This is a genomic window from Photobacterium jeanii, from assembly GCF_001650345.1.
GTDB classification, from domain to species: domain Bacteria; phylum Pseudomonadota; class Gammaproteobacteria; order Enterobacterales; family Vibrionaceae; genus Photobacterium; species Photobacterium jeanii.
Window position 1 is genome coordinate 1 of record NZ_LVHF01000027.1, and the last position, 82,176, is coordinate 82,176.

At 44.9% G+C, this 82,176-nt stretch carries 79 protein-coding genes and 4 tRNA genes; 46 read left to right on the forward strand and 37 right to left on the reverse strand.

Annotated features, from left to right (window positions below; all coding sequences use genetic code 11):
- Positions 1 to 312: Rid family detoxifying hydrolase (locus A3K86_RS12660; RefSeq protein ID WP_068331499.1), on the reverse strand; the 312-nt coding region annotated here is incomplete at its 3' end.
- Positions 313 to 605: 293 nt separating this feature from the next.
- On the opposite strand from A3K86_RS12660, the gene A3K86_RS12665 reads away from it, so the two are divergent.
- Entirely contained in the window at positions 606 to 1,331 is a 726-nt protein-coding gene (locus A3K86_RS12665; RefSeq protein ID WP_068331500.1) for an AzlC family ABC transporter permease, read from the forward strand.
- A gap of 1 nt (position 1,332) precedes the next feature.
- Positions 1,333 to 1,656: an AzlD domain-containing protein gene (locus A3K86_RS12670; protein ID WP_068331501.1), complete on the forward strand. Its 324-nt coding sequence runs from the start codon at positions 1,333 to 1,335 to the stop codon at positions 1,654 to 1,656.
- A 642-nt stretch (positions 1,657 to 2,298) separates the two neighbouring features.
- On the opposite strand, the gene A3K86_RS12675 is transcribed toward A3K86_RS12670, so the two are convergent.
- From A3K86_RS12675 to A3K86_RS12700, 6 genes are all read right to left on the reverse strand, one after another.
- Entirely contained in the window at positions 2,299 to 3,051 is a 753-nt protein-coding gene (locus tag A3K86_RS12675; protein ID WP_068331502.1) for an outer membrane protein OmpK, read from the reverse strand.
- Positions 3,052 to 3,422: 371 nt separating this feature from the next.
- Entirely contained in the window at positions 3,423 to 4,811 is a 1,389-nt protein-coding gene (locus tag A3K86_RS12680) for an AmpG family muropeptide MFS transporter (RefSeq protein WP_232321991.1), read from the reverse strand.
- 403 nt (positions 4,812 to 5,214) lie between these two features.
- Complete coding sequence (locus A3K86_RS12685; RefSeq protein ID WP_068331504.1) at positions 5,215 to 5,586, reverse strand: hypothetical protein; 372 nt, start codon at positions 5,584 to 5,586, stop codon at positions 5,215 to 5,217.
- 41 nt (positions 5,587 to 5,627) lie between these two features.
- Positions 5,628 to 6,194: a peptidylprolyl isomerase gene (locus A3K86_RS12690; protein WP_068331505.1), complete on the reverse strand. Its 567-nt coding sequence runs from the start codon at positions 6,192 to 6,194 to the stop codon at positions 5,628 to 5,630.
- Entirely contained in the window at positions 6,194 to 6,763 is a 570-nt protein-coding gene (locus tag A3K86_RS12695) for a YajG family lipoprotein (RefSeq protein WP_068331506.1), read from the reverse strand. Before A3K86_RS12695 ends, A3K86_RS12690 begins: the two co-directional genes overlap by 1 nt.
- Before the next feature lie 116 nt (positions 6,764 to 6,879).
- Positions 6,880 to 8,004: a methyltransferase gene (locus A3K86_RS12700; protein WP_068331507.1), complete on the reverse strand. Its 1,125-nt coding sequence runs from the start codon at positions 8,002 to 8,004 to the stop codon at positions 6,880 to 6,882.
- Positions 8,005 to 8,140: 136 nt separating this feature from the next.
- Here A3K86_RS12700 and bolA point away from each other — a divergent pair, with 136 nt between their 5' ends.
- The 10 genes from bolA to nqrM all read left to right on the forward strand — a co-directional run bounded on the left by bolA (position 8,141) and on the right by nqrM (position 17,545).
- Entirely contained in the window at positions 8,141 to 8,449 is a 309-nt protein-coding gene (gene bolA / locus A3K86_RS12705) for a transcriptional regulator BolA (protein ID WP_068331508.1), read from the forward strand.
- A gap of 270 nt (positions 8,450 to 8,719) precedes the next feature.
- Positions 8,720 to 9,829 carry a TRAP transporter substrate-binding protein gene (locus A3K86_RS12710; RefSeq protein ID WP_232321992.1) on the forward strand — a complete coding sequence of 370 codons (1,110 nt, stop codon included), beginning with the start codon at positions 8,720 to 8,722 and terminating at the stop codon, positions 9,827 to 9,829.
- Between the two features lie 413 nt (positions 9,830 to 10,242).
- Positions 10,243 to 11,583, forward strand: coding sequence for a Na(+)-translocating NADH-quinone reductase subunit A (locus A3K86_RS12715; protein ID WP_068331628.1), 1,341 nt, complete (start codon positions 10,243 to 10,245; stop codon positions 11,581 to 11,583).
- A 3-nt stretch (positions 11,584 to 11,586) separates the two neighbouring features.
- On the forward strand, positions 11,587 to 12,831 hold the full coding sequence (locus tag A3K86_RS12720; protein ID WP_068331509.1) for an NADH:ubiquinone reductase (Na(+)-transporting) subunit B: 1,245 nt from the start codon (positions 11,587 to 11,589) through the stop codon (positions 12,829 to 12,831).
- A complete protein-coding gene (locus A3K86_RS12725; protein ID WP_068331510.1) occupies positions 12,821 to 13,615 on the forward strand; it encodes a Na(+)-translocating NADH-quinone reductase subunit C in 795 nt (264 codons plus the stop codon). The genes A3K86_RS12720 and A3K86_RS12725 overlap by 11 nt, the downstream gene beginning before the upstream one ends.
- Positions 13,608 to 14,240 (forward strand): NADH:ubiquinone reductase (Na(+)-transporting) subunit D, encoded by a 633-nt coding sequence (locus tag A3K86_RS12730; RefSeq protein WP_068331511.1) that lies wholly within the window; start codon positions 13,608 to 13,610, stop codon positions 14,238 to 14,240. Before A3K86_RS12725 ends, A3K86_RS12730 begins: the two co-directional genes overlap by 8 nt.
- A gap of 7 nt (positions 14,241 to 14,247) precedes the next feature.
- A complete protein-coding gene (gene nqrE / locus A3K86_RS12735) occupies positions 14,248 to 14,844 on the forward strand; it encodes an NADH:ubiquinone reductase (Na(+)-transporting) subunit E (protein ID WP_068331513.1) in 597 nt (198 codons plus the stop codon).
- A gap of 23 nt (positions 14,845 to 14,867) precedes the next feature.
- Positions 14,868 to 16,091 carry an NADH:ubiquinone reductase (Na(+)-transporting) subunit F gene (gene nqrF / locus A3K86_RS12740; RefSeq protein ID WP_068331514.1) on the forward strand — a complete coding sequence of 408 codons (1,224 nt, stop codon included), beginning with the start codon at positions 14,868 to 14,870 and terminating at the stop codon, positions 16,089 to 16,091.
- Positions 16,092 to 16,282: 191 nt separating this feature from the next.
- Positions 16,283 to 17,314: an FAD:protein FMN transferase gene (locus A3K86_RS12745; protein ID WP_068331515.1), complete on the forward strand. Its 1,032-nt coding sequence runs from the start codon at positions 16,283 to 16,285 to the stop codon at positions 17,312 to 17,314.
- A gap of 9 nt (positions 17,315 to 17,323) precedes the next feature.
- The gene (gene nqrM / locus A3K86_RS12750; RefSeq protein ID WP_068331517.1) at positions 17,324 to 17,545 is read left to right on the forward strand and encodes a (Na+)-NQR maturation NqrM; all 222 of its coding nucleotides are present in this window, start codon (positions 17,324 to 17,326) and stop codon (positions 17,543 to 17,545) included.
- A gap of 88 nt (positions 17,546 to 17,633) precedes the next feature.
- Here the strand turns inward: nqrM and A3K86_RS12755 are convergent, their stop codons facing one another.
- Positions 17,634 to 18,866: a GGDEF domain-containing response regulator gene (locus tag A3K86_RS12755; protein ID WP_068331519.1), complete on the reverse strand. Its 1,233-nt coding sequence runs from the start codon at positions 18,864 to 18,866 to the stop codon at positions 17,634 to 17,636.
- Positions 18,867 to 19,103: 237 nt separating this feature from the next.
- On the opposite strand from A3K86_RS12755, the gene dinB reads away from it, so the two are divergent.
- A complete protein-coding gene (dinB, locus tag A3K86_RS12760) occupies positions 19,104 to 20,171 on the forward strand; it encodes a DNA polymerase IV (protein WP_269747614.1) in 1,068 nt (355 codons plus the stop codon).
- Positions 20,172 to 20,462: 291 nt separating this feature from the next.
- On the opposite strand, the gene A3K86_RS12765 is transcribed toward dinB, so the two are convergent.
- The gene (locus A3K86_RS12765) at positions 20,463 to 21,923 is read right to left on the reverse strand and encodes an aminoacyl-histidine dipeptidase (RefSeq protein WP_084406598.1); all 1,461 of its coding nucleotides are present in this window, start codon (positions 21,921 to 21,923) and stop codon (positions 20,463 to 20,465) included.
- Between the two features lie 1,698 nt (positions 21,924 to 23,621).
- Between A3K86_RS12765 and A3K86_RS12770 the strand changes: the two genes are divergently transcribed.
- The 6 genes from A3K86_RS12770 (at position 23,622) to A3K86_RS12795 (ending at position 30,180) form a co-directional block, all read left to right on the forward strand.
- Positions 23,622 to 24,911, forward strand: coding sequence for an NCS2 family permease (locus A3K86_RS12770; protein WP_068331522.1), 1,290 nt, complete (start codon positions 23,622 to 23,624; stop codon positions 24,909 to 24,911).
- Positions 24,912 to 24,958: 47 nt separating this feature from the next.
- Positions 24,959 to 25,417 (forward strand): xanthine phosphoribosyltransferase, encoded by a 459-nt coding sequence (gpt, locus tag A3K86_RS12775; RefSeq protein WP_068331523.1) that lies wholly within the window; start codon positions 24,959 to 24,961, stop codon positions 25,415 to 25,417.
- 245 nt (positions 25,418 to 25,662) lie between these two features.
- Positions 25,663 to 26,922 (forward strand): esterase FrsA, encoded by a 1,260-nt coding sequence (frsA, locus tag A3K86_RS12780; RefSeq protein ID WP_084406599.1) that lies wholly within the window; start codon positions 25,663 to 25,665, stop codon positions 26,920 to 26,922.
- Positions 26,923 to 27,131: 209 nt separating this feature from the next.
- Positions 27,132 to 27,530, forward strand: coding sequence for a sigma factor-binding protein Crl (gene crl, locus A3K86_RS12785; protein WP_068331527.1), 399 nt, complete (start codon positions 27,132 to 27,134; stop codon positions 27,528 to 27,530).
- A 249-nt stretch (positions 27,531 to 27,779) separates the two neighbouring features.
- Positions 27,780 to 28,886, forward strand: coding sequence for a glutamate 5-kinase (gene proB / locus A3K86_RS12790; RefSeq protein ID WP_107270338.1), 1,107 nt, complete (start codon positions 27,780 to 27,782; stop codon positions 28,884 to 28,886).
- Between the two features lie 52 nt (positions 28,887 to 28,938).
- Entirely contained in the window at positions 28,939 to 30,180 is a 1,242-nt protein-coding gene (locus tag A3K86_RS12795) for a glutamate-5-semialdehyde dehydrogenase (protein WP_415860036.1), read from the forward strand.
- Between the two features lie 105 nt (positions 30,181 to 30,285).
- Here A3K86_RS12795 and A3K86_RS12800 read toward each other — a convergent pair whose 3' ends face one another.
- From A3K86_RS12800 to A3K86_RS12820, 5 genes are all read right to left on the reverse strand, one after another.
- Entirely contained in the window at positions 30,286 to 30,513 is a 228-nt protein-coding gene (locus A3K86_RS12800; protein ID WP_068331535.1) for a DUF2897 family protein, read from the reverse strand.
- Positions 30,514 to 31,212 (reverse strand): M15 family metallopeptidase, encoded by a 699-nt coding sequence (locus A3K86_RS12805; protein ID WP_107270332.1) that lies wholly within the window; start codon positions 31,210 to 31,212, stop codon positions 30,514 to 30,516.
- Entirely contained in the window at positions 31,212 to 32,342 is a 1,131-nt protein-coding gene (gene dapE, locus A3K86_RS12810) for a succinyl-diaminopimelate desuccinylase (protein WP_068331536.1), read from the reverse strand. The genes A3K86_RS12805 and dapE overlap by 1 nt, the downstream gene beginning before the upstream one ends.
- Positions 32,343 to 32,356: 14 nt before the next feature.
- Complete coding sequence (locus tag A3K86_RS12815) at positions 32,357 to 32,722, reverse strand: ArsC family reductase (protein WP_068331537.1); 366 nt, start codon at positions 32,720 to 32,722, stop codon at positions 32,357 to 32,359.
- 93 nt (positions 32,723 to 32,815) lie between these two features.
- Complete coding sequence (locus A3K86_RS12820) at positions 32,816 to 33,214, reverse strand: MAPEG family protein (protein ID WP_068331538.1); 399 nt, start codon at positions 33,212 to 33,214, stop codon at positions 32,816 to 32,818.
- Positions 33,215 to 33,612: 398 nt separating this feature from the next.
- Between A3K86_RS12820 and A3K86_RS12825 the strand changes: the two genes are divergently transcribed.
- Entirely contained in the window at positions 33,613 to 33,894 is a 282-nt protein-coding gene (locus A3K86_RS12825; protein ID WP_068331540.1) for a winged helix-turn-helix domain-containing protein, read from the forward strand.
- 68 nt (positions 33,895 to 33,962) lie between these two features.
- On the opposite strand, the gene A3K86_RS12830 is transcribed toward A3K86_RS12825, so the two are convergent.
- Genes A3K86_RS12830 through narQ form a run of 3 tightly spaced genes read right to left on the reverse strand, consistent with a single transcriptional unit; the run spans position 33,963 to position 36,626 of the window.
- Entirely contained in the window at positions 33,963 to 34,295 is a 333-nt protein-coding gene (locus A3K86_RS12830) for a DUF4156 domain-containing protein (protein ID WP_068331542.1), read from the reverse strand.
- Complete coding sequence (locus A3K86_RS12835; RefSeq protein WP_068331544.1) at positions 34,296 to 34,922, reverse strand: response regulator; 627 nt, start codon at positions 34,920 to 34,922, stop codon at positions 34,296 to 34,298. It lies immediately after the preceding gene.
- Positions 34,923 to 34,934: 12 nt separating this feature from the next.
- Positions 34,935 to 36,626, reverse strand: a complete 1,692-nt coding sequence (gene narQ, locus A3K86_RS12840; protein WP_068331546.1) for a nitrate/nitrite two-component system sensor histidine kinase NarQ — start codon at positions 36,624 to 36,626, stop codon at positions 34,935 to 34,937.
- A 314-nt stretch (positions 36,627 to 36,940) separates the two neighbouring features.
- Between narQ and napF the strand changes: the two genes are divergently transcribed.
- From napF to A3K86_RS12870, 6 genes are all read left to right on the forward strand, one after another.
- Positions 36,941 to 37,417, forward strand: a complete 477-nt coding sequence (gene napF, locus A3K86_RS12845; RefSeq protein WP_068331548.1) for a ferredoxin-type protein NapF — start codon at positions 36,941 to 36,943, stop codon at positions 37,415 to 37,417.
- Positions 37,418 to 37,459: 42 nt separating this feature from the next.
- Positions 37,460 to 37,732 (forward strand): chaperone NapD, encoded by a 273-nt coding sequence (locus A3K86_RS12850; RefSeq protein WP_068331550.1) that lies wholly within the window; start codon positions 37,460 to 37,462, stop codon positions 37,730 to 37,732.
- Positions 37,729 to 40,218, forward strand: a complete 2,490-nt coding sequence (napA, locus tag A3K86_RS12855; RefSeq protein ID WP_068331552.1) for a periplasmic nitrate reductase subunit alpha — start codon at positions 37,729 to 37,731, stop codon at positions 40,216 to 40,218. Before A3K86_RS12850 ends, napA begins: the two co-directional genes overlap by 4 nt.
- A gap of 88 nt (positions 40,219 to 40,306) precedes the next feature.
- Positions 40,307 to 40,777, forward strand: coding sequence for a nitrate reductase cytochrome c-type subunit (locus A3K86_RS12860; RefSeq protein WP_068331554.1), 471 nt, complete (start codon positions 40,307 to 40,309; stop codon positions 40,775 to 40,777).
- Between the two features lie 20 nt (positions 40,778 to 40,797).
- Entirely contained in the window at positions 40,798 to 41,370 is a 573-nt protein-coding gene (locus tag A3K86_RS12865) for a NapC/NirT family cytochrome c (protein WP_068331555.1), read from the forward strand.
- A gap of 21 nt (positions 41,371 to 41,391) precedes the next feature.
- Positions 41,392 to 41,529 (forward strand): TIGR02808 family protein, encoded by a 138-nt coding sequence (locus A3K86_RS12870; RefSeq protein WP_068331557.1) that lies wholly within the window; start codon positions 41,392 to 41,394, stop codon positions 41,527 to 41,529.
- A 31-nt stretch (positions 41,530 to 41,560) separates the two neighbouring features.
- Here the strand turns inward: A3K86_RS12870 and A3K86_RS12875 are convergent, their stop codons facing one another.
- From A3K86_RS12875 to A3K86_RS12885, 3 genes are all read right to left on the reverse strand, one after another.
- Positions 41,561 to 41,791: a hypothetical protein gene (locus A3K86_RS12875; protein WP_068331559.1), complete on the reverse strand. Its 231-nt coding sequence runs from the start codon at positions 41,789 to 41,791 to the stop codon at positions 41,561 to 41,563.
- A 129-nt stretch (positions 41,792 to 41,920) separates the two neighbouring features.
- Complete coding sequence (locus tag A3K86_RS12880; protein WP_068331560.1) at positions 41,921 to 42,370, reverse strand: DUF1499 domain-containing protein; 450 nt, start codon at positions 42,368 to 42,370, stop codon at positions 41,921 to 41,923.
- A gap of 125 nt (positions 42,371 to 42,495) precedes the next feature.
- A complete protein-coding gene (locus A3K86_RS12885) occupies positions 42,496 to 42,834 on the reverse strand; it encodes a DUF2956 domain-containing protein (protein WP_068331563.1) in 339 nt (112 codons plus the stop codon).
- 551 nt (positions 42,835 to 43,385) lie between these two features.
- Here A3K86_RS12885 and A3K86_RS12890 point away from each other — a divergent pair.
- On the forward strand, positions 43,386 to 43,847 hold the full coding sequence (locus tag A3K86_RS12890) for a DUF2919 domain-containing protein (protein WP_068331565.1): 462 nt from the start codon (positions 43,386 to 43,388) through the stop codon (positions 43,845 to 43,847).
- Positions 43,848 to 43,852: 5 nt separating this feature from the next.
- On the forward strand, positions 43,853 to 44,257 hold the full coding sequence (locus A3K86_RS12895) for a hypothetical protein (RefSeq protein ID WP_068331566.1): 405 nt from the start codon (positions 43,853 to 43,855) through the stop codon (positions 44,255 to 44,257).
- A gap of 113 nt (positions 44,258 to 44,370) precedes the next feature.
- Here the strand turns inward: A3K86_RS12895 and A3K86_RS12900 are convergent, their stop codons facing one another.
- On the reverse strand, positions 44,371 to 45,963 hold the full coding sequence (locus A3K86_RS12900) for a GGDEF domain-containing protein (protein WP_068331644.1): 1,593 nt from the start codon (positions 45,961 to 45,963) through the stop codon (positions 44,371 to 44,373).
- 173 nt (positions 45,964 to 46,136) lie between these two features.
- Between A3K86_RS12900 and A3K86_RS12905 the strand changes: the two genes are divergently transcribed.
- Positions 46,137 to 47,033, forward strand: coding sequence for a Dyp-type peroxidase (locus A3K86_RS12905; protein WP_068331567.1), 897 nt, complete (start codon positions 46,137 to 46,139; stop codon positions 47,031 to 47,033).
- Between the two features lie 132 nt (positions 47,034 to 47,165).
- Here the strand turns inward: A3K86_RS12905 and crr are convergent, their stop codons facing one another.
- From crr to cysZ, 5 genes are all read right to left on the reverse strand, one after another.
- Positions 47,166 to 47,675: a PTS glucose transporter subunit IIA gene (crr, locus tag A3K86_RS12910; protein WP_068331569.1), complete on the reverse strand. Its 510-nt coding sequence runs from the start codon at positions 47,673 to 47,675 to the stop codon at positions 47,166 to 47,168.
- A gap of 44 nt (positions 47,676 to 47,719) precedes the next feature.
- Positions 47,720 to 49,447 (reverse strand): phosphoenolpyruvate-protein phosphotransferase PtsI, encoded by a 1,728-nt coding sequence (gene ptsI, locus A3K86_RS12915; protein WP_068331570.1) that lies wholly within the window; start codon positions 49,445 to 49,447, stop codon positions 47,720 to 47,722.
- 55 nt (positions 49,448 to 49,502) lie between these two features.
- A complete protein-coding gene (locus tag A3K86_RS12920; RefSeq protein WP_068331574.1) occupies positions 49,503 to 49,760 on the reverse strand; it encodes an HPr family phosphocarrier protein in 258 nt (85 codons plus the stop codon).
- Positions 49,761 to 50,071: 311 nt separating this feature from the next.
- Positions 50,072 to 51,040 (reverse strand): cysteine synthase A, encoded by a 969-nt coding sequence (gene cysK / locus A3K86_RS12925; protein ID WP_068331576.1) that lies wholly within the window; start codon positions 51,038 to 51,040, stop codon positions 50,072 to 50,074.
- 160 nt (positions 51,041 to 51,200) lie between these two features.
- Positions 51,201 to 51,959 carry a sulfate transporter CysZ gene (cysZ, locus tag A3K86_RS12930; protein ID WP_068331578.1) on the reverse strand — a complete coding sequence of 253 codons (759 nt, stop codon included), beginning with the start codon at positions 51,957 to 51,959 and terminating at the stop codon, positions 51,201 to 51,203.
- Between the two features lie 481 nt (positions 51,960 to 52,440).
- Between cysZ and zipA the strand changes: the two genes are divergently transcribed.
- The 3 genes from zipA to A3K86_RS12945 all read left to right on the forward strand — a co-directional run bounded on the left by zipA (position 52,441) and on the right by A3K86_RS12945 (position 57,609).
- Entirely contained in the window at positions 52,441 to 53,754 is a 1,314-nt protein-coding gene (gene zipA / locus A3K86_RS12935; RefSeq protein ID WP_068331581.1) for a cell division protein ZipA, read from the forward strand.
- A 124-nt stretch (positions 53,755 to 53,878) separates the two neighbouring features.
- Positions 53,879 to 55,891, forward strand: a complete 2,013-nt coding sequence (gene ligA / locus A3K86_RS12940; protein WP_068331583.1) for an NAD-dependent DNA ligase LigA — start codon at positions 53,879 to 53,881, stop codon at positions 55,889 to 55,891.
- Positions 55,892 to 56,478: 587 nt separating this feature from the next.
- Positions 56,479 to 57,609 carry a porin gene (locus A3K86_RS12945; RefSeq protein ID WP_068331584.1) on the forward strand — a complete coding sequence of 377 codons (1,131 nt, stop codon included), beginning with the start codon at positions 56,479 to 56,481 and terminating at the stop codon, positions 57,607 to 57,609.
- Between the two features lie 475 nt (positions 57,610 to 58,084).
- Here A3K86_RS12945 and A3K86_RS12950 read toward each other — a convergent pair whose 3' ends face one another.
- Entirely contained in the window at positions 58,085 to 58,762 is a 678-nt protein-coding gene (locus A3K86_RS12950; protein ID WP_068331585.1) for a YccT family protein, read from the reverse strand.
- A 656-nt stretch (positions 58,763 to 59,418) separates the two neighbouring features.
- Between A3K86_RS12950 and A3K86_RS12955 the strand changes: the two genes are divergently transcribed.
- The 3 genes from A3K86_RS12955 to gltX all read left to right on the forward strand — a co-directional run bounded on the left by A3K86_RS12955 (position 59,419) and on the right by gltX (position 62,950).
- Positions 59,419 to 60,558: a porin gene (locus A3K86_RS12955; protein ID WP_068331586.1), complete on the forward strand. Its 1,140-nt coding sequence runs from the start codon at positions 59,419 to 59,421 to the stop codon at positions 60,556 to 60,558.
- Between the two features lie 70 nt (positions 60,559 to 60,628).
- Entirely contained in the window at positions 60,629 to 61,288 is a 660-nt protein-coding gene (locus A3K86_RS12960) for a YccT family protein (protein ID WP_068331587.1), read from the forward strand.
- Positions 61,289 to 61,519: 231 nt separating this feature from the next.
- Positions 61,520 to 62,950: a glutamate--tRNA ligase gene (gene gltX / locus A3K86_RS12965; RefSeq protein ID WP_068331588.1), complete on the forward strand. Its 1,431-nt coding sequence runs from the start codon at positions 61,520 to 61,522 to the stop codon at positions 62,948 to 62,950.
- Between the two features lie 72 nt (positions 62,951 to 63,022).
- Here the strand turns inward: gltX and A3K86_RS22835 are convergent, their stop codons facing one another.
- Positions 63,023 to 63,199, reverse strand: a complete 177-nt coding sequence (locus A3K86_RS22835) for a hypothetical protein (RefSeq protein WP_162844315.1) — start codon at positions 63,197 to 63,199, stop codon at positions 63,023 to 63,025.
- 446 nt (positions 63,200 to 63,645) lie between these two features.
- Here A3K86_RS22835 and A3K86_RS12970 point away from each other — a divergent pair, with 446 nt between their 5' ends.
- The gene (locus A3K86_RS12970; RefSeq protein ID WP_107270334.1) at positions 63,646 to 64,185 is read left to right on the forward strand and encodes a phosphatase PAP2 family protein; all 540 of its coding nucleotides are present in this window, start codon (positions 63,646 to 63,648) and stop codon (positions 64,183 to 64,185) included.
- Positions 64,186 to 64,511: 326 nt separating this feature from the next.
- Here the strand turns inward: A3K86_RS12970 and A3K86_RS12975 are convergent.
- Positions 64,512 to 64,588: transfer RNA gene (locus A3K86_RS12975), tRNA-Arg, on the reverse strand.
- 47 nt (positions 64,589 to 64,635) lie between these two features.
- Positions 64,636 to 65,769: a flagella assembly protein FlgT gene (locus A3K86_RS12980; protein WP_068331593.1), complete on the reverse strand. Its 1,134-nt coding sequence runs from the start codon at positions 65,767 to 65,769 to the stop codon at positions 64,636 to 64,638.
- A gap of 205 nt (positions 65,770 to 65,974) precedes the next feature.
- On the opposite strand from A3K86_RS12980, the gene A3K86_RS12985 reads away from it, so the two are divergent.
- Together A3K86_RS12985 and A3K86_RS12990 are read left to right on the forward strand one after the other, a co-directional pair.
- The gene (locus A3K86_RS12985; protein ID WP_068331595.1) at positions 65,975 to 66,610 is read left to right on the forward strand and encodes a FlgO family outer membrane protein; all 636 of its coding nucleotides are present in this window, start codon (positions 65,975 to 65,977) and stop codon (positions 66,608 to 66,610) included.
- A gap of 5 nt (positions 66,611 to 66,615) precedes the next feature.
- Positions 66,616 to 67,044: an LPP20 family lipoprotein gene (locus tag A3K86_RS12990; protein WP_415860037.1), complete on the forward strand. Its 429-nt coding sequence runs from the start codon at positions 66,616 to 66,618 to the stop codon at positions 67,042 to 67,044.
- Between the two features lie 110 nt (positions 67,045 to 67,154).
- Here the strand turns inward: A3K86_RS12990 and A3K86_RS12995 are convergent, their stop codons facing one another.
- A complete protein-coding gene (locus A3K86_RS12995) occupies positions 67,155 to 68,852 on the reverse strand; it encodes an ABC transporter substrate-binding protein (RefSeq protein ID WP_068331599.1) in 1,698 nt (565 codons plus the stop codon).
- 302 nt (positions 68,853 to 69,154) lie between these two features.
- Here A3K86_RS12995 and A3K86_RS13000 point away from each other — a divergent pair, with 302 nt between their 5' ends.
- The 4 genes from A3K86_RS13000 to A3K86_RS13015 all read left to right on the forward strand — a co-directional run bounded on the left by A3K86_RS13000 (position 69,155) and on the right by A3K86_RS13015 (position 72,445).
- Entirely contained in the window at positions 69,155 to 69,925 is a 771-nt protein-coding gene (locus A3K86_RS13000; RefSeq protein WP_068331601.1) for an ABC transporter ATP-binding protein, read from the forward strand.
- 62 nt (positions 69,926 to 69,987) lie between these two features.
- The gene (locus tag A3K86_RS13005; protein WP_068331602.1) at positions 69,988 to 70,761 is read left to right on the forward strand and encodes an ABC transporter substrate-binding protein; all 774 of its coding nucleotides are present in this window, start codon (positions 69,988 to 69,990) and stop codon (positions 70,759 to 70,761) included.
- A 262-nt stretch (positions 70,762 to 71,023) separates the two neighbouring features.
- The gene (locus A3K86_RS13010) at positions 71,024 to 71,764 is read left to right on the forward strand and encodes an ABC transporter permease (RefSeq protein ID WP_068331604.1); all 741 of its coding nucleotides are present in this window, start codon (positions 71,024 to 71,026) and stop codon (positions 71,762 to 71,764) included.
- A 3-nt stretch (positions 71,765 to 71,767) separates the two neighbouring features.
- Positions 71,768 to 72,445 carry an ABC transporter permease gene (locus A3K86_RS13015; protein WP_068331606.1) on the forward strand — a complete coding sequence of 226 codons (678 nt, stop codon included), beginning with the start codon at positions 71,768 to 71,770 and terminating at the stop codon, positions 72,443 to 72,445.
- Positions 72,446 to 72,548: 103 nt separating this feature from the next.
- Here A3K86_RS13015 and grxB read toward each other — a convergent pair whose 3' ends face one another.
- Positions 72,549 to 73,202, reverse strand: a complete 654-nt coding sequence (grxB, locus tag A3K86_RS13020; protein WP_068331607.1) for a glutaredoxin 2 — start codon at positions 73,200 to 73,202, stop codon at positions 72,549 to 72,551.
- A 163-nt stretch (positions 73,203 to 73,365) separates the two neighbouring features.
- Entirely contained in the window at positions 73,366 to 74,172 is an 807-nt protein-coding gene (xthA, locus tag A3K86_RS13025) for an exodeoxyribonuclease III (RefSeq protein WP_068331610.1), read from the reverse strand.
- 276 nt (positions 74,173 to 74,448) lie between these two features.
- On the opposite strand from xthA, the gene A3K86_RS13035 reads away from it, so the two are divergent.
- From A3K86_RS13035 to A3K86_RS13050, 4 genes are all read left to right on the forward strand, one after another.
- Positions 74,449 to 75,429: a glutathione S-transferase family protein gene (locus A3K86_RS13035; protein ID WP_068331650.1), complete on the forward strand. Its 981-nt coding sequence runs from the start codon at positions 74,449 to 74,451 to the stop codon at positions 75,427 to 75,429.
- Positions 75,430 to 75,536: 107 nt separating this feature from the next.
- Complete coding sequence (locus tag A3K86_RS13040; RefSeq protein WP_068331612.1) at positions 75,537 to 76,505, forward strand: LysR family transcriptional regulator; 969 nt, start codon at positions 75,537 to 75,539, stop codon at positions 76,503 to 76,505.
- Positions 76,506 to 76,731: 226 nt separating this feature from the next.
- On the forward strand, positions 76,732 to 77,805 hold the full coding sequence (locus tag A3K86_RS13045; protein ID WP_068331613.1) for an alanine/ornithine racemase family PLP-dependent enzyme: 1,074 nt from the start codon (positions 76,732 to 76,734) through the stop codon (positions 77,803 to 77,805).
- 149 nt (positions 77,806 to 77,954) lie between these two features.
- A complete protein-coding gene (locus A3K86_RS13050) occupies positions 77,955 to 79,373 on the forward strand; it encodes a YfcC family protein (RefSeq protein ID WP_068331615.1) in 1,419 nt (472 codons plus the stop codon).
- Positions 79,374 to 79,468: 95 nt separating this feature from the next.
- Here the strand turns inward: A3K86_RS13050 and A3K86_RS13055 are convergent, their stop codons facing one another.
- The 4 genes from A3K86_RS13055 to A3K86_RS13070 form a co-directional block, all read right to left on the reverse strand.
- Positions 79,469 to 81,217 carry a response regulator gene (locus tag A3K86_RS13055; protein WP_068331619.1) on the reverse strand — a complete coding sequence of 583 codons (1,749 nt, stop codon included), beginning with the start codon at positions 81,215 to 81,217 and terminating at the stop codon, positions 79,469 to 79,471.
- Between the two features lie 443 nt (positions 81,218 to 81,660).
- Positions 81,661 to 81,745 (reverse strand) — tRNA-Tyr (locus A3K86_RS13060).
- A 67-nt stretch (positions 81,746 to 81,812) separates the two neighbouring features.
- Positions 81,813 to 81,897, reverse strand: a tRNA-Tyr gene (locus A3K86_RS13065).
- Positions 81,898 to 81,964: 67 nt separating this feature from the next.
- A tRNA-Tyr gene (locus tag A3K86_RS13070) sits at positions 81,965 to 82,049 on the reverse strand.
- Positions 82,050 to 82,176: the final 127 nt, after the last annotated feature.

Below are 82,176 nucleotides of genomic sequence, written 5' to 3' on the forward strand. Positions count from 1 at the left end.
GCTACGTGCTGGGCAGTCAGTATTGAAAACTGTTTTGTACACTTCGTTAAACGCCGCAAAGTCTTCGATATTTGCAAGGTAACAAGTCGTTTTTAGGATGGTATCAACATCGCCACCACCTGCTTCAACAACGCTTACTAGGTTTTTCAGTGATTGTTCAGACTGTGCGCTGATCCCACCGTCAACCACTTTGCTGGTTGCAGCATCAACAGGAAGCTGGCCAGAAGTGAAGATAAGGTTGTTGTAAGCCGTACCGTGAGAGTAGGGACCGATAGCTGCTGGTGCGTTGTCTGAAGTTACGACAGTTTTCATTTTTTATACCTTATAAATTGCTCACAGTTGCAATTTAATTTGAGTGTTACTGCAACTGAATTTGCAAATATAATACAAAAAAAATTGCACTTAGCAATAATAAATTCGAAATTTTCTTAATGTCTTTGCTCTTTTTGTTACGTAAAGTGGCGCTTTATAGGCTGTGTCCTGTGTTTTTATGATCTAGTTAACACTTTTATGTTATGCATGAAATTTTGCTTGTTCAATTTTTTGGTCTCAAATATATTTGCGCCTGCAAATAATTTTGATAGCTCGATGTGAGAGTCGTAAAAATGAAAAAACAATTAATTAATGCTGGTTTGAAAGCCATAGCACCTTTGTGTATTGGCGCATTTCCTTTCTCGTTTATTGTGGGTGCAGTAAGTATTCAGGCGGGAATGGACATAGTGCAAAGTACGCTATGGGCGTTCACTGTATTTGCAGGTTCTGCACAAATGGTGGCGTTAGGTCTGTTCCAATCAGGCGCAAGCATGGCAGTGATCATGCTAACTACTTTTATTATTAACCTTCGCCATGTGCTATACAGCGCATCCATGTCTGAGCATACCAAGGAATATCCCCTACATATTCGTATGCTGATGTCTTACGGTCTGACTGATGAAGTGTACGCATCAACCATTACCGAAGTGCGCAAAGAAAAAGAAGGTCGTCATTGGTTCTACCTTGCAGCCATGTTTGGTTTCTGGGGTAACTGGGTACTAGCGAACATGCTAGGTGCACTAGTGGGTACTTCTTTCCCTGATATTGCTAACTACGGTTTAGAGTTTGCGATGATCGCTGCCTTTATCGCGATTGTTATTCCACAAGTGAAAAGCCGTGAATGTATTGTGGCGGCAGTGGTTGCAACGATTTCAGGTATCTTACTATCTGGTTTACCACATTCACTTGGTTTAGTTATTGCTGCAGCAATCGGTGTACTTGCAGGTTACCAAATGGACCGTGCAACAGAAAAAGAGCAACTAGCTCAACAACAAGCGACAGAAGCAGAGGGCGCATAAGATGGACATGACTACTTTCTTGATTTTCACTTTAGGTATGGCTGCTGTGACTTTCGCAATTCGTTTCTCTGTGATTGGTATGGCGGGTTCGTTTGAAATGTCTGAGCGCATGAAACGCACTTTACGCTTTGTACCAGTAACAGTACTACCTGCAATTATTGCTGTAGAGATCTTAGGTGCTGGTCCGAACATGGTTTTCAGCCTAGAAAATCCACGTGTCCTTGCTGCGATTGTTTGTACCATTGTGAGCCTACGTTTTGATTTAGTGTGGGTGGTACTGAGTGGTATGGCATCACTATTGTTTTTCCAAACTATCCTTGGCTAGTTGATTTTTGGCGGAAGGAATCGCCTGCTTTTGTTGACTGACTTTTTCCTACATATTGTTATCTCATTCCCCCATTGAGTTTCATCAAAGCGCAGCCTAACAGCTGCGCTTTTTTTGTTGTTAGGCTTGTACGCCCAGCGACCACAAATTCTTCCTACTGTTATCTCATATTTAATCACTTCAAATGAGTTGCCTGACGTGAGCCTCTCTCTCAAGTTAAAGCTGTGTTTGTCATGATAGATAAAGTGGAGCGTGGTACAGATGAAAGTGAATAGTGATAAGACTCCGCAAAGTCATGGACGTAGTTAGTTCTTGCTTCACAAGGATTAGAGGCTAATTAGTACCACATCAGTAGTGGGTTAGCGGTAAGTAAATGCTTTGATAGATCCTTGAGGTAAAACAAGATGATAAATGAGAGGGGCAATGGAGCAGATGAGGGTTGAATAATAAAGAGGGCAATTGATTCGAAGAGCTGTCGGAGTGATAAGAGAGAGCGTCGATGCAGTCGATAGCAGGGTGGATAACAGTGTGGCAAATAGAGAAGTAAGAGTGCGAGTTGTATCTGTTAGGCATTCAAATGCTTGATATACATGCAATAAAAAAGGCGCTCGAAGCGCCTTTTTTTGCAACTTGTAACTAAAATTACAGGTGCATACCGATACGCCAGATCATAGCGTCACCGTAGCCTTTGTAACCTAGTTTGTTGTAGAAGTAACGGTATTGAACACCAGTGTAGAAACGCTCAGTGATATCAACCCAAAGACCTACAGCACCGTTGTGACCAGTTTCACCGTGTTGTGCACCAGCGTAACCATCGTTACGTGCTAGCTCAGTTTCGTGCCAGTTAGTTACCATTAGAGGTAGACCAGCAACGTCGAATTTGTAACCAGCGTTCCAACCAACCATGTAGCCGTTGAAGCCGTTAGCATCGATAACTTTACCGCTTGAATCTTTAAAGTCAGCCGCAGATACATCGTGGATACCAGCAAAAGGTTTGAACCAGTAGTTGTCGCCAGTTAGACCAGTGTAACCTAAACCGATAACACGGTTTTGTTCGCTGCTGAATTTGTTATCGATGATGTTGTAAACTTGCGCGTAAGCTGTGAAGTCACCAACTACTTTGTAGTGAACAGAGAACTTAGCAGCTTGGCTACGGTCAGTAGAAGCCATGTTTAGCTTTTCGTACTCGTAGAAACCGTAGATTTCACCCCAGTCAAAACCAGCACCACCTTCAGCACCAACAGTGTAGTGTGCAGGGCGTTCTACTTTCTCAGCGCCTTGTTCCCAGTTTAGGTAGTCGCCGTAAACGTTAGCAAAGCCGTAGTGATATTCAGCTTGTGCAGGAAGTGCTGCAGCAGCAGCAAGTGCAGTTAGTGCCACTAGTGATTTACGCATGGTTCAAACTCTCGTTGATTATGTCGTCAGTGTATACAGGCTTTTTTTTTGCATTTGCCTGATTGATGGCGAGCATTCTATGGGTTTATGTCACTGTTGTGAATGTAACGTTTGCGCAATCCTTTGCTGAATGTGATCTTGATCTAATGTAATCGGTTACATTTTGCTTTTTTTTGTGATTTGGGTCATGAAATAAATTGAACTTTTTAGGATAAGTATGAAGTCGCGTGATTTTTTGCGGTAAAAATAACCACAGAAATGCCTGGAAGTGTATGGCAGATTGTCAATATTGTTCGACATCAACAAATTTAGACCTTTGTTGATGCCGTTCGATAGGAGGGAATTATTGCTAATACTGGTATGCTGTCAAACTAACTAGGCTCGCTTGCCTGAGGTTCTTTCTGTGGTTGCTGTTTATGCACTAAATGAATAAGCAACAGCACAGGTAAACCTATCATCGCCGTTGTGAAGAAAAAGGTGTTATAGCCAAAGTGATCGACGTATACCCCTGAGAAACCAGCTATGAACTTAGGGAATAACAGCATGATAGAGCTAAACAGGGCATACTGAGTCGCTGAGAAGGCCACATTGGTTAAACTCGACATATAAGTAATGAAGGCTGCCGTCGCAATACCTGCACTCAAGTTATCTAATGAGATCACCGTAGTTAGCATTGGCAAGCTGTTGCCCATGTATGTAAAAGCAACAAACAGTAAGTTAGTACAAGCTGATAAGATCGCGCCCAAGGCCAAGATACGCATGGTGCCGAATTTGCTCACCATGATTCCACCTAAACCTGCGCCAGCTAGGGTCATGATCACCCCATAAACTTTAGATACTGATGCCACTTGCGTTTTGGTGAAGCCCATATCGACATAGAAGGCGTTCGCCATTACTCCCATGACGACATCGGAAATACGGTAACAGCCAATCAACACCAAGATTAATAGCGCATGGCGACCATAACGATTAAAGAAGTCTTTGAACGGCATGACGGCAGCGGTGTAGAACCAAGCGACAGTGCGAGCAAGTAGAGGGTGAGTCCCTTTATTGATCAGATCATGGCGAAGGTCACGCTCGGTATTATCAATCGCGCTAGAGTCAATATTTGGCTCTTTGATGCATAGGGCGGTGATTAAGCCCACCAGCATAAAGCCAGCCATGATGAAGTAGGCCATTTTCCAGCCCACCACATCGTAGGCTTCGTCTGAGCCAAACAATGCGGCAAAGGCTAGTGCACCCGCACCCGCCATGATCATTGCAAGTCGATAACCTGTCATATATGCCGCTGCTAAAGCCGCTTGCAGGCGTTCAGAGGCAAGTTCAATCCTATACGCATCGATAACGATATCTTGTGAGGCAGAAGCAAAAGCCACTATGACGGCAAAAATCGCAAGCTGGAATAGATCGGCTTGCGGGTTACTAAGCGCCATACCGCACAATGAGGCGATAATTAATAGCTGCGAGAACACCATCCATCCACGGCGACGACCAAGTAAGGATGAAAACACAGGGATTGGAAAGCGGTCAATCAAAGGTGACCATATCCATTTGAAGCCGTAGGCCAGTGCCACCCAGCTAAAAAAGCCAATATCGGTTCGACTCACTTCGGCTTCACGAAGCCAAAAAGACAGGGTGCCGAAAACCAATAGGATAGGTAGCCCAGAAGAGAAACCCAATGCAAGCATGATGAGCACTTTACGCTCTAGGTAAACACGCCAGCCAAGTTTGGCTGTGTCTTGATTGTCAGAATCCTTCAATGATTGCTCCATGTGTTCCTCAAAGAAAAGTGTGAGTGTTACAACATCCCCAGCCGTGCCAAGCCTCGCTTATTTACAGCCTAAATCATCAGCGATGAGTTGTACTAGGGGCAATTACACTGACACTTTCTTTTTCTGTAAGTTGTAGTTGGTGACCCTAATGGGAGTTGAGATCAAACGGTATTTAGTTGTTGTAAGTAGATTAGTGATAGAAAGCAAGGATGAGGTGCGATTTTTACCTGAAATAAACATAAAGGTGTATTTGTTGCTCACTCTTAATGGTGTAAACACTATTAAATACCTGTTTTGTTAGCTTTTTACTCGATGTAAAAAGCTAACTATGTTCATTCAAAGTTGTGTCTGCGTTGCTATTACAGCGAATGGGCTACAGCGAATGGGCAAGTTAAGGGCGAGTGCCTTGGACATTGTCCGGAGCCGGACCAATTCCCAGTAAGAAGTTAGCGCACAAAGTCACCTTGTGTTGAACAAACATATTGCCAAGCAATTGATGTTCTTCGATGGCTTCAAGTAGGTGTAATAAGTACCAATAGGTGGCTTCGTATTGGTTGTCGGGTTGATCCGCAGGAATCGCAAGTCCCCACCATTCATGGAGGTGTTCGGTACAGGTTTTTTCAAGAGAGGAAAAACACGTTTCACCGTGAAGTGTATTGAGGGTTGCCAGCGCGAGGATAGGGGCAAACTCTTCAACATGGGCGTGTACGGTTTGCGTAATGGCCTGCGGGGAAAGGCTGTTATTAGAAATTAGAGTCAGCATAAAATCACCAGAGTGTCGGATCACACTCTGGTGATCGTCACTTAGTTATTAATAGTTTTAATTGTCTTAATAACTATAGGTTGCTGCGGGACATCTTTCATACCCATTGAGCGGATAGTTGTAGTCGGGATCGCCGCCATTTTTTCGATTACTGCGAAGCCCTTCACAACTTTACCAAAAACAGCATAGCCAGGTTGAGTACCGTTAGCGTTCAAGAAGCTGTTATTTTGGTAGTTGATGTAGAACTGGCGAGTCGCTGAATTAGGATCTTGCGTGCGCGCCATCGCAATGGTTGCGCGATCATTTTTCAGACCATTGGTGCCTTCGTTCTTGATTGGGTCGTAAGTTGGACGACGGTTTAGATCTTCATCAAAGCCGCCACCTTGAGCCATAAACCCAGGGATCACGCGATGGAAAATGGTGCCTTCATAGCTACCGTCTTCTACATAACGTAAGAAGTTTTTGCTGCTGATAGGCGCTTTTTCTTCATCTAATTGAATGGTGAAATCACCTAGGTTGGTAGACACTTCCACTTGTGTTGCTGCCCACACAGAGGCGGATAGCAGTGAAGAAGCAACCAGCGTAAGCGCAGTTAGCGTTTTGCGCATTATAGGTTCTCCTGCATGTAGTTATTTAGTTCAGCATCAGCATAAATGTCGTTTAGCACTGCTGTCATCAGGTTGTTTAGCGCTAGTTCCATATCTTCGGTCGATGCACTCATTGCACCGCTTTTATCTGACTTGCCAGCGTAACGTTTCACAAATTTACCTTTCGGAGTATCAACCACGAGTTGAAGCTGAAGTTTGCTGCTTAGCTCATGGCTCATCACGCTGTGTTTAACGTTAACCATTGCTTCTAGAATATCGAGACGAAGCGTACCTTTACTATTTTTATCCAGTTTGTAGCCTTGTGCTGTTAGTTGGCGTGCTAGTGCGTCTTCCAGAGTGACACGTAAGTTTTGAGAAGCGTGGATCGGTTCAACATTTTGACGACCAGTATCAACAACCGCGATAAATTGCGCAGGACGAAGATCTTGGCTTGTTAGGTTAACGTGAGTGCCGTTAACACTAGCTTGCGTCGCAATCACTGGTGTTGGTGCCAACGTCAATTGCGGCGCTTGTGGTGCAGAACAAGCAGACAGAGCTAGAACCGAGGCTGCTAATAAAAACTTCTTCATTTTCTTATCCTTAGCTGAAGTAACTGTGCCTGCCTAGTGATCTAGGTTGTGTGGAACAGGCAAAATCGAACGACATATGATACTGAAGCTGACCATCAGATTCAGTACTGGTTTTTTTATTTGCTAGAACGATAAATAATAAATTTATTGTTTTGGGCAATTTTGGTCACGTTGCCAAATAAGCGTTTCATTTTGTCATCGTATCCTAACTGACGATTTCCAATTACGATTAACTGTCCGTTAGGGCGAAGAACATGCTTTGCATCACAGAACATTTGCCACGCAATATGATCTGTGATGGTATTTTGCTGATGGAACGGAGGGTTGCACAACACCAAATCTGCTGAGTCAGCTTCCATATTATCTAAGCAGTTGTTGACGATGGCGTGAATCTGTTCTGGCGTGTCTAAATTTAATTCAGCATTTGCGCGACAAGATGCCGCTGCCATGTGGCTTTCATCGACACTGGTAACTTTGGCTTGCGGGTTGAGCTGCGCTGCCTTCAAACTGATCACCCCGTTGCCACATCCCAAATCAATGATGTGCTTTAGGCTTGGGTCTTGTGGAATATGATCCAGCAAGAAGCGACCACCGATATCAAGGCTTTCACCTGAGAAAACATTGGCATGGTTGGTGATGGTAAAACCGTGTTCAGGTACATCCCACTGCACGGGTTGCGGCATAGGTTGCGCCAGGGCTTTATTGGGTTTGATGAACACCAAGCGGGCCTTTTTCACTGCCAGTGAGGTTTTGGTTTCCCCGAGGTATTTTTCGCACAGCTTGAGCGTTGAAGTGTGGATTTCCTTCACTTTGGCTGCGCCAATAATGATGCAGTCTTCAGGCACAAGGTGACAAAGCTGTTGCAGCTGCCAGCTCAGTAGGCGGTAGTTCTTCGGAATTTTGAGCAGCACAAGTTGGGGATTGGCTGGCAAATCGTCAAGCGCACTACGCATATCGATGCTTGGCAGTTGATTATCCGCAAGGTTTTGTAGGCAGCCTTGTTGAGCAACAAAAGAGTCACTCACATTGGTGACTGGCGCTTTATCGGCAAACCAACAGCTAAGAGCGCCAAAGCTGTCGTTGAAGATCAGAATTGGTCGTTGTGGGTCGAGTGCCATCTCATGGGTATGGTTGATCAGGTACTCATCTGCGGCATCCCATGCTTGCAGGGTCTCGTTCTTTCGTAAAGGAAATCGAGCAAGTTGTAAGGTGCGATCATGCAGAGTTAGCGCTGGTTTCATTACGGATAACTTTCAGGTATGTTTACAAAATTACTACTATTGTCGCAAAACCTTCGGGACGCGTCACATAGTTTGTTTACTCAGACAGCCTTTGCGGCGATTTTTGCAAGGCGTTTTATCGCAATAGGTACTTTTCATGCTCCAAGCTCATATTCAAGATAAATTGGAACAGGCGTTTGCGCCGCTTCACTTAGAAGTGCTTAACGAAAGCTACATGCACAATGTGCCTGCAGGCTCTGAAAGTCATTTTAAAGTGGTGATTGTGAGCGCTGCATTTGAAGGGCAACGTTTGTTAGCACGTCACCGCGCAGTGAATACCGTGTTGGCTGATGAGCTCGCCACTCAGATCCACGCTTTGGCAATGCACACCTACACTGAAAGTGAGTGGCAAAACCTGTTTGATGGTGCACCAGCTTCACCGTCATGCCGAGGTGGTGGTAAATAACCACGCGGTAAACGAAGACGATAAACAACGCCCTTATTAGTGGTTGCTAATAAGGGCGTTGTTGTAAGTGCTGCGTTTGCGGATAAAGCGCTGATTTTAAGTTGATCTTGTATTTGTGATAGGTCGTGAGAATTGGCAATAAATTGCAAGAGGATCTTTGAAGCAATGAACAGTATTTGTACAACATATCTCGTATTATTTTGCTTCCTATAACAAGGGGCTGACTATACTGGATGTGGGCTGGTCACCGTGGGTAACAAGGATGTGGCAATGAGAGAGTCGTTAGTAGCAACGGTGATGAGAAAAATTGTGGTAATGATCGCAGCGGTTGTGGCGCTGGCGGGGTTAGTTGCTTGCGAAGAACAAGATTCATCGGCCGTGAAAGAGCAAAAAGCCCATGTGGAATGGAAGTTAGTAACGTCATGGCCAAAAGGCTTTCCTGGATTAGGCTATGCGTCTGACTATTTTGCCGAGCAAGTACAACGCTTGAGTGCAGGGCGGATGGTGATTACCGTTTATGGTGCTGGTGAGCTTGTGCCAAGCTTTGATGTTTTCAATGCAGTGTCTAAGGGCACGGTGCAAATGGGGCACTCTGCGGCTTATTATTGGCAAGACAAAATTCCTGCGGCACCATTTTTTGCTTCGATTCCTTTTGGCATGACTGCGCAAGAGATGAATGCTTGGCTACACTTTGGAGGTGGGCTCGAATTATGGCAAGAGCTGTATGAGCCTTATGGCGTAATCCCAATGGCGGGAGGCAACACAGGGGCGCAGATGGGTGGTTGGTTTAACACTCAGATTAACCAAGTGAGTGATCTCAAAGGGTTAAAAATGCGTTTACCTGGTTATGGTGCTGAAGTTCTAAAGCGGGCTGGGGGGATCCCTGTTAGCTTGCCAGGCGGTGAGCTTTTTACTGCATTAGAAACGGGCGCTATTGATGCAACCGAATGGGTGGGACCTTATAATGACTTAGCGTTTGGTCTTCACAACGCCGCCAAATATTATTACTACCCTGCTTGGCATGAACCGGGTACCAACATGGAGTTTTTGATCAATAAAGAGGCGTTTGCTTCTTTACCTGATGATCTTAAAGCCATTGTGACTATCGCAGCTCGCGCAGCGAATCAGAATATGTTGGATGAGTACACGGTAAGGAACGTCAATGCCCTCAACGTCTTGCAACATGAGCATGGCGTTATTCTCAAAGCCTTTCCAAAGCCTGTTTTAGCACATTTGCGTTTGATGAATACGCAAGTGATGACTGAGTTGAGTAAACAATACCCGAGCGTTGCTAAGATCAACGACTCATATCAGCGATTTTTAAGCTCTGTTCGCGAGTATGGGCGAGTGACCGACAATGCCGATGTTAATATTGATTAACATCCTGAACGTTTGGTAACAGTGAGCATAAAATCACTTGATGAAGAGTTGTTGCAAGTGTTGACTTGTTGTTTTCGCTATGTGTTTTTTTGAGTCAAAGTGAGAATGAGATGTTTAAAAGCATTATTGGTGTGATTTGTGGGTGAGTTCAAATTTATTCACTACTGCTACCATTGCCTTCTCATTCATTGCCGATTTTCGCCCCGATTAGTTCGGATTAACATAGTAAAAACCGTTCGATTAATGATAGAATCGCGGGCTTGAAAAAAGCGTGTCATAGAAATATGTGACGAGCTAGTTAATAGGATGTTGCGGTGTCGATGTTGGATTAAATCGGCCTCGGACGATGGAAAGTCGTGTCTTAATTGCGCAATCGAAAATTTTTTTTTCCCGTTAATGTAGTGCAAGTGCGTATGATTACAATAAAAAAGGGTCTGGATATCCCAATTTCAGGGACTCCTACCCAGGCAATCAATGATGGCAATGCCATCTCACGTGTTGCCTTGCTTGGCGAAGAATATGTTGGTATGCGTCCTACAATGCATACTCGCGTAGGGGACGTAGTGAAGAAAGGTCAGGTACTTTTTGAAGACAAAAAGAACCCAGGCGTTAAATTCACTGCTCCAGCCGCTGGTAAGGTAATTGAAATCAACCGTGGTGCTAAACGTGTTCTGCAATCGGTAGTAATCGATGTAGAAGGCGAAGAGCAAATCACATTTAACAGCTACACTGCTGATCAGCTAGCCTCTCTTGAGCGCTCAGCTATCGTAGAGCAGCTTGTTGAATCTGGTATGTGGACAGCACTTCGTACCCGTCCATTCAGTAAGGTTCCTGCTATCGATGCTGAAACAAAGGCTATCTTTGTTACAGCTATGGATACTAACCCGCTTGCTGCAAACCCAGAGCTAGTGATCAACGAACAAAGCGAAGCTTTTGTTGCTGGTCTAACGCTGCTTTCTCGTCTAACTGGCGACAAAGTAATGGTATGTAAAGCTGGTGCAAGTCTACCTCGTAGTACTGAAGCGAACGTTGAAGAACATGTATTCAACGGCCCGCACCCTGCTGGTCTTGTGGGTACTCACATCCACAAACTTTTTGGTGCAGATGCTAATAACATCGCGTGGCACATCAACTACCAAGACGTGATTGCGTTCGGTAAGCTTTTCCTAACCGGTGAGCTATACACAGATCGCGTAGTATCACTAGCTGGTCCAGTTGTTAACAACCCTCGTTTAGTGCGTACTCAAATCGGTGCTTCTATCGAGCAGCTAACTGACTCAGAGCTAATGCCTGGTCAAATCCGTGTTCTTTCAGGCTCTGTTCTGAGTGCAACAAAAGCTGCGGGTCCACATGCTTACCTAGGTCGTTACCACCTTCAAGTAACGGCACTTCGTGAAGGCTATGAAAAAGAATTCATGGGCTGGATCGCACCAGGTAAAAACAAATTCTCTGTTACACGTGCTTTCTTGAGCCAGTTCTTCCCTGGTCAGTTGTTCAACATGACAACCACGACTAATGGTAGTGAGCGTTCAATGGTGCCAATCGGTAACTACGAGAAAGTAATGCCTTTGGATATCGAGCCAACATTGCTTCTTCGTGATCTATGTGCTGGTGACACTGATAGCGCAACCCTACTAGGTGCACTTGAGCTTGATGAAGAAGATCTAGCACTTTGTACGTACGTATGCCCAGGTAAGTATGAGTTTGGTCCTCTACTACGTGAGTGCTTGGACAAGATTGAGAAGGAAGGGTAATTCATGGGTCTCAAGAATTTCCTAGAAGACATTGAACACCACTTTGAACCAGGTGGTAAGCATGAGAAGTGGTTTGCGCTTTACGAAGCATTCGCAACTCTTATGTACACACCGGGTCAAGTGACACGTACTGGTTCACATGTCCGTGATAGTATCGACCTGAAACGTATCATGATCATGGTATGGTTCGCGGTATTCCCAGCTATGTTCTGGGGTATGTACAACACAGGTCACCAAGCAATTACAGCACTTAACCACATGTACGTGGGTGAGCAACTAGCTGGAATCATCGCAGGTGATTGGCACTACTGGCTAACGCAAATGTTAGGCGGCACGCTAGCAGCTGATGCTGGCTGGGGTAGCAAAATGCTACTGGGTGCGACTTACTTCCTACCTATCTACGCAGTGGTATTTGCTGTAGGTGGTTTCTGGGAAGTACTTTTCTGTATGGTGCGTAAGCACGAAGTAAACGAAGGTTTCTTCGTAACTTCTATCCTGTTCGCACTTATCGTTCCTGCTACGCTACCACTTTGGCAAGCTGCACTAGGTATTACCTTCGGTGTTGTTGTTGCTAAAGAAATCTTCGGTGGTACTGGTCGTAACTTCCTTAACCCTGCGCTTGCAGGTCGTGCCTTCCTGTTCTTCGCATACCCAGCTCAGATCTCTGGTGATCTAGTATGGACTGCGGCTGACGGTTTCTCTGGCGCAACTGCACTAAGCCAATGGGCGAACGGTGGTCAAGCTTCTGTACTTAACACAGTTACAGGTGAAGCGATCACTTGGATGGACGCGTTTATCGGTCGTATCCCAGGTTCAATCGGTGAAGTTTCTACGCTAGCTATCATTCTTGGTGGCGCAATGATCGTATTCATGGGCATCGCTTCATGGCGCATCATCGCGGGTACTATGATTGGTATGATCGCGACAGCAACGCTATTCAACATCATCGGTTCTGACACTAACGCAATGTTCAGCATGCCTTGGCACTGGCACCTAGTTCTAGGTGGTTTTGCATTCGGTATGATGTTCATGGCGACTGACCCAGTATCAGCTGCATTTACCAACAAAGGTAAGTGGTGGTACGGCGCACTAATCGGTGCGATGGCTGTGATGATTCGTGTGGTTAACCCAGCGTACCCAGAAGGTATGATGCTGGCGATCCTATTCGCGAACCTATTCGCTCCTCTATTTGACAACCTAGTTGTTCAAGGCAACATCAAACGGAGACTAGCTCGCCATGTCAAGTAATAACGATAGCATTAAAAAGACGCTGATTGTTGTTATCGCGCTGAGCTTAGTGTGCTCTATCGTGGTATCAACTGCGGCGGTTTCTCTTCGTCCACTACAGCAAAAAAATGCAGTAGAAGACGTGCAACGTAACATCCTGTCTGTTGCTGGCCTACTTGAAGGCGCTTCAAGCATTCAGGAAGCTTACGGTCAGTTCATCGAGCCTAAGCTTGTTGACCTTAAGACTGGTGAGTTCGTTGAGCAAACTGAAGCGGGTCAAACTGCGGCTCAGTACAACCAACGTGTTGCGGCTAAAGATCCTGCGCAATCTGTGAAGCTATCAGCTGATCAAGATATCGCGAAGATCATCCGTCGTGCGAACGTTGCAACTGTTTACCTAGTTAAAGACGCAAACAACAACATTGAAAAATTGATCCTACCGGTACACGGTAACGGTCTATGGTCAATGATGTACGCGTTTGTAGCTGTTGAAACTGACGGCAACACAGTTTCTGGTATCACTTACTACCAACAAGGTGAAACTCCTGGATTGGGTGGTGAAATCGAGAACCCGAACTGGCGTGCACAGTTTGAAGGTAAGAAACTGTTTGATGACAACAACCAACCTGCTATTCGCGTAGTTAAAGGCGGTGCAACTCCTGGTGATATCCACGGTGTTGACGGTCTTTCTGGTGCGACGCTAACTGGTAACGGTGTACAACACACCTTCGACTTCTGGTTAGGCGATAATGGCTTCGGTCCTTTCCTAGCTAAGGTTCGTGAGGGAGGCCTGAACAATGGCTGATTCTAAAGAAATGAAAAAGATCCTGTTTGCGCCGTTCATCGATAACAACCCGATCGCGCTACAGATCCTTGGTGTTTGTTCTGCACTTGCGGTAACAACGAAACTAGAAACAGCGTTCGTAATGACGCTAGCTGTTACTTTCGTAACAGCGTTTTCTAACTTCTTTGTATCGCTAGTTCGTAACCACATCCCTAACAGTGTACGTATCATCGCGCAGATGGCGATCATTGCATCACTAGTAATCCTGGTTGACCAGGTACTGAAAGCATTTGTTTACGATATTTCTAAGCAGCTTTCTGTATTCGTTGGCCTGATCATTACTAACTGTATCGTAATGGGTCGTGCGGAAGCATACGCAATGAAATCTGAGCCACTACCATCACTAATCGACGGTATTGGTAACGGTCTTGGCTACGGTTTCGTACTGATCACTGTTGGCTTCTTCCGTGAACTACTAGGTTCAGGCAAGCTATTTGGTATCGAGGTTCTACCTCTAGTATCTGACGGCGGTTGGTACCAACCAAACGGCATGATGCTACTAGCACCATCAGCTTTCTTCCTGATTGGTTTCATGATCTGGGCAATCCGTATTGTTCGTCCAGAACAAGTAGAAGCGAAGGAGTAAGGGGAACATGGAACATTATCTAAGCCTATTAGTTCGTTCGATCTTCATCGAGAACATGGCACTTTCGTTCTTCTTAGGTATGTGTACATTCCTTGCGGTATCTAAGAAAGTTAAGACTTCTTTCGGTCTTGGTGTTGCGGTAATCGTTGTACTAACGATTGCGGTACCAGTGAACAATCTAGTTTACAACCTACTACTGAAAGACGGTGCCCTTGTTGAAGGTGTGGACTTAAGCTTCCTTAACTTCATTACCTTTATCGGTGTTATCGCGGCATTGGTACAGATCCTAGAGATGGTGTTAGACCGTTTCTTCCCACCTCTGTACAACGCACTAGGTATTTTCCTACCACTGATCACAGTTAACTGTGCGATCTTCGGTGGCGTATCTTTCATGGTACAGCGTGATTACAGCTTTGCTGAATCTGTCGTTTACGGTTTCGGCTCTGGTACTGGTTGGATGCTGGCAATCGTTGCTCTTGCGGGTATCCGTGAGAAGATGAAGTATTCAGACGTACCTCCAGGTCTTCGTGGTCTAGGTATTACCTTCATCACAGTAGGCCTAATGGCACTTGGCTTTATGTCATTCTCTGGCGTACAGCTGTAATCAGGATAAGTAAGGAATAGTCAATGGATATTATTCTTGGCGTAGTTATGTTCACCTTGATTATCCTGGCTCTAGTTTTAGTAATCCTATTTGCTAAATCTAAGCTAGTACCATCAGGTGACATTACTATCTCAGTAAATGGCGACCCAGAAAAAGCAATCAAGATTGCTGCGGGTGGCAAACTACTAGGCGCACTAGCGGGTAGTGGTATTTTCGTTTCATCTGCTTGTGGTGGCGGTGGCTCTTGTGGTCAGTGTCGCGTGAAAGTGAAATCAGGTGGTGGTGACATTCTACCAACTGAGCTTGATCACATCACAAAAGGTGAAGCACGTGAAGGTGAGCGTCTAGCTTGTCAGGTTAACGTTAAATCTGACATGGATATCGAGCTTCCAGAAGAAATCTTCGGTGTTAAGAAGTGGGAATGTACTGTTCTTTCTAACGACAACGAAGCGACCTTCATCAAAGAGCTTGTGCTACAAATCCCAGAAGGTGAGGAAGTTCCTTTCCGCGCTGGTGGTTACATCCAGATTGAAGCTGAACCGCATCACATTAAATACGCTGACTTCGATATTCCTGAGGAATACCGTGGTGACTGGGACAAGTTCAACCTGTTCCGTTACGAGTCAATCGTTAAAGAGCACTCAATCCGTGCATACTCTATGGCGTCATACCCAGAAGAGAAAGGCCTGATTAAGCTTAACGTGCGTATCGCAACGCCGCCGCCAAACAACCCAGATGTACCACCAGGTGTGATGTCTTCATACATTTGGTCTCTGAAAGCTGGCGATACTTGTACTATTTCTGGTCCATTCGGTGAGTTCTTCGCGAAAGACACTGATAACGAAATGGTATTTATCGGTGGTGGTGCTGGTATGGCACCTATGCGTTCTCACATCTTTGACCAGCTTCTACGTCTTAAATCTAAGCGTAAGATGACTTACTGGTACGGTGCGCGTTCTAAGCGTGAAATGTTCTACATTGAAGATTTCGATACGCTAGCAGCAGAAAACGAGAACTTCGAATGGCATGTTGCACTGTCTGATCCACTACCAGAAGATAACTGGGATGGTTACACAGGCTTCATCCACAACGTGATTTACGAGAACTACTTGAAAGATCACGAAGCACCAGAAGATTGTGAATACTACATGTGTGGTCCACCGATGATGAACGCAGCTGTTATCGGCATGCTGAAAGATCTTGGTGTTGAAGACGAAAACATCCTACTGGATGACTTCGGTGGCTAATTAGCCCTTCGAGCACAATGACATTGGCTGATCCTTTATAAGGGTCAGCCTTTTTTCATCCTAGGCTCTGTGGATTGCAATCTTGATAAGTGGTTGTTTTAAATTACGAACTTAAAGCGGTTACTTATCCAGATTGTTATTGATGATGACCAGTATTGGCATCATGACTTCATTGTTGGAGTAAGTTGTAAATGAAGAAATTGTGGACGCGCATTACTGCGGTAGTGGCAGTAGCGCTAACTTTGACCTTGGTAGGTTGCGGTGGTGACCAACGTGAGCTTATTCATCTTCGTGGCTCAACGATGGGCACCTACTATTCGATCAAACTGATTAAGCAAGACGGTTTGCCAGATGCTGCCAGCATGCAGGCAGAGATCGATCGTCGCCTAGAACTGGTTAACGACCAGATGTCGACGTACCGTAAAAACTCTGAATTGAGCCAATTTAACCAGCATAAAGCCAATACGCCATACGCTGTTTCTGCGGCAACGGCAAAAGTGGTGCGTGAAGCGATTCGTTTGGCGAACCTTACTGACGGTGCATTGGATGTAACCGTCGGCCCGGTAGTGAACCTATGGAGCTTTGGCCCTGAAGCGCGTCCTGAGCATACTCCAACCGCCGCTGAAATTGCTGAGCGTAAGAAGATTGTCGGTATTCATCACCTAAGTGTTAAAGGCAACACTTTAACCAAAGACATTCCTGAGCTATACGTTGATTTATCTTCGATTGCCAAAGGCTATGGTGTCGACGTGGTGGCGGATTACTTTGATGAGTTACATGTTGCGGATTACCTAGTTGAAATCGGTGGTGAGCTAAGTCTTAAAGGTAATAACCTTGAAGGTGTGCCGTGGCGTATTGCGGTTGAGAAACCAACCGATGATGGCTCACGAGCGATCCAAGAAATTATCGAGCCGGGCGACATGGCTGTAGCGACTTCGGGCGATTACCGTAATTATTTTGAAGAAAATGGGGTGCGTTATTCTCACCTTATTGACCCGAAAACCTGCAAACCTATTGATAACCATGTTGTTTCGGTAACGGTACTGCATGAATCGAGCATGACAGCCGATGCGCTAGCAACAGCCTTCTCTGTTATGGGCGAAGAGAAAGCGATAGAATTAGCAAAAGCTGAAAACTTACCGGTTTTGTTAGTGGTGAAAACCGAACAAGGCTTTACTGAATACATGACAGATGCGTTTAAAGCGTACCTCAACAAGAAATAGAGAATCGTTATGGCGGTATATTTAACAACCTTTGCGGTGTTTTTACTGGTGATTGCAGCAATGGCTGTGGGTTACATTTTCCAACGTAAAACGGTAAGTGGTAGCTGCGGTGGCTTAGACGGGATCGGCATCGCTAAAGAATGTGATTGTCCTGAACCTTGTGATGCGCGTAAAAAGCGTGAAGCCCGTGCCGCACGCCAAGAAGAGTGGAAGAAAAACCAAATTATCTAATCTTGAGTTTGGTCTCTACCATCACGACGAAAGCCTGAGTTGAACTCAGGCTTTTTTGTGTTTGTCGATTAACGATACATCGTAGAAGTTAGCAATGAATGAGTCGATTACGCCCTTGCTGTTTGGCGTGATATAAACGTTGATCAGCAATCGAGAGTAAAGCATCCACTTTATTGCCAGTGAGTGGCGCTGTACCCGTAACAGCACCAATACTCATGGTGATCCAGATAGTTTGTCCATTGAACACGATAGGCTGCTGCTCGATGGCGAGTCGCATTCTATCGAGGCGTTGGCAGAAAACGGTAAACTCCCCTTGATATTGAATACAGAATTCTTCGCCACCAAAGCGTGCCACAATTGCGTCATCAAAATGTTGCTGGAGTAGGTGGCTCAGTTGCACCAAGACCGTATCACCGCCATCGTGACCATAGCGATCGTTCACCTTTTTGAAAAAGTCGACATCCATCATCGCAATATTGGTCGGCCCCGAGATGATTTTCTCTTGCTGACTGAAAAAATACCGTCGATTCCAAAGCCCTGTTAAAGCATCTTGGTTCGCCATTCGGTAGAGTTTATCGGATGTATCTTTCATATTGAGAATATGATGTAGCCGACAGTTAAACTCTTCTTGGTTAAATGGCTTGTAAAGAAAGTCGTTTGCTCCCGCTTTTAGGAACTGCGCCGTCATTGAGCGATCACTACTTGCAGACAAACCTAGAATCGCAATCTGATTACGGCTATAGGTTTGGCGTACTTCGTAGGTGAAGGTGATCCCATCTTTTTCAGGCATATCATTATCTGTGATGATCATGCTGATATCAGGATGACGCTCTAGTTGCAGCAAGCCTTCATTGCCATTGCTAGCCTGAATTACCGTTAAGTTTTGGCGTTCTAACAGGTTGATGAGATGGTGACGTACGACCTTGGAATCATCCACCACCAATACTTTGTGTTGGTGATTGGCTTGTAAGCGCTGTAGTAAGGGGATCAAATACGAAACCGACTCAGCACTGTTTTTTAAGAGGTAATCTAGCACCCCTTTCGCGAGCACTTTTTCTCGAATGCTTTGACTAAACTGAGCAGTTAAAACGACCGACTTGATTTGTCGTCCTAAGATAAGATCAATGACTTCACCGTCTTGACCATCGGGTAAGCAGTAATCGAGCACAGCACAAAGAAAGTGGGTATCTGTAGAAGTGATGGCGGCTGCGGCTTGCAGTGTTTCAGCGAAAACGACTTGAAAGCCTGCTTGCTCAAGTTGCTGCTCTAGAAAGTGACGAAAGGTCTGGCTATCTTCGACAACTAATACGCGATTGCACAAAGTCCTCTCCTTGTTGTATTCATACTGCTGATAAAACCGTTAGATTCTAATCACGAATGTGAGCAAAAGGTAACTTCCAATTTGTCTGACTCTGATATCGCTCACAAGAATATTCGGTCAACACGACGGATTTATTAGCAACCGCGCCTTTGCCGCTTCCTTTCTGATGGGAACGGCTTATAATTACACTGTATGAATAAACAGTTGTTGAGTGCAGCGTAGCAGTAGGGGAGTCAGGTGGAACAAGCGCGTCAGCGTAAAATCATTCATGTTGATATGGATTGTTTTTATGCCGCAGTTGAGATGCGGGACGATCCTAGTCTGCGTGATATTCCCATTGCTATCGGTGGTCGCTCTGAGCAGCGAGGGGTGATCAGTACCTGTAATTACCTTGCCCGCGAGTATGGTGTGCGCTCGGCGATGGCGACAGGTCATGCCTTCAAGCTGTGTCCAAACTTAACCTTAGTACCGGGACGTATGTCGGTGTACAAGGAAGTGTCGCAACAAATCCGTGAAATCTTTTCCCGTTATACCGATAAAATTGAACCGCTATCGCTCGATGAAGCTTACCTTGATGTGACCGATTGTGAGCTATTACACGGCTCTGCGACTTTAATCGCCCAAGATATTCGCCGTGCGATTGAAGAAGAGCTGCACCTGACCGCGTCTGCTGGCATCGCACCTGTGAAGTTTATTGCCAAAGTTGCCTCTGATATGAATAAGCCGAATGGTCAATTTGTGGTAACGCCTGAGCAAATTCCTGACTTTGCCGCCGATCTCAAGTTAGAGAAGATCCCCGGTGTTGGTAAAGTCACAATTCAAAAGCTGCACGATAAAGGTTTGTACATAGGCCGCGATGTGCAAGCTTATGACAGACACTTATTGCTCCAACAGTTTGGCAAGTTTGGTCAGTCACTTTGGTCACGAGCACACGGGATTGATGAGCGGGAAGTGATTGTCGAGCGGCAGCGCAAGTCCGTTGGTGTCGAGCGCACTTTTACCACCAACATTCGCGATTATGATGAATGTTGGCAGGTCGTAGAGAAGCTATATCTTGAATTGGACAAGCGATTAACCAAAGTTCGCCCGCAGCACAATATCTCTAAGCAAGGGATCAAAATTAAATTTGCCGATTTTCAGCAGACCACGGTAGAGCATAGCCAAGTGAAGCTGGATAAAGAGCAGTTCGTACCGTTACTCAAAGAAGCACTGACTCGACAGCAAGGGCGAGAGATCCGCCTGATAGGGTTAAGTGTTGGCTTGGAAACAGGTATGAAGGCGCAGCAGCTGTCGTTTGATTGGTAGTAACCTCTCCCTAACCCTCCCCTTGATAAGGGGAGGGGATCTCAAAGCTTTTGTGTTTTTGTTTTTATCGCTCTTGTTCTCCCCCTTATCAAGGGGGAGTTAGAGGGGGTAATTTTACTAACCTCTCCCTAACCCTCCCCTTAGTAAGGGAAGGGGATCTCAAAGCTTTTGTGCTGTTGTTTTTATCGCTTTTGTTCTCCCCCTTTTCAAGGGGAGCTAGAGGGGGTATACAGACATAAAAAAACGAGCCCCCGAAGGTGCTCGTTTTTATTGCTGGTATCCGTTAGATACTTAGCCTTTAACTGGAATGTTCTTCAGGATAGCAACCATTTGCTCCCAGAATAGACCTACAGTTTCAATGTTCACTTTCTCGTCTGGCGAGTGAGGGAACTTGATAGTAGGACCGAACGAAATCATATCCATGTTAGGGTATGGTTTCTTGAACAGACCACATTCTAGACCTGCGTGGATCACCATGATGTTTGGTGTGCGGCCGTAGATGCCGTTGTAAGTTTCGCGGAATAGCTTCATCACTTCAGAATCAGCATCTGGTTTCCAACCTGGGTAAGCACCAGAGAACTCACATTGTGCGCCAGCAAGATCGGCAACAGCTTTTAGCATGCCTTCAACATTGCTACGACCAGAGTCGATCAGTGAACGAATTAGGCAAAGGATAGTCACTTTGTCTGAATCCGTTGTGATCACACCTACGTTTAGTGATGTTTCTACAACGCCTTCGATATCATCGCTCATGCGAAGTACACCGTTTGGACAAGCGTTTAGCACTGAAAGTAGACGCGTTTGATCTTTCGCTACCATAACATCTTGTGGTTGCTCGACGCTTTCCACAAATAGGTTGATGTCAGTTTCTACACGACCAAGTTCAGCCACTAGGATTTCTTGGTAGTGAGCGAATAGGCTTTGTAGTTTGTCAGCGTTTGCTGCAGGTACAGTAACAACTGCGTTTGCTTCACGAGGAATCGCGTTACGTAGGCTACCACCTGTTAGTGAGTGAACACGAACACCTAGCTCATCAGCGTGACCAAATAGGAAACGACCTAGTAGCTTGTTCGCATTACCGCGACCAGTGTGGATGTCACAACCAGAGTGACCGCCTTTTAGACCTTTAAGAACCAGTTTCACTGCTTGGTGATCAGCTGGCACTGCTTCACGAGCGATGTCTAGCGTGATTGCGCCATCAACGCCACCCGCACAGCCCATGTAAACTTCACCTTCTTGCTCTGAGTCAGTGTTTAGTAGGATGTCACCTTCTAACCAACCTTCTTTCAGACCGAAAGCACCAGTCATACCTGCTTCTTCGTCGATAGTTAGTAGCACTTCAAGAGGACCGTGCTCTACATCTTTCGCCGCTAGAACAGCAAGACATGCAGCCATGCCCATACCGTTATCCGCACCTAGGGTTGTACCTTTAGCTGTAACCCACTCACCATCGATGAAAGGTTGAATCGCGTCAGTAAGGAAATCGTGCTCTGTATCTTCATTTTTCTGCGGCACCATATCGATGTGCGCTTGAAGAACAACACCTTTACGATTTTCCATCCCTGGCGTTGCTGGTTTCTTGATGAAAACGTTGCCTACGTCATCGCGACGAACATCAAGACCTTCGCCTTCTGCGAATTTGATGATGTGTTGAGCGAGTTGCTCTTCGTGCTTAGATGGGTGAGGAATAGAACAGATTTGATCGAAGAATTGCCACACAGCTTGTGGTGACAGTTGGCTGATTTCAGACACAGCAGTCTCCCTTTGAGTATCAGCAGTGACATCCTTGTAATAAGGTGACATCTGCTAGACGAATCTATATCAGTAAGCAGTATTTTGCAGCACAACTTACTGTCTAACTGCATTCAAGCATACCACTGTGGTTATAGGGGGAACAGGGAAACTTGTACTATCCATCCCTTTTTTCCTTGCCTTTGTTAGCTGACGCACGACTTTAGATCCTCATAGATCTTGTGATACTAAATTGCGCCAAATGCGGTTGATTTTTATTCCTTTGTTTTAATGTGGCTTGAAAGAGAGGAGAAGGTGTTGTGGAGATATCACAATATTTATGTGTTGTAGCAATAATTCGTTTCTTAAAGGTTGGAGTGGTGGGGATGCATGGTGATAAATGTATGATGAATTAGTGAATGTGTTTGATATCAACTAGTTAATTGGGTGATTAAAATCATTATATTGAAATACGTATTTGACGTGCTTGTAAATAATATGTATATCGCTGCATAATTAGAGTAAATATTCCAGCTTATAGCGGGATATTTGATTGTGCATGCGGTTGTTTATACTCTTAAGTAATAAAATTACAAATAGCCGTATAAAAACGACGGATAATAGAAAAAGTGTGATCCAGTTAAAGAAAATGCTTGTAAGTAAATTACGGTTTGGTTATAGTTTCCCCATCTTAAGAAAAGATGAAAACAACACACGAAACGTTCAGGATGAACCCGAGAGATCGCCTCCACGGAACTGAGATTAAGTGTAACCAGTGATGGTTAATTGCTCCAAGGAATCGAGCCATGCTGAAAGTGCATGTGTTTGGATAACTTATGAAAAAGGTGATTTAAAATGAAAGTATTTGATTCTATTGCAACTTACTGGAACAACCGCGCTGTATACACTGCGAACTTCCAATACCCGAACTACTTCGGTTACTAATTTCTGAGAATAGTGCGTGATGAACACTATTTTCTTTTGAACAGTATTGTTCACCCCCCTTACTTAAGAATTCAAGATAACTGTCAAAGTTATTTGCAACATTCTATCGCCACTCCGATTTGGAGTGGCGTTTTTTTATCTGCTGATCTTGTACCGCGCACCATTCCTGCCCAACTTTTTCTCTAGCTTCCAGCTGTACCAACCATTAAGGCCAATAGGTAAAATTTGCGATCAAAAACGTCATAACAAAGAGGATGGTAAAGCTCCCAAAAGGCGAATTGGTTGCGGCTTATTGATTTATCAATAATAAGATCAATAACTTACTTCGACTTGCTTAGTTGTGATTACTTTTTGTTTGTGATTAATCGGGCTGCTGATATCAAGCTCGCGATTAATGATAAGTTTAAGACTGTATTCGATTACATTATTCACTAAGCACCATATTAAGCGTTCAAAGGTATGAAAATTTCGTTAATAGGAAGTAGATAATTTTTAGTGTGATGAAAAAACACACAGCAATTATCTCTTTAACTGCATGTTTAATATAAGTTTTTTATATCATTACTTAATGAGTGTTATGTTTTTATCCAGTTGGCATTAAATTTCATCACTCTTTATATCAATACTGGATATTCATCGGGGAGGGGCATATAATTGCGCACCTAAACACGAAATAGCAAACGATTACCTAATCGTTTTCGTCGCGAGTTTAGATAACACTTTTTTGACCTTTACTTTTGCTGCGTAATACCAATCTCCAAGGAATCGAGAGCAATGCTTGAGAAACTATTTAAACTCAAAGAGAACGGTACTGATGTCCGTACTGAGTTATTGGCAGGTTTAACGACCTTCCTGACGATGGCCTATATCATCTTTGTTAACCCAACCATGTTGGCGCAAACTGGGATGGATCATGGCGCTGTATTTGTTGCGACCTGTTTGGCGGCCATGATTGGTTGTTTCGTGATGGGCTTTGTTGCTAACTACCCAGTAGCACAAGCACCGGGCATGGGTTTGAATGCCTTTTTTACCTATAGTGTTGTTCTTGGGATGGGGCACACATGGCAAGTGGCATTGGCTGCTGTTTTCTTGTCTGGCTTGTGTTTCATTGTATTAAGCGTATTAAAAGTGCGTGAGTGGATCATTAACGCGATCCCACTGGCGTTACGTACGGGTATTTCTGCCGGTATTGGTCTTTTCCTGGCGTTTATTGCCCTGCAAAACTCAGGCATTGTTGTTGATAACCCTGCAACCTTGGTGCATGTGGGTGATTTAACAAGTTTACCAGCTGCCCTTGCTGCGCTTGGTTTCTTCTTAACGATTGCGCTTGTTCACCGTGGTTTCAAAGCCGCAGTGCTGATGGCTATTCTTGCGGTAACTGTGCTGGGTATTTTGTTTGGTGATGTGACTTACCACGGTGTGGTGTCGATGCCGCCAAGCATTGCGCCAACGTTCTTGCAACTGGATTTCTCTGGTGCGATGGAAGTGGGTTTGATTTCTATCGTGTTCGCGTTCTTGTTTGTTGACCTGTTCGATACGGCAGGCACCTTGGTTGGTGTCGCAACAAAAGCGAACTTGATTGGCGAAGACGGTAAGTTACCTCGCCTAAACCGCGCACTATTGGCTGACAGTACTGCAACTTCAGTGGGTGCTTTGCTAGGTACTTCTAATACCACGTCTTTTGTTGAAAGTGTGTCGGGTGTAGCAGTGGGCGGACGTACTGGTCTGACTGCGGTTACAGTTGGTGTATTATTCTTCTTCGCATTGTTTTTTGCCCCATTGGCAGGTATGGTGCCTGCTTATGCAACGGCTGGCGCGTTATTTTATGTTGCCATCCTTATGATGTCTGGCTTGGTGAGCGTTGATTGGCGCGATTTAACCGAAGCGGCACCTGTTGTAGTGGTGTGTCTTCTTATGCCACTAACATACTCGATTGCTGAAGGCATCGGCCTTGGTTTCATCACTTACGCGGTAGTGAAACTGCTAAGTGGTAAAGGACGTGAAGTAAACGCAAGCGTTTGGGTTATCGCTGCGCTATTTCTTGCTAAAATTATTTTTCTATAACAAAGATTACCAGTGACAAGTTTCGCTGATTCAGAGGTTCATCGGATATGAGTAATAAGTTCGTCATTACATGGGACAACATGCAAATGTACACACGCCAGCTAGCAGAAAAACTACTGCCGGCTGATCAGTGGAAAGGCATCATTGCAGTAAGCCGTGGCGGTTTGGTTCCTTCAGCTATTCTAGCGCGTGAGCTTAATATCCGTTACGTAGATACGGTTTGTATCTCAAGCTACGATCACGACCACCAACGTGAAATGAAAGTGCTTAAGCAAGCAGAAGGCGAAGGTGAAGGTTTCATCGTGGTTGATGATCTAGTAGATACTGGCGGTACTGCGGAAATGATCCGTCAAATGTACCCGAAAGCGAAATTTGTAACTGTGTGTGCTAAGCCTGCTGGTAAGCACCTAGTAGATGATTACGTGGTTGATATTCCTCAAGAAACTTGGATTGAACAGCCGTGGGATATGGCTGTAACTTTCGTTGATCCAATCGCGAAGAAATAAGCCAGCCTACAGTGATCAAGCTGGTTATATTGCCGAACTATGAGGCGATCGTAGTTCGGCTAACAGTATGATCTACTTGATGTCATTGTTTAAAAGAGACGCCTTAGGGCGTCTCTTTTGCGTTGTATGACCAGAAAAAGACATCTCTCATTGAAGAAAAAGTTTTTCTGCCCTACATTGCAGGAGTAATCCGTCACATTTTGTGATCCAGCTTTCATACAAATGCCTTCGTCATGGAGAACATCGTGTCTGAACCGTCAAAATCTAACTTATCTGAGAAATTGTTTGCCCCACGCGAGACATCCAAAGAAACCTCAAGCTTAGTCCGAATCGCGCATAACCATAGTCAGGGGTTACACAATGCCTTAGATGGTGATACTGAGAATGGGTGGTACCGGACTTTGCGTCGTCCGCAGTGGATTTGGCAAGGGGTCGACCCATTAGAAATGGAAGCCTTGTTTGCCCGTATGGCAAGCAGCGATGCCCGTCGCACCACTGAAGAATTGCTCGATACCGTGGTGGGCTATAAGCCAGGAAACTGGATATATGAGTGGTCTCAGTTAGCGGGTGAGCACCATAAAAAAGCCCGTGCGCATGTTGATAATCAACAAAACGACAAAGCGGTTGATGAGCTGCTTAAAGCCAGCACTTACTATAGCATTGCCGCATACCCTCACCTCAAAGGCGATAGCCTAGCTTCTCAAGCTGAAGTTCAATCAAGCCAAACTTATCACGAAGCGATGCAGCTTTCCCCATATCGAATGGAAACCATTGACGTGAAATATGAAGGGAAAACCTTCCAAGCGTACATCCATTTACCTCGTGCCGATAAATTGCTGCCGACTGTGATTGTCAGTGGTGGTCTTGATACTCTGCAAACAGATCTATGGCCGCTATACCGCGACTACCTTGGCCCTGCGGGTTTTGCCATGGTCACGCTTGATATGCCGTCGGTCGGTCATAGCTCACGTTGGTCACTGACCGAAGATACGAGCCGCTTGCACCAAGCACTATTGCAACAAATCCGTGATGTGCCTTGGGTCGATCATCATCGTGTTGCCATGCTAGGGCTTCGTTTTGGTGGTAATGCTGCTATTCGGTTAGGTTTTCTAGAACCAACCCGCCTGAAAACTTGTGTCAGTATCGGCGGGGTGATCCACAGCTTCTTGACTCAACCTAAGCGACTGGATCAAATGCCACAAATGTACCTTGATATGATTGCTTCTCGCATGGGTAAGCATGGTGTATCTCGTCAGAGCGTGTTATCGCATTTGCCAGCTTGGTCGCTAAAACAGCAAGGTTTGTTAGGACGTCGTAAGGTTGATGTTCCTATGCTAGGGATCAGCTTAAAGAACGATCCAGTGTGCCCTGAAATGGATAATGAATTGATTGCGATGTCGAGTTATGGCGGCAAAGCGATGACCTTACCGGAAAAGCCACTTCACGATGGATACCACCGAACCATGCTGACCGTTATGGATTGGCTGGAAGAAAAACTGGCTTGATCTCCCTTCAAGCTCAGCGTGGATTAATCGTATAAGTTGCTGATTTATGTTGTGAGTCAGGCAGAAAATTCTGACTCATAATGTAAATAAATTGTTGCTAACTACTGTGGTTTTAGGCTTAAATGGCATAGAAGAGAGTGTAAAAGCTATTAATAATTCTATTGATAGTTTTGAGTTACATGCGCATGACCAAGGAAGGGAGACACGCCATGACAACAGAAACCGCTTTTCCACCACATGGACGTTTAGTAACTAAGCTTACCGCGATTGGCCCTTACCTGCGTCAACAACAGTCGAAAGAAGGGGAGTTCTTCTTTGATTGTTTGGCCAGTTGTATCAGTGCCAAAAAAGAGCCTGAAGAACGTGAGTTTTGGGGCTGGTGGCTGGTAATGACTGAGAGTGACAAAGGTGGCTATCAGTATCGTTATCATTTTGGCCGTTACAATGCTGATGGTAATTGGGTTGAAGATAAAGTACCTGCCAAACATAGCGAAGCAGTACTTAAGACCTTGAATGATTTCTACCCGAAACTCACTTCTGTATTGGATGAGACTTTTGAGCAAACCATCGCGGCTGCTGACGATCTCACTGAAGCTGAATTAGGCTAATTCCCCGTAATACATATCATTTCTATACTGATTGCCTAAATTTTGGCAATCAGTGCCATTAATTAGGGTTAATGAAAGAAAATGCTGCCTGTCGCGCAGTATTTTCTTGTGATTTTTAGATGGGATTGATAAAACGAATGAACAAAAAATTTGTTCACTAATTTGTTTGATCCCATGGCAGAAAAAACTTACTTAAATGCTCAAGAGCAGGACCTCGCGGGAACTGAGACAACCCAGTCTGAGACCCAAATGGTTAAGCAAAAAACAGTGGTCGTAAAACTTGGCACCAGTGTTCTAACTGGTGGTACTTTGAAGCTAGATCGCGCTCATATGGTGGAATTAGTTCGCCAATGTGCTCAGCTTCGTCGTCAAGGCCACAAAGTTATCATCGTTACCTCTGGCGCAATTGCCGCAGGTCGTGAGCATTTAGGTTACCCCGAACTGCCCAAAACCATGGCGAGCAAGCAATTGCTGGCCGCTGTCGGACAAAGCCGCTTAATTCAAGAGTGGGAGCACTTGTTTGCTATCTACGGCTTGAATGTTGGTCAGATGCTACTGACCCGTGCCGATCTTGATGATCGCGAGCGCTACCTTAACGCGCGTGACATGATTGTGGCGTTGTTGGACAACGGCATTATTCCCGTTGTTAATGAAAACGACGCTGTGGCTACTACGGAAATCAAAGTCGGTGATAACGACAACTTATCTGCATTAGTGGGTATTTTGGCGGGCGCTGATAAGCTACTTCTGTTGACTGATCAACCGGGTTTATTTACCGCCGATCCACGTAATAATCCAGATGCTGAATTGATCCGCGAAGTTCACACCATTGATGAAACCCTGCGTAAATTGGCAGGCGGAAGCGTGGGTGGCTTAGGCACTGGCGGTATGGCGACCAAGCTACAAGCCGCCGATGTTGCTCGTCGTGCGGGTATTGAAGTGGTGATTGCGGCTGGTAGTCGCCCTGATGTGATCGCGGATATCGTCGGTGATGAATCTGTCGGTACTCGTTTTTTACCGCTAGAGTCACCATTAGAAAGCCGCAAGCGCTGGATTTTGGCTGGACCTCCACCAGCGGGCGACATTGTGATTGACCAAGGTGCTGCAAACGCAGTGCAACAACGTGGTAGTAGTCTGCTCTCTAAAGGCATTACTTCGGTCAAAGGTGAGTTTGATCGTGGTGAGGTGGTTCGTATTTATTCGACTGAAGGCGCATTGTTGGCGCGAGGTATTTGCCGCTACAGTAGTAAAGACATCGCGAAAATTGCCGGTAAGCACAGTCAGGATATCCACCAAGTCTTGGGTTACGAATACGGTCCTGTCGCGATCCATCGTGACGATTTGGTTGTGATTTAATTAAGCCGACAGCATAAAACGAATAAAGGGAAGCATTGTGAATTTAGAATTAATGGGTAAAGTGGCGCAGCAAGCAGCATTTGAACTGGCGACCGCTTCCACCGAGCAAAAGAATACCGCGCTGGCGATCATCGCTGACGAGCTACAAGCTAACCAAGATGTGATTCTGGCAGCTAACGAAAAAGACATTAACGCTGCTCGCGAATCGGGCATGACAGAAGCGCTAATTGACCGATTATTGCTTAATGAAGCACGTTTAGCGGGGATTGCTAACGATGTGCGTAATGTGATCAGTCTAAACGATCCTGTGGGCGCAGAGCTCGATAGCCGCGTACTGGAAAACGGGATGCGTTTGAGTCGTCGTCGTGTACCTCTGGGCGTTGTGGGTGTGATTTATGAAGCGCGTCCAAACGTAACTATTGATATTGCGGCACTGTGTTTAAAAACCGGTAATGCCAGTATCTTGCGCGGCGGTCGTGAGACGTTCTACTCCAATATGGAGCTAGTGAAAGTGATCCAAGTGGCGCTGGAAAAAGCCGGTTTACCAGCGGCATCGGTGCAATACATTGAAAAACCAGATCGCGAGTTAGTGTCGCAGCTACTTCGTCTTGATCAATACGTTGATATGATCATTCCACGTGGTGGTGCAGGCTTGCACAAGATGTGTAAAGAGAACAGCACCATCCCAGTGATCATTGGCGGCTTTGGTATCAGCCATGTCTTTGTTGATGAAAGCGCAGATCTTACACGTTCTTTAGATGTGGTTGAGAATAGTAAGGTACAACGTCCATCAGCGTGTAATGCTCTGGATACGTTACTGGTTCACCAGCAAGTTGCGGAAGCTTTCTTACCGCGTCTGGCTGAGCGTTTGAATAAGTCGAAAGTGGCTTTTGTTGCTGATCAAGCGGCGTTTGAATTGCTTGAAGGCAAGGCGAGCAATGTTCGTCATGTTGAAGAAGGTGATTTTGATACTGAATGGCTGAGCTTTACGCTTGGCGTGAAAGTGGTGAAAGACGTACAAGAGGCGATTGCCCACATGCGTACGCACAATGCGAGCCACTCAGATTCAATCCTGACCAACAACATTCAGGCTGCAGAGCAATTTGTGAATGCGGCAGGCTCTGCGGCGGTGTACGTGAATGCGTCAACGCGCTTTACTGATGGTGCTCAGTTTGGTTTAGGTGCCGAAGTTGCGGTATCGACCCAGAAACTGCACGCTCGTGGTCCTATGGGGCTGGAAGAGCTGACAAGCTACAAGTGGGTAGGGCAAGCTGATTACCTTTGTCGCTCGTAATACCTAGCTCGTAATATTTGTTAATCGCATAGTTTAACTATCAAAAAAGGTTGCCTCGGCAACCTTTTTTACTCTTTGCTATTGGAACGCGCTACTGGCAATAAGTTACTTATTGCTGTTATCAAGTTTGGCTTGTTTTTCCGCAAGCTCTGCTTTTTCGCGTTCTTCTTCCTCTTTCCGCGCTTGTTCTCGCGCATGCTTTTCTTTTAGGTACTTGATCTTATCGCGCTCAGTAAACTTCATATTGGCTGTGTATTTTAGAGCCATGATATTACTGACGACCACGCTGATAATGATGGCAGTGATCACCCAAGGGTTGAATAGCCATTCCATTTAGACCTCACAGATATTAACGATATACCTGTTATAAAGCCTATCAAGGTTTGCCAAAATCTGCGACCTTCCAGCGACTTGGCTGTGACTAAGTGTGCGATGAAGCAACTCTGGGGTCAGTTGTTGCATCAAAGTTTGGCTGATCGGGTGATAGCTCAAATGCCAAGGCTCATTGGCAACGCCGCCTAAATCGTGTTGATAGGGCAAGAAGAACTCAAACTGCGCCATATTTTGATCAAGCCAGTCAGCAAATTCAGCTTGGTGACCGCCAGTTTGGTATTCCCAAGGTTCTAATTGCAGTTGGGTGTCTTTTGGCAAGCAGTTACGTGCGTAAACATCGATATCGGTTCCCCAATGATGGCGACTTGCACCCGGTAACGCAGACCAACGCAAAATCGCCTCGATTTTTTGTTCATCGGTAAGCTTGTTGGGATCAAGGGGGTGGCTATTGCTATCAAGGATAGGGCGCAGGCCATTAAACTTGTTATCCCAAATCATCTGTTGGCGCTCAAACGAGCGAAAGCCACTGGCAATCGTTAGTTCAAAGCCCGCTTGCTGGGCAGCGTTTGCCATCGCAGTGAAAGCTGAGACTACGCCTTGATGGATCTGATGTTGTTGAACAGGCACAAGGTGCTCTTGGCTTTGACCTGTTAATAGCCCATCGCTAATACGATGGGCTTGAGTTGGCGTGGTTGCCATTAGAGGATGTTTTCCAATACTTGCTGGTACATATCGGTCAGCTTCTCAAGATCGGCGACTTTGACGCATTCGTTCACCTTGTGAATGGTGGCGTTAACAGGGCCAAGCTCGATCACTTGTGCACCCGTTCGGGCAATGAAGCGACCATCGGATGTGCCGCCCGTCGTGAGCAGCTCAGGCTTCTTGTGGTTGACGGTTTCAATCGCCGCTACCACGGCATCAAGTAGCGTACCATGATCGGTCAAAAATGGCTGACCGCTTAAAGTCCATTTGAGATCGTAATCCAAGCCATGAGCATCAAGTACCGAGTGAACTTTGCGTTTGATTGCCTCATCGGTTAGCTCAGTGCTGAAACGGAAGTTAAACTGAACTTCAAACTCTCCAGGGATCACGTTAGACGCCCCAGTACCGGCAGCCACATTGGCAATTTGGAAGCTCGTCGGTGGGAAGTAGTCGTTGCCGTTGTCCCATTTCGTTGCTGCCAACTCTGCCAGTGCAGGCATGGCACGATGAACCGGGTTATCCGCAAGGTGTGGGTATGCCACATGCCCTTGCGTCCCTTTGACGAGCAGATCACCTGTGATAGAGCCTCGGCGACCGTTTTTCACGACATCACCGACGTGGTGGGTACTTGAAGGCTCGCCAACGATACACATATCGATTTTCTCGTTACGCGCTTCAAGGGTATCGATCACCCGAGTGGTACCATTGATAAATGGCCCTTCCTCGTCAGAGGTGATCAGTAGGGCAATTGAGCCTTTATGATTGGGGTGTTGTGCTAAGAAACGTTCAATGGCGACAATCATACATGCCAATGAGCCTTTCATATCTGCGGCGCCACGACCATGTAAGTAGCCATCAATAATGGTTGGCTCAAACGGTGGCGTGTGCCATTGGTCAACAGAGCCTGAAGGGACCACATCGGTATGACCCGCGAACACAAACAGTGGTGCTTCAGTGCCACGGCGTGCCCACAGGTTAGTGGTATCTTCAAACACCATGGTTTCAATAGTGAAGCCGAGTTTTTCAAGACGTTCAATCATGACGTCTTGGCAGCCTGCATCTTTGGGAGTGACCGATTTGCGGCTGATAAAGTCTTTGGCCAGTGCAATGACCGGGCTATCTGACATCCTTGTATCCTTCCTTATTTCGCCGCCAGTTGAGCAGCAAAGATTTCTTGGTATTGCGCAGGTTTAAAACCTAGGTGATGTTCACTGTTGTGAACCAGTAGCGGGCGTTTGATCATCGCTGGGAATTCCAACATTAATGCAATCGCGTTTTCACGGTTCAACCCAGCCTTTTGCTCATCCGTAAGTTGGCGGTAGGTTGTACCACGTTTGTTGACCATCGCTTCCCAGCCTAGTGCGCTTTCAAATGCTTCAAGCATCGCTTGATCTAGGCCATCGACGCGGTAGTCGTGAAATTGGTATTCAATGTTTTCTGCTTCAAACCACTTTTTCATTTTTTTGATTGTGTCGCAGTTCTTGATGCCGTATGCAGTTGTGTTCATTTTGCTGACTTTCTTAAAGTAATTAGTGAGGTGTAGCTCTACTTTATAGCGATTCTGTGACAGAGGTGCAATAACGGCTGTTGTTAGAAGTTGCTAACCACTCACCATTACAGCCATTTTGATCAGCCAGCCGCAGGCGACAAGCCCGAGGGTAAAGACGATAGTGCGCCATGGGCTGAGCTTAAACGCGTAGCAGCAGACGTATAACACTCGCGTTAATACAAACAAATAGGCGGGCAAACTGGCTTGTTCAGCGGGTACTCCCGCCAAATGAGCAATAAAGACACAAATGGCGAAGACCAATAAAGATTCCCATCCGTTGGCTTGAGCGGCTTTGAGGCGGGCACAAACCCCTGTGAGACTACGTTCTTGTTCTCGCGGCTGATTGATGTCGTAGAAGCCGACGGTTTTCTTGGTAAGCCAGCTGGCAAGGCCGGCAAGTAAGTAGTTGATGGCAATAATAATGATTAAGCACCAGAAAGCTGGAGTCATAGTGTTTACTCTAGTGGGTAGTGATGACACCAATACGGCATCATGCTCAGAAAATGAATAGGTTAGCTGTAATTACTAGTGTAGATGGTGAGATTTAGAAGCGGTAATGGATGTTAGTGTGTGTTTTGTCAGCGATGAAATTAAGACAAAATATTTCAGATTGTGTCTTTTATGCCAAGATGACAGTTGTAAAGTGTGATCGTAGCCCACTTCTCGCTTGGAATGTGCACTAAACAGGCATGCATATTGATCAAACGCAACATGTTAATTGGGATAGTAGCAATAATGAGTGCGCTCGTTTATTTAGTGGGTGTATACCTATTTGAGTAGTTATTTGTCGTCATGTTTAGCGGAGTTCGCATCAGATGATTACTCAAATGAGTATTATGGAGGTCTCAATGGAATTGAATCCAGTATTTGCGCGCCGCTTGTATTTGGCTTTACTTGTAGAACACTTAGAGCGCCCTAACGTGCCTAAATTGATCGAGAAAACCGGCTGGCCGCGTCGCACTATCCAAGATGTGTTAAAAGCATTGCCGGGGCTGGGGTTTGAATTAACCTTTATTCAAGACGGTAAACGTCACAATGATGGTTATTATAAGTTAAGTGATTGGGGGCCGTTTGACCCGATGTGGGTTGAGTCGCGTGAGAATGATTTGATCAGTGCGTTAACGCATTGATTGAGTATGAGTGAAATACCATGAAAAAACCGCCGAAAGGCGGTTTTTTCGTTTTGAACTGAATGCACTTACGATTGTGGACACAGATAAGCGTTGCCAACGTAGGTGACCGACGTGGCATAGGGAAGCGGCTCGTTCAGCAATATGGTATTAGCGCCAAGTTTAGCAGCTTGGTTTCGCAATTGATTGAGCGAACCCATAGTGAGGCTTTTATTGTTAATCAACCAAAAGTTATACCAAGCTCCTTCAGAGCCAACCAAGGTGGTCTTTAATTGGCATTGCTGGCTGGTGGCTTCGGTGTTCCACACAATCTTTACTTGCTGCCCTTGCTCTGTGAGTGGGCTGGTAGCACAGCCTGACAGCAAAGATATTGCTGCAACTAGCGTAATGGCTTTGTTCACTTATAGCCCTTGCGATTCTAAGTACAATACAGTTGCCGCAGTACGAGACTTCACTTGTAGCTTTTTGAGCAAGCTCTTCATGTGAACTTTGACTGTGGCTTCGGAGATAAATAAAGTCTCTGCGATCTGCTTGTTGCGATGACCTTTCGCCACTTCCTGCAAAATCTGGGTTTCACGTTCAGTTAGCGTATTGAGCAACGAATCTTGTTCTACGTTATCGGTTAAGTATTCTTTCACCAAGCTGCTGTAAGCTTTACCACCGCACATGGCTTCTTTAAGTAGGCGGATCAGTTCATCAGGCTCAGTGTCTTTAAGAAGATAACCATCAGCACCGGCTTGGATTAAGGTTTTCACATCATTACGGCTGTCAGATACGGTGAGTACCACAATGCTGCTTTCAATCCCCTCTGCACGCATTGCGTTTAGCGTATCTAATCCCGACATGCCTTTCATATTGAGATCTAACAAGATCAGATCCGGTTCTTTTTCGTGGGCGAGGCCAATAGCATCGGCACCGTTACTGGCTTCGGCAACCAGTTCAAAATCAGGCTCAAAACCGAGAAGTTGACCAATACCACGGCGCATTAGCGGGTGGTCGTCAACAATCATTACTTTCCAACACGTCATTTATATTTTTCCTTATGGCACGAGCATGAAGCTGAGGGTGACACAACAGCCTTGCTCTGGCTCTGAATTTATCGTGACTTCCCCATTAAGTCGATCTGCACGCTCAGACATGATAGCCATGCCGTAATGGTTGAGCTTTTCGTTGTGCTGATCGAAACCTAAGCCATCGTCACAAATCGAGATACTGACTTGGTCACCATCTTGCTGACAAGTAATGATGATTTCATCAGCTTGCGCGTGTTTGATGGCATTCAATGTTGCCTCTCGAATCAATTGTAATAAGTGTACTTGACGATGTGCATCTAAATTAAGCGAAGAGAGTTGATTATCGACAATAATCATAGCATCGGTCTGTTCATCCAAAGGTTTGATCATTTCAACCAAGGCTTCCCCGAAGTTCGCTTCTTTAATGGTGAGGCGGAAGGTGCTTAGTAGTTCACGAAGCTGGGTATAAGCACCAGATAGACCGGCATCGATATCCGTGATGATCTGCTCGGCATGTTGATATTGCTGCTGAGTCAGGTGACGTTTTAACAAAGTGACCTGAATCTTTAAATACGAAAGCGACTGTGCCAGCGAGTCATGAAGTTCGCGGGCAATAGTGGCACGTTCTTCCATCAGTAGTAGCTGATTCGCGAGTTTTTGAGCGCGGTTGTAGTAGATCCCGCGGCTTAGTAGGCGCGAGACGTTTTCGATCAGTGCGCGATCAGGACAAGGCAAACTCTCTTGCCAGCTCAAGCGACCTAGAAACTGATCGTCTAATGTCAGGTCACGACTATGCCAGTGGCGTTCGTTCTCAATTCCTGCCGAAATGATGCTTTCCGCGCCGTTGTTTTCTTCGATCACTAAGCGCACGGCGGTCATCCCTTCGACTTCCACCAAATTATTGAGCATGTTGGCAAAACTTTGAGTGGTTAAACGAGTGACAGACAGCTCTTGCGAGCAGTTATACAGCACTTGTAGTGATTCATTCGCGTGGCGTAAACGGCGTGTTTTCTCATTCACCGATTGTTCAAGGTCGTGGTAATGCTTGCCAAGCTCGGTCGCCATTTTGGAGAAGGCACCAGCCAGAATACCCAGTTCATTATCACTTTTTATATTGATATCAACGTCAAAGGTCCCGTTTTGGACTTGTTCGCTGGCATTCACCAGTTGTTTTAGCGGGCTAACAATCTTGCGTTGGGTGAAGTGAATGGTGAACAGGGCACTGATCAAAATCAGACTTAAACCAATCCCGCCTGTTACCGAAAGGATCTGTAATTTGGTGATAGAGAACTCTTGGAGTTCAAACACGAAGCGGTCGATATTGTCGACGAACGTCGCCACTTCAGCCAAGAAGGCATCATGATCGCCACTTAATAGCGATGGATTCAGACTCTCCCAGCGATCAATTAAGTTGTAATAGTGAAGCTGAATATCGGCAGGTACAGTCCAGTGTTCAAGGGCTGCCATAGAAGGCGAAAACAAGGATTGCTCGAATTGATCGAGATGGTCGTTCAGTTGCGCCGAGTTAGCTTGAATATCATAGGCCAAACGGTAGCTCTGCATCCGCAATGAGCCAGACACATTGATGGCTTCGGCATCGTTAAGGCTGGATGCCAAGGTTAACAGTGCAAAGCTGGTCGTGGCGATCGACAGTAGCAAGATGATCAGCATCGACCTTGCAATGGTGGTGGTGACGGGCTTTTGGGGCCTATTCTGCACGCAGCATCCTTATGAACTATATTTTTACTATTGATAAAAGGGTGTGTAGGTATTCATCAGCGAGCATTTTGCCGTCGCTCTTTGATTAATAGTGTGAGTGTTGCCACTTATGTTTATTGATCCAAGACAAATTACCCCTTCAATTAACCCTTACTAGGTATTTAAGCATTTATTAATAGCTCTAGACTTGCGGTGAAGAATAATGAGCAATTATGAACAGCTTTTGGTGGCTTTAATACCTTTTATTTTGCCCGTCTTTGGGCTGCAACAGCCGTTTGTTCATTTTATTTCATAACTGACCGGAGTGATCCTACATGTTTGATCGGGGACGACGGAGCCTCTTGTCGCGAAGACGCACACCTAGCATCCCACGTATGCCTTGGGTGGTTGATGAAGAGACATTCGTTGACCAGTGCACGCGCTGTAACAAATGCCAGTCAGCTTGTGAAGAAAACATAATTATTAAAGGCGATGGTGGGTTTCCTACTGTCGATTTTAATCGTGGTGAATGCACCTTCTGCGGTGATTGCGCTGAAGCTTGCCCAGAACCCTTGTTTCGTCCTACCACCGAGACTGCTTGGGATGTGAAAGCGCAAATCAATCAACAGTGTTTAGCTCAACACAATGTTGAATGCCGCAGTTGCGGTGACATGTGTGAAGTGATGGCGATTCGCTTTCAACTTCAGCCCGGCAGAGTGGCTCAACCTCAGCTTGAGTCGGACGTCTGCAACGGATGCGGCGCCTGTGTAGCGACCTGCCCGTCATCGGCAATCACTATGGTTACAAGTTAAGGCGAAGCTATATTCGTCACCAAATAAGAAGAGAAATCGCGTATGGCGCTGGAAGAAGTACATATCTCTAGCCTGGTAGTGCATGTAAAACCTGAGTCCCTATCTGATGTAAAAGCTCAGATTTTAGAGATGCCAAATACCGAGATTCACGGCGAGAGTGAAGAGGGGAAAATCATTGTAGTACTTGAGACGGAAAACCAAGGCTACGTGACGGATACCATAGATAAAATCAATAACTTAAACAATGTGTTAACCACTTTTTTAGTGTATCACCAAATTGAACACTTCGATTCGCAATCTGAGGAAGACTCATGAAAATGACACGACGTGCGTTTGTGAAAGCAAACGCGGCAGCTTCAGCCGCTGCTGTAGCGGGTATCACCCTGCCTGCGTCAGCAACTAACCTGATCGTTAGTTCTGACCAAACCAAGATTAAATGGGACAAGGCACCTTGTCGTTTTTGTGGTACAGGTTGTTCTGTACTGGTGGGTACGCAAAATGGTCGTGTTGTGGCAACACAAGGTGACCCAGAAGCACCAGTAAACAAGGGCTTGAACTGTATCAAGGGTTACTTCCTTTCTAAGATTATGTACGGTAAAGATCGCCTACAAACACCAATGCTTCGTATGAAGGATGGTAAATTCCATAAAGACGGTGATTTTGCGCCGATCTCTTGGGATCAAGCGTTCGATATCATGGCTGAGAAGTGGAAAGGTGCACTGAAAGACAAAGGTCCAACAAGCGTTGGTATGTTTGGTTCTGGCCAGTGGACGGTAATGGAAGGTTACGCGGCATCGAAAATGATGAAAGCGGGTTTCCGTTCTAACAACATCGACCCGAATGCCCGTCACTGTATGGCTTCTGCGGTAGGTGCGTTTATGCGTACTTTCGGTATCGATGAGCCAATGGGTTGCTATGATGACTTTGAAAACGCAGACGTGTTCGTACTGTGGGGTTCAAACATGGCTGAGATGCACCCAGTATTGTGGACACGTATTACTGACCGCCGTTTAAGTCACCCTCATGTTAAAGTAAACGTGCTTTCTACTTTCTATCACCGCTCGTTTGAGCTGGCTGATAACGGCATGATTTTCGAGCCGCAAACTGACCTTGCGATTGCGAACTTCATTGCAAACTACATCATTGAAAACGATGCCGTGAACTGGGACTTTGTGAATAAACACACAAACTTCAAGCGCGCGACAACCGATATCGGTTACGGTCTACGTGACGACGATCCACTACAGAAAAAAGCAGCGAACCCGAACTCAGGCAAAATGCACCCAATGAGCTTCGATGAGTTCAAAGCGTCTGTATCTGAATATACGCTAGAAAAAGCTTCTAAGATGTCAGGTGTTTCTGAAGAGAAACTGCTTGAGATGGCGAAGCAATACGCGGATCCAAACACCAAGGTAATGTCACTATGGACTATGGGTATGAACCAACATACTCGTGGTGTGTGGATGAACAGCTTGGTTTACAACATTCACCTACTAACCGGTAAGATTTCTACCCCGGGTAACAGCCCATTCTCGCTAACGGGTCAGCCTTCTGCGTGTGGTACTGCACGTGAAGTAGGTACTTTCTCACACCGTCTACCTGCTGACATGGTCGTAGCGAATCCTAAGCATCGCGCGATTGCTGAAAAAATCTGGAAACTGCCGGAAGGTACGATTCCACCGAAACCGGGTTACCACGCTGTACTGCAAGACCGTATGTTGAAAGACGGTAAGCTAAACGCGTACTGGGTAATGTGTAACAACAACCTCCAAGCAGGTCCAAACATCAACACTGAGCGTCTTCCGGGCTACCGTAACCCTGAAAACTTCGTGGTGTGTTCAGACCCATACCCAACAGCAACAGCACAAGCGGCTGACCTTATTCTTCCGACTGCAATGTGGGTTGAGAAAGAAGGTGCTTACGGTAACGCTGAGCGTCGTACTCAAGCTTGGTACCAACAAGTTGAAGCACAAGGTGATGCGAAATCTGACTTGTGGCAAATCATGGAATTCACTAAGCGCTTCAAGATTGAAGAAGTGTGGGGCGATGACCTACTGGCGAAGATGCCTGAATACCGTGGTAAGACACTATACGATGTGCTATTCCGCAACGGTCAGGTAGACAAGTTCCCACTCACTGAAGCACAACCGCTTAATGACGATGCGCAAGCGCAAGGCTACTACGTACAGAAAGGTCTGTTCGAAGAATACGCAGCGTTTGGTCGCGACCACGGTCATGACTTAGCCCCTTACGATGTATACCACCAAGTACGTGGTCTACGTTGGCCTGTGGTTAACGGTAAAGAAACCCAGTGGCGTTTTGCTGAAGGTTCGGATCCATACGTACCTGCAGGTGAAGGCTTCCGTTTCTATGGTCATGCTGATGGTAAAGCGAACATCATTTTCGCACCGTTTGAGCCAGCACCAGAAGTGCCAGATAACGAGTACGACATGTGGCTATGTACTGGTCGTGTTCTTGAGCACTGGCATACCGGTACCATGACACGTCGTGTACCTGAGTTATACAAAGCGGTGCCGGATGCTGTGTGTTACATCCACCCAGATGATGCGAAAAAACGTAAGCTGCGCCGTGGTGATGAAGTGCTTCTAGCTTCACGTCGTGGTGAAATTCGCTGTCGTGTTGAAACGCGCGGTCGTAACCGTCCGCCGGAAGGGTTGGTATTCGTACCTTTCTTCGATGCACGTATTTTGGTGAACAAGCTGATTTTGGATGCGACAGATCCGCTGTCTAAACAGACGGACTTTAAGAAGTGTCCAATTAAGATCACCAAAGTTGCATAACAGACAGCCTTTCCTTGCTCTTTGCCCTTCAATAATGGGCAAGAGCAAGGTTGTAAGCCTCGAATTTAGCCATTAGGCGGAGATAAGAATGAAACGATTAATGCTTGCCCTTATGACGGTAGGGCTTTTATTCACGGGTGTTGCGCATAGCCATAATGAAGAGCTATACCCGGGTGGTCATGGTGGTGTTGAATCACTACGCGGTATCACTGAATTAGATACCACACGTCCAGCCGACGAATTTAAACATTACCCACGTGACCAAGGTGTGATCGAAAGTGACTACGTATACCAGCCACCTTTGATCCCACACACTGTGCGTAACTACGAAGTGTCGCTAAACGCGAACAAATGTTTATCGTGCCACAGCTGGAAAAACGCGAAAGAATCAGGTGCAACCAAAATCAGTGTAACTCACTACCAGACTCGTGAAGGTCAGGTGCTATCTGATGTGTCTCCTCGTCGTTACTTCTGTCAGCAATGTCACGTTCCTCAAGCAGATGCTAAGCCTTTAGTTGGTAATGACTTCAAGCGTGTTGAAGCGCTTCGCAACGAATAAGCGGAATCAAGAGGTTAGCTATGAAAATATTAAAGGCTTTTTGGCAACGGATGCGCGCACCAAGTAAGGTGGCTGTTGGCTTGGTGTTGTTCATGGGCTTTATGGGTGGTCTGCTATTCTGGGGTGCATTTAACACCGGAATGGAAGCAACTAACACAGAAGAGTTCTGTTCTGGTTGTCACGCACCAATCGTAAAAGAGATCCGTGAAACGATTCACTATGCCAACCGTTCAGGTGTTCGTGCAATTTGTTCTGATTGTCACGTACCACATAACTGGACTGATAAGATTGTGCGTAAAGTACAGGCATCAAAAGAGCTGGTGGCATTTGCTATGGGTACCATCTCGACCGAAGAGAAATTCCAAGAACGCCGTGGTCATTTGGCCCACCGTGAATGGAAACGAATGAAAGACAACGATTCGCAGGAATGTCGTAACTGCCATAACTACGAATACATGGACTTCTCAGAGCAAGGTGAGCGTAGTGTGAAACAACACTCTACAGCCCTAGCTTCAGGTGAAAAGACCTGTGTTGACTGTCATAAAGGGATTGCTCACAAACTACCTGACATGAAAGATGTGGAAGGTTGGTAATAACTAAGGGGTGAAATCAGAATGAGTACATTAGAGTGGGTTATTTGGCATGTGTTGGGTTATGCCGCAATGCCTGTAATCATCTTATCTGGCTTTGCTGCTGTTGCTGCCATTTGCATCTGGCTATTGTCGCTAGGTAAAGACAAAGAATTGAGCTAACAGTCAGCTATATCCATATTTGAACCACGTCTTAGGGCGTGGTTTTTTTATAGCTATGATGATCAAGATCGGCATCGTTAGAGACGCGTTTGACTAGCCCGATAACGACCAGAGCGATCCAAACGCTGTAGATTGGAAGCCATTCTAGGATCAATTGCACTATGCTGACAGAGTCAAAATTGATCCACAACTCAGCAAGATGCAACAACGCCATCAACCACAAGCCGATGAAACTGAACGCGAGGAATGAGGGTCTGTCCATAGTGGTATCTTCATACGTAACTAACGAATGAAGATACTATAGATCTAAATGAGAATTATTACCAATGAGTTTTGTTTGAAATATCGCTAAACGGTGTATTTAGTAAAAAGCGACTTATTGTGTTGAGTGTTACGGGTTAGTGGTAATTAATTTGGCATCGATTAGCTTCTGGCGGAAAAGATCAGCACGTTCTCGGTTTACCCCAAAATCAGAATAACCTGTACGCGACTCGGAGCGCACGATCAGCGTACTGCCTTGCTGCGCGACTTCAAAGTCATCGACAAACTGAAATACGCGGCTAACACATTCTACTCGAAGGTAGTTATCGCTTTTTTGGCCAAGCTGTGCACCAGGCAAAGAAAGGGCGAGTTGAGCGATTTGTTGCCAATCATTTTGCCCAGCAACGGTAAGCTGATACTGGGCAATGGCAAAGTCAGGGCGTGTTTCAAGGGTAGATACACAGTTTGGCTTTTCACCACATAGGGTATCGACTCGCTTACCGATTTGGCTATCACCATTTGAACAGCCGGCAAGCAGAGTGGTTGCGATGAGAGGGAGCGATAATAAGATCCGTTTCATTATTCATCCTTGGTTGTGTGGCGCTTTATGATCATGTTTAGCACGATTAGCACGATTAGCACGATTAGCACGATTAGCACGATTAGCACGATTAGCACGATTAGCGCCGAGTGGCGACAAGCAACCTAAGCGGCGAATTGAGTAAGGTATAAGCCAAATCCTACCCACGAGGCAGCAAGCAGTGCCCAAGGTAACCAGTGTTGCTTGTAGCTAACTTGATGCTCTACTTGTACGTCAGATGTTTCGACTGTCGTGTGCTTTTCTTTTTGCTGTTTTTTGCGAAATTTATCGCGTTCACGCGCTTTGGCTTTTTGTTGTTTTTTGTACTGTTCAATGCCTTTTTGGATCCCTTGAGCAATGAGTTTGGTTTGCTCTTTGGTTTGTCCTGGTTTTTGGGTCGCGCGTGCAATTTTCATCGCATCAGCTTGCGTCTCTGGTGAAGGTTGCTGCTTTTGGTTTGCCATTGCTAATCGTTGTTGGTGAATTTTCAATAGATTATATACCCAAGGCTTGCTTAGAGGCAGTGTGTCGTCACTCGCTTTGTGTTGCTAACCAAGAGAAAATCACCGTTTGCGGCTTAGATGTCGCTCCCAGTAATAGAAAAAGGGAAATAATGTGCATCACATGACTATGCAAAAGTGCTGTGCTTATTTTCAAACTTGTAGGAATATTTCAGAAAGTTAATCAAAATAAAAATAGATTAATATTTGCGCGCAGTCTATTTAAGTTGTTGATTTTTATTGGTTTGACTTTAGTTTGGGAACGGTTTTATTTGCTACTGATAAGTCTGTGAACACGATCAATGTTTCACTTTTATTGAAAGTTTCACCCAAAAAAGTGTGACAGAGGCTACAACTCATTAAGTGAAAAAGTGCGGTGTACCACAGAATTACCCATCTAGGGTTTTTATTTGAGATGAAGGCGCTAAGGTACTACGACAAACTTAATCTTGGGTTGAATATTGGCTATCGCACCACCATTGCTATAACAAGCTTGTGTAGTAGTAGGAGAAACCTTGCGATATTCACTCGATGCTTTTGATAAGCATGGCTTATTGAAGCCGTCCCCAATGTTATGGCTGGTTTTGGCATTCAGCGCCAAAGCTTGGATTGTCTTTGTGATGGCAGGATCCAGTCGCGAGCAAGGATCACAGCTCCTCACTTTGTTCTATCCAATAAAAGAAACTTTGTATGTCGGGTTTGTTCTCGGGCTACCCAGTATTTTACTGACTTGGCTCAGCGGGCTGCGACATCGTAATAATCATTTAATAAATACGATATGGCGACACGGAAAACTATTATTACTCGTCGCTTATATATCTGATTGTTTATTACAGACGTATCACTTAATCACGACACAGGGTGTGTTTAGTTGGTCAAACGGGGTCATGATGGTCCTCACAATTTGGCTAACCATGTATTTGCTAAGGAGTACGCGCGTTAAGAATACGTTTGCTGATAAACCTGTAGAGAGGTAAAGCAAATGAATGAATGGGGTAAAGGGTTAGTCTTATTTAGTGCCTTGCTCAGCCCACTAGCCATGGCTGATTGGCTACTGGATGTGAATTTCGAATTAACTGGCGCTGATAGCAAGCAAAGCGTGAATACGTCGCTGTCGTTACTGCCGGGTGAAGAAACGGTTTTCTTTGACACCGACGATCAAGGCCTGCATCGCCGTGAATTAGTAGGCAGCGCTGAGTTGTTAGAAGTGTCGGCTGAAGAGTTAAAGATTGCTTTTAAAGTACAAGAGCGCTTGGATGATGGCGGTTGGCGCACAATTATCGCCCCAACACTTTCAACAGGGTTAGATACCCCCGCTTCATTTGAATCAGTTGATGATCAAGCAAATCAACAAGTGAAACTTCATATCGCAGTATCGTCAGTATAACGATGATGTCACGTCGACAGAGTAGGTATGATTTAATCATGGCGTATGTGGCTGTGATAGTAACACCAAGGATTGATGCAAAGCTGATTAGGATATTGTTTTGAAGCTTGAAACTACACGACTCGATTTTCTATAAAACGCTCCTGTTGGGAGCGTTTTTTATTGCCGTACATTTGGCTATCGGCCCGTGATAGGAAGTAATCGGGCGTATCACCGTTACGGTAATAGGTCACCCCGACACTCGCCCCTATCGTGATGGAGTATTCGTTGAGCACAAACGGGCGGCGAGCTTGGATCATGATTTGATCGACCAAGCTATCAACCTCTTTTGTACTGGTCTTAGTGATCAACATGACAAACTCATCTCCCGCTAAGCGAGCGAAAAACGCATTACCTCCTAATAACCCATTCATTCGATAACAGAATTGCTGCAGCACTTTATCGCCAATGTGGTGACCATGGTTGTCGTTGACTTGCTTAAAATCATCAAGGTCGATGAACAGCAAAGCGGGAGCAGCATGTTGAATGGACTGGCATTTTAGAGTGCGGTGTAAGTGCTCTAAAAAGGCATAACGGTTTGGTATACCGGTAAGCATATCTTTACGCGCAATCAGTGCCGTTTTGGCTTCAGATTCTTTTCTGCGACGGATTTCCTTTCTTAATTGCCGATTGGCCCAAGTGCAATAACCAATACCAACCACACTAATAAAAAAGCTGATGATTGCGGTGTTAAGCCAAGGCTTTATGGTTAGCCACATTTGGCGCTCTTGGAGAGGATAAAGAAATTGCTCGTCGATAACAGTGGGCGGAATGATTTTGAGTTGATGCAGCGTATCGGCAATGTGTTGCCAGCGAGTCGTGTTCATGTGGCCGAGCTCGATCAGTTCAGCCATGATCATATCGCGGCTAGCCAGTAATTCTTGCTCAAGCACTGCTGGGCTTTTACCGGTTGGGTAGTGGGTCAGGATTTCTAATGTTTCCGGAATATGTTGCAGTGCATACTCCCAGCCCCTAAGGCTTGCTTCTCGAAAACCTGTCACAACATCTTCGTTGTACTCCACCATATCACTATGAGTGAAGATGATATCGCTGTAGAAATAAATGCCGTGATCGGTTGGATCAAATACTCGTGGGGGAATGCCTTGCTGATTGAGAATGTAAGCATCGCTGGTGAGGTAACCACTAAAAGCATCGACGTGATCTTGTACCAAGCTTTCAAGTTTGCCGGTAGTCGGTACTTGTTCAAAATCGCTGAGGGTTAATCCTGCTTTTGCCATCATCGCAATGATTTCTGCATCTTCATTACCAGCAAACATCATGATTTGTTTACCAGATAAATCCGATAATTGGTAAATCGGCGAGTCGGCTTTCATCAAGAGTACGTTCGGTGAGCGCTGGAAGATATTAGCTAGGGCAACAAGAGGTTGACCATGACCATAAGCGACTAAAACTTCGGTATTACCAACGCCAAAGTGGGCTTTTTTACTCAGAACGGCATGAAGCGCGCTTTTTCCATCACCACCTTGATTTATAGTGACGTCTAATCCGGCTTCATGATAAAAGCCTTTTTCTTTGGCAACATAAAAGCCTGCAAATTCGGCTTGATGGTGCCAGCGCAATTGCAAGTTAACAGCTTCTACTGCTGCCTGAGCTGGGCTGGTTAATATCACCAAAAGTAGTAGAATAACTAAGGTTATTTGACTCACAATATGCAACATCTTTAATCGTTGAAGAGCGGCGGTAACTATATGTAAAGTTAGCTATTGCTGTAAAGACCTAAACCCTACCTATGTGATGGTTAGCAGCGATCATAAGTTCTTGATAAGTCAATTTATAATCAATTTACAAAATAATACTTAGAACCATTTAGGAGATTTTTATGGCTATCGCACAACCGGCAATTATCCCTGATGCAGGGCCATTTGCTCTTTATGTTGTACTGAAAGTGGTTGGTGATAAACAAGCGGTTCTGGACCAATTTAAGCAAGTACACACTCTTGTTAGTAGCATCAATACTCAACAAACCGATGCTAATCTTCGTGCAAGCGTTGCTTTCGGTAAGGATTTTTGGCTTTCGCTTGAACGCGGTTGCCCTGAAAATTTTGATGATTTTGAAGCGCTAGGTGAAGGTGATATTACAGCCCCTGCTACGGGTGGTGATATTCTGTTACACGTAAATGCTTCTCGCCATGATTTAAACTTCTATCTACTTCGTAAGCTATTGACTGATATCGCCGCTGACGTTGAAATCATGGACGAAACATACGGTTTCAAATACCTAGATGCACGTGATATGACAGATTTCATCGATGGTACTGAAAACCCGAAAACCGATGAATCTCGTAAAGAGGTTGCGCTGATCAAAGACGGTGAATTTGCGGGCGGTAGCTTCGTGATGGTTCAGCGCTTTATTCACAACCTACCTGCGTGGAATCGCCTAAACGTGGCAGCACAGGAAAAAGTGATTGGTCGTACTAAACCTGATTCTGTAGAACTCGAAGATGTTCCTGCACAGTCGCATGTGGGTCGTGTTGATATTAAAGAAGAAGGTAAGGGCTTGAAGATTGTTCGTCATAGCTTGCCATACGGTAGCGTGAGCGGTGATCACGGCCTTCTGTTCATTGCTTACTGTCATACCCAGCATAACTTTAAAGCGATGCTAGAGAGCATGTACGGTAAAACTGACGGTAAAACTGATCAGATGCTGCGCTTTACTTCGGCAGTAACCGGGGCTTACTTCTTTGCGCCATCAGCAGAGATGCTAGCAAGCCTATAAGCGTTTTTGCGCGAGACTATCTGAATAATAAAAGCGAAGGCAGTGCCTTCGCTTTTTTGTTGCTACTGTTTTCTATATCGCAGAAAACAAAAACGCCACCCGAAGGTGGCGCTTTATTAAGATTTCACAATCTTACTTCTTGATGCGTAGAACTGGAGTTTCACCCACAGTTGTTGCGCCAGCAAGTTTGTTCAACTCTTTGATTTCGTCCATGTTAGAGATAACAACTGGAGTTAGAGTTGATTTTGCTTTTTCTTCTAGAAGAGCTAGATCGAATTCAATGATAGTGTCGCCCACTTTCACTGTTTGACCTTCTTCAGCGATACGAGTGAAGCCTTCGCCTTTTAGTTCAACAGTATCGATACCGAAGTGTACGAATAGCTCGATGCCGTCGTCAGATTCGATAGAGAAAGCGTGGTTAGTTTCAAAGATTTTACCGATAGTACCGCTTACTGGTGCAACCATTTTGTTGCCAGCAGGTTTAATTGCGATACCGTCACCAACGATTTTCTCTGCGAATACTACATCTGGCACGTCTTCGATGTTAACGATCTCACCAGATAGTGGAGCGATAATTTCAATTGCACCAGCTTCGTTGCTGTCGTCAGAAACTAGCTTCTTCAGTTTGTCAAACAGACCCATAATGTTGCTCCTAAGCGTTGTTATTTTACCTTGTGGCTATTTTATTAGCACATGGTCTTTTCTGCGATGAATTTTTCTACGTGAGCTTCGATTTCAGCTGCAGTTGGTAGAGCAAGTGCTTGCTCAGCCATAGCTTTAACATCAGCGAAGTTAGCATTACGGATAACTTTCTTGATGCGTGGAATCGAAATAGCACTCATGCTGAACTCGTCCAGACCCATACCTAGTAGAAGTAGGGTTGCACGCTCGTCACCTGCAAGCTCACCACACATACCTGTCCACTTACCTTCTTTGTGAGAAGCATCGATAACTTGCTTGATCACGGTAAGTACAGCAGGTGATAGCGGGTTGTATAGGTGAGAAATCAGCTCGTTACCACGGTCAACTGCTAGAGTATACTGGGTTAAGTCGTTTGTACCAATGCTAAAGAAAGCAACTTCTTTCGCTAGGTGATGCGCAACTGCAGCCGCTGCAGGTGTTTCCACCATTACACCGATTTCTAGTTCTTCGTCGAATGCTAGACCTTCTGCACGAAGCTCTGCTTTGTACTCTTCTAGTGCTGCTTTCAGTTCACGGATTTCCTCAACAGAGATAATCATTGGGAACATGATACGGATTTTACCGTGTGCAGATGCACGTAGGATAGCACGAAGCTGGTCGCGAAGGATTTGACGACGATCTAGGCTAATGCGGATTGCACGCCAACCCAGGAATGGGTTCATTTCTTGTGGAAGATCTAGGTATGGTAGATCTTTATCGCCACCGATATCCATTGTACGGATAATCACAGACTCGCCGTGCATTGCTTCAGCAACTTCTTTGTAAGCAACGTATTGCTCTTCTTCAGTTGGAAGCGCGTCGCGGTCCATGAATAGGAATTCTGTACGGTACAGACCAACGCCTTCACCGCCGTTACGGTTAACGCCGTCACAGTCTTTAACTGTACCAATGTTACCGCAAACTTCTACTTGCTTACCGTCTAGGGTAATTGCAGGTAGGTCTTTAAGTTTTGCTAACTCTTCTTTCTCTGCTAGGTATTCATCGCGAGTTGCTTTGAATTGCGCTAGCTCTTCTTCTGATGGGTTGATCACAACTTTGTTGTTGATTGCATCTAGCATCAGCATGTCGCCGTTTTTCACTTGCTTAGTGATATCGTTAGTACCAACGATAGCTGGAAGCTCTAGTGAACGCGCCATGATAGAAGTGTGAGAAGTACGACCACCGATATCAGTGATGAAACCAAGTACGTAATCTAGGTTGATTTGAGCTGTTTCGGAAGGAGTTAGGTCGTTAGCAACAAGGATGACTTCCTCGTTGATAGCACTTAGGTTAACGATGTTGATGCCTAGTGCATTTTTTACAAAACGTGTACCGATATCACGGATATCTGTTGCACGCTCTTTTAGGTATTCGTCATCTAGCGATTCTAGCGTTGAAGCTTGTTCTTCAATGATAGAGTGGATTGCTAGGTCAGCTGAAGCGTTGTTTTCTTTAATGAAGGCTATGATTTCTTCTTCAAGCTCTTCATCCTCAAGCAACATGATGTGACCTTCAAAGATCGCTTCTTTCTCTTCACCAAAGGTGATACGTGCTTTTTCTTTGATTGCTTCTAGTTGCTCAGATGATTTTTTTCGAGCGTCGAAGAAACGTTGTACTTCGTTTTCGATCTGGTCTGCAGGGATAGATGACTTATTTAAGACAATCTCATCTTCTTGCAGGAGTAGTGCTTTACCGAAAGCAATACCCGGAGATGCCAGGATACCTGAAATCATAGCCTTACCTTAACTTATTCTATAAAAACTAGGGACGTAATAAACGGTCTGCGAATTAGTGCAGAGTGTCCATTAGAGCAACTAGGTGATCTACAGCTTCTTGAGCTTGAGCGCCTTCAGCAGAGATAGTTACTACAGTGCCTTTTACTAGACCTAGAGTTTGTAGTTTGAATAGGCTTTTCGCGCTAGCGCTTTTACCGTTTGAAGTCACAGTGATGTCCGCATCGAATGCTTTAGCTTCTTTAACGAACTGAGCAGCTGGACGAGTGTGTAGGCCGTTTTCTGCTGTGATTTCAACTTGCTTCTGATACATTTTTCACCCCGATATTTGAAATATTATGTAATCTTTGCGTAAAAATATTTTAGCTTATAGTAACTGAGATGGTTTGTTTATCTCGATGAATAAATTAACCAAGAGTTAGTCTAAATTGCTTAATCCAAGTCAAAGTTTGATGAGTTATTTTGCCTTGGTTACATTAAATGGACTGATTTATGTCCTTTTATTTTGATGCTAAAAATAAAACGCCTCGGATTTATAGTAAAACCCCGTTTAAAAAGCAACAAAAAAGCCCCCGAGGGAGCTTTTTTCGTCAACAAACTGTCATGAAACACGTAAAAGTGTGATCACTGTTGGGTTTCTTTGTCTGTGAACATACCCGCAAAGAGTGCCGTTGATAGGTAACGTTCACCTGAGCTTGGTAGGACCACAACGATGTTTTTATCAGCATATTCTGGTTTTGCGGCGATATTATTAGCAGCAACCACTGCAGCACCGGATGAAATACCAGCTAAGATGCCTTCTTCTTTCATCAAACGTTGTGCCATTTCAATGGCATCTTCGGAGCTAACACGCTCAACTTCGTCAATCAAATCCAATTCTAGGTTGCCAGGGATGAAACCTGCACCAATACCTTGGATTTTATGTGGCGCTGGCTGAATTTCATCGCCTGCAAGCGCCTGAGTGATGACTGGAGACTCTGTTGGTTCAACCGCAACGGTCGTGATTGCCTTGCCTTTGGTTTGCTTAATGAAGCGGCTTACACCCGTTAGGGTACCGCCAGTACCAACACCAGAAACGAAGACATCGATTTCACCTTCGGTGGCATCCCAAATTTCAGGGCCTGTAGTTTTCTCGTGAATTTCAGGGTTAGCAGGGTTATTAAACTGTTGCAAAAGTAGGTATTGGCTAGGATTTGAAGCCACAATCTCTTCCGCTTTTTCAATTGCCCCTTTCATACCTTTTGGTGCTTCGGTTAGCACTAGGTTTGCGCCTAGGGCTTTAAGTAGCTTACGGCGCTCAAGACTCATGCTCTCAGGCATCGTAAGAGTCAGCTTATATCCACGAGCAGCTGCAACGTAAGCAAGGGCAATACCTGTGTTACCAGAAGTCGGCTCAACAAGCTCTACGCCTTCTTTTAGCGTCCCCTTTTTCTCCGCATCCCAAATCATATTGGCACCGATACGGCATTTCACGCTAAAGCTTGGGTTACGAGCTTCGATTTTTGCTAGGACTTTACCGTTACTTACGCGATTAAGGCGAACCAATGGCGTATTACCAATGGTTAGAGTGTTATCTTCGTAAATTTTGCTCATGATTACCGTTCCTTCGTAACACGTTTCAACTTAAGACACTCTAAGCATAACCATGTTCTGTAATTTGCAAAGTAATTAATTGTTTAGCTGTTATAGCTAAAAGTTATATAGAACCAAGCTATAACAGCACAATTTCGATCTTGTTAACCGATGAACAAAATTATGAACGGTAGTCTTCACGATAGTGATCGACCCACATCGCTGTTGCGCCACATACCGCGATAGGCATCACGAACAAGTTAAGAATCGGAGTCATAGTAAATAGCATCACTAAGCTACCGAAGCTGAGTGACTTACCGCGTTTAACCTTCAGCGCATCACGCATTGAGGTAAAAGGTACCTTGTGGTTATCAAACGGGTAGTCAGCGTATTGAATGGTCATCATCCAAGCACTGAATAGAAACCATAATACTGGGCCTAGTGTTTGGCCTATGGCTGGTATCCAAAGCAAAATCAGTAAACCGATCGCTTTAGGTAAGTAGTATTTTAGTTTGATCCACTCACGCTTCATGATACGTGGAATGTCTTTCATTACTTCTTTGATGCCAGTATCTGGCTGTTTCTCACCAGTCAGTTTGGCTTCTAGTTGCTCGGCCAATAATCCATTGAACGGGGCGGCAATCCAGTTTGCTATGGTGCTAAAGAAGTAGGAGAAGGTCACTAAAGTGGCGATAGCTAATAAAGGCCATAAAATGTAGCTCAACCAGCTAAGCCATTCCGGTAGCATAGCTAGCCACCCCGTGATCCATTGATCAAGCTGTGATAGGACAAAACCAAAGGCGCTTCCGAACAACAGAATATTCACCAATAAAGGCAGGATAACAAAACGACGTGTACCGGGCTCTAGCGCTAAAGATAGACCACGGAAAAAGTAGCCAGCGCCGCTGATTGGGTCTTTAATCGGTGACTGTGTGTACATGCTTGCTCCTTGAGGGCTCTATAAACAGTGAAAAAAGGGGATGAGCCTGCCTGCATGGTACAATACCTCTCACAAATATTCGATTGCCAAGCATTAGTAATGACGTTAGCCCTGAATATAAGTTAACGGTTGAATATGTCTTTCGTTTGAAAAGTAATCAAAAATGCGCACAAAGGCACGATATTCAATGATTCTACGGTTAGATGTTCTCATTGGTTAGTGAGTTTTGATAAAGTAACCCAGCCAGTATGCTTTTTTCGGCTAAGTCGCAGGAAGTGATGGCACTGCACAAAGGATGAATTAGGTCATAAGATGTGATCCTGATTACGCTCTGTTAACGTCAGTGTGCTAATAAATAATGGTGGATTGAGTTAGCTGCTGAGTATGGTAATACTTAGTGCTAACGGATAAATGTTTAACAAAGTTACTTCGCTAGGGTCGGTGACTCTCAGGGATAACAAGCTAAATTTTAGAGTATTGTATGGCGGAATTGCGTCTGGTTCTTATTATTGTTGGTGCGTTGGCGATCTCTGCGCTGTTGTTACATGGCCTTTGGACAAGTCGAAGAGAGAAACCGACGAAGTTTGGTGATAAACCTAAGCCTGTTGGTAAGCTTGAAAGCGAGCAGTCTTTCGATGCTGAAGGTTTCGATCAACATGGTGTTGGTAGTGTTCGCGTAAAAGGTACGGATAATCCTGCGCCTAATACGCCACCGCAGCCAAGCGGGGCGATCAATTTCGGTCAGAAAATAGAGGCAGATCCTCTATTAGACTCAGCTCCAGTAAAAGCGGAGCCTGCACAAGACTTACCTCCTATTTCAGCGCAACCAGAGCCGCAAGCCCCTATTGCAGCCCAAGCGACGGTTGATCAAGTTACAGCTGAGCAAGCTGTAGTTAACCAAGCTACGCAGGCACAATCTTCTGTTCAAGCACCTGTGCAGAGTCAGCCAGTTGAAGCCCCTCAAGTGGCTCAACACCATAAACCGGTTTCGCACGATAATGAGCCAGGTTTGGGTAATCTCGATCTTGTTTCTGAAGAACCTGTTGCGAAACAACAGCCACAAGAATTACAAGCACAGGCACAGCCAGTGTCACCTGTTGCACAACCTGAGCCAGCACCTCAAGCTGCGGTGACAACAACAGCATCAGTACCACAAGAGTCAGTGGCTGAAGCTGCTACTGCGAAGGTTGAAACGGAAAGCGTCGTTATTGAAGAGCCTGTTGTGATTGAAGAAAGCGCAGCAGAACCAGCGCTTGATGGTGAGACAATCATTGTGTCTGACACTGAAGTGATGACGCAGACTTCAGCGGAAGCTGAGCCACAACAAACCGAAGTACAACCTGAAGCTGTTGTTGAGCCAGAACCTGAGCCAGCACCGCTTGAGCGTTCATACATTGCGCTTAATGTTCATGCCCGTAATGGTGAATTACTTCGAGGCGCGAAATTATTCGGTCTTCTTGAACGTCATGGTCTAATTTTCGGTGAGAATTCGGTTTATCACCGTCATGCTGATAAAGCAGGTTTAGAGCCGACGATTTTCACTGTTACTAATATGGTACACCCGGGGAACTTCCCTCAGCATAACATTGAGCAATTTGAAACTCCGGGCATTGCCTTCTATCTCATGCTGCCATGTCATGGTCGCGCAGATATGAATTTCAACAACATGCTACGTACAGTACAGCTTGTTGCTGACGAACTCAGTGCCGATGTATTGGATCAGGATCGTAATATGATCACGCCGCATCGTATTAATGAATATCGTGAGAAAGCGAAGTTCTACACTCAGGCGTAATTAGCGAGTTTCGCAAAAGTTTGATAAGTGGGCTCCTTTGGGAGCCCACTTTTTTATTTAATGCGTTGTCATTGCTTGGTATAACCTTGGCAACAACAGAAAGTATATGTGAGTAGGAATTGCTATGAGTCTTGAAGTCCAGCAGCAACTGGAAACCTTGCGCCAACAGCTGACTTATCACGGTTATCGTTACTACGTGGAAGATAACCCTGAAATCCCAGATGCAGAATACGACCGTATGATGCAGCAACTGCTTGCGATTGAAGCCGAGCACCCTGAATGGGTAACAGACGACTCGCCAAGCCAGCGTGTTGGTGGCACACCATTAGATGGTTTCACCCAAATCCAGCACGAATTACCAATGCTATCGCTCGATAATGCGTTTAACGATGAAGAACTCAAAGCATTTGAAAAGCGTTTGCTAGATCGTCTGCCCGCAGCGTCAGCAATGACATTCTGTGGTGAGCCAAAACTTGATGGCCTTGCTGTGAGCCTAATGTATGAAAACGGTGTACTGACGCAAGCGGCAACCCGTGGCGATGGTACTACCGGCGAAAATATCACCGCTAATGTACGTACTATTCGCTCCATCCCTCTGAAACTACGAGGCGAAGGTTGGCCTGCACGTCTTGAGGTGCGTGGTGAAGTGTTCATGCCTAAAGCTGGCTTTGAAGCCTTGAACGAACGTGCCATCAAGAAAGGTGAGAAAACATTTGCTAACCCTCGTAATGCGGCTGCAGGTAGTTTACGTCAGCTGGATTCGAAAATTACGGCTTCTCGCCCGTTGAGTTTTTATGCTTACTCTGTCGGTGTGGTTGAAGGTTTAACGCTGGCACAAAGTCAGTATGAGCGTTTGCTTCAACTGAAAAGCTGGGGCTTACCTATGTGCCCTGAGATCCGTCAGCTAGAAACCATCAATGATGTGATCGCTTACTACCAGGAAATTGGTGAGCGCCGAGAATCACTACCTTATGAAATTGATGGGGTGGTCTTTAAAGTTGATGACATTACGTTGCAAGAGCGTTTGGGCTTTGTGGCTAGAGCACCGCGTTGGGCGATTGCTTATAAGTTCCCAGCTCAAGAAGAGATGACGGTACTTAATAACGTCGAGTTTCAAGTCGGGCGTACTGGTGCCATTACCCCTGTGGCTAAATTAGAGCCTGTATTTGTTGGCGGTGTGACAGTAAGTAATGCGACATTGCATAACGCTGATGAAGTCGCTCGCCTTGGCGTTATGATTGGCGATACTGTGATTATCCGCCGTGCGGGGGATGTTATTCCTCAGATTGCTTCCGTCGTTGAATCTCGTCGTCCTGACGATGCAAAAGCGATTGTGTTCCCACAAGCTTGCCCTGTATGTGAATCTCGTGTTGAGCGTGTAGAAGGTGAAGCGGTTGCTCGTTGTTCAGGTGGCTTGTTCTGTCAGGCGCAGCGTAAAGAAGCTTTGAAGCACTTTGTTTCGCGCAAAGCATTGGATGTCGATGGCTGCGGCGAAAAGGTCATTGAGCAACTGGTTGATCGTGAGATGGTGGAAACACCAGCCGATCTCTTTAAGTTGTCACCCGGTGTCTTAACTGTTCTAGAGCGTATGGGGCCGAAATCTGCTCAAAAATTGGTTGATGCACTTGTGGCGTCAAAAACGACTACGTTACCTCGTTTCTTGTACTCGTTAGGTATTCGTGAAGTAGGTGAAGCGACCGCTGCCAATTTAGCGAACCACTTTGAAACGCTAGAGGCTATCACTGCAGCTTCGAAAGAACAGTTAATTGAAGTGAACGATGTTGGTGAGATTGTTGCCGAGCATATTCATAACTTCTTCCGTGAACAACACAATAACCAAGTGATTGCTGATTTATTAGAGGTTGGCATCAACTGGCCTGCAATTGAAAAGCCAGAAGAAGGTGTTGAACGTCCGCTAGAAGGTAAGACTGTGGTATTAACAGGCACCTTATCGCAACTTGGTCGTTCAGAAGCAAAAGCGATGCTTCAAGATCTTGGCGCAAAAGTGACGGGAAGTGTTTCGAAAAAAACGGACTTACTTGTTGCTGGTGAAGCGGCGGGTTCAAAGCTAACCAAAGCCCAAGATTTGGGGATTGAGGTTTGGGATGAACAACAGCTACTTGATTTTGTGAAGTGATGAGAATTGCTTTTCTGAGCAAGTGATATACGCAGAGTTTATTGCTTAGAGACAGAATAAATATCCAATTATATAAACGCACTGGGGTAATTCTTGGTGCGTTTTTTTATATTTACGATTTAAATCAGCCGATATTACGCTCTGATTTTATTCGAGCGACATCAGCTGTTTTTTTACAAATCAAAGAGGTGTGATCAATTCGATCCTTAGACTGCAAATAGATAAGAATAGAAAATGGTTTTTCGTGTTCTTTCATGTTTTATGTTTTTTTATGTTTTTAAGTTGTTGAAAATAAATAGGTTTTATTTTTGTTGATAATGAAATAAGTAAAGATTAGAGGTGGATCACTGTTAGCGATAAAGTTTGCACTCAGTCATATTTTTTAAACAATAAATTAAGTTCTAATTGATGTTTTGCGCTGCGAAAGTAGTCTTGTTGGTGAGGTGAATGAACGAATTCACAAACTAAAAAAATATGATTTAGCTGATTTTAGAAATTTAGCTTACATATTGGGAGAGTTACTTTGAGCCTTCGGCGGCCAACCTTTTCAGGCTCAAGTAAACAGCTAATATTTTAGGAGTTATTCCATGGGAAAATTATTCAAGCGTTCCGTTCTTGGCGTTGCCGTTGCAGCAGCAGCGTTAGTATCAACAGGCGTTCAAGCAAAACCAGCGACTGATACGGTTGATCTTTATGGTCAAATCGCAGTTTCTGTTTGGCAACTTGGTGAAGATAAAATTGGTGGCGGCGATGCGCCAATTAAAGTAGAGAATGAATCTCGCTTTGGTCTTCGTGGTTCGCACGATTTAGCTCGCGGTCCAATTCTATTCTGGCAAATGGAAGGTGGTAACGTTGCTGATGATGGTCAAGGTTCTGGCCTAGGTGTACGTGACACATTCGTTGGTTTGGATTTTGAAGATGCTGGTAAAATTCGTTTAGGTCGTATGCTTACGCCTCTTTACGAAATCATTGACTGGCCATACTCAGGTCAATCTGCAGGTAAAATCTTTGATGGCGGCGGTGATATCATTGGTGGTGCGCGTTACGACCGTCAATCAAACATGATTCGCTACGACTCAGCTAACTACAGTGGCTTCTCGTTCAATTTAGCGGCTGGTCGTGGTACTGAAAGTAACAAAGATTCTAACTTCTTTGGTATCGGTGCACACTACTCAATCGCAATGTTTACCTTCCATGCTGGTTATGAAGGCGGTCAGGATCGCAGTGTAAGCGATTTGGATTCTCTATACAGCGCATGGTTGAAGCAAGAACCAGGTGTGACTCCAACACCATCTGGCATTGAAGGTAGCACAACATCTGATACTCAAGCTTACTTGCTAGGTTTTGAAGTTAACTTAGAAGACTTTGCATTTAATGCGGCTTATAAACATGAACAAGCTGATTATGAAGATGCAGATTTTGAATATAAAGGCGTTACATACGAAGTTCGTGGCTTAGATCTTAAGCAAGGTAGTTACTCGCTAGGTGCTATCTACAACGGTGTAGAAAACTGGCAATTTAAACTTAACTACGCAGCTAACTTAGATGTGAAAGCGAGTGGTACTGAGCTAGACAATACTGCTGACTCAATTATTTCAGCACAAGCACAATACTTCTTAGATGATTCAGCTCTTACTTACTTACGTCCGTATGTAATTGAAAAAGATGGCTCAGACCGTGAATTCGGTTGGGGCGCAGGTATTGAATACTACTTCTAGACCCTATATTCAATACTACTACTGCTGAGTTCTTTAAATTTGACCGGTTGTTATCAGCCGGTCTTTTTTGTTTTAAGCGTTAAAAACTGTTGGAGGATTTTGTTTTCTTCATTGCTAAATTGGCATGATTACTTCTCTTTCTGTTTTGCTTTGTAACTATGTATCTCAGCTGTATTTAACTAGCCCACATGAAATGTAGTATTTCCTTCTATTCTTCACTACCTCCCGTTACAGCTTCGCTATTTATCTTTCTTTTCATAATAGATGCTTACCCGTGAAATCATTTGAGCCGTTATTTATCTTTATTTGTAACGGCTTGTATTGGAAGAGCTTGTTTCTACTTGTTTGGTTTTTGATGGTGAATAAAGCAAGGAACAAGGTAAGGGAAGTCTTTAATGTGTGGTGGATATAAAAAACGCCCGGAAGGGCGTTTAATTCTTAGTGACAGTAAAGAAATTTATTCGACTAATATTGATCAGTTAATATTCGTTACCGCCCAGCTTAGAAACTCTTTCTTCGTATTTTCATCGGCTTGCTCGAACCAATGACGAAGCATGATTGCCGGATCAGCATTGCTATCACTGACTGCAACTTTTTTAGTTGGTACTGTTTTTTGTACTTTTGGTTGAGCTGTTGTTTGTGCGACAGCAACAGGTGCGGCGACGTATGCAGTGGCTGCTATACCATTGGTTTTATTGTAACGCTCAACGAGTGAGACAAAATCTGGCGAAATATCTAATCCGGTATTTAAGTTGTCGTGTGCGACTTCAATGGCTTTACCATTTTTGGTGATGGTAAAAGTTGGCGCTCTATTATAATCGCGACCTTGATCTAGCGTTTCAATGTTGGGGATATCAAGCTTGAGTGTCGCGTCCATTGCATCAAAGCGAGCAACCACTGCGGTTGATTTATATTTCGTTTTTAAACTGCCTGACTCACGAACGATTTTAGCAATACGGAATGCTATCTGATTGGTACCGTCAGGTAATTGAATTTGTGGTTGGTGATCAAAGCCAAACATAGATGCGCCAGCATCTTGTTCATTAACGACTAGCAGTTGAACACCTCGTGGAATTTCGAGTGTGACTTCTGCCATAGCTGAAGGTGCAAGCGGTAATAAAAGTGCCGCAAGTGCTAACGGTTTTACCTTCATTGTGTTCTCCCTGAAAGGACTCGCGTTATGAAAAGCGGTCGTCCATGCATAGTTAATTCGTTCTACAATTTTACGTTGCTTAGCAGTGACAAAGAAGTGAATTTCATTTTCCAACCGATGAACTCAGAGCTTAGTCACACCCTGTGATATCAAGCTGATAGCTTTAGCTTCGGAGATGTTTATAGACATTGATTAGGGGATTGTCTGCCTTAAATTAAGAGCATCACTAGCCACCTTAATGAGATCCTCAAATTAAGTAAGTTCATTTTTTTCTAAACGAATTCGATATAGGTCACCTTTTTGACTCATAAAAAAACTAAACCTCTCAACGCTTTTCTCAAAACATCTAAATTTTGATCGTTTTGGTGTTTTGTTGCAGCCAAATTTGCGAGAAGGGGCACGGAAAACGTCTTCTTCTTATCTGAAGTGTAAATTAGGTTTTTAGATTAAGTGTTTGTTTTTATTTGCTTTATGTTTTTTTACTTGTTGGGGTTTTGAAGCGGTTCATGCTTTTTCTCGCTTTGTATTTGTGGCGTGAAAAAAGCGAGTAGTCTTATCCGTGTTCTCAATATGAAACATTAAATTTCATTGTGCTAACCTCCGGCGGCCAACAGAGGTAAGTGCATGAATCCAGCTAATATTTTTAGGAGCTTTCCATGAGTAATTTGTTCAAACGTACCTTACTAGGTGCTGCGATTGCATCTGCAGCAATTGCATCTGTTCCAGCGCACGCAAGTGATTCTGGCGCTAAGTATGAACACAGCATTTACGGTTTGATTGCGATGCAGGTAGCGCACCGTGATTACGATAAAGAAAAAAACAATGAAGGCGTACAGTTTAATAATGAGTCTCGCTTAGGTTGGCGTGGTACGGCTCAATTTGATCAAATGCCTAATTGGACTTTCCTATGGCAGATTGAATCTGGTTATGTCGATGAGTCTTTTGCTGGTGAAAATGGTGGTAATGGTTATTTAGGCCGTCGTGATACTTTTGTCGGCTTTGAGCATGAGAAGGCAGGTAAAATTCGTCTTGGTCGTGTATTAACGCCTATTTATGAGTTAATTGACTGGCCTGCAACTAACCCAGGTATGGGTAACGTGTGGGACTGGGGTGGCAATATTGGCGGTAACAACTTTAACGATCGTCAATCAGATACCATTCGCTGGGATACAAACGAGCTATGGTCTGGTTTTACGATGGATATCGCAGCTGGTGCCGGTGAAGACCGTGCAGGGGCAACTGACAGCGAGCGAGCATCGAAAAACTACTGGCACGGTATGGCTGCCCACCAAAACTTTAAAGGTGATTGGGGTTGGGCACAGTTAGATCTTGCTTACGAGATGAACTACGACACCTTAGACAAAACTAAAGGTAAGTTCAAAGATACATTCTGGGATAACCAAACTTACCTTGCTGGTATTCAAGGGGGCTTCTCAAATGGGTTGAGCTACTTTGGTTACTACCGTATTGCGAAAGCAGATAATAGCAAGTTTAACCAAGATGAGCGTGAGGATTCATTCTCTGTAGGTTTAATGTATAACTTTGATAAGTGGCAAGCGAAGATCGCCCATGCTTCAAACTTAGGTTTAGAAGTGAATGGTAACGAGATTAAGAATACCAAAGATCAAGTTACGTCAATGCAGTTAATGTACTTTGTTGATACGAATGCAGTGCTTTATGCACGTTATGCGATGAATGACTTAGATCGTATTGATGCTGACAACAAAGGTTACCAAGACCGTGGTAAATCAGATAGCTTTAACGAAGCATCAATCGGTGTGGAATACTGGTTCTAAGATGAGCCGTCGTAGCTAATAGTGCAAATAATCAGGGCGAGGAATTCTCGCCCTTTGCCGTGGAGGTATTATGAAAAAATGGATGACACTTTTTACACTGATCTTAGGGGGTATATCGTTGCAGTTGAATGCGGCAACGTTAACTTTTAATAAAGAAGTTGGCCCTTTGGTACTGAATGGGGAAGAAGTGGCCACCGACATTTTTTCTTCACCTGATAAACTCACGCTGAGATCGGGACAGAACCAAGTACTTTTTGCCTTGGGACAAGTGGTGGTTGAAGATGGACGTCGCACTAAGTTTAATTCGGTACCGTTTATTATTCGCTTTGAGGCATCTCGTGATGATCTGATGCTGACTTATCAGCCTTTCCGTACTATGGATGAGGCGAGAAAATTTGAAAAAGACCCTCGTTTTAACTTAGTTACAGCATCTGGTCATGCGATTCCGTATCAATTGGAACCTTTGCATGTTAACGGTATGCAAGGCATGCAAAATTTTGAAAAAGCAGTACGTAAATATAACCAGCAAGGCGCTGGCGTTGCTGTGATTGCGGTAAATAGTGAAAATACTTCTGTGTCTCATGTTGCACCAACGACAACACAAATTAAATCAACAAAAACAACATCGAGTAAGCGTGCGATTCTTGAAGCCGGCTTTAACGAGATGACAGCCGATGAGCAGCAAGCATTCATGATGTGGGCGATGAAGAACTTAAAGAACCCGTCTTAATCTTGAAGAGCACTGTCTTTCGGTAATATTCAACGTGTCGGTCTATTGGCACTGGCATTAACACTGTGTTGAGGTGCCATTGTGAGTGAAAGCTTACTCTTGGCGCCGCTTAACTGCTATTTGCACCGGGAGAGTGATTGTAGAATTGAGCGACAGTGTTAAAATAACGCCCAATTATGGGCTTATAGTACAAGTGCTGTAAGCCTATCCAGTCACTTTAAGGTAAATCAAATGACGGTTAAAACTCGTTTTGCGCCAAGCCCAACAGGCTTTTTGCACGTTGGTGGTGCGCGTACTGCATTGTACTCATGGCTATTTGCGAAGAACCAAGGTGGTGAATTTGTTCTTCGTATCGAAGATACCGATCTAGAGCGTTCAACTCAGGAAGCAATCGATGCGATCATTGAGGGTATGGAATGGATTGGTCTGAACTGGGATGAAGGTCCGTACTACCAAACAAAACGTTTTGATCGTTACAACCAACTGATTGATGAGCTACTAGCTGAAGACAAAGCATACAAGTGTTACTGTCCAAAAGAGCTACTAGACGAGATCCGTGAAGAGCAAATGGCAGCGGGTGTAAAACCTCGCTACGATGCTAATCACCCTAAAATTGTTGCCGCTAACGCAGCCGCGACAGCAGAATCTCCATTTGTAATTCGCTTCCGCAACCCGAAAGAAGGTACGGTAGTGTTTGACGATCACGTTCGTGGTCGCATTGAAATTGCAAACAGCGAGCTTGATGATCTGATCATTCGTCGTACCGACGGTAGCCCAACATACAACTTCTGTGTAGTGGTTGATGACTGGGATATGGGTATCACTCAAGTTGTTCGTGGTGAAGACCACATCAACAATACCCCTCGTCAAATTAACATCTACGAAGCACTAGGTGCACCAGTACCTGAGTTCGCACACTGTGCAATGATCCTAGGTGATGACGGTGCTAAGCTGTCTAAACGTCACGGTGCAGTAAGTGTTATGCAGTACCGCGATGACGGTTACCTACCGCAAGCACTACTTAACTACCTTGTGCGTCTTGGCTGGTCTCACGGTGACCAAGAAATCTTCTCGCTAGAAGAGATGATCAACCTATTTAGCCTAGATTCTATCAGTAAGTCAGCTTCTGCTTTCAACACTGACAAACTACTATGGTTGAACAACCACTACATCAAAACTGCTGAGCCAGAGTACGTTGCTAAATACCTACAATGGCACCTAGATCAGAAAGAAATCGATGTAATTAATGGCCCTGCAATCACTGAAGTGATCAAGCTAGTGGGTGAGCGTTGTAATACGCTAATCGAACTTGCAGAGCAGTCGCGTTACTTCTACCAAGATTTCAGTGAATTCGAAGCGGGTGCAGCGAAGAAACACCTTCGTCCTGTAGCGAAAGAAGCGCTTGAGCTAGCAATGGCAAAAGTAGAAGCACTTGCTGCGGATGAGTGGACAACTGAAAATCTACACAACGTGATTAAAACTACGTGTGAAGAGCTAGAACTTGGCATGGGTAAAGTGGGTATGCCACTACGTGTTGCAGTAACGGGTCAAGGTCAATCACCTTCAGTTGACGCAGTAATGCAGCTTGTTGGTCAAGCGCGTGTTGTTGAGCGTATCAAGATGGCACTAGCCTTCATCGCTGAGCGTGAAGCAAACGCATAATTATTGCTGAATTTTGAATTGAAAACGGGCGCAAGTATCTTGCGCCCGTTTTTTATGTTTGGGATATAAGCCCTAAAGGTTATTACGTTGTTTATAGTTATCAACGCACACCCAAAAGTTTTTTGAAGTTGCACAGTACTTCATCGCACCTTCAGGTATCACTTCAGGCGTGCCTGAAAGCGTAAACGCAGAAGAGGCAAAACTTGCTGAAAGTAGTAGGGCCGCGCAAGCCATAGCAATCTTTTTCATATCATATCTCCCTTGGATTTATCCAATTGCTTATTTATTCGCATATAGCATGAATGATCTACTGCCATTCATTACCACTTCTAAAGCGTAGGCGAAGATCATATTTTGCAAATCTTAATAACCTACTTGGGTATTACGTAAAAAAAGAAAGGCTTTATAAAAAAACATTTCAACAAAATTTTATGTTTGATGTAATTAACATATTTGTAAGTTGAATAAAATTGTGAGCAATCATTTATTGACATGTATTTACTAAGTTTTTACTATCGCGCACTGTTTTACATGCATGGCTAATAAAACAACGTTTTTGTTATTTATGCATGGATGTGTTCGTCTCGTTCCCGCCAAATGTAAGACAAATTATTTTTTATTTTTCTCACTTTTGAGAGCCCAACAGAGGGTACTTTGCCGCATGGCAAGGTTGAGTTGTAGCTAAAAGGTAAAGCATGAAAATGAAGTCAGGGGTTGTTGCTTTAGTTTTAGCAGCGACGACGTGTTCTGCGTCTGCACATAATAAGAACTTAGAAAAATACGGTGATATTGCTCAGATTGGTATTCCACTCACTGCGGGTGCAATCTCACTATACAAAGGTGATACAGAAGGTTTATTTCAGTTGGCTGAAGGTGCGCTATACACTGCTGTAGCTACTCACGCTTTGAAATTCTCAATCAATGCTGAACGTCCTAATGGTGGTGATCACTCATTCCCATCAGGCCACACTTCAGCGGCTACACAGGGTGCTGCATACCTACAGTTCCGCTACGGTTGGGAGTACGGTGTACCAGCGTACGCTGCTGCAGCTTTAGTAGGTTATTCTCGTGTAGACAGTAATCACCACTACTGGCGCGATGTTGTTGCTGGTGCAGCACTTGCTACAGGTATCCAATACGTAGTGACAGAAATGGGTTACTCAATGAGTAACTATGTTATTGCTCCTTACGTCAATGGTGATGAAGTTGGCTTAACTGCAAGCATCAACTTTTAATAATTAAAAGAACCATTACGTAAACAAAAAAAGAAGCTAAGGCTTCTTTTTTTTATACCTGTTATTTGGCTTTATTATTCATGACTCTTAACTAGAATTCCTTTTTTGCGCCGCTTAGTTTGTTTAAACCCTTCCTGACAATGTTCAGCTTTTTGTAATTAGCACTGCGGCTTAGCGTTAAACTTATCTCGTTTTTGCGAGCTATTGGATTGGATGAGCTGAATATTTTCTTATTTAATATTCAGAGTGCGATAAGGTAAGAATAGAAACTAGATAGGGTAAATGAAAAAGGACAGTCGCGGTAAACCGTGACTGCCCTTTAAATATGGCGCTCCCTGCAGGAGTCGAACCTGCGGCCTTCCCCTTAGGAGGGGGACGCTCTATCCAGCTGAGCTAAGGGAGCATGGCCACCATTATACGCATTTCTCGCACAATATTAAGTCATTTGTATCAACGAGTTATCTGTTTGGTGAGCAAATCACCAGGTTGAATGCTGCTGGCAAGGTCTGCGCGGTTTACCGATAGCTCTGAAGACTTGTCGTATACTCTTTCCACGGTGAGCGTGATGTCTGTCTGCACCATGCGATTACGGCTAATGCCTTGTTGATCGATGAAAGCGGCGTTGTGCCACAAACGGAGTTGATCGCCTTGTTTTACCCCATGAATACGACCTACGTTGGTTTGGATCGTATTCTGGTAAACGTTAATGACTTCCGGCAAGCTAGAGCGGCAGGCAAGTGCCGTTTCTAGATCTAACATCATATTACGGCTGGTGCGCTGTACTGCTTGGCCGTATCCCGATTGCCAGAAACGTGCACTTTTGGTGTCTACTTGGCTAGTACGGCTGAAAGACCAGTGTGCCACTTCGCGATAATTCTTTTGTAGGATCAGCTCGCCAGTTTTGCCATTGATCACTTCAAAAGTGGCAGCAAATTGACGGTTGTACTGATCATCAGACAAAAACTTTGTATCGAGCGTCGAAGTTAAGTCAGTAATAGCCCCTGTTACTAAATATTGCGCATCGTGATCTTCTGCCAACATGGTGAGGGTGTTGGGTTGATCGATACGAAATGGCACGCGGGTGATCCCTGAGACCACAAAGCTCTGCGATTTACGCTCGATCTGGCGTTGTAGCATGACACTGAAATCATCACCGATTTGGTAGATGCCGCCTAACGCCGCATGTTGAGGTGCTGTTAGCGTAAAGCCACTGATTAAAATTGCCTTTTTGTATTGGGTCTTGTGGCAAGTCTTTGCCGATGGGTAAATATCAATCCGTGCCGTGACATAATATTTGCCGCCTGACTTTTTGGCTTTCACAATTTGTACATGGCGAACTTCATTGCCACTAAATTGATAATCACTACGCTCTTGGTTGAGGTAGGGGCGCAAGTGAGAAAAGGAGCTGGCATCTGCACCGGAATATAAGATCGCCTGGTAGACAGCATCTTCTAATGCATTGTTGCGTGCGGCTTTATCACTTTCCAATACTTGTGCTTGCCCTGTGACTTCAAACCATGCAGCAAGCGTTTGAAATGGCATCATTAACAAGATGAGTAGATAAAACGATAGAATATTTTTCATTCTTTTCTCAACTTAGGTACAAAAATTGCTTAATATTTGGCAACGACTATGGCGTAACAAGCGGAATCATCACTTAAGAGTTTGAATCTGGCTGTGTTATCGCAAGGGGATATGCAAAGACTATTCCCAATTATTACTCGTTAAAGTTTTATGAGATCTGAACGATAACAGGCTAAGCGTCTTTTTGCATCCGGAGCGGGATAGAATGAAAAAATGGATAGTCATGTTGCTGTCGCTGATGTCGGCTTCATGCGCATACTCGCCAATTTACAATGGTAAAGAACCCTACACGGGTAACGAGTTCCTACTAAAACAAACGCCGCGTCATACGATTGATTATTTCATTGAAGGTTTGACCATGCAGTTGGTTGAGTCGAACCAGTATTTAACAGCAAAGACGCCACTTGCGGTTACTTCGTTCGTCGATCTACAGCAAATGAATGAAACTAATTGGTTGGGTAACACCGTCACTGAAGGCTTCATGTACCAGATGCAGCAGCGCGGTTTCACGGTTGTAGACTACAAAGCAACAGGCGCAATTAAAGTTACACCGGATGGTGATTTTACGATCAGCCGTAATTGGCGCGAATTGGCCTCAGAGCAACCTGTTGATTACGTTCTAACGGGGACTATGCTTCGTCAAGGTGGTGGGGTCTTGGTAAATGCGCGTATTATCGGTATGCGCTCTCGAGTGGTGATTGCCTCGGCACAAGGTTTCCTTCCTGCTGATCGTTTAGGCCGTGATCTCGATACTCTTAATAAGATGCGCATGCGAAATGGTGTTATTATTCGCTCGGAAGTAAATGACTTTGATCGCAGTAATGTGGTGCTTAAGCCCTAGGAGAGATTATGCGTATTTGGATGGCAGCTATGCTGCTTCTATTGGTAGGTTGCCAGCCTCTGGTTGAAATCCGCGATGACAATGTGATCACTGCTGTGGGTTACGCCTCTATCAGTGAGCAGCGCGGGCGCACCATCGAAGAGAAACAAGTACGCGCAATGCGAGCCTCTAAAATCGATGCGTACCGTGAATTAACCGAACAAGTTTATGGTATGCGGATCAGTGCTCGAGCTGGGATGGAAGATCAGCAGCTCGGAGTTGAAAATACTGACGGTGCCGTTGACGGTATTATTCGTGGTGCTCGCGTGATCCGCAGTTACCCTGTGGGTGATAGCTATGTCACCGAAATGGAACTTAACCTTAAAACCATGGATCAAATGAAGAAACATGGCGAAGTGTTCCATGTGCCTTCGAATCAAGAGACGATGTTCTAACCGCACGGTCACTTTACTGTTTAGCACGGTTCAGAATAAAGAAAAGCGATGGTCATGCCATCGCTTTTTTTGTACCTACGTTCTTATTATGACAATTGTAATGATAGCGCCTAGTGAGATGCTTCTTTCGGTCTCAGCGCTAGCACATGCAATAACCGCTCTGGTGCTTGTGGCCAAACTAAGGGGCTAGCGACAGGGTTATGCTCGTTAAACCAACCAGTAAAACGTTGGGTGTTGTACTGGTAAAACTGGACCGTATTAAAGAGCGGCACAGTAATTTGCTGGCTTGCCACACGCTGGTTGAGTTGAGTGATGATTTTTTGCCGCTCACTCACGGTTGAAGCGGTAGGGAAGGCTGCCAACAACTTATCTATCTCATTGTCTTGGAAATAGTGTTTCGCATACCTTGGATATTGCGGTGCTTGGTAGGCACTGTTAAAGCCAGAATTAAAATATTTATAAGGGGTGAGCCCTTGTGGGTAATTGGTTAATGCTGCGACGTAATCCCCGTATGATAAGCGTTCGGCAAACTCCTCAAAGCCAGTTTGAATATGACGGGTGCGGATCCCGGCATCTTCCAACATTTCAGCTAATAACAGGGCGGTGGTGTTGAAATCTGTCCAGCCTGAAGGCGTTAGAATTGAGAGGGTTAATGGTTTGCCGGAGGGTAAATCGCGCCAGCCATCGTTGTTTTTATCGGTTAGATCTAAGTAATCTAGCCAATCGGCAGCCAGTTGCGGATTGAATGTCATATAAGGGCGGTATTTTTCCGTGATTTCTGGATCGGCCCACATGGTAAAACGTTGGCTCATTCCCGAGGCGTACAAAGACGGTACTCCTTGTCCAAACGCAGCAATATCAATCAGTAATTGGCGCTGGACTAACATCGAGATAGCGCGGCGAAACTCGACCTTTTCAATGGTGTGTCTTAATTCACTATCAGCTAGCTTAAAGTTGAACATTAAGCTGATGGTGCTCGCGGGTGGCAACCAGTAATGAAAGTCTTCCGAATAAGAGGCGTAATGGCGTTCAATATCGGGAATAAATGAACCGGTCCAATCAAACTCCCCAGTCACGATCCGCGCGATAAAATCATCGTTATTTTTTACTAATGGGTAGCGTAGGCAGTCTATTTTTAATTTGTCGGCTTGCCAGTAATGAGGGTTGCGGCACTGCTGGTAGTGTTTGGCGTCCATTGCGGTAATGCGAGTGAAAGGGCCTGTGCCGATCGGAGTGGGGTTAGTAAAGCTGACCGGATCTTTGATTTTCTCCCATTGATGCTTAGGTACGATAGGTTGTAACACCAACTGGTGCGCTGCTAGTGCATTGGGTTGTTTGAGCTCTATTTCAATTTCGTATTGATTAATCTTGCGAACTTTTTTCAGCTGGGTCCGAATGGCGTTGGTATCCAGTTCAGGGTGTTTTTCTAACAAATTGTACGAGTAAAGCACATCGTTCGCAGTGAATGGTTTTCCATCAGACCACAGTATGTCTCGACGCAGAGTGAACTGTAAACGGCGGAGATCGCGGCTAAGACGATAACTGGTTGCAAGACGGTATTCTGGTTTATTGTTCTGTAGCGAGTTAAAGATGATAAGTGGCTCAAATATAAATTCATGCGTGGTTGGCATGCTGAGCAGAGTGAAGGGGTTAAAGTTACGTGTGATCCTATCACGATACTCGGGAACGACGGTCAAAATACTGCTGTCTTTTGAAGGTGTTGCAGCTAGAGAAAACGGTGATAAAACCGTTAGAAAAACAGCAGCATAAAACACGTGCCACAAAAGAGAAAACTGACGCTGAATCATACTTTTATCCGGAACAAGATGATGTTGAAAGCTAAACAACGAATAACTCAGTCATTGAGGATTAATTCGCAGGGGTAAGCTACCGTAAGATTGAATGATTGGCAAATAGTTGCATTTGCATCGCTGTGATTTTTTACTCGCTATTAATGAGTGTTTATTCGAAATATTCCGCGTTAACAAAATGTTGCCAATTATGCTGCTTGGTGATACCGTCGTTAAAGCTTTAAACAATATAGCGCGATATTTTGCCAGTTATAGCAGGATATTTTTCCTTTTGATGGAAGTTAAAGGAGTAAGAGCGCATGACGGATGCTGTAGCGCTTGAGGTCAAAGATCTCCACAAATCGTTTGGTCAGAATGAAGTATTAAAAGGCATATCATTAACGGCGCATCGTGGTGATGTGGTTTCAATTATTGGCTCTTCCGGTTCAGGTAAGAGTACGTTTCTTCGCTGCATCAACTTGCTAGAAACCCCAACCCAAGGCGGGATTTGGGTGAATGGCGAACAAATTCAAATGGCCACCAATCGTCGTGGCGAATACCTTCCTACTGATGAAAAGCAAGTACAGCGGATCCGCTCGCGTCTCGCGATGGTTTTTCAGGGCTTTAATCTGTGGTCACACATGACAGTGTTGGGCAATGTGATTGAAGCGCCAGTACATGTCTTGGGCGTGCCCAAAGCTGAAGCGATTGAAAAAGCCGAAGCTTTATTACAGAAAGTGGGGCTGTATGAACGCCGTCATTATTACCCAGGTCATTTATCGGGTGGGCAACAACAACGTGCGGCGATTGCCCGTGCTTTGGCGGTAGACCCCGAAGTTATGCTGTTTGATGAACCAACCTCGGCGCTAGACCCTGAGCTGGTGGGGGAAGTACTTGGTGTTATGCAAGAGTTAGCGCAAGAGGGGCGAACTATGCTGGTGGTAACCCACGAAATGGCGTTCGCCCGTGATGTATCGAATCAAGTGATGTTCTTGCACCAAGGATTAGTGGAAGAGCAAGGGCACCCTGACAAACTCTTTACCAATCCGGAATCAGAGCGACTTCAGCAGTTCATCTCATCGATTTACTAGCTATAAATGATAGAGGCTATTTGGGGATAGCGACTATCAACAAACACAACAGGAGACAGGCAATGAAAAAATGGATTTTAGCGGCAGCCGTCGTGTCTGCATTAGGTGCAACTTCAGTACAAGCAAAAGAGTGGAAACAAATTCGTTTTGGTATTGAGGGCGCATACCCTCCATTTAGCTGGACTGAGCCAAATGGCGAGCTGAAAGGGTTTGATGTTGATATGGCGAATGCGCTGTGTAAAGAGCTCAAAGCTAAATGTAAGATCGTTGCTCAAGATTGGGATGGCATTATTCCATCGCTGTTAGCACGTAAATACGATGCCATTATTGCAGCTATGTCGATCACTGAAGAACGTAAGAAGAAAGTCGACTTCACGGGTAAATATGCACTTATCCCAAACAAATTTGTGGCTAAAAAAGGCACGCAAATTGACTTCACAGAGGCAGGACTTGATGGCGTGAAGATTGGTGTTCAGCGTGCGACTACTCACGATAAGTACCTCACAGATAACTTTAAGTCGGTTGAAATTGTTCGCTATGGTTCGTTCGATGACGCTTACCTTGATCTAAAAGCGGGTCGTATCGCATCTGTCTTGGGTGATGCATCGGCACTTGAAGAAGGCCTATTGAACAAAACAGGCGGTGATGGCTACGAGTTTATTGGTCCATCGCTAACGGATCCGAAATGGTTTGGTGATGGCTTTGGTATTGCGGTACGCAAGCAAGACAAAGATCTGACCAAAAAGCTTGATGAGGCAATTTTGTCGCTGCGTGAAAAAGGGATTTACCAAGAAATTGCCGCTAAATACTTCGCTTACGATGTGTACGGTAAGTAAAACCTTTGCGAATCAGTTGTTTGGGTTCGCTGAAAAATAAACGCTAATCGCTCAGTGTTGAGGGTGGATAGGTTGTGAAGTCCACACGTTAATTTCAGCTCTCGCACTGAGTCACTCATCTTTGAGCTGTGCTTTTGGCTGTATAAAGTAGCTGTGTGGCAAGCTTGTCGCTATCTTAAACAGCGGATACCCCATTTAAATACCAACGCTAAACTGTATGGGATTGGGCTATCTATCGCTATTGGTATAAAGGAGTAGCCAATTGTTAGATTTAAAAGGCTATGAGTGGTCGCTGGTGGAAGGCGCGTGGGTAACATTGCAAGTTGCGCTACTTTCGCTGGTGTTGGCCGCGGCATTAGGGATGTTAGGTGCGCTCGCAAAGCTATCTCCCTATCGGTGGGCTAGAGCGATCGCGACTTTGTATACCACGGTGATCCGTGGGATCCCCGATCTTGTGTTGATGATGTTGATCTTTTTTGGCGGTCAAATGCTGTTGAACGATAGCTTGTATCGCGTCAACGAGTGGTTGAACGACTACTTTTTATCGTCCGACCCTAACCATGAATGGACTTCCTACCTACCAGACTATATTGAAATTAGCCCATTTGTGGCTGGCATTATCACTATTGGTTTTATCTTTGGTGCTTACATGGCAGAAACCTTCCGTGGGGCAATCATGGCGGTTGATAAAGGTGAGCTCGAAGCGGCTAAAGCCTATGGGATGAGTGGGGCATTGGCGTTTCGAAGGGTGTTATTACCGCAAATGATCCGTCATGCCTTACCTGGTTTTGGTAACAACTGGTTGGTATTGCTAAAAACCACCGCATTAGTCTCCATTATTGGTTTGGATGACATGGTACGAAAAGGTGCCTTGGCGGCAGGGACAACGCAAATGCCATTTACCTTCTACATGACAGTCGCCGTGATCTTCTTGTTATTTACCACATTATCGACATCAGCTTTGAAGTGGGCAGAGCGTCGATTCAGCATACATACGAGGTAAGTGATGGACTTTAGTATTCTTACCGAAAGTTGGCCGATTTACTTAGAAGGCTTTTACACAACCTTATGGATGGTGGCTGTTGCACTGGTGATTGGGTTAGTTGCTGCGATCCCAGTGGCAGTGGCACGTAATAGTCAGCATTACTGGTTATCGCTTCCTGCATGGGCTTACATTTATTTCTTTCGTGGAACGCCACTGCTGATCCAACTGTATTTGATTTATTACGGATTGAGCCAGTGGATGGAAGTGCAGGGCACCTTGTGGCAAGAAGCGTGGTTTTGTGCGCTGGTGGCTTTTGTGCTCAATACTGCTGCTTATACTGCTGAAATTGTCCGTGGAGCAATTAACGGGATCCCGCAAGGCGAGGTTGAGGCAGCGAAAGCGTATGGAATGAGTAAGTTTCAAGCGTTTAGCCGGGTGATTTTACCGAGTGCTTTACGCCGTGCATTACCTGCTTACAGTAACGAAGTGATCTTTATGCTTCATGGCTCAGCGGTGGCAGGTATCGTGACCATTGTTGATTTAACAGGGGCAGCACGGATTGTGAATTCCCGTTATTACGCGCCATTTGAGTCTTTCTTATTTGCTGGGCTTTGTTATATGGCGCTGACGTTTATTATTTTATGGGGCTTTAGAAAATTAGAAACACGTTGGTTACGCCACTTGCGACCATTAAGTTAACTTATACAAAGTAGGGAAAAATAAGTTAAAGTCCAATAAAACAAAGCGCCACATGATGTGGCGCTTTGTTTTTGTTTGATTGTTTTTATCTAACTGCTTATGACTAGACAGCGGTGTGATCGTACAAACCAATACCCGTCAAGGCTGCGACTTCGTCAATGTATTTACGAACATGACTTGGAAACTCGACCCCTTTAATCACCGTAAGGTTACGCAAGAACGGGAATAAGTTGATGTCATCGCACGCTAATTCGTTATTACGCTCAGACGGTAAGCGTAGCCAGTTTAGGTGCTCAGCCAATGCTTGGTTCAAACCATCGAGGTATTCTTCACTGCGCGCGAAAGCATCATCGAAGTCTTGCTCGATCATCTTGGTTTTTTTGTCGCGGAACCAATCTTTGGCTTCTTGGCATTGGAACTCTGGCAAATCGATCATTAACCAACGCGGGTATAGCAAACGGGAGCTAAATGGGCTCGCGGCTTCTTGATAGCGTGCGATATCTTCTTGGTGCTTGTTTGCCATTAGCAAAGGTTTGTTATCTAGCGCATCAAGGTAAATCACAATATCTAAGCTTTCTGCCATGTAACTGCCGTCTGGCTTTTGCAAAATCGGCACCATGTTAGCGCCGACTTTCTCAATGCGGGCGTCCACATCGTGGTTTTGCAAGTAGACGATATCGAGATCGATTTTTTTCAGTCCTGCGACCATCATCGCTTTCACACAGAAGGGACAATGATCAAAAACGAACAGTTTCATAACGTTTCCTTTTAAATCTTTGCCACTATAAGTGAACGCTTACTTGTGCATTCACTCACGGTGGCGTGTTATACCCAGCAAAATAAAGCATCTTGCTCAGTATAAAAAGTTAGCTTAGTGAGTTGCCACTTACCTTAATGACTGATGCCATTTGCAGTCGCAATTATTTAAAAACAGACCAAATCGGTGCGTGGTCTGATGGTTTTTCAATACCACGTAGCTCGTAATCGATATCCGCTTCAACACAGCGTGCCGCTAGCGATGGTGTTGCTAGGATCACATCAATGCGAAGACCACGGTTATCAACAAAGCCTTTTGAGCGGTAGTCAAACCACGAGAACTTGTCGTCAGCTTCTGGATGCAATTGACGGAAAGTATCAACAAAACCCCAGTTCATTAGGGTTTGTAACCATTCACGTTCAATCGGTTGGAATGAACACTTACCGGTTTTTAGCCAACGCTTAGCATTTGCCGGACCGATACCGATATCAGCATCAATTGGGCTAATGTTAATGTCACCCATCACAATAACTTCTTGTTCATTGTTGTGGTGGTCATTTAGGTAAGTCATCAGATCGGCATAGAATTTTTCTTTAGCCGGGAATTTGGTTTCATGGCTGATATTTTCACCTTGTGGGAAGTAGCCATTTAATACCGTTACTTGCTTACCGTCTTCTTGCTCAAAGGTCGCCATGATCATGCGACGTTGCGCATCTTCATCATCGGTCGGGAAGCCTTTTTGTACTGAGATAGGCTCTTGCTTACACAGCATTGCCACACCGTAGTGCGCTTTCTGACCGTGGTGGTAAACCTTGTAGCCCATCGCTTCAACGTCTGCTAATGGGAATGCTTCATCGTGTACTTTGATTTCTTGCAGACCAATCACATCTGGCTGGTGTTTTTCGATCAGTGCTTGTAGTTGGTGAAGTCGAGCACGTAAGCCATTAATGTTGAATGAAATAACTTTCATCTTTTTTCCTATTCAGCTGAACCTGTCCGCAGTAAAACGTCAGGGAATTGTGCCTGATGTTATCAAACCCATTTGGATTTTCCACAGCCAGAAAGTAGGGATATTCAAAAAATGGCTCGAGTGTCACTATGAGTGGTGGCATAAGCAGCATGACTTTCATCGAAAAATTTGATGATCATGGTTGATACCTTGCTGCCGACTCTTAGCCATCGGCTACCTATACTGGTTTTAGCACACCAAAGACATATGTCAGATAAGATTCAGGGGGAAGGTGGTATGGGTAAGTTAGTGAATGGGGTATGGCACGATATTTGGTATGACACCAAAGAGAGCAATGGCCGTTTTGTGCGTGAAGATGCGGGTTTTCGGCACTGGGTAACACGCGATGGCGAAAGTGAAACCAATAAGCCCTCTGGCTTTAAAGCAGAATCTGGGCGTTACCATTTGTATGTTTCTTTGGCTTGCCCTTGGGCACACCGCACCTTGATTTTCCGCCAGCTGAAACAGTTAGAGCCTCACATTGGTGTGACTGTGGTGAGCCCTGATATGCTCACCAATGGTTGGGAGTTTGATGAACCCGAACCTAACTACGGTCTTAAATACCTTCATCAGCTCTATAGCAAAGCCAAGCCTGATTATACTGGGCGAGTGACAGTGCCAGTGTTATGGGATAAGCAAACCCAAACTATCGTCAGTAATGAATCTGCCGAGATCATTCGGATGATGAACTCTGCCTTTAACCATTTAACGGGTAACCACGACGACTACTATCCCATTGCACTCCAAGAGGAGATTGAGCGCTGGAATGCGTTGATTTATCCCGCGATTAATAACGGCGTTTATCGTTGTGGGTTTGCCACCACTCAAAGCGCATATGAAGATGCTTACCTGAGTCTGTTTGTTGCCTTAGATAAGGTCGATGCGCATCTTGCCAGCCACCGATATTTAGCGGGGGAGCAATTGACCGAGGCCGACTGGCGTTTGTTCACTACTTTGATCCGTTTTGACGCTGTGTATGTGGGGCACTTTAAATGTAACCGTCAGCGCATTGCTGATTATCGCCATTTATCAGGTTATTTACGCGAGCTGTACCAGTATCAGCATATTGCTGAAACCGTCGATTTTTATCACATCAAACGTCACTACTATGCCAGTCACGCCACTATAAACCCGACTCGTATTGTACCGCTTGGGCCTGAATTGGATCTCTTTGCTGCTCATGGGCGTGATGATCTTGGTGGTGCTAAAGAAGAGTGACAGAGGAATAGAACAGGCATAAATAATAGATAAATTTATTACTTGCTTCGCATTAATTTCGCATGAAATATTTATAATGATGCCACGGTTTATGCGAAGCAATAATAATGAAAAAGATCGACGATATAGATATTCGCCTCTTACAGTTATTTTTAATTATTGTTGAAAGTGACGGTTTTTCTGCTGCGCAATATCAATTAAATATGCACCAATCCAGTATCAGTAAAAAAATGAATGATCTGGAAACCCGTTTAGGAATGACACTTTGCCACCGTGGGCGAAGTGGCTTTAAACTGACGCCAGATGGCTTAAAAGTGTATGAAATGAGTCGGCAGCTTTTCGGCCATATTGATGTGTTCCAAAAGCAGATTGATAATATACGCAGTATTGCTTGTGGCAATATTCAACTCGGTATGGTGGATAACTTAGTGACCAATCCTGCCTGTCAGATCGCTACTGCCATCGCCATGTTTGTGAAAAAGCATCCTCAGGTGCGGATTGACAATTCGGTGTCTGATTCTTATCAAATCGAGAAAAGTCTGTTAGATGGCAAGCTTGATATTGGTATCACCTCCTCCGAAGTGAAAAAGAGCGGTCTGCACTATCACTACCTGTTCGATGAACACCAGAGCCTTTACTGTGTTCCTCATCATAAGATATTAGAAATCAATAGATTGGCGAAATTGTCCGACTTGCGTGAAAATGCGCTGGTGGAACGTGGCTTAGCACATCCAATCACGCCAGTGAGTGAGGTTATGGCATCACAGTGCACCGCGTATGCACCCAATATGGAAGCGACTGCGCATCTGATATTGTCGGGACACTTTATTGGTTATTTGCCCGATCATTACGCCGAGCATTGGGTGCAGCAGGGGATGATGATAAAAGTACCAGTCGAGCCTAATTTGGTGTACTCAACCCAGTTCTTCTTAACTACCAATGAGCAACTGGAGTTATCACTCGCCACCCAAGCTCTAGTGGATGATTTAAAGCAAGCTCACAGTTTTTGTGATGCGAAAAAGATCATAGCGAAAACGCATGCTTATAAAGTAGAAAACGAAAAGTTATTAGAGTAATAATCGAAGCGTCCTTTATATCTTGGCACTGATATAATTATTGGTGAAAGTTTAGTTAAGCCAGTTGAAAGTTATTTCGGCTGGCTTATTTGTTTTTAGCGGTTGTGAGCGTTACTTTTATAAAACTTTATTATCTCGCCAAGTAAACATGCTGAATTAACTATTTTATCGTTGGCTGGTTTTTCAGTTAATAGCTACAGGAGTTGTGATATTAACAGGACGAATTATGCCGTACCCAACGCTTTCTATCGATCTGGATGTAATCGAATCCAATACCCGCAATATGGTTGCTGCTTGTCAGGCTCATGGTGTTAAGCCTGTCGGTGTCACTAAATTATTACTTGGCTCGCCAGAAGTGGCTCAAGCCATGATTGACGGTGGTATCGAGATCCTTGGCGATGCGCGTTTAATGAATTTAGCGCGTTACCAAGACTTGGCGGCAGAAAAAATGCTGATCCGTTTACCGTCATTTTCTGAAGTCGACAAAGTGATTGCTTTGACCGATATATCACTAAATTCAGAATCAAGCGTGTTATGTGCGCTTTCAGAAGCTGCTGTTAAAGCAAATAAAATCCATCGCGTTGTGCTAATGCACGATTTAGGGGATTTGCGAGAAGGTTGTTTTGATGAAAGCGAAACCCTATGGCTAGCAGAGCTGGTGCAGTCGTTACCGAACCTCGAGTTGATTGGTGTGGGCAGTAATTTAGCGTGTTACGGTGGGGTGGCACCGAGCGCTGAAAATCAAAATCAACTGGTGGCAATAGCAGAAAAAATCGAATCGAAATTTGGCCTTAAGCTTTCTGTTATTTCGGGCGCCAGCTCTGCTGGACTAGATTTGATGCTGGCGGGGGAAATGCCTTCGCAAGTCAACCAATTACGCCTCGGTGCTTCTCTTATTATGGGGATAGGTTTAAACGATGAACCCGTGCCTACCACGCAACAAAATGCCATTCATCTTGAAGCTGAACTTATTGAAATCAAACAAAAACCGTCAGTGCCGGTGAACTCTACCGCACTGGATGCGTTTGGTAATACCCCTGAATTTATCGATAAAGGTATCCGCTGCCGTGGTTTGTGCGCCATCGGTCGCCAAGATGTTGAATTAGAACAACTAATTCCGACTGATAGTCACATCTCTGTGGTCGGCGGCAGTAGCGATCACCTGATCGTAGATCTGACCGATTGCAGCCACGAATATCATGTAGGCGATCGCCTGACATTCGACTTGGGTTACGGCGGGGTATTGCAGTGTGCGACCTCTGAGTTTGTTCACAAAGCTTATGTTCGCGCCAAAGCGTAACGTCAGTATCAAACACAATCTCGTTGTCTTGTTCGGCGTGCTTGGGTTATCGCCAGCATAAGTAGTACAGAAGCCTTTGGACACTGAGCAAGGCAACACACTCACACAACTATGGATAGAAATACTAATAACAATATCGCGAGGGTTTCATGTTTAAGATTAAAAAGTTTCCAAACGCGTTCACTATTTTGTTCGCGCTTATCGCTCTGTTTGCCTTACTCACCCATGTGTTACCGGCAGGACAATATGAACGTTTATTTAATGAGGCGCTAGGGCGTGATGTACCTGTTCCGGGTTCTTATCACACCATAGATGCTTCACCGCAAGGGCTATTTGAAACCTTGATGGCACCGATCTCAGGCTTTTATGATCCTGCCACCAATATTATTGGGGCAATGGATGTTAGCTTGTTCGTGCTTATGGTCGGTGGTTTCCTTGGCATTATTACCAAAACAGGGGCGATTGATGCGGGGATCACTCGGATCATGATGCGACTTAAAGGGCGTGAGATCTTGATGATCCCGATCTTAATGACCTTGTTTGCCCTTGGTGGTACCAGCTACGGGATGGCAGAAGAGACCTTGGCGTTCTACGGTCTGTTGATCCCAATCTTCATTGCTGCTGGCTTTGATGCTCTAGTCGCGGTGGCGGTCATTTTTGTAGGCTCAGGCATTGGTACACTTGGCTCAACCATTAACCCGTTTGGTAACGTGATTGCCTCTAATGCTGGTGGGGTCGATTTCCTTGATGGTTTCGGTATTCGTTTGGGGATCTTAGTCATTGCCTTGATTGTTGGCTGCTTGTACGTGATCCGTTATGCCAAGATGGTACAAAAAGATCCGAGCCGCTCTTTGATTGCCAGTGTTAACAAGGAAAATGCCGCTCACTTCCTGTCGCAGCGCGATGACAGTAACCTTGATGTCGCTTTGACTCTGCAACAAAAAGTGGTGTTGGCGCTGTTTGCAATGACGTTTGTGGTGATGATTTACGGTGTATCGACCCTTGGCTGGTGGATGGCTGAAATGAGTACCTTGTTTGTGTTCATGGGCATTATCTGCGGCATCATCGGTCGTTTGAGTGAAGAAGATCTGATCAACTCGTTTGTTGCTGGTGCGGCCGATCTGATTGGTGTAGCTCTGATTGTTGGTGTTGCTCGCGGTATCGTGGTGGTGATGGAAGCGGGTAATATTACCGATACCATCTTGTACTACGCAGAAGGTCTTGTAGCGGATAAAAGCTCTATCTTGTTTATCAATGCCGTGTACTGGATTGAGATGCTACTAGCGTTTGTGGTGTCTTCAACATCGGGCTTAGCGGTAATGAGTATGCCAATTTTGGCGCCACTCGCTGACTTTGCAAATACAGGGCGTGAGTTGGTTGTGACAGCCTTCATGTGTGGTATCGGTACCGTATTGTTCGTAACCCCTACGTACGGTGTTCTGATGGGCGGTTTGGCAATTGGACGTGTATCTTACCTTGCGTGGCTGAAGTTCATTGGTCCACTGGTTGGTTTCTTTATTTTGCTTAATACCATCATGTTATCGCTAGGCGCTGGTGTCTTGGGATAAGAGTGAATTCTCAGTGAGTTAACCAATTGAAAATTGGACTTCTATAAAGAAAACGCCTTTCGTGAATGCGAAAGGCGTTTTTTGTTAACTCATGCCTAGCCCTCTTGGAGTGGAGGAGCGAGTTCAATGATATCGGCAGTAGGATCAACGTTAGTAACGAGCGAACCGAGGTTTAACAGCGGAACTGCCGTCTTAGGTGGCTCAGTAAAGTCAGGAGCGTGGAGATCAAGTTGCAATAGCACCTGATTACGCCACAGGGCAAGATCTGCAGGCAGTGGCATTGCACTGATGGCAAGGCGACGCAAGCGAGTATAAGTTTTGCTCTCAGTTGGTAGTCGACTAAGCGCATCGAGATAGCCAAGGTTGGCCTCAGAACTGTAAGGGTAACGAACCAAAATGGCGTCATACAATGATACAGCATGTTGCGGGGCAACGCTGATATAACTCTTGGCTTCTGCGAGTTGCTTTGCCAAGGTTTGAATAGCCTTGATCGCGACTGTGTTGGTACTAAGCAGCGCCATACGCTGTTGGCTATGGCCATCAAAGCGATCACGAATGCTTAAGGTGTGGTGAACCTCGGCAATCAATTGCAATTCACCAAGCTGGATCAGTATTGGCAGTAACTCGACTAACAAGACTGAAGGCAGTTTAGCGATTTTCTCAAAGTAATGACTAATACCGATCAGAGCGCGACGTTTGGCTTTAAAAGGTTTATCTTCCGCCAAATAAATACGGGCTCGCACGATGTGGCCATATGCGGTCAAGAATGGCTGTTGGGCTGGCAATAAACGACTAAAGGCGCGATGTTGGATGCCTTTTAGCTGTTGCAACATTTCGCGGCGGGCTTGCCTGTTGTGTTGGCTAAAATACAGTTGCTCAAAAATGGCGTTGAACTCAGCAAAACGAATGATCCAGTTAACATCAATGATCGGTAGGTGAGTTGCCAGCGTGCGCCCTGCATTGAGTAGTTCTTCACTATTGCCGAGATCGGCAGCTAATTGCGCCACGGTTAATGCCCGATGGCTAGCACCAGGAGTAAGCATAAATGCGCGTTTGGCTGTAGTGAGAGCATCGAACATCTGGTGGTTTAATTGCTGATAGTGAGTCAATAAGTCAAACCCTTCTAAGCACAGTGGAGAGCGTTCTACTAAGCCTTCAACTAATTGAATTGCTTGGCTAAGCTGCCCTTGGTGCGCCAGGTGTTTTGCTTCTACTATGGTCACTTTATGGCTGGGGTGTTTGGCTTTTAAGAATTTAAGAATAGGGGCCAGTTGTTGCCATGCTTGCTGTTCGACGAGGAGGTCGAGCAGCAGATCAGACAGTTTTTGACTATGACCATACTCAGTCAATTGCTGTTTACACAGCGCGAGGGCTCGCTCGGGTTTGTTAACTTCTAGTGCTTGATAAACTGGCTGACGAATAGCACAGTGCGTTAGAGTTTGGGTGATTTTTTGAGTCAGCGCAGCATTGGTTATGGGTTTGGTAAGAAAGCAATCAGGCTCTATGGAGAGGGTTGCCAGAATCACTTCTGCTGAATGATCGCCTGAAATCATCATAATGCCGCATTCAGAGGAAATTAGCTTTTTACTGCGTAGCAAACAGATCAGCTCGCAGCCATTGAGCACATGATTGAGGTGAAAATCAGCCATGATCACGTTGTAATGGGTTTTGTGGCAAGCACGGACGGCTTCGTCGTAAGTATCTGCAATATCAATGTGTTTGATACCCATCTGGGTTAACAAACTTTTTAAAAGTACCGAAGCGGAGCGCTGATCATCCACAATCAGAATTTTGATTTTATCCCAATGAATTTTTGGGGGCGGTTTTTGCCCAGACTTTGTCATCCTTGATCCTCTAGCCACCGCGCTCTATCCGTAATTATAGTGACACCAATCTCATTGCAATTTCTTATCTAATACTGATTAGAGTAAGTCTCTGATCACTCGTCCTATTTTTGGTTATTTTCTGACGTTTAATCGGAACAATTACTTATCTCTGTTGCATCAATGAAATAGGTGCGAGGTATATACCATGTTTTAAAATGGTATTACTTAATGTGAGCGCTTGTAATGAGTATATGCAATAAGTTGAATTTTGCGTAAATCAAAGCTACCAAGTAAATAAGAAGAGAAGTCTAAAAAGACTCTCTAGCGGTAGAAATTCTGTGTACGTTTTGATCCAAAGAAGTGATGAAGGGTAGGTGGTGAACGAGATATAAGAGAGAAGTGGAAGAGAAGAAAATAAAGGCATGAAAAAAGCCAGCTGCTTGCGCAACTGGCTTGAATGATGGTGGAGGGAGATGGATTCGAACCATCGAAGGCAGAGCCGGCAGATTTACAATCTGCTCCCTTTGGCCACTCGGGAACCCCTCCACAGGGTATTGCTAATTTGTGTTGGCGTTTAAGCCGAGAAACCCGCAAAAGCGTATTTCTTAAATAATGGTGGAGGGAGATGGATTCGAACCATCGAAGGCAGAGCCGGCAGATTTACAATCTGCTCCCTTTGGCCACTCGGGAACCCCTCCACAGGGTATTGCTAAATTGTGTTGGCGATTAAGCCAAGAAACCCGCTAACAGCGTATTTCTAAATGATGGTGGAGGGAGATGGATTCGAACCATCGAAGGCAGAGCCGGCAGATTTACAATCTGCTCCCTTTGGCCACTCGGGAACCCCTCCACAGGGTGTTGCTAAATTGTGTGGCGATTAAGCCAAGAAATCAGCAAAAAGCGTATTTCTTAAATAATGGTGGAGGGAGATGGATTCGAACCATCGAAGGCAGAGCCGGCAGATTTACAATCTGCTC

Excerpts from the sequence above, each read along its gene's own strand:
- A3K86_RS12665 (WP_068331500.1), top strand. The coding sequence starts at position 606 with ATGAAAAAACAATTAATTAATGCTGGTTTGAAAGCCATAGCACCTTTG.
- A3K86_RS12670 (WP_068331501.1), top strand. The coding sequence starts at position 1,333 with ATGGACATGACTACTTTCTTGATTTTCACTTTAGGTATGGCTGCTGTG.
- A3K86_RS12675 (WP_068331502.1), bottom strand. The coding sequence starts at position 3,051 with ATGCGTAAATCACTAGTGGCACTAACTGCACTTGCTGCTGCTGCAGCA.
- A3K86_RS12685 (WP_068331504.1), bottom strand. The coding sequence starts at position 5,586 with ATGCTGACTCTAATTTCTAATAACAGCCTTTCCCCGCAGGCCATTACG.
- A3K86_RS12690 (WP_068331505.1), bottom strand. The coding sequence starts at position 6,194 with ATGCGCAAAACGCTAACTGCGCTTACGCTGGTTGCTTCTTCACTGCTA.
- A3K86_RS12695 (WP_068331506.1), bottom strand. The coding sequence starts at position 6,763 with ATGAAGAAGTTTTTATTAGCAGCCTCGGTTCTAGCTCTGTCTGCTTGT.
- A3K86_RS12700 (WP_068331507.1), bottom strand. The coding sequence starts at position 8,004 with ATGAAACCAGCGCTAACTCTGCATGATCGCACCTTACAACTTGCTCGA.
- bolA (WP_068331508.1), top strand. The coding sequence starts at position 8,141 with ATGCTCCAAGCTCATATTCAAGATAAATTGGAACAGGCGTTTGCGCCG.
- A3K86_RS12710 (WP_232321992.1), top strand. The coding sequence starts at position 8,720 with ATGAGAGAGTCGTTAGTAGCAACGGTGATGAGAAAAATTGTGGTAATG.
- A3K86_RS12715 (WP_068331628.1), top strand. The coding sequence starts at position 10,243 with ATGATTACAATAAAAAAGGGTCTGGATATCCCAATTTCAGGGACTCCT.
- A3K86_RS12720 (WP_068331509.1), top strand. The coding sequence starts at position 11,587 with ATGGGTCTCAAGAATTTCCTAGAAGACATTGAACACCACTTTGAACCA.
- A3K86_RS12725 (WP_068331510.1), top strand. The coding sequence starts at position 12,821 with ATGTCAAGTAATAACGATAGCATTAAAAAGACGCTGATTGTTGTTATC.
- A3K86_RS12730 (WP_068331511.1), top strand. The coding sequence starts at position 13,608 with ATGGCTGATTCTAAAGAAATGAAAAAGATCCTGTTTGCGCCGTTCATC.
- nqrE (WP_068331513.1), top strand. The coding sequence starts at position 14,248 with ATGGAACATTATCTAAGCCTATTAGTTCGTTCGATCTTCATCGAGAAC.
- nqrF (WP_068331514.1), top strand. The coding sequence starts at position 14,868 with ATGGATATTATTCTTGGCGTAGTTATGTTCACCTTGATTATCCTGGCT.
- A3K86_RS12745 (WP_068331515.1), top strand. The coding sequence starts at position 16,283 with ATGAAGAAATTGTGGACGCGCATTACTGCGGTAGTGGCAGTAGCGCTA.
- nqrM (WP_068331517.1), top strand. The coding sequence starts at position 17,324 with ATGGCGGTATATTTAACAACCTTTGCGGTGTTTTTACTGGTGATTGCA.
- A3K86_RS12770 (WP_068331522.1), top strand. The coding sequence starts at position 23,622 with ATGCTTGAGAAACTATTTAAACTCAAAGAGAACGGTACTGATGTCCGT.
- gpt (WP_068331523.1), top strand. The coding sequence starts at position 24,959 with ATGAGTAATAAGTTCGTCATTACATGGGACAACATGCAAATGTACACA.
- crl (WP_068331527.1), top strand. The coding sequence starts at position 27,132 with ATGACAACAGAAACCGCTTTTCCACCACATGGACGTTTAGTAACTAAG.
- proB (WP_107270338.1), top strand. The coding sequence starts at position 27,780 with ATGGTTAAGCAAAAAACAGTGGTCGTAAAACTTGGCACCAGTGTTCTA.
- A3K86_RS12795 (WP_415860036.1), top strand. The coding sequence starts at position 28,939 with ATGGGTAAAGTGGCGCAGCAAGCAGCATTTGAACTGGCGACCGCTTCC.
- A3K86_RS12800 (WP_068331535.1), bottom strand. The coding sequence starts at position 30,513 with ATGGAATGGCTATTCAACCCTTGGGTGATCACTGCCATCATTATCAGC.
- A3K86_RS12805 (WP_107270332.1), bottom strand. The coding sequence starts at position 31,212 with ATGGCAACCACGCCAACTCAAGCCCATCGTATTAGCGATGGGCTATTA.
- dapE (WP_068331536.1), bottom strand. The coding sequence starts at position 32,342 with ATGTCAGATAGCCCGGTCATTGCACTGGCCAAAGACTTTATCAGCCGC.
- A3K86_RS12815 (WP_068331537.1), bottom strand. The coding sequence starts at position 32,722 with ATGAACACAACTGCATACGGCATCAAGAACTGCGACACAATCAAAAAA.
- A3K86_RS12820 (WP_068331538.1), bottom strand. The coding sequence starts at position 33,214 with ATGACTCCAGCTTTCTGGTGCTTAATCATTATTATTGCCATCAACTAC.
- A3K86_RS12825 (WP_068331540.1), top strand. The coding sequence starts at position 33,613 with ATGGAATTGAATCCAGTATTTGCGCGCCGCTTGTATTTGGCTTTACTT.
- A3K86_RS12835 (WP_068331544.1), bottom strand. The coding sequence starts at position 34,922 with ATGACGTGTTGGAAAGTAATGATTGTTGACGACCACCCGCTAATGCGC.
- napF (WP_068331548.1), top strand. The coding sequence starts at position 36,941 with ATGTTTGATCGGGGACGACGGAGCCTCTTGTCGCGAAGACGCACACCT.
- A3K86_RS12850 (WP_068331550.1), top strand. The coding sequence starts at position 37,460 with ATGGCGCTGGAAGAAGTACATATCTCTAGCCTGGTAGTGCATGTAAAA.
- napA (WP_068331552.1), top strand. The coding sequence starts at position 37,729 with ATGAAAATGACACGACGTGCGTTTGTGAAAGCAAACGCGGCAGCTTCA.
- A3K86_RS12860 (WP_068331554.1), top strand. The coding sequence starts at position 40,307 with ATGAAACGATTAATGCTTGCCCTTATGACGGTAGGGCTTTTATTCACG.
- A3K86_RS12865 (WP_068331555.1), top strand. The coding sequence starts at position 40,798 with ATGAAAATATTAAAGGCTTTTTGGCAACGGATGCGCGCACCAAGTAAG.
- A3K86_RS12870 (WP_068331557.1), top strand. The coding sequence starts at position 41,392 with ATGAGTACATTAGAGTGGGTTATTTGGCATGTGTTGGGTTATGCCGCA.
- A3K86_RS12875 (WP_068331559.1), bottom strand. The coding sequence starts at position 41,791 with ATGGACAGACCCTCATTCCTCGCGTTCAGTTTCATCGGCTTGTGGTTG.
- A3K86_RS12880 (WP_068331560.1), bottom strand. The coding sequence starts at position 42,370 with ATGAAACGGATCTTATTATCGCTCCCTCTCATCGCAACCACTCTGCTT.
- A3K86_RS12885 (WP_068331563.1), bottom strand. The coding sequence starts at position 42,834 with ATGGCAAACCAAAAGCAGCAACCTTCACCAGAGACGCAAGCTGATGCG.
- A3K86_RS12895 (WP_068331566.1), top strand. The coding sequence starts at position 43,853 with ATGAATGAATGGGGTAAAGGGTTAGTCTTATTTAGTGCCTTGCTCAGC.
- A3K86_RS12905 (WP_068331567.1), top strand. The coding sequence starts at position 46,137 with ATGGCTATCGCACAACCGGCAATTATCCCTGATGCAGGGCCATTTGCT.
- crr (WP_068331569.1), bottom strand. The coding sequence starts at position 47,675 with ATGGGTCTGTTTGACAAACTGAAGAAGCTAGTTTCTGACGACAGCAAC.
- ptsI (WP_068331570.1), bottom strand. The coding sequence starts at position 49,447 with ATGATTTCAGGTATCCTGGCATCTCCGGGTATTGCTTTCGGTAAAGCA.
- A3K86_RS12920 (WP_068331574.1), bottom strand. The coding sequence starts at position 49,760 with ATGTATCAGAAGCAAGTTGAAATCACAGCAGAAAACGGCCTACACACT.
- cysK (WP_068331576.1), bottom strand. The coding sequence starts at position 51,040 with ATGAGCAAAATTTACGAAGATAACACTCTAACCATTGGTAATACGCCA.
- cysZ (WP_068331578.1), bottom strand. The coding sequence starts at position 51,959 with ATGTACACACAGTCACCGATTAAAGACCCAATCAGCGGCGCTGGCTAC.
- zipA (WP_068331581.1), top strand. The coding sequence starts at position 52,441 with ATGGCGGAATTGCGTCTGGTTCTTATTATTGTTGGTGCGTTGGCGATC.
- ligA (WP_068331583.1), top strand. The coding sequence starts at position 53,879 with ATGAGTCTTGAAGTCCAGCAGCAACTGGAAACCTTGCGCCAACAGCTG.
- A3K86_RS12945 (WP_068331584.1), top strand. The coding sequence starts at position 56,479 with ATGGGAAAATTATTCAAGCGTTCCGTTCTTGGCGTTGCCGTTGCAGCA.
- A3K86_RS12950 (WP_068331585.1), bottom strand. The coding sequence starts at position 58,762 with ATGAAGGTAAAACCGTTAGCACTTGCGGCACTTTTATTACCGCTTGCA.
- A3K86_RS12955 (WP_068331586.1), top strand. The coding sequence starts at position 59,419 with ATGAGTAATTTGTTCAAACGTACCTTACTAGGTGCTGCGATTGCATCT.
- A3K86_RS12960 (WP_068331587.1), top strand. The coding sequence starts at position 60,629 with ATGAAAAAATGGATGACACTTTTTACACTGATCTTAGGGGGTATATCG.
- gltX (WP_068331588.1), top strand. The coding sequence starts at position 61,520 with ATGACGGTTAAAACTCGTTTTGCGCCAAGCCCAACAGGCTTTTTGCAC.
- A3K86_RS22835 (WP_162844315.1), bottom strand. The coding sequence starts at position 63,199 with ATGAAAAAGATTGCTATGGCTTGCGCGGCCCTACTACTTTCAGCAAGT.
- A3K86_RS12970 (WP_107270334.1), top strand. The coding sequence starts at position 63,646 with ATGAAAATGAAGTCAGGGGTTGTTGCTTTAGTTTTAGCAGCGACGACG.
- A3K86_RS12980 (WP_068331593.1), bottom strand. The coding sequence starts at position 65,769 with ATGAAAAATATTCTATCGTTTTATCTACTCATCTTGTTAATGATGCCA.
- A3K86_RS12985 (WP_068331595.1), top strand. The coding sequence starts at position 65,975 with ATGAAAAAATGGATAGTCATGTTGCTGTCGCTGATGTCGGCTTCATGC.
- A3K86_RS12995 (WP_068331599.1), bottom strand. The coding sequence starts at position 68,852 with ATGATTCAGCGTCAGTTTTCTCTTTTGTGGCACGTGTTTTATGCTGCT.
- A3K86_RS13000 (WP_068331601.1), top strand. The coding sequence starts at position 69,155 with ATGACGGATGCTGTAGCGCTTGAGGTCAAAGATCTCCACAAATCGTTT.
- A3K86_RS13005 (WP_068331602.1), top strand. The coding sequence starts at position 69,988 with ATGAAAAAATGGATTTTAGCGGCAGCCGTCGTGTCTGCATTAGGTGCA.
- A3K86_RS13015 (WP_068331606.1), top strand. The coding sequence starts at position 71,768 with ATGGACTTTAGTATTCTTACCGAAAGTTGGCCGATTTACTTAGAAGGC.
- grxB (WP_068331607.1), bottom strand. The coding sequence starts at position 73,202 with ATGAAACTGTTCGTTTTTGATCATTGTCCCTTCTGTGTGAAAGCGATG.
- xthA (WP_068331610.1), bottom strand. The coding sequence starts at position 74,172 with ATGAAAGTTATTTCATTCAACATTAATGGCTTACGTGCTCGACTTCAC.
- A3K86_RS13035 (WP_068331650.1), top strand. The coding sequence starts at position 74,449 with ATGGGTAAGTTAGTGAATGGGGTATGGCACGATATTTGGTATGACACC.
- A3K86_RS13040 (WP_068331612.1), top strand. The coding sequence starts at position 75,537 with ATGAAAAAGATCGACGATATAGATATTCGCCTCTTACAGTTATTTTTA.
- A3K86_RS13045 (WP_068331613.1), top strand. The coding sequence starts at position 76,732 with ATGCCGTACCCAACGCTTTCTATCGATCTGGATGTAATCGAATCCAAT.
- A3K86_RS13050 (WP_068331615.1), top strand. The coding sequence starts at position 77,955 with ATGTTTAAGATTAAAAAGTTTCCAAACGCGTTCACTATTTTGTTCGCG.
- A3K86_RS13055 (WP_068331619.1), bottom strand. The coding sequence starts at position 81,217 with ATGACAAAGTCTGGGCAAAAACCGCCCCCAAAAATTCATTGGGATAAA.